The organism is Psychrobacter sp. ASPA161_9 (assembly GCF_051970275.1).
GTDB lineage: Bacteria > Pseudomonadota > Gammaproteobacteria > Pseudomonadales > Moraxellaceae > Psychrobacter.
Genome location: NZ_JBEFNI010000004.1, coordinates 115,344 through 230,686 on the forward strand (window position 1 = coordinate 115,344; position 115,343 = coordinate 230,686).

The following is a 115,343-nucleotide window of genomic DNA, read 5'->3' on the forward strand; positions in this document are numbered from 1 at the left end:
CCTTACTTTGCTAATACGATGGTATGGCTGACCGATACTAACAGTAGCTTTAATCCAGTGGCTATGAAAAACCTGACTTTAGGTGGCCAGCGTTCAACGACTCCAGGCGCTTATCTGCAAGAGAATTACGAAGGTAAAGATGGTAATACCGTTCAGTTATACGACAACTATGACAACGCCTACTTAGATTTAAAATCAGGCCGTAGCGATGCAGTATTGGCTGAAAAAGTCTCTGCCAAATCTTGGTTAGCGGATAATACTGAAGGCTTTGGTATTGTTGGTGATGAAATAGACAATGATGACAATATTGCTATTGCTGTGCGTAAAAACGATTCTCTCAGAGATGACTTCAATAAGGCATTAAGCGAAATCCGTAGTAACGGTGAGCTTGCCCGTCTTGAGCAAGAGAATTTTGGTCAATAATCTTCTGATTTAGAAATAAGAGAATAGCAATTATGACAATATCTATGACATCATCATTCGTAAATAGAGCCAAATGGTTGGCACCGCTTAGTGCAGCGATGCTAATGCTGGCTGGCTGTAATAATAGCTCTGCACCAGAGGAAAGTACCGCATCTGATACAGCGACTACTGACACTCCTATCAATATAAAAATTGCTACGGAATCAAGCTACAAGCCATTTAGTTATACTGACGCTGATGGCAAGCTTATCGGTTATGAGGTAGAACTGGTCGATGCGCTATGTGCGCAAATGAAAGCAGAATGTGAGCTAATATCACAAGACTGGGATGGCCTCATTCCTGGTCTCAACGCACAAAAATTCGATGCCATTATTGCTGGTATGTCGATTACGCCTGAACGTAAAGAAGTGGTGGAATTTACTGATCCGTACTTTCATACTGGTATTATTTTGATCGGTAAAAAAGGTGACGCTATTAGTGTTGCAGATCTAAAAGGGCAGCCTGTTGCTTCACAGCGCTCAACGGTTTCATCACAGTACTTGCAAGATGAATATCCAGACGCTGATATCAAGCTTTATGATACCCAAGATAATGCTTATTTAGATCTAACTTCAGGTCGCGTACGTGCGATGATGTCAGATAAAGTGACGGGTATTGATTGGCTAAAGACAGAAGCTGGCAAGGACTATGAAGTCAAAGGGCAAGAGATCAGTACTGAAGAAGACGCAATGGGTATTGCCTTTCGTAAAGGTGATCCTTTAGTTGCTAAATTCAATCAGGCTTTGACTGAGTTGAAAGCTAATGGCGTCTATGATCAAATCACTGGTAGCTACTTTGGTACTAGCACTACAGCTGCTGCCCAAAAAGCAGTTGCAACGGGTGGTGTTGAGAAAGTAGTGGTCATCGATGATGGTGATGTCGATGCTAATGCTATGATTGCTAAAGAAGAACAAACAGAAGCGGCGACCAACTAACACAGCGTCTACCTTATAAAGGTAGATATTGTTTTTTACTAAGTAAACATCAAGGATGATTATGAGCAACTATTTTGTCCCAGTCATCGTCATGACTCGTGCATCAGTCATCAAATCGGTTAGGATGAGTCGTTTTTCAGCATCTTTGCTGGCCATGGCTGCTGTCTTTGCATTAGCTGGTTGCAGCAACAGCCAAGATAGCACTGATGATGTTAATCAGAGCGCTACTGAGACGACGACAGTTTCTGAAACAGGTGATGTGCTACGGATTGGTACCGAAGGTGCCTATGCGCCTTTTAACTATACCAATGCAGATGGGACACTTGGCGGCTTCGATGTCGATATGGCCAACGCTATCTGTGCCGATATGCAAGTCACTTGTGAGATTACGGCGCAAGATTGGGATGGTATCATTCCTGGACTTAAAGCTGGCAAGTATGATGCGATTGTAGCTGCGATGTCTATAACACCAGAACGTGCACAACAAGTCAGCTTTACCGATCCCTATTTTAGTAATACTTTGGTGTTTTTAGCTAGAAAAGAGAGTAGCTTTGATCCAAGTAAAAGTAGCGATATTGATGCCCATTCTATCGCCGCCCAACGCTCAACAATCTCCTCACAGTGGTTAGAAGGCGAATATCCAAAAGCCAACATGAAGTTATATGATACGTTGAGCAATGCGTTTCTGGATTTAGGATCCGGTCGCGTTGATGCGATGATCTCTGACAAAGTACCAGCGCTGGAATGGTTAAGCTCACCATCAGGTAGTCCTTATATGATTAAAGGTGATGAGATTGATATTAATGATAACTTCGCAATAGCTGTTCGTCCTGGTGATGCTTTGCAAGCTAAGATTAATCAATCATTGGCTAATATAAAAGCTAATGGGACTTATGATGAACTTAATCAAAAATACTTCGCGATGCCAGCGACCGAAACAACGGTAGCTGCTGAGCCCGCAACGGATACCGGTGGTCAGTAGTAATTTACTAGCTAGTCACGAAATACTTATTTTATTAGTCAGAAGGATATTGCCATATTGGTGATATCCTTTTTTATTTATGAATTTTTTGTTTTTATCTATAAAGAGCAACTGCTCTGATAAAACTGACTGCACAGTATCGCTAGATTGGTCTTAGCAGTGTCGTTTTGGCACGATTAGCATCCGTCTAGATACAGGTTTTGCGTATGAGCAGTAACATAGAGCTTGCCGATTATGATAAAATCACGGCTCATTTTTGCCGAGTCAATTAATCATAGTCTATACGCGAGCTCAAACGCGGTGTTGCCATACATGGTGCAAGGCTATTGGTACTGATTCGTTCAACTAATATTCTGCTAATTTGCTGATATAAAGAGACTGAGTGGACAACTGTGTTTGACTTACAAGGATTTGGCGCGCTATTACTGAGCGGCGCAACCGTCACTATCAAGCTTGCTATGACCAGCTTAATTATAGGTATGGTCTTAGGGCTTTTAGGTGCCACAGCCAAGCTGTCCAATGTCTGGATACTACGTAAAATTGCGACTGTTTATACAGCGACAATGCGTGGTATTCCTGAGTTGCTATTGGTACTGTTCATTTATTATGGCGGCTCTATTCTGCTGATGAGCATCCTCAAAAAATTCGGTTACAACGACTATGTCGAGATTAGTGCGTTTTGGGGCGGGGTCATGGCGCTATCCATTGCCTTTGGCGCTTATGCGACCGAAATCTTTCGGATGTCCATTCAAGAGATTCCTATAGGGCAGAGTGAGGCCGCGCAAGCGATTGGCATGCGTCCTTTTCAGACCTTTTACCGCATTACTTTACCGCAAGTATGGCAAATTGCCTTACCTGGTCTAGGTAACTTATTCTTGGTATTGCTAAAAGATACTGCGCTAGTATCGGTCATCGGTCTTAAAGATATTATGTATCAGTCATCGCGCGCCGCCCAGTCAACGCAGCAGCCTTTCACCTTTTATATGGCAGCAGCGATTATTTATTTAGGGCTGACGATGCTCATTACAGGCTTTATGATGTGGCTTGAATGGCGTGCTAATCCAGCAGCGCGCTATGCCAAAAAGCTTAGCCGTCAACCAAATCCCCGTCAATCGACCACAGGGTAGAGGAGAGATACTCATGGATTGGAATTGGCAGGTTATTTTTGATCATATCCCAGATTTATTAGGCGGCGCAGTATTAACTGTACAGCTAGTCGTAATATCAGGCATTATTGGGCTATTTTTTGGTTTGGTTTTGGCGTTATTGCGACTGTCCAAAAGCTGGGTAGTACAAATAATACCTTTTCTTTATATCTTCTTCTTCCGTGGCACACCGCTGCTGGTACAGATATTTTTGATTTATTATGGTCTTGGGCAGTTTGAAGCGGTACGTGATTCATTCTTATGGGAGCCAGTACTTAGCCAAGCTTATTGGTGTGCCATTATTGCCTTTACCATGAATACTAGCGCCTACCTCGCTGAGATTATTCGTGGTGCTATTCAAACCATTCCAGTTGGTGAGCTTGAGGCTGCCGATGCTGTCGGTATGTCAAAATGGCAGAAGCTTACCCGTATTACCTTACCGCGAGCATTTGGTATTGTGATTCCAGCTTATAGTAACGAAGTTATCTTTATGCTTAAAGGTAGTGCCTTGGCATCAACTATTGCACTGATGGATATCACTGGAGTGGCACGTACTATCAGCGCGCGTACCTATACCTTAATGGAGTTGTTCTTTGCTGCTGGTATCGTCTACTTGCTATTGTCATGGGTTATTTTATTCACTTTTGGCATGTTTGAAAAAAGAATGAACCGCCATGCCAGTTATGTACCGCCAGATGTCGTGACGCGTACTATTCCATAGTCAGAAAATACATTTCTGCTAAATGTATCAGTACGAGCTATGATGATTGTGAATTATGATAAGTTTATCAAGTAGTCGCAATCGAAGCGGTAAAAGATAGCGTACTATAAATGACCCTATGACTTCCCCTGTTTGTGAGAACCTACTATGAGTGAATCACCCCATGTGTCTTTGATTAATGACGTTTTCGCTCATGCTGACGAGGGAGATGTTAAAGTCAAAACTGGCCGTATCTCGATTGGTAAAGTTGTCTGCGTCGGTCGTAACTATGCTGCCCATGCGCAGGAGTTAGGCAACGAGATACCAAAGTCGCCAATTTTATTTATGAAGCCTGCATCATCAGTGGCTTCTATGCGCAACGATATCATACGACCAGATTCAGATCGCTATGGTGATACTCATTATGAAGCAGAGCTTTGTATTCAGTTATCTGCTGACTTGAGCAATGCAACGGTAGCGCAAGCACAGCAAGCAATCGGTAGCGTCACTATAGGGCTTGACTTGACCTTACGCGATTTACAGACTGAGCTTAAACAAAAAGGTCATCCTTGGGAGCGTGCGAAGTGCTTTGATGGCGCGTGCGTACTCGCTGATTGGGTTGACCCACAAGCATTTGGTGATTTTAGCAATGTGCATTATCAGCTTTATATTAATGATGAGCTTAAGCAAGATGGTGACAGTACGTTGATGCTTTTCCCTGTGTATGAATTACTTGCTGAGATTAGTCATGCTTTTAGTTTGCAAGCAGGTGATGTGATTATGACTGGCACCCCAAGCGGCGTTGGTATACTGCATGCAGGCGATGAGTTAAAATTGGTATTGGGCGCGCATGAGTGGCAGACGCGGGTGCAATAGCGTTACTTTAAATATAGGCTTAAATAAAAATTTGATGTCTGAAAATACAAAATCCTGAGCCAATACTTAGGATTTTTTTTGTTTAAATAAAGCCTGTTATTTAAATGTCATCTTATCGTCATGAAAGTTCAATAGACTCAAGCGTAATCCGCATTTTCGTAGTGGTAATTACAAAGCTGCGACTGAACCCTTTATGCTAATCTAGCCTAACAGCAAGGTGATTGACTATGACGTTATTGAATAAAATGACATTACTGAATGATAAGCAAAATCTTGCCCACGAAGTTGTTGAAGACTCCAATCCTACTCATAATACTGACTTTCAAAGCATTATCAATCGTCGTCTGAACCGCCGTAGTATTCTAAAAGGTGGTACAGGATTGACAGCTGCTGCTTTCTTTGGCGCACTTCCTTTAGTCGGATGTGCTGACAATGATGAAAGTAGTGCTGGAAGCCCCCTTGTCAATAATGATAATGATGCTGCTATTCCTGCACAAGGTGATTTAAAGCGTCCTGAGACTTTAAAGTTTAAAGCAGTTGCGCATTCCACTGCCGAAACAATGAGCGTGGCGGAAGGTTATAAAGCTGAAATTATATTACCACTCGGCACGCCATTAATTTCTGGCATTGATGATTGGAAAGACAATCGTGAGCAGTCTGCTGAGTCGTTTGATTGGCGTATGGGTGACAACCATGATGGCATGTGGTTCTTTGGCAAAAAGGGCCATGGATACGATGCTAAAGCGTCAGAGAATGGTCTGCTGGTCATGAACCATGAGTACGTGAATAGTAGCGAGCTAAGCCCGTTTGGCTACCATGTAATCCAAAATAATAATGCTGCACCCATATTTAAAAATCGTCGCCTCGCCAGTGATGTGCGCCGTGAAGCCAATTGTCATGGCGTGGCTGTGGTTGAGATGACTCGCCGCGCCAATGGCATAGGTTATGAGATGGTGCTCAATTCAAAATACAATCGCCGCATTACTAGCAGTACTCAATCGCAGTTGGCAGGGCCAGTTGCTGGCTCTGATTTGGTCAAGACCAAGTTTGATCCGACAGGCTTTCAGACTCGTGGAATCAATAATAATTGTGGTGCAGGACTATCGCCTTGGGGCACGTATTTGACGACCGAAGAGAATTTTTTAGGAGTTTTTGCCCGTGGTCAAGATGCTAGTCAATTAACTGTCGCACAGAATTACGGTCGTGAGCGTTATGGTGCAACAGAAAATTTTGCCAGCTCAGGGTACTTATGGCATACCCCAGAAGCCAAAGACGCCAAAATCTCTGATGAATTTTCCCGCTGGGACATGACTGCTGTCGGTGCAACCGCGACTGACGATTACCGCAATGGTTTTAACACCTTTGGTTATATCACCGAAATTGACCCTTTTGACCAACATTCTATGCCACAAAAACGTACAGCGCTGGGTCGTTTTGCTCACGAAAACTGCGCCTATGCGCCTGTTGAGCAAGGCAAACCAGTGGTTTTTTATATGGGTGATGATGCCCGCGGTGAGTATATCTATAAGTTTGTCTCTAAAGCCCTGTGGTCAAATAAAGACATAGGAGCGGGCTTAAAAGCTGGTGACAAGTATATGAATGAGGGCACGCTATACGTTGCAATCTTCCATGACGATGGTAGTGGTGAGTGGCAGCCGCTGGTTCATGGTCAAAACGGACTAGATGCCTCTAATAGCGTGCTGCCCTTCAATGGACAAGATGACGTTTTAGTGTTTGCGCGTGCTGCTGCTGACACGTTAGGGGCAACCAAGATGGATCGTCCTGAATGGGTATCGGTCAGTCCCATTACTGGTGAAGTTTATGTGACTTTGACCAATAATAAATATCGCGGTGAACGTGATGATCAACCAGTGTCTGCAACCAACCCGCGCAGTTATCAGGCTCGTGGTAAAGCGCGCGGCAATGACAATGGTCATATTATTCGCTGGGCAGAAGCAGGAGGCGAGCATGCGGCAACGAGCTTTGAGTGGGATATTTATCTATTTGCTGCACCGAGTGCTTTGTCAGCAGAAAACTTATCGCAATTAAATGATAATAACGATTTTTCTTCGCCAGATGGTTTGTATTTCGACCCACGTGGGGTATTGTGGATTCAGACTGATGACGGCGCTTATACCGATACCAGCAGTTGCATGTTGCTCGCAGCACTACCGGGTAATGTCAGCGATGGCACGCTCAAAACTACTTCGGCAGGACAGCAAACTCGTGTCGGTATGAAAGCAAATAATGACAATATTAAACGATTTTTTGTCGGTCCTGAAGGCTGTGAGGTGACCGGTATTACCATGACCCCAGACTTTAAAACGTTATTCATTAACATTCAGCATCCTGGTAATAATTGGGGCGCAGTCGCTGGTGGCAGTACTCCGCGCTCAGCTACAGTCATGATTACTCGCGAGGATGGAGATGTCATACTAGCAGAATCGTTTGCAACGGATATAAAAACGACATAGAAGTTAAGCTGTTCGTATTTAGTAAATAGCTAATATCCAAATAATCTCAAGCCATGACTTGGGATTTTTTATTAGGTGTTTTTATTAAACGATATTTTAGAAAGCTAGCGTGACAGTATAAATGTTTTGTTTACCGCATTTACAGGATAATATGTAAGAGTATCCTTATCACTAAATACATCAAAACTATGAACAATCCAGATTCTATCGATAGCATTCACGATTTATTTGCTAAAAATCAGCCTAAGTTTAATGTTAATGCTAATTCTGACTCTGAAGCTAGCGCGAAATTTCAGGGTGACGTGTATGAAGAGTTGGCACAGCTTGAATATATCTATGTCGATGATGAAATTGGATTAAATACCGAAGACAGTAAAACCATGACCTCGCACAAACCTATCTCTTTGAGTGATTTCTTTGAAGGATTGGCACAGCTTGCGACAATGGGTGTGGTTGAGGTTACTGACATTGTAGAAGCCATCCATCGTGAGATTATTCTACGTCCTTTGGGACGTTTTAACGAAGGCAATGTCAGCAAATGGCAACGTGGTCTTACCGGGCGAATCTATGGGGCAGTACGCCAAGTAACACGGCTAGTAGGCAACAATCTAGCCTCAGCGCTGCGAATATATAAAAGCCTGCTCAATCAAAAAGACTCGCGCCCGCTACCTGAAACACTAAAACAGCTTATCAACGTTCTAAATGGCGTAATGGGCGACCATCTTGTCACACATAATAACCCTCTCGCTATCCCGATGATTTTATACGACAGCTCTTTACGCCCAAGATATGGACATCTAAAAAACAAAGAGATATCAGGGCGCGTTATTGTTTTATGCCATGGTCTTTGTATGAGTCACTTGAGCTGGCAACCAACTGCAGGTAATAGTCTTGGCGCGTGTATTAGTCGCAGTCTGCCAAAATCTACCGTTCTATACCTTGATTACAATACTGGACGGCGCATCTCACTCAATGGTCGCAACTTCTCTAAAGTGCTACAACAGTTAGTAGATAATAACCCAAATATCAGTCAGATAGATTTGGTTGGGCATAGCATGGGTGGATTGGTCGCTCGTAGTGCGCTGTTCTATGGCAAACAACAAGGTTTTAACTGGGTGAAACGAGTTAGTAACCTCATTACTCTTGGCTCACCGCATCATGGTGCAAGCCTAGAGCGTATCGGTTATTTTGTGCAAGATATGATCGCCAAGCTGCCTTTTGCAGGGTCGCTTGCCAAACTGGGTGATTTACGTAGTACAGGCATTATCGATTTGCGACATGGTAGTATTCGTGACGATGATTGGAAGTCTTTAGAAGGCCGCAGTGTGCTACCGCAAGACTTTCATCATCCTGCTCGTCTGCCGCTACATGTGAATACTTACTTTATCGCGGCCACGCTGGTTGAGGCTCATTACGACTCCAAAGCCACAAGCTTATTGGGCGATGGTCTGGTAACAATAGAATCTGCGCTAGGGGAGTATGATGGCGAGCATGCTTTGTCGGTACCTGAAGGGCACAAGGCCATTTTTTATGGCGTAAGTCATTACAATTTACTTTACAACGATAGGGTACATAAGCAAGTCGTTGCATGGCTGTTGGACAATGGGCAAAGTAGCTCTAATCAAGAAGGTGATGCATTTGGTGCTTGCATACATTCTTATCCTGAAAATGTTGAGGTGGTGGTCTAGTTTTTTAGCCTTACTTTCTTATTTAGATTTATCCAGTAAAACAAAAACCCTCAAGCATCACACTTGAGGGTTCTAATTATCATTACAAATTAAACAAATCAATTCAATAAAAACTACTCAGCAAATATCGTTGCGACATCGTCTTTATTAAATTTATAGACTTCACCACAAAATCCGCAATCCATCTCGAATGTACCGCCTTGTTCCTCGATTATATCCAACGCTTCCGCTTCGCCGATTTGCTCAATTGCCATCTCGCATTTCTCACGTGAGCATGTACAGCCAAATGATAAGGCAACAGGGTCGGGCGCAACGACATTTTCTTCATTGTATAAGCGATACAAAATTTCATTCGTATCAAGCGTGGTTAGCTCTTCGGCTTTGACAGTACGAGTCAAAACGCTTAAACGCGTCCACAAGTCGTCATCGATACCCGCATCTTCGTTTTGCTCTACTTCATAGGTTTCTTCAGCGGTACGAGGCAGCATCTGTACCAATATACCACCTGCTTGCAAGCCGTCAGAAGCCAAATTAATTAAGGTTGGAATCTGTGCAGATTGCTTTTGATAATGTGCTAAGCAGTCAGCTAAATTGTCATGGCTACGCTCAACGATACCTTGGTATGCTTCACCGCCATTAGGCTGAATGTTAATAAATAACACGCCTTGACCCATAGCGCCAAGCTCAGCAAAAGCCTCATTAGCACTGGTCATATTTTCCCATGCTTGTACTTGCTCATCAGTATCCGCTTTCCAGCTGGCAAGGGCGCGAATAATACCGTCTTGATCGCATTCAGCCATTGCCCAATTCAGTAAGCTGTCACTGTCTGACGACTGCAATTGAATGGACAGGTGGCCATCAATTTTAACAGTACCGATAAGTAAGCTGGCAGCCGTCAACATTTCACCCAATAAGCGTTTAATGGCTTCAGGGTAGGGCTTTTGAGCGATAGTGCTGGCGTAACTACGTGATAGGCGTACGACGTCGCCACGCACAGGCGAATCTTGAATAAAAAAGCGCTGACGCACATCATTATCGGTAGATACGGTGTCAGTTTTTGCTATCTGAGAGTTTTGATTGGCTTGAGTCATAAGTCATTAGTATGGTTAAGAAGTTGCTAGCTTTATGGGGATTATCCATAATTTATCAACGATAGAGAAAGCGCTAATATTGATTCGAAGCTCTAGAGTTGATAGTAGTTTACCCATTCCATTTAAATTTTCTTATTGAATATGAGATATTATGGATATATGTAAGAAAGTTTACTAAGGTCGGTAAAAGTGTTGTACAGTAACATTAAGTTGCTCTATGATAACTGAAAGTAACAGCAAGGATGCTGGGCAGTGATGTAGAAAATGTCCAAGCTTTTCACCGATTTGTAATAGTTTGATAAAAGGATGTATCTTATGGCTTATTCAATCTCAAAACCTCTAACGTTAGCTGCTTTTATGGCACTTGGCTTGGCTGGCTGTAATAACAGTAACCAAACTGCCGATGATGCTGCTCCAGCAGACGATGCAGCGACTACAGAGGCCGCAGCAAATTCTAACGGCACCCTACAAAAAATAAAAGATTCGGGCACTATTGTCGTCGGTTATCGTGACTCCTCTATTCCATTTTCTTACATCGCAGATGACCCTAACCAGCCGATGGGTTATGCGCATGATTTAGAGATGAAAGTGGTCGAAGCGGTTAAGCAAAAGCTAAACATGCCAGACCTAAACATTCGCTATAACCTAATTACCTCGCAGACTCGTATTCCATTAGTACAAAACGGTACGGTAGATTTTGAATGTGGCTCAACGACTAATAATGAAGAGCGCCAAAAACAAGTGGCTTTCTCTAATGGCTTCTTTGAGATTGGGACGCGCTTATTAACCAAGACCGACTCTGGCATTCAAGACTTTGAAGACTTAAAAGGTAAAACGCTCGTCACGACTGCAGGTACGACCTCAGAGCGTTATATTCGCCAATATAACGACGAGAAGAAGATGGATACCGATATCATCTCTGCCAAAGATCATGGCGAAGGCTTCTTGATGTTAGAGAATGGTCGTGCTGATGCGTTTATGATGGATGATGTACTGCTTGCAGGCGAAAAAGCCAAAGCAAAAAATCCTGATGAATGGGTAATTGTTGGTACGCCGCAATCGTTTGAAATCTATGGCTGTATGATGCGTAAAGACGATCCTGAGTTTAAAGCTGTGGTCGATGAAGCATTGGCTAACACCTTTAGTTCAGGTGAGATTAATAGCATTTATGACAAGTGGTTCTTAAACCCTATCCCACCGAAGAACGTCAATCTAAACTTTGAGATGTCAGACAACTTAAAAGCTTTAATTGCTAATCCACATGATAGTGCCCAGCCAAAAGACGCTGCACAATAATGACATTTTGTCCCTCAATATAGCCGACTCATGCGCTTAGGTATTAGGTAGTCATTAAGTTCAACCTAGCGCATGAGTCTATCTTCCGTTGCTCGGAGAGACAAAAATGAATTATAGCTGGAACTGGGGTGTGCTCTTTGAGCATACTGGTATTGGTAATGAGCTGTACATACATTGGATGATTACCGGCCTTGGCTGGTTGTTATTGATTGGTAGTATTGCATGGGCGATTGCTATGGTCATTGGTACCATCTTTGGTATCATGCGCACTTTGCCAAGCAAGACGGCACGCAGTATCGGCACCGCCTATGTGACTTTTTTTCGTAATATCCCTCTATTAGTTCAATTATTCTTTTGGTTTTATGTTGCCCCTGGCTGGCTAACACCTGCCTTACAAGAATGGTGGTATAAAGACTTATCTCCAAATACCTCAGCCATGCTCTCAGCGAGTATTGGTCTTGGCTTATTTACCGCTGCGCGAATTGTTGAGCAAGTGCGTACGGGTATCCAGTCATTGCCACAAGGTCAAATCAATGCTGCCTACGCGCTAGGGTTTAGTATCCCGCAAGCTTATAAGGAAGTTCTGTTACCACAGGCATTTCGCGTCATTCTACCGCCACTTAGCTCTGAGCTGACAAACTGCTTCAAGAATGCTTCAGTGGCATCTTTGGTTGGCGTAATGGAGCTGATTAGCCAGACCAAAACCATTAGCGAATATACGCAAAATAACCTTGAAATTTATACTTACGCGACCGTGATTTATTTGGTGTTTAACCTGTCTTTGATAGCTATCATGGGTTTGATTGAGCGCAAACTGCGTGTACCAGGGCTTATTGCAGGGAGTCAGAAATGAGTATGATGACCGAACTTGCAACGGCCTATCCAGGTCTAATGGGTGGAATGCTGACCACCTTAAAAGTATTATTCTTAGCCATCATCGGTGGTATCAGTTTAGGAACGGTACTCGCTTTGATGCGGCTATCTGGTATTAAGATATTAGAAGTACCAGCCAAGCTGTACGTCAATTACTTCCGTTCTGTACCGTTGCTATTAGTATTGCTATGGTTTTATTTTGCCGTACCGATGATCTACTTTTGGGTAGCTGGTAAATACTTACAACTTGATGCAGCCTTTGCCTCGTGCGTCGTTGCCTTTATGATGTTCGAAGCCGCCTATTTTTCAGAAGTGGTGCGTGCGGGTATTCAGTCTATCGGTAGTGGGCAAGTAAATGCCGCAAAAGCTTTGGGTATGACTTATGGGCAGACCATGCGCTTAGTCGTGCTACCACAAGCCTTTCGGAAGATGCTGCCACTTATTTTGCAGCAATGTATTATTTTATTCCAAGATACGACATTGGTATTTGCTATCGGTTTGACAGACTTTTTCCGTGCAGCCTACGTACGTGGTGAGCTGATGGGCTTATTAACACCTTATATTTTAGGGGCAGGAGCGGTGTATTTTATCATCAGCTTAAGCGCTTCTATTGGCGTACAACAAGTGCAAAAACGTTTGAGGTTCTAATAACTGAAGTTTGAATTTCTGAGATTTTAATTACAGGTTCTAGTAATAGCTATTTATGAATAAATTTTAATAAAAAGCTATTGCCTAGAATTTATGAGAGTAACCAATAAATATCTTATGAAATATAACTATATTTCATAAAGCTACATTTAATAAAATTATCCAAAATACGACGGTTAGGAGCCAGTGATGAGTAGTGCTGATACGTATACAAATGACTTTGGCGGACTGGTTACCAATAACGGCCATGCTAGTGATGAGATGGTCATTCAAATGACTGACGTCAGCAAATGGTATGGTGACTTTCAAGTTTTGAGCGACTGTTCTGCCCACGTGCACAAAGGTGACGTGGTGGTGGTCTGTGGGCCATCGGGTAGTGGTAAATCTACTTTGATTAAGACCGTCAATGGACTTGAGCCTTTTCAAAAAGGTCAGATTATGGTCAATGGCATCTCAGTCGGTGCGCCAAAGACCGATTTACCTAAGCTGCGCAGTAGCGTTGGCATGGTGTTTCAACATTTTGAATTGTTCCCGCATTTGACTATTATTGATAACTTAATGGTCGCGCAGATTAAAGTATTAGGCCGTAAAGAAAGTGAGGCTAAACAAAAAGCGATGGCGTATCTGGATCGCGTAGGACTGACCGTACAAGCAGCGAAGTATCCGGCCGAATTGTCCGGTGGTCAGCAGCAGCGGGTAGCGATTGCACGTGCGCTGGCGATGGATCCAGTTGCAATGCTGTTTGATGAGCCAACCTCAGCACTTGATCCGGAGATGATTCAAGAGGTGCTGGATGTCATGGTAGAGCTGACCCGCGATGGTATGACGATGATGTGTGTCACTCATGAGATGGGCTTTGCTAGTCAGGTAGCTAATCGTATTATCTTTATGGATGAAGGCTATATCGTTGAAAACTGTAGTAAAGATGAATTCTTTGAAGGTGCGAAAAGTGATCGTGCGCAAATGTTCTTATCAAAGATTCTTAATCATTAGCATGTAGCACTATATTACGAATCATTTTTAAAGCGTTCTTTTAAAACCTCTATAATTTAAAGCGTCTATAAATAGGCGCTTTTTTGTGGGAGTAGGTTTATGTCATTAATATCGATGTTGATATAAAGGGCTATACAGGAGAATAGATGAGTGAATGGCTGTTTACTGATACAATAAGGGTAATTATTTTTGGCAAAATCTGATACACACAGTAATTAAGTTAATAGGAGCTTGTATGAGTGCAGAACGTTCATCTACATCGAGAGGTGTGGTAATTATTGGTGCAGGATTGGCCGGCTGGCATGTCATCGATGCGATTCGGGCGAAAGATAAAGATATTCCAATTACCTTGATTACCGCTGATAGTGGCGATCGTTATCATAAGCCAATGCTAACAATGGCAATTAGCCAAAACAAAAGCGCATCAGACTTGGTGAGAGCTACGGGTAATGATGCAGCAGAGGCTGCGAATATCAATTTACTTGCCAATACGCAAGTTAGTGATATTGATGCTGCCAGTCAGCAGTTATATCTTGTCTCTGCTAATCGCTCAGATCCAGCTAACACGAGTTACGCAACGATCAGCTATGACAAGCTAGTGCTAGCAATGGGTGCTCACCCTATCTTTCCGCAAAGCTTGCCAGAGGATTTGGTTTGGCATGTCAATCATATTGAGCGCTTTGGTCAACTGCAAGAGAAGCTGGCAACCGGTAGTCAGCATGTTGCCATTGTTGGGGCTGGCATGGTTGGGACAGAAATAGCAGAGGACTTGCTGAAGGCTGGTCATGAAGTGACGCTGATCGATTTAAATGATGCACCACTTTCACAAATGCTACCGCCAAAAGCCACGGCTCGTATTGCTCAAGCGGTCAAATCACAAGGGATTAATTTTTTGGGCAGTTGCCAAGTGTCTGATGTTACTCGTAAAGATAATGGTAAATTGCAGGTCAGTTATGAGCCACTAGCGTCAGCCGCTGACAGTGCTACTGCTCAGCAACTCGAGCCGCTCATTGTCGATCATGTGATTGCCAGTACAGGCTTGCTCGTTGATGATAAATTGCCTGCTGCTGCTGGTGTTGAATTCAATCGACGTACCGGTATCGTGGTCAATGCGACAACGTTGCGTACTAATGCTTCTAGTATTTATGCCATTGGCGATTGCATGTCAATTAATGGGGTAGCGTGTCGTTATGTTGCACCGCTGCGGGCGCAGGCAGCGACCATTGCTGATGATGTTTTAGGTCATGAGCATGACGGCTATGAGCATAAGCCGCCGATGATTCGTCTAAAAAATAAAGCCATTTCTGTGATGGTTACTGGGGTGCCGCAAGCTGCTGGCAATTGGCAGGTAAAGACTGAGACTGATGAAGAGTTAATCATGGATTTGCTAGATGATAACGATGCGGTTAGCGCAACAGTTACTATTAAAGCGCCTGTCATGCCCAAAGCTTAATTATTAAAAAATCTCTATACCATAGCCAGTGCTGCAATTCTAATGCAGCATTGGCTTTTTTTATGTCTATCGCATCTTTTATATCACTCGTTAACATGATAATACGTCGCATCAATCCTAATCGATACGTGCTGTATCAGTTATGATTGACAGTCTTTCGTTTAAGGCGCTATATTGGTTAGGGCATGATTTAACTATACTGTCTAGTTATAAAGAATATTCAAGGAGGAATATTGTTTTTACCTTAGCAGCGCATTAAATGCTCATAAGGCAATAATAAAATTAACAGCAAAACGAAAGGACTCGTTATGACTCAGCTTGCCGATTTCGACAATATTCTCAATGACAATACTCTTAATGACAGTATTCTTAACAATGTACCCAAAGTTAATATAGGTGCGCGCTCAGCGAATGCGCCACTCACCCAAAGCCATGATAAAGGACTTGATGTGCCGCTGATTGAGGCGACCATCGGTGATTTTTTCGATGCCATTGTTAATAAATATCCTGAGCGTGAAGCCTTGGTTTCTCGCCATCAAAATATCCGCTGGACTTATCTTGAGTTACAGGAAAAAGTCAATCAGCTGGCCAGTGCCATGATTGAGATGGGGCTTGAGATAGGTGATCGTATCGCTATTTGGTCGCATAACAATGCGGAATGGCTGCTGATGCAATTAGCGACAGCAAAAATTGGCGTCATCTTAGTCAATATCAATCCTGCTTATCGAACTTTTGAGCTGCAATATGCGCTGAATAAACTGGGCTGCTCGGCCTTGGTATTGATGCGTCATTTTAAAACCAGTGATTATACGCAAATGATTCGCGAGCTATGTCCTGAAATTTATCATAAAAGCTATAATCAGCTTGATTTGGTCGAAATTCCTACCATTGAGCGCATTATTTGGATTGATGAGCCAGAGAGTGATGAGGACTTTAATTTTATGCAAAAGTTCTCTACGTGGATGGCAGAGGGTGATGCAAACGACCCTCGCGTAGCGGAACGTCAAGCTCAGCTCAAAAACACCGATGCTATTAGTGTGCAGTTTACCAGTGGCACGACCGGCACACCCAAAGGCGCTACCTTAACGCATCGTAATATCTTGAATAATGGCTATTTCATGGGTGAAGGAATGAGGCTCACGGAAGAGGATAGGCTGTGTATCCCATTGCCACTCTATCACTGCTTTGGCATGGTGGGCGGCAACTTAGCTATTTTGACCCATGGTGGTTGCGCAGTTTATCCTAATGATGGTTTTGATCCGTTGACAGTATTGCAAACGGTGGAAGCAGAAAAATGTACCGCCTTACTTGGCGTCCCGACGATGTTTATCGCGGAACTTGATCATCCAGAATTTGATAGCTTTGATTTGTCCAGTTTGCGCACGGGTATCATGGGCGGTTCAAGCTGTCCTATCGAGGTTATGCGCCGTGTCATGGATAAGATGCACATGAGTGAGGTGACCATTGCTTATGGCATGACCGAGACCAGTCCAGCTTCTTGTCAGACTAGCTCGCAAACGCCACTTGAAAAGAGAGTGTCCACAGTGGGGATGGTACTGCCAGCGCTTGAAGTTAAAATCGTCGATACCGAAACTGGTGATATCGTCCCGATTGGAGAGACAGGCGAATTACTTATATACGGCTATGCGGTCATGAAAGGCTATTGGGGTAGCCGATTTAAAACACGCTCGGCAATCACTGATGGCTGGATGCATACGGGTGATTTGGCAACGATGGACGAAGATGGTTATATCACGGTGGTTGGGCGTAGTAAAGATATGATCATTCGCGGTGGCGAAAATATTTATCCAGTAGAAGTCGAAAACTATCTCTATCGTCATCCTAAAATCCGTGATGTACAAATCGTCGGGGTTCCTGATAAAAAGTATGGCGAAGTGCTGGCTGCTTGGATTATTCCAAAAGAGCCAGGAAGTTTGACCGAAGATAAGGTAAGGCAGTTCTGTCGTGACCACATTGCACATTATAAAGTGCCGACTTACTTTCGCTTCGTGACTGAATATCCAATGACCGTGACTGGTAAAATTCAGAAATATAAAATCGTTGAGCAAATGATAGAGGAATTGAGCTTGGATTAGGCTGTAGTAGATAGACGCTAACAAACATCAGTCATTAATTTATAATCGCTAGTATTATAAAGGCTTACAACTGAATGCTAAAGGCCTAAAGACAGAAGTGTTAAACACTGATAAAGTCAGTTTTATACTACTATACTATAAAGCTGGCTTTTGTATTTTAGGTTATATTAAATATTCATTATTTATCTATGAAAAATTTATTTAACTTATGCTATGCTTTTAAATGATACATATTGTATCGCTATCATTGACAGTCTTTCATTTGAAGCGGTATAGTAGATAATAATATATGATATATATTCAAGGACGAAAAATTAGCTTACGGGCTGTTTTTATATAGAATAAAAAAGTAAAACGAAAGGACTCGTTATGACTCAAAATATTGATTTCGATACTATCTTAGCTAACATTCCCAGCATCAATATGGGTGCACGCTCAGCAAATGCGCCACTTTCTCAAAGTTATGATAAAGGCCCCGATGTGCCGCTGATTGAAGTGACTATCGGCGACTTTTTTGACGCCATTGTCGCAAGATGTCCAGAGCGCGAAGCGTTAGTTTCATGTCACCAAAATATCCGCTGGACTTATAAACAGCTACAAGAAAAGGTCAATCAACTGGCGAGCAGTATGATTGAGATGGGACTTGAGATTGGTGATCGCGTCGGTATCTGGTCGCATAACAATGCCGAATGGTTGCTAATGCAATTAGCGACTGCTAAAGTCGGCGTTATCCTCGTCAATATCAATCCTGCCTATCGTACCTTTGAGTTGCAGTATGCCTTGAATAAACTTGGCTGCTCGGCTTTGGTGTTAATGCGCCACTTCAAGACCAGCGATTATACGCAAATGGTGCGTGAGCTGTGTCCAGAGATTTATCATAAAACTTATAATCAGCTGGATTTGGTCGAAATACCGACGATTGAGCGTATCATTTGGATTGATGAACCAGGTAATGATGAAACCTTTAGTTATATGCAAAAGTTCTCTGACTGGATAAGTGAGGGTGACCCGAACGACCCACGCGTTGCTGAACGGCAAGCACAACTCAAAAACACTGACGCTATTAATGTGCAGTTCACTAGCGGTACGACTGGCACGCCAAAAGGTGCCACGTTAAGCCATCGTAATATCCTCAATAATGGCTACTTCATCGGTGAGGCCATGAATCTCACTGAAGAAGACATATTGTGTATTCCTGTGCCGCTTTATCACTGTTTTGGTATGGTACTCGGGAATTTAGCCATTTTGACGCATGGCGGTTGTATCGTATATCCCAACGATGGTTTTGAGCCATTAAGTGTCCTGCAAGCGGTCGAAGAAGAAAAGTGTACTGGTTTGCATGGGGTGCCAACGATGTTTATCGCGATGCTTGATCATCCAGACTTTGATCAATACGATTTATCCACTTTGCGCACTGGTATTATGGCAGGCTCTAGTTGTCCGATTGAAGTCATGCGCCGCGTCATTGATGAGATGCATATGAGCGAGGTCACCATTGCTTATGGCATGACAGAGACCAGTCCAGTATCTTGTCAGACGAACAAGCATACACCGCTTGAAAAGCAGGTTTCCACTGTAGGACTGGTGCAGCCAGCGCTTGAAGTCAAAATTATCGATACAGAAACGGGCGAGACTGTACCGCTAGGAGAAAAAGGCGAGCTACTCACGCGCGGCTATTCGGTGATGAAAGGCTATTGGGGCGACCGCTTCAAAACCCGCGCGTCCATTCAAGATAATTGGATGCATACAGGCGACTTGGCAACCATGGATGAAGATGGGTACGTCAAAGTGGTCGGTCGTAGCAAAGACATGGTCATTCGCGGTGGCGAGAATATCTACCCAGTAGAGATTGAAAACTATCTTTATCGCCATCCCAAGATTCGCGATGTGCAAATCGTTGGTATACCTGATGCTAAGTATGGTGAAGTATTGGCGGCATGGATTATTCCCAAAGAGCCTGATTGCTTAACCGAAGAAGAGGTTAAGGAGTTCTGCCGTAATAACATTGCTCATTATAAAATACCTACTCACTATCGTTTCGTCGAAGAATACCCGATGACCATTACGGGAAAAATTCAAAAGTATAAAATCGTTGAGATGATGAAAGATGAGCTGGGCTTATAGTAAGCTTGCTTCTTAGGTCTGAAACATTTAGGTTTTAAACATCACGGATTAATCATGTGAGTAACGCTTAAAATAAATAGCAGTTAGAATAACTCGCATAAAAAAGCTACTCGCATTTACGTATCAAAGAAAAGGGATATCATGAGCGCTATCATAACCAGTAAACTGAGTCCAAACGCTGCTGAGTTTCAGCAAAACAGTGCCGCTATGCAAGAGGTGGTTGATGACTTATATCTGCACTTGCGTAAAGTCGTCCAAGGCGGTTCAGAACGTGCACGTGCCAAGCATCTAGCACGTGGCAAGCTGCTCCCTCGTGAGCGCGTCGAGCGTTTGCTTGATGTAGGTACGCCATTTTTAGAAGTGGCTCCGATGGCAGCGCACGATATGTATGGCGAAGATATTCCAGCTGCTGGCGTGATTGCTGGTATCGGTCGCATTAACGGCACTGAATGTATGATTGTCTGTAATGATGCCACGGTAAAAGGCGGAACTTATTACCCATTGACGGTAAAAAAACATCTACGTGCGCAAGAAATCGCCCAAGAAAACAACTTGCCTTGCGTATATTTGGTGGATTCAGGCGGCGCTAACTTACCCAACCAAGATGACGTATTCCCTGACAAAGAGCACTTCGGGCGCATCTTTTTTAATCAGGCCAACATGAGTGCTGCAGGCATTCCACAGATTGCCGTAGTCATGGGTAGCTGTACGGCGGGCGGTGCTTATGTACCAGCTATGAGTGATGAATCTATTATTGTTAAGGACCAAGGCACCATCTTTCTGGGTGGCCCGCCACTAGTAAAAGCAGCAACGGGAGAAGAGGTCACGGCTGAAGACTTGGGCGGCGGCGATGTGCATACCCGTCTGTCAGGGGTCGTCGACCATTTAGCACAGAACGATACCCACGCGCTATCGATTGCGCGTAATATCGTCAGCCATTTAAATCGTCCTGCTAAGCAAATTCCGAATCAAATCAAACCACGTCCACCTCGCTATGATGCCAAAGAGCTATATGGCGTCATTCCAACGGACAAGCGCAAACCATTTGATATCAAAGAAATCATCGCTCGTATCGTCGATGATAGTGCCTTTGATGAATTTAAAGCGCGCTTTGGTACCACGCTGGTTTGTGGTTTCGCTCATATCGAAGGTATGCCAGTCGGTATTATTGCCAACAACGGCATCTTGTTTAGTGAGTCGGCGCAAAAAGGCACACACTTTATTGAGCTATGTTGTAAGCGTAAAATCCCATTGATATTCCTGCAAAACATCACCGGCTTTATGGTTGGTCGTAAATATGAAAACGAAGGTATTGCTCGTCATGGTGCCAAGATGGTGATGGCAGTGGCCAACGCGAAAGTGCCAAAATTTACCGTCATCGTTGGCGGCTCATTCGGCGCTGGTAACTACGGCATGTGTGGCCGTGCTTATAGTCCACGCTTCTTATGGATGTGGCCAAATGCGCGCATCTCTGTGATGGGCGGCGAGCAAGCAGCATCGGTATTGGCAACGGTCAAGCGTGACAATTTTGACCGTAAAGGCGAGGAGTGGAGTGCGGAAGATGAAGCCGCATTTAAAGCGCCGATTCTCGATATGTACGAAGAGCAAGGTCATCCATATTATGCAACGGCGCGTCTCTGGGATGATGGGGTGATTGATCCTGCCGATACTCGTAACGTACTGGCGTTAGGTTTGAGCGCTGCCTATAACGCACCGATTGAAGAAACTACTTATGGTGTCTTTAGAATGTAGATTGGTATTCTACTTTTGATGAGTGAGTGCTTTAGTTTACAAAATAGACTGTGTTACTAAGGTCAGTACGTGACTGGTAAAAATTTTCTTGCGTGCTGTGCCTACGCCGACAGAGGCTGCGAAAATTTCTACCAGTCACCCATTTCTTTTCGAAGATAGAATGACGGTGTTAGAAGTAAAAAAGAACGTGACGCAAAATTATCCGTAAAAAAAGACATGCAAAAGTTACCACAAAACATTGAGATAATCCTATATGAATAATTATAAAAGCCTATTGGTCGATATTGAGCAGCACGTGGCTACGGTAACATTAAACCGCCCTGAAATACGTAATGCTTTTAATGATGAAATGATTGCCGAATTAACGGATGTATTTAACAAGCTTGGCACTGATGATAATGTCCGAGTCATTGTGCTAGCGGCTGCTGGTAAAGCGTTTTGTGCTGGTGCGGATCTTAACTGGATGCGTGCGATGGCAGATTATAGCTATGAAGAGAACCTAGCAGACGCTGATAAACTCGCGCAAATGCTTAAGACCATTTATGAATGCCCCAAACCAACGGTTGCCGCTATTCAAGGGGATGTCTATGCAGGTGGTATGGGTTTAATAGCCGTTTGCGATGTAGCCATCGCGGTTAAAATTGCGAACTTTTGCCTAAGCGAAGTGCGTTTGGGATTGGCTCCTGCAACGATTAGCCCTTATGTTATTAAGGCGCTAGGTGCTCGCGCATCACAGCGCTATTTCTTAAGTGCAGAAGTTTTTGATGCCAAAAAAGCTCAGCAACTGGGCTTGATCCATGAGCGCGTCAGCGAAGAAGCGCTTAATGATGAGGTAGCCACGTTCTGCGCCAAAGTGGTCAAAAACAGCCCGGATGCGGTTAAGACTTGCAAACGTTTATTGCATGAAGTGGCGGGCGCACCCATTACCAATGAATTGATTGCCGATACGGTAAAAGGCATCGCTGATATTCGTTCATCAGAGCAAGGTAAAGAAGGCGTACAAGCGTTTCTGCAAAAAAGGAAGCCTGATTGGCTGACAGCAGATTAATAATAGAAGAGATATTTGGTAAATTGACGATAAATTAACAGCAGATGCCATTTTTTTTAAAACAGTCACACGTGAACATCAACCTATATTTTATTATTTATCATTATTTATTAATGTCACAAACGAATGTTAAAAACGATAAAAACGACAAGACACAGGGATAGTTATGTTTTCTAAAATTCTAATCGCCAACCGTGGTGAAATTGCCTGCCGTGTTGCAGCAACTGCTAAGCGTCTGGGTGTAAATACCGTCGCTGTTTATTCTGATGCTGACCGTGAAGCTAAGCATGTCGCTGTCTGTGATGAAGCCGTTTATTTGGGCGGATCGTCTCCCAAAGACAGCTATCTTAAAGGCGATGCTATCATTGCGATTGCTAAAGAGACTGGCGCACAAGCGATCCACCCAGGCTACGGCTTTCTAAGTGAGAATGCAGATTTTGCGCAGGCCTGTCAGGATGCAGGTCTAGTCTTTATTGGTCCATCAGCTGATGCTATTCGCGCTATGGGCGGTAAATCTGAGTCCAAGCGTTTGATGGAAGCGGCTGGCGTGCCATTGATACCGGGTTATCATGGTGACAATCAAGATGCAGAGTTTTTAAAGCAGCAAGCAGATAGCATTGGCTATCCAGTACTGATTAAAGCCAGTGCGGGTGGTGGCGGTAAAGGCATGCGTATCGTTGAGCAGAGCAGCGATTTTATTGACCTGTTAGACTCCTGTCGCCGCGAAGCGATAACCAGTTTTGGCAATGATCAGGTATTGGTCGAAAAATACGCTCTAAAACCACGCCATATCGAAATTCAAGTATTTGGTGATACGCATGGTAACTATGTGCATCTGTTTGAGCGTGATTGCTCGGTACAACGTCGCCATCAAAAGGTATTAGAGGAAGCGCCAGCTCCAGGTGTTGACGCTACAATGCGTGAAGCGATGGGAACAGCGGCAATCGAAGCCGCGCGTGCGGTTAGTTATTTTGGTGCAGGCACGGTTGAATTTATCGTGGAGCAGCGCGAAGGCTCTATGAACTTTTATTTCATGGAAATGAATACTCGTCTGCAAGTTGAGCATCCAGTCAGTGAAGCCATTACTGGTGTCGATTTGGTCGAGTGGCAACTCTTGGTCGCAGCGGGTAAGCCATTACCTAAGCAGCAAGATGAGCTGGCGATTAATGGTCATGCGATTGAAGCGCGTATCTGTGCTGAAAACCCTGACAATGGCTTTTTGCCAGCGACAGGTACTTTATTTACTTATCAAAAACCTGAGCATAGCACCTTTGTTATTAATAACGACAGCGCAGGCGTGCGTATCGATGATGGGGTGCGCGAGGGCGATGTGATTAGCCCGTTCTACGACTCTATGATTGCCAAGCTTATCGTTCATGCGCCCACTCGCGAGCAAGCATTGGCTAAACTCGATCGAGCACTCGGACAAACACGCATCGTTGGCTTGCCGAATAACGTGGCATTTTTGCGCTATATTCTAAATACTGAGTCGTTTAGCCAAGCCAATCTCGATACGGCATTGATAGAGCGTGAGGCGGACGAGCTGTTTAATCAGCATCCGCTGCAGTTATCGACGCTTGCTGTGACAGCCATTGCTCAGCAGCTTGCCAGTGAAGGGATTGCACAAGATACAGATCCGTTTAGTAAGCCTACTGGTTTCCGTGCTTATAACGCTTATGCGAGATCGTTTAGCTTGATATATGATGAGCAAGCTTATAGCGCCCGTATTAGTAATTGGCACAACGCACATTATTCTGACAGTAAAAAGAGTGCTGAAAATACCAGCAGCTTTACGTTGGTCATTGAAAAAGAGGTCGCTAACACTCAGGATAATAGCAATATCAATGTAGCTGCTGAGTTGGAAACTGTTTATCAAGGTGAAGTCAGCTACGCTAGCAGTGATGCACACAATCATACTTTATGGCTAGAAGGCGCACGTATTAGCGCTCAAAGTTGGGTACATAATGAGACCGTTTATGTGTTCACTGATAGCGGTCGTGATGAGATTACGCTGATTGATATCATGGCGCATGTGGGAGAAGAGTCTGCGGCGGTCGGTAGTTTGAAGTCACCAATGCCAGGGCAGGTCGTTGCCTTTAAAGTGGCTGTCGGCGATAGCGTGAAGAAAGGCGAGCCACTCGCCGTTATCGAAGCGATGAAAATTGAACATACCATTACCGCACCAACTGACGGCGTAGTGGCAGAATTGTTATTTGCGGCGGGTGACTCGGTTGCAGATGGTGATGAGTTACTGCGTATTGACACGGAAGCTAGCGAAGCTTAAGAACCGAAGTATAAGAACAATAAAAGGATAATAACCATGAGCCATTCGTATCCAGAGCACGTCACCATCGTAGATGTCAGCCCACGTGATGGCTTACAAAATGAATCGATGACGGTACCGACTGCGGTTAAGCAAACGCTTATCAATGATTTAATCGCGGCAGGCGTCAAAAAGCTTGAGGCGACCAGCTTTGTCTCGCCAAAATGGGTGCCGCAAATGGGCGACAACAGTGAGCTGATGACCGTGCTTGCAGATAATAGGCGTGATGACGTTATTTATTCGGTACTCGTGCCCAATATGCGCGGTTTTGAAAATGCTATTGTGCATCGTCCTGATGAAATAGTAATTTTTGGCTCAGCCAGTGAGACCTTTAGTCAAAAAAACATCAATTGCAGTATCGATGAAAGTATTGAACGTTTTGCACCCGTTGCTGCTGCTGCAAAAGAACAGGGCATCAAGGTACGCGGTGTTATCTCTTGCACGGTCGGTTGCCCTTATGAAGGCGAGATTGATCCTAGCCAAGTGGCTTATGTGACTAAGCGCTTGGTTGAGATTGGTTCAGAGCAGATTGGTATTGCTGATACAATTGGTGTTGGTACGCCGCTGAAAGTACAGCGCGCGCTACAAGCCGCATTAGAATATGCCGACATCGCTATGCTATCAGGACATTTCCATGACACTTATGGTCAAGCCGTCAGTAATACCTTAGCCGCACTACAGATGGGCGTTAGCGAATTCGATACATCAGTAGCTGGGCTTGGCGGTTGCCCGTATGCCAAAGGCGCAACGGGTAATGTCGCAACCGAAGATGTAGTCTATATGCTGCACGGTATGGGTATTAGCACTGGTATTGACTTGGATAAACTGGTCGTCGCTGGCGAGCGTATCAGTGAGTTTTTGGGTCGCCGCAATGGTTCAAGCGTGGCGCGAGCCATTATCAATAAGCGTCAGTCTTAACTAACACTACTTTAAAAAAACAGATTAAAATTCAAGATTTAAAACATCAAAATACAAGGAATAGTTATGAGTTTACCTGGATTGAATTTTCAGCTTGGCGAAGATATCGACGCGTTACGTGATGTGGTACAGCAGTTTGCAGCGAAAGAAATTGCCCCGCGTGCGGCTGAGATTGACAGCAGCGATGAATTCCCAATGGATTTGTGGCAAAAGATGGGTGATTTAGGTCTACATGGTATCACTGTTCCTGAAGAGTACGGTGGTGCTGATATGGGCTACGTCGCTCATATGGTCGCAATGGAAGAAATCAGTCGTGCTTCAGCCTCCGTGGCGCTGAGCTACGGTGCGCACTCTAATCTTTGTATCAACCAAATTAAACGCAATGGTTCAGAGGAACAAAAGCAAAAATATCTGCCGAAACTCATTAGCGGTGAATTCATTGGTGCTCTCGCGATGAGTGAAACGGGCGCTGGCTCAGATGTGGTCAGTATGAAGCTAAAAGCCGAAGAAAAAGACGGCGGCTACATTTTAAACGGTAGTAAAATGTGGATTACCAATGGTCCTGATGCGGATGTGATGGTGGTTTATGCCAAAACTAATCCAGAGATGGGTGCTAAAGGCATGACGGCATTTATCGTTGAAAAAGGCATGGAAGGTTTTGGTACAGCGCAAAAGCTCGATAAATTAGGCATGCGCGGCAGTCATACCGGTGAGATGATCTTTAATAATGTTGAAGTCCCTAAAGAGAATATCTTAGGCGGCCTCAACGAAGGCGTTAAGGTACTGATGAGTGGTCTAGATTACGAGCGCGCGGTATTAGCCGCAGGTCCTATCGGTATCATGCAAGCAGTGATGGATAATGTCGTTCCTTATATCCATGATCGCAAGCAATTTGGTCAAGCGATTGGTGAGTTTCAGCTTATCCAAGGTAAAGTCGCGGACATGTATACCATCTTGCAGGCGGGGCGTAGCTTCTTATACACCGTTGGTAAAAATCTCGACATGTTAGATCAACGCGGTGCTGGTCATAGTCGAGAAGTGCGTAAAGATTGCGCCAGTGTGATTTTATGGTGTGCCGAAAAAGCCACTTGGATGGCAGGTGAAGGCATTCAAATCTTTGGCGGTAATGGCTATACCAATGAGTATCCGCTAGGTCGTTTCTGGCGTGATGCCAAACTCTATGAAATCGGCGCAGGTACCAGCGAGATTCGCCGTATGCTGGTTGGTCGTGAGTTGTTTAACGAGACTAAGTAAAAATTATTGAATGTTCGTTAGATATTAATTTCAGAATAAAATCGATACATTAATATCCTCGTGCTAATGGGCTAAATTTTTCTTGCTTGCTGTTCGCAGGCGTGACAGAGGCTACGAAAAACTCATCCCATTAGCACTCTGTATGGGTTTGAAATCGAACAGGCTATAACAAAAAAGCAGTACGCTTAAAACGTACTGCTTTTTTTATTTCTATTTTATATCTTATAAAGATCTTAGATTAAAATTGCTATGACAGTTTACTATGGTCAAAATAGCGTGCCAGACCATTTAACAATAAATCATCGCGCAGGCGTACAGGGCGATTGACATGTTGCGCAATAATGGCTGCATCACCACCCGTCATAATGACTTCAAAGTTGGGATGACGATGGCTAATCTCATTTATCGCACCAACGATGGATAATAATATCCCACGATGTACCGCATCTTGCGTGGTGGTGCCCTGACTGACACTATCAAAAGTACCGTTAGAGATGGTGATTTGCTTGGTACCTGAGAACAGTGACTCGCGTTGCAGATAGATGCTTGGGAAAATATAACCGCCTAAATGCTCAGCATGGTCAATCAAATCAATCGTCACCGCTGTACCGCAACCAATCACGCATTGACGCTTTTTCTTATCAACTGCGCCCAGCATCTGTAGCCAACGATCGCAGCCGAGCTGCTCGTCATTGTAGGCGCTACGCATCAATGGGTGTTCATCATCAACATGGACAAACTCAAACGGAATATCTAGACGACTCAAAGTCTCTGATACTTTTACGTTCAGCTCGTCACCCAGTACTGACGAGATACCGATAAAGTCGGGCGCATAACGCTCAAAGCGATCGGTTAGACCCATGAGTAATTCGGCAGGCGCTTGTAAATGCTGCTTGGCATCGTGCGCGACTATCTGCCCGATATCATCAGTGAGCCAGTATTTAAGACGAGTATTTCCAAGATCTAACCAGAGCATAAAAATCCCTTTATATAGTGCTCGTTAAGTAGGCGGTCTAAGCCTCATGAATCACATCAATACGACCGGTAAAAAGCGCAGAAATCTTACCGTTATCTTGACGCAATTGCAAACAGCCGTTTGTATCAATACTGCAGGCGTCACCAGTGATTACATGCGAATTATCATCATGGTCTTGGGTGACACGTAATCGCAGACCTGCCAGTGCGTCCATCGTCGCAAACTCTTGTAAAAAGCTGTCCAAATAGTAGGTATGTCCAGTTGGCCTTTCGATATCAAAGTGCTCAAAGCGGGTCATAGCCGCCAGTAACGCTTCACTAATTTGCTGATAAAGCGTTTGTAAGGTTGGTAGACTGTTCGCGTTATCTGACGCCAGCATTCCATAAATATCTTGCAAGCTAACTGCTTGATAGCTCATGCCTTCACAAGTTTGCGCGGTTAGCTTTGGCGCAGCTTGTACATTAAGTCCAACGCCCATGACGACACCAACCAATTTTCCTGCCTTCCATACTGGTTCAATTAAAATACCAGCAAGCTTATTAAATTGAATAATTTGCGTGTCTAGTTCAGCTTTATCTGATTCGGGTGAGTTTTGATAAAAGCCTAAATCATTGGCCCATTTTACGCCAATAGGGGTTAAACTTTGCGCGCGTAATTGCTCATTCAATGTTTGGATAACAGGCGTTTTTGCCAGCTCAACGCCGATGATTAACGATAACAAACCGCTAATAGGCATGTGTACTGGATGGTATAACGACAGATAAACATTACCGCGCGGTGATTGCCATGAGCGTCCTCGCTGTCCGCGCCCTGCACTCTGGGTCTCAGCCGTTAGTAGATGCAACTCAGTAGCATCCAGCGTACCATCTTGCACAGCGTCTATCAGCTCACTATTGGTAGAGGCACTGCTGGTCACATGACGATGCGTAACCTCAGCTAAATGGACGGAAGGATTGGCTGGTGACGGCATAGATATAGATAACGGCATAAATTTAGTCGCTGTAGTTCATATAATGTTTGATAGAGTCTTTGAGATAGCATTTGATATACTAAGGCCATTGTTAAGAATGACAGCCATCGGCAGAATTGTCACGACTTAGATGCTAATGACGCGCAGGCGCTGGTTATTATCAACTAAAAATAACCATAATAAAAGGTAGAGCTATAATGTTATATGTGTGGTTTGTCATTGCAGGGGCATTTGCTGGGGTCAGCGCAGGTTTGTTTGGTGTCGGTGGCGGCATGATTATCGTACCAGCATTGGTATGGATTTTTACTGCGTATCATTTTCCTCCTGAAGTGGTCACCCATTTGGCAGTTGGTACCTCACTTGCGACCATTGTAGTGACTTCTATTAGCTCACTCACGGCACATAATAAGCGCGGCGGTGTACGCTGGGAAGTGTGGCGCAAAATGGCGTTGGGCTTGGTCATCGGTAGCCTCGTTGGAGCAGGCGTTGCTGACATGATTGACGGTAAGGTATTGCAAGCCATCATCGGTGTCGGCGCGTTATTGGTTGCTTTAAAGATGTTGTTCTTTTCTAACAAAGAGCAGCTAGGTAAGCCGTTACCGTCCGCTGGTGTGCAGTTTGGTGCGGGTACAGGGATTGGTATGGCATCGTCTATTTTTGGAATTGGCGGTGGTAGTTTGACCGTACCGTTTTTAAACTGGGCAGGCCTGCCGATGAAGCAAGCAGTCGGCACTTCAGCTGCTTGTGGCCTGCCAATTGCGTTGGCTGGCGCAGCAGGATTTGCATGGTTCGGTCAAGATGTGGTCAACCTGCCTGAAGGTACAATAGGCTTTGTACATATTAGTGGGTTTTTATGTATTTCCGTTGTCAGCTTCGCTATGGCAAAAGTCGGTGCCAAGCTTGCCCATGTATTACCTGCGCTAACACTTAAGCGTGCTTTTGGGGTGTTGTTATTATTTGCAGGTGGGCAGTTATTGTTAAGTGGGATTGGGGTGATTTAAGTTATTTCTTATCAATCGCATCCAGCCCTAAACGCATCCACTTTCTTGCTAACTCATCATGGTCGCTGAGCATACTCCATAGCGCATCTTCACTAAAGATTGAATACTCTTTACCTGAGTATTCAATTGGCATATCCGCTTCACGATCCGTCATCCATTGCGGGTTGAGATAGTAGTCTTTTAATTCGTTTTGTAATGTTTCAGCTTTTAAGAACTGCTGTTGCGCCTCAAGCTGTTTACGATGTAGCTCACACCATTCTTCATATTTTTGTTGTAGTTCTTGCGGGTTATATTCTGCCATTTTAATTCTCTTTTTTTAGTGATTAATAATTTAGCTTTTGAGCAGTATCATATAATGAATTGAAATAAAACTAGTATATAGATTTGAATGTGCTACTGGTATAAATTTTCCTTGCTTACTGTGCGACTTCGTCACTCCAGAGGCTACACAAAATTCATCCCAGTAGCACTATATACTTTTTAAAGTGAACATATTATAGCATTCCTCACAAACTCTAAAAACTCGTCACAATTTCAGGTAGAATAGCCGCCTGTTTTCGCTAAGTTTATTGATTATTGATGCGTCTAAAATCTCTAAAGCTGGCAGGCTTTAAATCCTTTGCCAATCCAACGACTTTTACCTTCCGTCATGGCATTACTGCCATTGTCGGGCCGAACGGCTGTGGCAAATCCAACGTGATTGATGCCATTCGCTGGGTGCTGGGTGAGACCTCTGCCAAGCAGTTACGTGGCGGAGCTATGAGTGATGTCATCTTTGCCGGCACGCAAGATAAATCTGCCAAAAGTGTTGCCAGTGTCGAGCTGACTTTTGAGCATACGCAAGACGAGCAGACGGGTATTCGCCATGAGTTTAATCTCTATCAAGAGCTGTCAGTACGCCGACAGGTAAACAAAGAAGGACGCTCAGACTACTTTATCAATGGCACGCGCTGCCGTCGCCGTGATGTAGTCGATGTATTCTTGGGAACTGGGCTTGGCGCGCGCAGTTATGCGGTTATCGAACAAGGTATGATTGGGCGAATTGTTGAATCTAGCCCGCTGCAGCTGCGAGAGTTTATCGAAGAGGCGGCAGGGGTTTCGCGTTATCAAGCGCGCCGCGAAGAAACGCAAAAGAAGCTCGAGAAAACTAAAGATAATTTAGCACGCCTGCACGACATGCAAAACGAGCTGGTCACCCAACAAAAACGGTTATCTAAGCAAGCAGAAAGCGCTCAGCGTTACGAAGAGCTAGCGTTAACACTTGCTGATATCAAGCAGCAACTTGCCATTCAGCAACTGTATCAAGCCAAGCATAATCAGCAGCAGCAAAAAATAGCTCATGAGCGTAGCGCTAATGAGGTCGCCACATTACAAGCCAGCTATGAGACTCTAAAAGCCAAACAGGATAAGCTTGCAGCGCATATCAATCAAGAACAGTGGCTAAAAGACGATGCCCAAAGCAGCCATTATCAACAGCAGCTAAGCTATCAACAAGATGAGCACCAGCTAAGTGATGCCAAATCACAGCTAACCGTTATTGAACAGCAACTAGCCAGTTTAGAGCAGCAGCGTGAGCAAGCAGTCGATGAGATTGAGCGTTTAAAAGCTGAGCAAGCCACGCAGCAAAATGTGCTAGAAGAATTGCGTCCGCAGCTAATTGAACTGACAAATAAACGTGAAGCGTATAAACGCAATGAGCAACCCTTGCAGCGCGCATGGCATGAAGCGCAAAACAAGCTGTCACGACTGCAAGATAATGCGCGTGCGCTTGAACAGCAGCAAGCGATTAATAGCCAAGCGCAAAAACGTCATCAGAAAAACCATGAGAAATGGCAGCGTCGCCAGCAAAATTGGCAGAATCTATGGCAGCAACTACAACAGTCACTAGTACCAGCTGCCAATACTGACAAGGCTGATAGTGATAGACAAGAGCAGGCTGACGCGAACAATTTGCAGCGCACATTAGAGACGCAAGTTGCTGAGCTAAATAAACAGTTGCAGCAGATTGAGCGTCAACAAGATAGCGTTGATGAGCGCCTGTCTGAGCTACAACCGCAAGCGCATGATTTACAACAACGCTTGATAACTCAGCAACGCGAGTTGAGTGAGGATGAAAAACGTCACGCAGTCTTAGCAGGTGAGTACGATACTCTACATCAGATATTGCATCCTAAAACTACGGCAAAATCTCAACAGCAATTATCTATTTCAGGAACTAACAATTTAAAAACTGATTTAGAAAATGAAATAGTCAGCGACTATAAAGACTTGGCTATCACGACCTTGCGTGAGCAGATTGAGTTAAGCACCAAAGGTCAGCAGCACGCAGAGTTACTCGATAGCGTATTGGCGTTATGGCTGGATAGTCATGTGCTGGTTTCCAAGCAAGTTAACCAAGCCAATCGACCAAGCGTTAATAACGCGGGTGATGATTCTGAGCAAACAAATAGCTTATGGCAAGCGCTTGAGTATGACTTAACGGATTTGTTTACTTATCGGACTGCACAAAATGAGCGTAGTAATAGAGAAGAGAATTCTTCAATAGAAACAGGTCATAGCCTGTGGCTATCTGCTAAGCAAAGTGAGATTAGAGACAATTCATTTGTTAGCCCATTGCCTGACAGTTTGACTGATACAGTACTGCCTTTATCACAGCTAATTACTGCACCTAATTTGGCGCTTTGGCAGCAATGTTATTTATATATCGCGGAGTCCGAAACGACTCATCAGCAGATGCTTGCAGTGCTTACCGAGATACTAAAAATATTACCATCATCAGCAATTCTGCTAACCTCGGATGGCTGGATTATCAGTCGTCAGGGTACGATTAATCTCAGTAAGTTTGCCAGCGCGCAAGATGGAAAAAACGAAAGCGATAACCAATTCTTAACGCAGCGTTTACAGCAGCGAAGCCGTCTACAAGCGTTAGAAGATTTGCTTGATGAGTTTGAAACCAAAATACAAGAGCAGCAAAAGACCATCGCTAATAACCAGCGTAACTACGATGCGTTAACGGTCAGCTTAGAAGAAACTCGTGCGCAAGCTGAACAATTAACCCGCGATAAGCATCAATACCAGCAGCAGCTTACCACTCAGCGCGCCAACGCTGAACGTCTACAAGCGGACAGCCAACGTCTAAACGCTGATAAAGCTACCCTTGAGCAAGAGCAACAAGAGCTTGTGCAAGAGCAGCAAACACTTAATCATGAGCAGCAGCATATTCAAAGTGAGATAGCGGTGCTGACGCCAAAAATAGCGGATGCTCGGGCATTGAGTCAGCAATTACAGTCCGAGCGTAGTGAGCTTGCCCACACACGTCAGGCAGATGATGACACTTGGCAAGCATTGCAGCTTCGTATTCAACAAAGCGAGATGCGTTTAGAGCATAGCGTTAATAGTCTTACCCGCGCGACTGAGCAATATGATAAGTCACTACAAAACGAGCAAAGTCTAAAGGCGCGTCATGAACAGCAGCAAAATAAACTGCCAGCACTGCAAGCAGCATTGCACACAGCGCAGACAGCACGCGATGAACAGCAGGCAGTATTAGCAGAGCGTGAGTCGGCATTAACGGCGCTTAAAGGGGAGTATAGGCAGCAGCAGGCAGAGCTAGATACGCTACAACAGTCATTGCAGACTCAGCAAAGCGAGCTTGCACATCACGCCACCGAGCTGGCATTAAGCGCGGCACGTCTAGAAGATGCCAGTACTCATACGCAAGAGGCTTTAGAAGCTTACTATAGTATTAGGCATAGATATAAAACTGATGAAGAGTTACCACAGCAACCGATTAGTGTCTCAAATTTATTAGCGGATTTTATCGCCCATGATCGCCGCGTACGTCCAGACAAAATCGCTGAGCTTGAGTCCGAACGTGCTAAGCTTGACCAGCAGCTAAGTAAAATTGGCGCGGTCAATCTAGCGGCGGTGGCAGAGCTGGCTGAGGTCAATGAACGCTTAGAGCCGCTGGCGCAGCAGACAGAAGATATTGCTGCCAGTATGCAGACGTTGACCGAGGCGATTGCTTCTATTGATGAGACCACCAAGACCTTATTTATGCAGACGCTTGATGCGGTCAATAACGAGCTTGCCAATTTATTTGCCAAAGTCTTTGGTGGTGGACAAGCCAGCCTAACGTTAAATACTGATGATATGCCTGCTAATGCACCAAAATCAGAACAGTGGCGAGCAGGGCTAACCCTAATGGCGCAGCCGAAAGGCAAACGTAATAGTCGCCTAGCTGTGCTCTCAGGCGGTGAAAAAACGCTAACAGCGCTTAGCTTAATTTTTGCGATATTTAAGCAGCATCCTGCCCCATTTTGTGTGCTTGATGAAGTCGATGCACCACTCGATGATGCCAACGTTGCTCGCTTTACCAGTCTGATTCATGAGTTGGCAGACGATTTACAGTTTATTTTTATTAGTCATAATAAGCTGACGATGCAGATTGCCGATGAGCTTAAAGGTATTACGATGCCAAATGCTGGTATTTCTACTTTGGTCAGTGTCTCACTCGATGAAGCTGCAAGCTATATTGATAGTTAGTATTAATGACTAGTATTAAGAATTGATAACTGATATTAAAAATTGATAACTGGTATCGAATTCTATACAGTCCCTAGTGTTATAGTCGATGCTAGGACTGTAACGTAACGCAACTATGTCAGGCTGACTATAAACGATTAGTATATGGTGACGAGGTTAGTCAGCCATGCTAGACTATTGCCATTTATTCCCTCTTATGTATTCCCTTTTATCATAGTTATTAGGATATATTTCTCATGACCGCTATTCAGTTTGTATTGATTGCCATTGCTGCATTTATCGTGCTTGCAGGCCTGTTTATGGTCATTCGTAGCTTTAAGCGTCGTAATAGCGCGGAGATTGCGGCAGTCAATTATGATAAAAATGGTATCCCAATTATACCGCGCCACGAGCGTAATATTGTCGATCAGCCAGACTTGGACGATACGGTCGCTGGTGAAACCACCATCGCTCCTGATCGTGATTATCTAAATGCGGTGATCGAAGATGAACCTTTAACTGAGACTCATACCAATGTCGATGCACAATTGACACAGGGTCGTGGTGATACCGCAATTGATGAAAGTGCAGAAAACAACGAGGACTATGTACGCTGGCAGGACGAGCAACAGCGCGCTGACAATGCTGAGTTTGTAGAAGTTGCTAGTGAAATGCAGGGTGATAATGAGTATGAGCCAGATGCGTTTTCTAGCCTTATGTCAGCGACGGATAGCTTGATGCCAGTGATTGATACGGCCGAAGAGCCAAGCTTTGATGACAACAGCCCGATACTTGATCAGCACCTCTTAGAGCCAGTTGACCAAGCGCAAAACGGTCCACTCATCAATGCTAAAGACAATATCAATATTACTATCTTGCCGCGCCAGTATCGTGATCGTCCTGTAGAAATTATTCGTGGTCGTGATTTATTGGCTTTAATTGATAAATATGGTTTGCGCTTTGGGGCGATGAATATGTTCCATCGCTATGAGCAAAAAGACGGCACTGGTATGCTTTGGTTTAGTATGATGGGCATTACAGATAGTGGTATCGCGCCTTTCGATCCGCATAGCGTGGCGACCAATACTTACAACGGCGTGGTCGTATTTTTATCTCTGCCGCATCCACAAGCGCTACGCAGCTTCGATAGTATGATGAGTATTGCTTATATGATGGCCGATGACTTAAATGCGATGATGCTTGATGAAAGTAATGAGCCGATTACACCTGAATATAAACAACAGCTACGCAATCAAGTACGCGACTATGAAGTTTAATAAAGACGAAATTTAAAATCAATTCTAGCAGAATCCTAAAAGGTAAATAATGTCGCGCAATTAATATTGCCATAGATGTTATTTGCCTTTTTCAATTGTTCTGATTTTCTATAAAATGATATCCGAGTATCCTGCAAACTTGTTATCATATCGGCATCTTGAATTGCAAAGACGCTGACTATGACTGACCCTATCTTACCAACCGTTGCACAAACCCAAACCAATCAAAAAACGACTTCGCAAAACCTTACTTTGTCTGATGAACATACTGATACTATCGCGCAGATGCGCTCGCTTATTGACGCCATCAAGAAACATAATTATGCGTATTATGTGCTCGACAATCCTATTTTAGAAGACAGCGAATACGATCAATTGCGTCGCTCTTTGCTTGAGCTCGAAGAAGAACGTCCAGATTTGGTACAGCCGGACAGCCCTATCAATCAAGTCGGTGATACGCCGCTATCTGCTTTTACCCAAGTGACTCATGACATCCCCATGCTATCGCTTGGTAATGTGTTCGAATATGATGGATTGCGCGATTTTATGCGCCGCGTTAATGATCGTCTAAGTGACGCTCAGCAAAACCCTGAATACGAGATGGAGTTAAAGCTTGATGGCTTGGCGGTCTCATTAAAATATGCAAATGGCAAATTTGTCCAAGCGGTCACACGCGGTGATGGGCAAATGGGTGAAGATATCACTCAAAACGCCAAAACCATTCGTAACTTGCCACTCTGGCTAGCTGATGCCGCTGATATTGAGCTGTTAGAAGTACGCGGTGAAGTGCTGATGCCTAAAGCAGGCTTTGAGCGTCTAAACCGCCTAGCAGAAGAGAAAGAAGAAAAGACCTTTGCCAATCCTCGTAATGCCGCTGCTGGTAGCTTGCGTCAGCTTGACCCAAGTATAGCAGCCAGCCGTCCGCTCGCATTTTATTGCTATTCAGTCAATCAAGGTCTACCTGAAAATATCAACACTCAGTCAGCCGCATTAGCATGGTTAAAAGACATTAGTTTCACTGTCAGCGCAGTTGAGGTCGTGCAGAATCCACGCGAGGCACAAGCCTATTATGAATCGGTAATTGAAACGCGTGATGATCTACCGTTTGAAATTGACGGTATGGTGATTAAGGTCAATAGCTTAGCGTTACAGCAGCAGCTTGGCTTTTTATCGCGTGAGCCACGCTGGGCAACCGCTTATAAATTCCCTGCCCAAACCGTTATGACCCGTTTGCATGCTATCGAATGGCAAGTCGGACGTACCGGACAAATCACGCCAGTCGGCAAGCTTGAGCCAGTCAAAGTCGGCGGCGTCACCGTCAGCAATGTTACCTTGCATAATTTTGGTGAGATTCAGCGCTTAGATGTGCGCGCAGGTGATATGGTCAGCGTCCATCGCGCTGGTGATGTCATCCCAAAAGTCACGCGCGTCTGGCATGATCAGCGTCCAGAAGACTCAGAACCCGTTAAACTACCGTCTACCTGCCCAGTATGCGACTCTCCTGTATTACTGCCCGAAGATGAAGCATTGGCGCGTTGTACTGGCGGTCTATTTTGTCCAGCGCAGCAGCAAGAAGCGCTCATTCATTTTGTCTCGCGTCGGGCGATGGATATCGATGGTTTAGGCGCAAGCTGGCTCATTAGCTTCTTTCAGCATGGACTCATCAAAACCGTTGCTGATATCTATCAATTGCATAACCATCAAGAAGAGCTTATCACCCTTGAAAAGTTAGGCGAAAAATCGGTACAAAATATCATCAGCGCTATCGAAGCCAGCAAACATACCACACTTGCACGCTTTATCTATGCGCTCGGTATTCGCGGTGTCGGTGAAGGCACAGCACAAAACTTTGCCCAACAATTTGGCGATCTTGATAGCCTAATGGCAGCAGATATTGATACGTTACTACAAACGCCTGACGTTGGCGCTATCACCGCTGAGCTGGCGCATGAATTCTTTCGCGCACCGCATAATATCGAAGTCATCACCGCGTTACGAGAAGCAGGCGTGCATTGGGATAAGGTCGAGCAAACCGCATCAGCTGACCAACCGCTCGATGGGCAAACATGGGTCATCACTGGCGCGCTCGATAGCATGGCTCGTGATGAAGCCAAAGCCAAACTACAAGCATTGGGCGCAAAAGTCTCAGGTAGTATTTCGGCGAAAACCACTGCGCTGTTAGCAGGTGATAAAGCTGGCTCGAAGCTGACCAAAGCTGAAAAATTGGGCGTTAAGATAGTGGGCGAAGATGAGTTTTTGGCGTTGGTTGGGGAATAGGGTATGAATATTGATGACTTGAAAGGCTTAAACAAAGCGACACGGAAAGAAATTGAAGAGTTGCAGAAAGTGACGCGTGAAAAAGATGGGAGTGAAAGTTATGTATCCTCTAGGTTTCTAATATTTGATAAAAGCTCTTTATTGAAAGATTACGATAAAGGAATACTAGCGTTAAAAGATATAGTAGAAGAAGATGAAGTTTATCAGTATACACAACGTATACTTATCGGTGCCTATCTGTACCGAAAAAAAGATCTTAAATCAGCTTTTGAGTCATTACAGCATGTCAAAAGAAGTTGATTCTTTGAAAAGTTTTGATTTTACTTTTCTAAGAATTGCTAGTTTATATATTGTAGATCCTAAAACTAGAGATATTAATAGAGCTAGAATTGCTCTAGAACTATGTAAGAATACGCATTCTTATAAAAACTATTGCTATTCGAAAATATGCGACTTGTTAGAAGAGGAAGACACTAAAAATATTGGCGAGAGTTATTTAGAGTTTTTCGAGCTATTATTAGAAGCTTATGAGTTATTAGTTATAGATTATTCTGATAAAACAAAAGAATCTTCAGAGAGAAAGCTTGCTCATTATACTAATACTAAAGTAACAAATATTTTATTAAATAAAGAAGGTAAGTTGGATAATCATAAGTACCTTAGACTAAATACTATTAGTAACGTTAATGATCCTAGCGAAGGGGAGTTAGTTAAGATACTTTTAGGTAAAGAGGATAATTTAGAGTATTCTGAGCTAGAGCTTGATAAAAACTTACATGCTTTTATTAGCTGTTTCACTTTTAACCATGACAGTCTAAATCAGTTTCGTCTATATGGAAAAAAAGATAATAAAGAGGCTTCTGGTATAAGTTTAGTATTCAAGAAAAATTTCTTTCAAGAAAATATTGTTAAAGGAATGTCTTTTTTATCCTTTAGCTCTGAAAATAAAGATATTACAGAAGATAGAGAGGATAAGTCACAAGAGTTAAAAAATAAAAGAGTATTGAGTGCTGGTACAGATGAGAATAAATACTTAATTATGCGTTGTGTCTATATAGATCCAAATAGTAATTACATTCAATTAGCTCAGAGAAATCGACTTACTTTCTATCGAGAGTTTGAGGATAAAGAAGTAGCTGATAAAAAATGGCAAACGTATCAAGATGAACTTAAAGTGAAAACAGAAGATTTTGAAGTCTATATTGATAGCTTAAGAGTAATATATAAGGATATAAATAATCAGATAAAAGGATTAAAAAATGACGATGGAAGCTATAGGGTATTATTAGCTCAGCTGCTATTACCTTTGAAGTACTTAATTAAACATTCAGCATTTCAAGAAGAGCAAGAGTGTCGAATAATCTATGTTACGTCACTCAATGATCCAAAAGTTAAGATGGTATATGGAGAGGCCCTATATGTAGAGTATGAAGCAGATGTAAAATCGCATCTTGATAAAGTTTATATAGCCCCTGCTGCTACCCAGTATCAACCCTATTTAGCAAAGCTGCTCTGCGATACTAATGTAAAAATTGAACTCTCAAATAACCCATATCGTCAGACTTAATATTTTTTAGTTGCGTGTGTCATATAAATTAAAACACACGCTACTAATTTCTATTCCTCCACCTCACCATGCGTCTTCGCTTCACCTTTCTTACCATCTGGCTGAATCACGATAGGTAACACCAACCCTTTCGCAAAGTCATCGGACAGCACATAATCATAGCTGCTGGCAGCGACATCGGGCGTAGTATGAATGATAAGCTTCATATCTTTGCCATCGGTCAGCTCATGAGAAGTATAGCTATCACTGAGCTGATCGAGCACCTTTGACAGTGCTTCGTTACTTGCCATACTTATTGTCAAATTATGCTGGGCAGTGGCATTATTTACTTTGAAGTAATCAGCATATGACTGTACAGATTGGCTATCGAGCTCAAACGGATAGTCATAGTCAGCGAGGTTAGCAGCTGATTCGCCGCTTGCCATCACTGACCAGTCAATGGTTTTTGCTGTCGTCGATGAGTTTGATGTTGGGACAGCTTCTTCAGAGGCTTTCTCAGCAATGCCAGCACTATTATCGCAGCCTGTTAGCGCCCACATACTTGCGGTAGCGATTATCATCATACTCATTAGACGCTTCGTCATCGACGTATCCTCTTTATTATTAATCATAAATTTTTATATAAGCGCTATTTTGACAGCTTTCGTTATGCTTCTCTAGCAAAATGCAGCAAACGAGCGATTGTTATAAAAATATCGGCAAGACAGGTATAGTTGGTTCACTTTAAAACTGATACAGTGCTACTGGGGTAAATTTTTCTTGCGTGCTGTTCGCAAGCGTGACAGAGGCTGCAAAAAATTTGCCCCAGCAGCACGTCGCTATTTACGTATCGATTTTATTTCGAACTGACTATATGTTTTATGGACTAGACGCATAAAAAAAACAGCCATCTTTCGATGACTGCTTATACTAATGCTAAGGTTAAGGTTAAAAAAGTATAGATTTATCATTATTAATGAATGATTAAAATGGAATTACTATCTACCCACTTGGCAGTTTACTTGGTATTCTTTACCATCAGCCCATTTCATCGCTAAGATACCTTTATCGCCTTTCATATGCCATGCATAGACAACTTCTGGGTTTGACTCATTTACATAGCTTGCCGTATCGCCTTCTACGCCGCCATTCAAGATAATTGGTTGTTGTGACCAGTTTACTTTAGGTAACGTAGCAGTCAACATTACTTGTTTTTTATTAATAGATTGTTTTGCAAGGATTTGGCTGTCATCAGTACAAGTATAAGGAGCTGGCGCCATGCGATCATAGGCAGCATTGGTTACGCTTTCTGAAGCAGGAGTAGTAGTACTTGGCGTTGTTGGAGTCGTAGGAGTGTTTGGCGCAGTAGGCGTTGGCGCGGTAGTAGCACAAGCACTAAGTAGAGCAAGGGCAGGTAAGGCAGTAGCAATCTTAGTTAAGGTATTCATGGTTCTCTCCAAAAGCATCAAGTCATATCGTTTATTTGTATTTAACAATGCGTTAAGCATATGACGCATATGGTAACCAAAACGAAGCCTGAGAAATGTTAGAAATTGTTTGCTAGCTGTGAGTTTCGTTACTTAACGGCTGACTAATGTAACTATTAATTTAGGGAGTTCTTAAAAGCCTAAAGTTAGATAATAGACGAATGCAATAAATTAGTTCAAATAAAAAAGCGCACATCGACTTGAGAGCCGATGTGCGCTTTTTATTGTCTTACTTAGATGGGCTGATAAGGTTCAGCCCATCGTTTTGTGTTACTTAAACTACTTATCAATATTACTTAGTTTTGCGCGGTGGTAAACCAGTATGCTGCGTTTGGAAATTACCTTTACTCACATTCTTTTTGGTATTCTTACTAGCTGCATTATTATTGGCTGAGCCATTGCTACGCTTCACTGAGTCATTACCAAGGCGGCTGTTCTTTTTGCGTGCCGATTGATAGCTGTCTTGCGCGGCATCGCGGCCCTCCAAACTGGCATTAAATGGCGGAATTAGGCAGCCACGGTTTTTACCAATCAAATCACTACGACCCATATCTTGTAATGCTTTACGTAAAAGTACCCAGTTTTTTGGATCATGGAAGCGCAAGAAGGCTTTGTGCAATTTACGCTGCTTGCCAGACTTGACGATATCCATGTCACCCTCAGTACGACTGATCTTATGTAGCGGGTCTTTATGGGTATGATACATGGTGGTCGCCGTTGCCATCGGGCTCGGATAAAATGCCTGCACTTGGTCAGCGCGGTAGCCGTGACTTTTTAGCCAAAGCGCAAGGTTCATCATGTCTTCATCTTTAGTACCCGGATGCGCGGCGATAAAGTAAGGAATCAGATATTGCTCTTTGCCAGCCTCTTGGCTGTACTGCTCAAACATGGCTTTGAACTTATCGTAGCTGCCCATGCCGGGCTTCATCATCTTCGACAGCACGCCTTCTTCTGAATGCTCAGGGGCGATTTTTAGATAGCCACCGACATGATGGCTGACCAATTCTTTAACATATTCAGGGTCTTTAACCGCCAAGTCATAACGTAGGCCAGAAGCGATTAATATCTTCTTCACGCCTTTGATATTACGTGCTTTACGATATAGCTTAGTCAAATTACTGTGATCAGTAATCAAGTTTTCACAGACATCAGGATAGACGCATGACGGCTTACGGCAATGCTTTTCAATCGTTTCATCTTTACAGTTTAGACGATACATATTGGCAGTCGGGCCACCAAGGTCAGATATCACCCCAGTAAAGTTCGGCGCGGTATCACGAATTGCTTCTACTTCACGTAGGATAGACTCTTCTGAGCGGTTTTGAATAATACGGCCTTCGTGCTCAGTAATCGAGCAAAAAGTACAACCACCGAAACAGCCACGCATGATATTGACCGAAAACTTAATCATGTCATAAGCAGGGATGCGTGCATCGCCATAACTTGGGTGTGGCAGGCGCGCATACGGCAAGTCAAAGACGTAATCCATCTCTTCGGTCGATAGCGGAATCGGTGGTGGATTGAGCCAAACGTCAATTGAGGTGTGTGAATTACCAGCACCGCTACTATGACGTTGCACCAGCGCACGAGCGTTTCCTGGGTTGGTCTCCAGATGCAAAATACGGCTGGCATGCGCATACAAGACTGGGTCAGATTTGACATGCTCATAATCAGGCAGGCGAATGACGGTTTGCTCACGTGGCGGCATTTTGATCTTATACTTACGCGCCGTCATCGGCTTGTCATTAAGGGTAGTATCAAAGCCGCGCATCTGCACTACTTGAGTCTCTTCGTCAACTTGATCGGCATTGATGATTTTATTGGTGACTGGCTCTGCGACGAAACCCTGATACTGTGCCGACATGCCTGTCATGGCTTGTCCAACTGGTGAGTCGCTAGGCTTTTCTTGCTCAATTGAGCATTGATCCACGTCTTCGGTCATCACATACGGATTGATAATTGGATCAACACGGCCGACGGTATCGACATCGTTACTGGCGACTTCGGTCATGTCCGCTTGCCAATGACGACGTGTCGGCGTCAATAAATACGACGTACCGCGCAATTTACTCATTTGCTCAAAAGTGTAACCTTTCGATAGACCATGTACTACATCGACGATGGCGCGTTCAGCATTACCATACAATAAAATGTCAGCACGGGCATCCAGCAAAATACTACGACGAACTTTATCTGACCAATAGTCATAGTGGGCGATACGGCGTAGGCTACCTTCGATACCGCCTAAGATAATTGGCACATCAGGATAAGCTTCACGGCAGCGCTGGCTATAAACGATAGCGGCGCGGTCAGGACGTTTGTTCGCGACATTACCTGGAGAGTAAGCGTCATCGCTACGAATCTTACGATCAGCGGTATAGCGGTTAATCATGCTGTCCATGTTGCCAGCAGTCACGCCATAAGCGTAGACCGGTTTACCAAGCTCCATAAAGGCATCTTTGCTCTTCCAATCTGGCTGGGCAATAATGCCGACACGAAAGCCTTGTGCTTCTAATAGACGACCGATAATCGCCATACCAAAGCTTGGATGATCGACATACGCATCACCTGAAATGATAATGACATCACAGGCATCCCAGCCCAAATCGTCCATCTCTTTGCGGCTCATGGGTAGATAAGGCGCAGGCTCGTAGCAGCTCGCCCAGTGTTTGTCGTAGTCGTAAAGAGGTTTGGTGCCTTGCTTAAAGGCGGTGCGGGCGATGGTATCGGCAGACATGAGCGGACCTGTTGGCTAAGAATGTGGCTGTGTATCGTTAAGAATTTTTGAAGATAAATAGAGGGATTTTCCCATACCTTCGAAAACCGCTCATCTTAACATGAATTCGCCTCAGGTAGGGATAAGTTATTGATAGCGTGAGATAATCTATTGATATAAAAGAAAGTACAAAGGAAAGTTCACAACTTGCCGACTTTCAGGCATGTTAAAAATCAAAGGGCTACTAGAAATTTTATAAATACAATAATCTCATTCGCGCTAATCCAACAAAATTTTCGTCCCACTCTTCGTAAAATTCATCACAAACTGGCTTTTAAAGTTGCGCACATTATTCTCATAAGTGAGCAAACCAGTCGTAAACTGATGATAGTCTTGCATGTTTCTGGCATTGACCATCAGCATAAAATCTGCATCGCCCGATACTTCATAGCAGCTCATGACTTGTGGCTGCGTATTCATCAAGCGCTCAAACCGATGTTGCATAGAGGTGTTAGAGCGCGCCATCTCTATCATTACTACCGCGGTAAGCCCGTAACCGACTTTATTGGGATCGACGATAGCAACTTGCTTGGTAATAACACCATTATTTATCAATGCTTGAATACGGCGTTGAGCAGTAGCGATAGACACATGGACACGTTCTGAAACAGCTTTTAATGGTAGCGTCGCATCGTCCTGTAGCAAGTTTAAAATGGCTTTATCAATATCATCTAAAGTTTCACTCATCGTATTAACTCTTATAGAAATTAATATCACTATAGATTAAAAATTGATAAATAATCCAATTTTAAAGCGAATTTTTGATATATAAATTCAAAATTAAATTTATATAGAGATAATATTTCGCAGTGTCTTAGTAAAATAGATGGTATCGAACAGAGCTTAGCAGTGAAAAACAAAAGCTAATAGCTGACTTCTCAAACGTCTATTCAAATTTACGGTGCTGACTATGTCTATCTCAATGCTATCTAACGTATTCGCAAATACACTCACAACCACTGTTTCGCGCTTGCCATTGCCTACGATGTGGACAGCGGGAAGCGTTCAGCAACGTACATTAATAATGGGTGTGGCGCTGGCTGTATTATCAAACCTTTTATTTGGCGTGCTTTATGCGTATAGCAGTTTTTTAGCACCGTTATCAGGTACGCAAGTATTTATCTGGCGTATGCTGGCAATGTGGGGCGCATTAATAGGGTATCTCCTCATTAGCGGTCGCTTAGGTTCACATTTTGATAAATTAAAGACACTTAGAACCGCAAAGCAATGGGCGTGGTTACTATTGCCAACACCGATATTTTTGAGTCAGTTTTGGCTATTTATGTGGGCACCGGTTAATGGGCAGGGCGTACAAACCGCGATGGGCTATTTCTTATTTCCACTGATGATGGTGATATTTGGTTGCGTCTTATTTGGCGAAAAGCTCAGCCGTTTACAGTGGTTAGCCGTTGCTTTTGCTGCATTAGGCGTGGGCAGTGAGATTGTAAGAACCCAAAGCGTTTCTTGGGCAACGCTTTGGGTCTGCGGCACTTATCCTATTTATTATATTTTACGTCGCATGCAGGGCATTGGCGCAGTCACTGGACTACTAGTTGATTTAACCATTTTTGCTCCATTTGCCATGGCTTACTTATTCTTTATTGCACCGAGTAGTCTAATGCTCGTTAGCGGGTCTGGATTTTTTATCATGATGCTAGTAGGGTTGGGCGTACTTAGTGTTTTAGCCATGAAAACCAACGTTGATGCCAGCCAAATGCTGCCAGTGAATGTCTATGGCATGATGAGTTACTTAGAACCTGCGCTATTGTTTATTTTAGCGGTCACAGTATTGGGCAATCCATTTGAATCAGCGATGATCTATAGCTACGGTTTGATTTGGTTAGGGATTGCTTGTTTGATTGTTCATGGTATTCGCCAGCTGCACCGAGCTCGTAAAAATATGCAGTCTTCGATAACAGAGCAAGTAGCCTAAGAATAGTAATCAATAATATTTTTATAAAATAATAGATAAATAAAAAACGGACGACTCAGCTTAATGTTGAGTCGTCCGTTTTCGTTATAGACTAAAATAATGAATTTAACTGCTTAGTTCTAATCCAATTAGATTTAGTCTAAATGCTGTTTAAAGCCGCGCTGCTTATCACGTTCCCAATCGCGGTCTTTTAGGGTTTTACGTTTATCATGCTGTTTTTTACCTAAAGCAAGTGCAATCTGGCATTTCACTAGTGAGTTTTTCCAGTAGCAAGATAATGGCACGCAAGCATAGCCTTTTTGATTGACCGCGCCCATGAGCTTTTCGATTTCGCGGCGATTCAGCAGCAGCTTACGGGTACGTATGCTATCAGGGCTGACATGCGTTGAGCTTGAAAGCAGCGGCTGAATATGCGCGCCAAAAATAAACGCCTCATTATTACGAAAGATAATATAAGCTTCGGTAATGGTCATTTTACCGGCACGAATAGCCTTAACTTCCCAGCCTTGTAATGCTAATCCTGCTTCAAATGTCTCTTCAATAAAATACTCATGCCGAGCCTTTTTATTGCTGGCAATTTGATTGTCAGGTTTTCTTGATTTTTTTGACATAATTTCTCCATAAGGACTTCTATATGCATAGTTTGTATATATTGTCCTTGTCTAACTATTCCTCATCCTACCCCTTCAATAGAAGTTGTCTTTTTTGTCATGCTGGTTTGTTATACTAGGCATGCTAGAAGGGATGAGTCGAACCGACTATTGTAGCAAAGCGCCTAACAAAAATGTAAGTCAACTTTTAGGACAAATGTAGCAGATAAGTATTAAGTTTAGACAAAATTTGCTAGCATATAGCGTAACATTACCGACTATATTAGCCAAGCTATGAGCCATCCTGCTACTTCTTCAAAATTGCATACCAAAATTCTATACCCAGGTACCTTTGATCCCATTACCAATGGTCATGTGGACTTAGTGACGCGAGCAACTAAGCTGTTCGATGAAGTGGTGATTGCGGTGGCCTCAGGACATCATAAAAAGCCTTTATTTGATTTTGAGGAACGCGTAGCGTTGGTCGAAACAGTATTTGCTGATTTACCGCAAGTATCAGTGATCGGCTTTGAAGGTTTACTCGTAGACTTTATGCGTGAAAAAAACGCTACTGCCGTATTGCGTGGCCTGCGAGCGATGTCGGATTTTGAATATGAGTTTCAATTGGCTAATATGAACCGTGAGCTCGATGAAAACTTTGAAGCAGTATTTTTGACCCCATCTCAGAACTATTCGTTTATCTCATCGACGATGATTCGTGAAATTGCCAAACTTGGCGGTGATGTCACCAAATTCGTTCCCCCTTGCGTCTCGCAAGCCTTTACGCAAAAGTTAAAAGTTAAATAAAATAAGCACTCACTGACACCGCCGAACAATATCGGCTGCCAGTAGAGCGAGGAGCAGATCATGGCATTATTAATCACTGATGAATGTATCAATTGTGACGTATGTGAGCCTGCCTGCCCGAACGAGGCTATCTCAGAAGGGGACGATATTTATGTTATCGACCCTGATTTGTGCACTGAATGTGTTGGTCATTTTGATGAACCACAATGCGTGGTAATTTGTCCTGTTGACTGTATTCCTCATGACCCTAACCATGTCGAAACTGAAAGCGATTTATTGTCCAAATACAAACGCATTACTGGTCAATAATACGTTGCAGATTACGCTATCAATGGATAAAAATTCTAAAAACTAGGAATAATATGACGAATACGGATATTCAACTTGCAATATGTTTTTTTGAAAGCAAATTCCTGTCGTTTGAGAGCGTACTATGACTGTCAATACTGCTACCAGCGACTTTGATCAGCAGCACCTCTGGCACCCATATGCCAGCCTGCCACCTACTTATCCGAATATCATTATTGATCGTGCCGAGGGTATTTATATCATTACCGAAGATGGCACGCGCCTTATCGATGGCATGTCATCATGGTGGGCAAGCGTTCATGGCTACAATCACCCTAAACTGAATGAAGCACTTACCAAGCAATTGGGTAAAATGGCGCATGTAATGTTTGGAGGCTTGACCCACCAGCCAGCGATAGACTTAGGCAAAAAAATTCTCTCTATCGTCCCTGCTGGGCTGAATGCTATCTTCTACGCTGATAGTGGTAGCATCGCAGTAGAAGTCGCGCTTAAAATGGCCCTGCAATATCAGATTGCTGCAAAACGCCCAACCAAGCAACAATTTGCCTCAACCCATTCTGGTTATTATGGTGATACTTGGCATGCGATGAGTGTCTGTGATCCGGTAGCAGGGATGCACAGCTTGTATGGAAAGCAACTGCCGATGCAGCACTTTGTACCTGCGCCGCCTTTAGGGTTTGGACGAGCGTTAACAGAGTCTGAGCGCGCAGTATTGACCACATTTTTTGTAGAGTATGGTTCAAAGTTAGCAGGTTTTATTATTGAGCCCATTATTCAAGGCGCAGGTGGTATGCGCTTTTATAGCCCTGAGTATTTGCAACTGTTGCGTCAGCTTTGCGATGAGCATGATGTGGTGCTGATAGCTGATGAGATTGCGACCGGTTTTGGCCGTAGCGGCAAATTATTTGCCTGTGAGCATGCTGATATTAGCCCTGATATTATGACCATTGGTAAGGCGCTTACAGGCGGCTACATGACTTTTGCCGCTACCTTATGTACCCGAAAAATTGCTGATACCATTCATCATAGTGATTATCCAGCACTGATGCATGGCCCTACTTTTATGGGGAACCCGCTAGCCTGTGCAGTTGCCTGTGCTTCGATTGACTTGATATTGTCTTACCACATTCCTCATCGTACCGTAGAGATGCAAACGATGATGGAGCAACAGCTTGCCCCAGCCGCAAGGTTAGACGGTGTCAAAGAAGTACGCTGTTTAGGAGCGGTAGCAGTCATTGAGCTGTATGAGGCCGTTGACATGCCTATCTTTCAAACGCTGCTATTAGCTCAAGGTATTTGGGTCAGACCCTTTGGTAAATTGGTCTATATCATGCCCCCTTATATTATCACTGATAGTGAACTTGAGGTCTTATGCCAAGCATTGTTAAAGGTAGTGACAAGCTATCTTGAAACCTCAAAACTGGCTCAATGAAATTAAGCATACGCAAAAACCAAGTTATAAAATTAAGTTATAAAATTAAGCTATTTTTATAAGGTAAACGATGAGTGTTCTATTTATATCCGGCATTGATACCGATATTGGTAAAACTTATGCTACCGGAATGATTGCTAAAGCGCTAATGCAGCAAGGCATCAGTGTCATGACCCAAAAGCTTGTGCAAACGGGGGTGGCAATAAATTCAAACAATGGTGAAATGAGTGTTGCTGACGATATTATTATTCATCGTCAATTAATGGCTATTCCACTACAGCCATGCGATTTGGATTTTACAACTTGCCCTTATCGTTATCCAAAACCTGCTTCACCGCATTTAGCTAGCAGATTAGCAGGGCAAACGCTCAATCCTGATGTTATTACTGGTGCTACAAAAAGCCTGCAAGCAGATTATGAGGTAGTGCTATTAGAAGGGGCTGGCGGGTTATTAGTGCCAGTAACTGAGCAATTATTAACCTTAGATTATATTGCAGCTCAAGGCTATCCTATTGTTTTAGTGACTTCGGGACGGCTTGGTAGTATCAATCATACTTTACTTAGTTTGGAAGCAATAAAATCGCGTGGTCTACAAATTCATAGCGTCATTTATAATCATATTCATGACGTTACTGATAATACGGATACCGAGATTGCGAACAGCACCATTGATTTTCTACAACAGCATCTCAGTCAAAGGTATCCAACCACGCATTGGCTACAGTTGCCTTACTTAAGAAACATAGAAGTGTCTGATACTAAAATATCACTGAGAGATAATGATTGGACTTTACCACAGGGCTTTATTTGAGTGATTTTTTGACAGTATTATTATAAAAGTGCAAATAAACCCAAAAGACATTCCTATATTGTCATTAGATTTGCTATACTAGCGCGCTTGGTAGACTAGGCAATCGCCGCTGCACACTGGCAACAGATGAGCAGGGGAGGAAAGTCCGGGCTACATAGGGCAGCGTGCCAGCTAACGGCTGGGCAGGGTAACTTGACGACCAGTGCAGCAGAGAGTAGACCGCCTTTGGTATCCTAGATATCATCGGTAAGGGTGAAAGGGTGCGGTAAGAGCGCACCGCGTGGCTGGCAACAGTTCACGGCATGGTAAACTCCACGCGTAGCAAGACCAAATAGGCATCGGCATGGCGCGGCCCGCGTTCGATGCGGGTAGGTTGCTTGAGCGTACGAGCGATTGTACGCCTAGAGGAATGATTGTCCACGACAGAACCCGGCTTATCGGTTTACCAACATTTTTATTGTTCGTTTTTTGGTAGTAGTATTAATAATTGCAGTTAATTTGAATAAAATTCATATTTTTTGCAAAAAAATGCTGTTTAGGGGTTGACGTTAGTCACCTGTATCGGCATAATACCGAGCCTAAAATGGCGATGTAGCTCAGCTGGTTAGAGCGCATGACTCATAATCGTGAGGTCAAGAGTTCAAGTCTCTTCATCGCCACCATTTATATTGCAGTAGCTCGTTTTATTAAAAACTCCAATCCTTTGTGGTTGGTTTTTTTTTGCCTAAAATAAACTGCTAGATAACGTTCATAGCAATGATACAAGGCTGACAAACGATTACTACCTATTCCGTTTACTTGCCTATTTCTTGCTAAATCATAGCTTTATCTGCTTACTCACAGATTAATTCTTGTAACTTAAGTCCCTCTTACTTATCATAGGGGCTGTTTTTAGTGAAGTCCTGTAACGCCATGTCCGTACAATTGCCTCCTTATCGTCCTATTAAGCATCGCAGTGGCCTGAAAGTCATGGGTGCCGCATTCCATGCTTTGCTTATGCGTGAGCTACAAACGCGCTTTGGTGGTTATCGATTAGGTTATCTGTGGGCACCCTTAGAAATCATATTCCAAGTTGCTATTTATTTAGTTATTTTTGGTACTATTATGACGCGTGTGCTCCCAGGGATGGACTACATGCTGTTTTTGGTGGCAGGCTTAGTACCGTTTCGTATGATGAGTACGATAGCAACACGATCATTAGGGGCAGTAGAGGCCAATCAAGGTCTCTTAATGTACCGCTCAGTCCGTCATATTGACGTTATTATTGCGCGCTCATTCTTAGAGTTAGTGATTTACTTTTTTACCTTTGTACTTCTGTTGCTCGTACTGGCATTTATCGATATTCCTATTAGTCTTGCGCATTTAGACGTGGTGTTATTTTGCTGGCTGACCTTATTTTTATTTGGCTTTGGTCTAGCGATGATTATGATGGTTATCGGCTATTATGGTGGTGAGATTAGTAAAATTATCAGTTTGATTTTCACTATTTTATATTTTGCTTCTGGTATTATTTATTCTATTCATATCATTCCTGAACCTTATTTTAGCTACCTGCTCTATAATCCTTTTATCCATAATATTGAACTCATGAGGCACTCACTCGCGCCCAATTATCCTGCATATCATATCGATATGAGTTATTTTTTAAAGTGGACAGTAGCTGTTAATTTCTTAGGTCTATTAATGTATAAAGCAGTGGAAAGAGATCTAATACGGTCAAAATAAAGCATTTAAAATTTTATCGTTATTCCATTTACAGTAGTTAGTTTTCAGATATATTGAACATCAAAGTATGGTAAGTAAATGATTGAAATTAAGAACGTTTCTAAATCGTTTATGACCAAGCAAGGTCGGCATTATTTATTTAAAGATCTAAATCTGACCATTGGTGATAAACAAAGTGTCGGTTTGCTAGGCCGTAATGGTGCTGGTAAATCAACGCTGCTACGTATTATATGCGGACTTGATGAGCCAGATCATGGCGAAATTATCACCAACTCAACGATCTCGTGGCCAGTTGGCGTGGCAGGTGGCTTTCAGGGTAGCTTGACGGGACGGCAAAATGTACGTTTTGTCTGTCGTCTGTACTCAAGCGGACCTTATATTGATGAAAAGATTCGTTTCGTTGAAGAGTTTGCTGATATCGGTAATTACTTTGATATGCCGGTCAAAAGTTACTCATCGGGCATGAAATCTCGCCTCACTTTTGGTTTAAGCCTAGCGTTTGATTTTGATTATTATATGCTTGATGAAGCGGGCGCTGTTGGTGACGCCGCTTTTCGTAAGCGTAGTGAAGATATTTTAGCGGCTCGCCGTGCGCAAGCAGGATTTCTAATAGTGTCACATAATATTGGTGATATTAAGCGAAACTGTGATATTGGTATTGTGTTAATGGATCAAACAGCACACGTGTTTGAGGATACAAAAGAAGCGATTGAGGTATATGAAGAGCATGTCCACAAAGCGAAAAAATAAGATTATTGACTTCTTGCTGTTTATCGGCTTGGTGATCCTCCCTTGGGTGCTGGTGATTTATTATGTCATGACACTTGCTCATCCGCGCTTTATTTCAACTGCTGACGTGGTGGTAAAGCAAGTCAGTGATGCTAGTGTGCCTTCTGGTGGTGGTTTATCGGCATTGTTAGGGGTAAACAGCACCAGTAAAGAAGATGCCACTTATTTGACTGAATATATCTTGTCAAATGATATGGTCAAACGTCTTGATAATAAGTTTAAGTTCCGTGAAGCTTATTATGTAGATGGCTCAGATCCTATCTATGAGATAGACCCTGACGCCTCGCAAGAGGATTTACTAGAATACTTTAAAAAACGTGTGCATATCGATCTCGATGAGCAAAGCTATGTACTCTCAGTATCGACAGAAGCTTTTGATTCAGATTATGCTTTTGAGCTTAACAAAGCTATCTTGGGTGAGTCTGAGCAGTTCGTTAACCGTATTTCACAAGAAGTCGCTCGTGATCAGCTAATATTTGCTGAAACTCAATTGGATGAATCACAAGATCGTTTAAATGATGCTAAAGAACAATTACTTAACTACCAAAATGAAAATGAGATTTACGATCCGCAAGCCAATGCGCAAATTGTTAACCAGCTGATCGGTAGTTTGCAAGGGCAACTTAGTTCACTACGGACTGAAGAGCGCCAACTGCTTAGCTATCTAAATCCTGATGCGCCGCAAGTAGTGTCGTTAAGAAGCCAAATCAAAGCGGTTGAAGAACAAATCAGTCAAGAGCAAACCAAGCTAACTTCACCAAATACGACCAAATTGAACCGTCAAGCTGTACAGTTTGAGAGTATAAAAGCTGATGTTGAGTTCGCTACTGAGCTATATAAGTTGTCACTGTCTTCACTTGAAAAGTCGCGCTTAGAAGCCTTTAGAAAAATGAAAAATTTGATTGTGATTTCGACTCCTTATGAAGCTGAAGAAGCGTTATATCCACGCCGTCTTTATATCATCTGGACATCGCTGGCACTACTATTAATGTTTTATGGCTTCGTGCGTTTAGTAATGGCCGTTGTGCGTGACCATCGCAGCTAGTTTGATTATGACTTCTTTATAATCACATCTATTGGTTATTTACACTGTAGAGTGTTAAAAGCTTAATACACTTGATAATCGTGAACGATTGGATAAACCAGATATTAGTAATGATCGACAGATCAGCAAAGGAATACAGCTCATGAACATGAAACCACGTCCTATCGTGACGATGATTAAAGTATTAAGTTTAACGATGGCTGCAACCAGCGTTCCAGCGCTAGCAGCGAGCAGTTACGCAGATCAAATAGCAGGTTCTAGCTTTGGTACCAGTGCTAATAATGCGAGCCAAGATCAAAATCGCAATAATATTAATGTCTCAACCCAAGCTTTTGCTGGTGGTGTTCTAGGGCAAGGAGCGACGCAAGAGGCGGTTAACTCAGCAAGCTTGCCTAGTCAGTCGGTTATCAATACGACGCGCCCTTATCAAGATATCAATACTAAAGACTTAATGTTTGGTGAGCAGCTGTTCCGTGGTGCATTTTCAACGACTTCGGGCTCTACCTTTAATGATAGCTATTCGATTAATCCTGGTGATAATGTACAGGTACGCATGTGGGGTGCCTATCAATACGCCTCAACGATGACAGTCGATCCACAAGGCAATATCTTCTTACCTAATATCGGTCCAGTTCGTGTCTCCGGTGTACAGAACGGCAACCTACAAAACGTAGTTAAAAGTGCTGTCAGTCGTATTTATCGCTCAAACGTTGGTGTCTATGCCTCATTAGAGCAAGCGCAACCGGTTAAAGTATTTGTGACAGGTTTCGTCAAGCAACCCGGTTATTATGGCGGGCTTGCGGCAGATTCAGTATTGTCATATTTAGATCGGGCAGGCGGTGTTGATCCGACTCGTGGTAGCTATATCGATATTCAAATAAAACGTAATGGTCAGTTGCTACAGCAAGTTAACCTTTATGATTTTCTATTAGCAGGTAAGCTACAGTCATTCGCATTTCGAGATGGTGATGTGATTACTGTTGCACCGCAGAAAAAGACGTTTGTAGTTGGCGGGCAAGTTCAGAACGAATATACTTTTGAGTTTGATGTCAATGACTTGACCATTGGTGACGTATTGCAAGTTGCCAGTCCCGCAGCGAATGCCACCAACGTTAGTATTACTCGTAGTGCAGGACGCGCGCAGACGGCAGAGTATTATTCACTTGCTGACGCCCAAAACGTTCCTGTCTATAATGGCGATCAGATGGTAGTGACCTCAGACCGTTATGCAGGTACTATCGCGGTACAAGTCAAAGGCGCTCATACTGGTAATGGTGCAATGGTCGTACCTTACGGCGCACGCCTGAAAGATATCGTGCCAAAATTACAACCGAGCCCGTTAGCGAAGCTGACCCATTTGACTATTTACCGTCAATCAGTGGCTGAGCAGCAAAAACGCATGATTAATGAGTCGCTTGATCGCTTAGAAGAATTAACGCTGGCTACTCAATCAACGACGCGTGAAGAGGCAGCGTTACGCCAAGATGATGCCAATTTAGTTAAACAATTCGTGGCTAAAGCACGTAGTGTAAAGACTGATGGTCGAATAGTGGTCGTACCAAACTCTTGGCAGGATATTATTCTCCAGCAGGGCGATATCATTGAAATACCTGCGCAAACGTCAGTGATTACCGTCAACGGTCAAGTGCGAGCACAAGGTGCGTTGACCTTTAATCCAGACTTTACGGTTGGCGATTATATTGCTAATTCAGGTGGCTTTGGGGATAATGCCGATACTAAAGAGATTCTGATTATTCATCAAAATGGTGCAAACGAAGTGGTCAATACTGCTTATCGTATTCAGCAAGGTGATGAAATTATGGTCTTACCAAAGGTCAAAACCAAACGCGTAGAAATTACACGCGGAATCTCACAGATTGTTTATCAATTGGCAGTCGCGGCTAAAGTTATTTTAGACTTATAACTATTGATGCTAGATTCATAAGTTGAGGCAGAAATAATCAAAAAGGATATTAAAAATGGCAAAAAGCGTAGCATGTGAAGGCAAGTTGGTGGTAACTTCTACCTCTAATGATGCGCTACGTTTTTTGCCCGCTCAAAACCAGCTACCGAATAATCTAGCAGTAATTGGCAAAGGCATGTGTCGCAACAACGTATTGTTATCTCAGGTGCTAAAAGCAAACATTCAGCGCTGGTATCCATGGTCAGGTTTACAGCAGCATCTTAATTCGGATCTTGAGACACCTGACGCCTTTATTGGATGGGGTCATAAAAAGAGCTATCAACGAGCCAAAAAGTCTGCTGATCGTCAACAACTGACGACTTTAAGTATCGAAGATGGCTTTTTACGCTCATTAGATTCTGGTATTAGCAGTCGTCATGGATTAAGCGTAGTTGTCGATGATGTGGGTATTTACTTTGATTTAATGCAAACCTCACGCCTTGAGCAGTTAATCGTTGCGCGTGCCAAAGAATGCTCTAACGCTGATAGCAATGTCTTAGATAAAAAACATGCTCTGCAGTTGATGACACGTATTTGCGAAGAGAAACTAAGTAAATATAATGCTGTGATTACTTGTCCGTCATTAGATAAACTGATTGCTGAAGAAAACGGTCACATAGAACAAGACTCGTTAAAATCGCATGTGTTATTGATTGATCAAGTCGCTGGCGATGCCTCCATCAAAGGTGCTGGTGCGGATAAAAACCAGTTTAAGCGAATGCTAAAGGCTGCTTGTCGCAATCATCCTGATGCTCACATTTGGATCAAGGCTCATCCTGCCGCAAAGTCAGGATACCTTACCAGCCTAAAATTACCCAAAAACGTCCAAATATTGACTCAAGCACTTAATCCTATTGGATTACTAGAGCAAGTAAGTGATGTCTATACGGTCAGCTCACATATGGGCTGTGAAGCATTAATGCTAGGCAAAAAGGTACATTGCTTTGGGGTTAATTGGTATAGTGGTTGGGGGCTTAGCGATGATAGTGGTGCACCAAAAAATTTACTCAAATCAGTCAAACAACGTCGTCAAACATTTGCAGCCACATTGCCGGCGGTTGAAGAGTCATTAAAACCATCAAAATCAGCATCATTATCTAAGCAATCTACTAAACGATTGAAAATCACTCAGCGACTGCGTAACTTGCGTAAAAAACAATCTTCTATAGCAGCTAATAGTACATTCAATGCGACGTTAGAGGCATTATTCTATAGCGCCTATATTGACTATAGTCATTATGTAGATCCAGCAACCAAGCAGGCTTGTGACATTGATACCGCGATTGAATGGTTAGTGACCAATCGATATTGGCAAGCACGCCTCGAAGGCAATTTAACGGTATATGAGTTCAGTCGCTGGAAACTACCTTTTGTGAAGGCTTTTGTTAATCTACCGCGCACGACATTATTCATTAAACCCAAACCGCGTCTAAAAAACTTGCTACATCCGGATCATTTTACAGTCTGTTACCAGCAGCCACTATTAGTCTGGGGCTTAGCTAAACGCCAGCAAATCCAAAAAAAGTTACAGAGCAAACTTGCGAAACAGCCAATGTCGGACATACCAACTATTTATTGTATGGAAGATGGTTTTATCCGTTCAAATGGCTTGGGTGCCACATTGTTAGCACCCTTGTCGGTTGTGATAGATAAGCAAGGTATCTACTATGATGCGACTCAGCCATCAGATTTAGAAACTTTATTGCGCAATTGTGAGACATTGACGTCAGGACAAAGTGCACGAGTACGGGAGCTTCAAGCCAAACTGCTTACTCAGCGAGTTAGTAAGTATAATGTTGGTACTGAGATTGATGCTGACATTGCTAATAAGGTTGGTTCTGATAATAAATTGAACGCTGTCAGTCAAAAAATGCAATGGATGCAGGATGCAAAGGTATCTGGTAAACCGCGCTTACTTATCGTTGGACAAGTAGAGGATGATTTATCGGTTCAGTATTGTGGTTCAGACATTAAAACCAATCGAGATTTGATTAAGCGTGTACGACGAGACAATCCTGATGCTTATTTAATTTACAAACCCCATCCAGATGTGGAAGCAGGACTGCGTACAGGCAGAGTCGAGGCAGAATGCTTACGGCAGGTGCAAGCGGTCGCTTATGATACAGCGATGCCTGATTGTTTAGAGTGTATTGATGAGGTACATACGATCAGTTCATTAACGGGCTTTGAGGCATTATTGCGTGGTTTAAAAGTCACTTGTTACGGTTTGCCGTTTTATGCAGGTTGGGGCTTAACGACCGATATTGATGCACAGTTATCGCCAAAATCTGACTATCTACATAGGCGCAAACGAGACACTACGTTATCACTTGAGCAACTGCTGCATTGTGCACTCATACGTTATCCACTATATCGCCTGCCTAAAGGCTATGGGCTTGCTCAAGTAGAACAAGTGATTGACTACTTATATCCGCCTAATAAGAATGCGAAGACTTTGCAAATTAAACAACATAGTAGTATAGCCAGTGCAACCAATAGTTCATCAGCGAAATTGTCCGAACTATCAGAAGTAACTGCTCATCTTAAACGTCGTACTGCCACGCGTTTTATGCAGCAGCGTCATAAATGGCAACAGCGCCTACGCAAAATTTCTCATTAATTTATGTCAAAATAAATCCATTACGACAAGTATGATTTTTTTCGGTATAATTTATGTACAATCTGGTTATTATCAGAAATTTTTCCGTTCAATTTAGTCTCATCCTTTATTCATTAATTAATGGTATGTAATATTATGGCAGCATCGATGCATCAATTGCTTACTCATCGACACGTTTTGCTGCTACAAGGAAAGATGGGCGGGTTTTTTAGCCGTTTTGCTACGTTTTTGCAAACTCAAGATATTGAAGTGAGCAAAATTAACTTTAATGCTGGTGATGCATTTTTTTATCGCCATTCTAATGCTCATGAATATACAGGTACTTTGGCGCAGTTCTCATCTTGGCTGCAAGCTTTTATTGTCGAACATGGTATTGATGCGATTGTCTGTTTTGGTGATTGTCGTCCTCATCATACACAGGCTGCCTGCTTAAGTGAAAAACTAGGCATATCCTTTTTTGTATTTGAAGAAGGCTATTTACGTCCTGATTATATTACCCTGCAAGAGCACGGCATCAATGGTTATTCGCGCTTAAATATAGCGGATATTAAGGCACTCAAAAAAGCCAATGATAAACCACTGTATACGCATAATCGCTTTTATCGATTGAGTATCGCCGCCATTGTTTATTACATTATTACTAGACTATATAAATCGCGCTATCCGCATTATTCCCATTATCGCGGGATGACAGCATGGCAAGAAGCGATAGCTTGGCTAAAAGCACCTTGGCGTAAGCTATGTGGTTATCTACCCGATAAAAAGCTACAAAAGCAGCTAATCACCCAAGCAGACAACAACTATTTCTTGGTTAGCTTGCAGGTACATAATGACTCGCAAATTACTCATCATAGTGGTTACCGTGATGTGGTGCAGTTCATTGACGAGGTGATCGCTAGTTTTGCAGAATATGCTGACACAACGCAGATGCTGGTATTTAAGCATCATCCGTTAGATCGTGGTCACCGTGATTATCGTGAGTTGGTGGCAAGCCTAGCAGCACGTTATCAAGTTAAATCAAGAGTGTTTTATGGTTGTGATATGCACTTGCCAACACTTATGAAGCATAGTATCGGTATGGTGACTATCAATAGTACAACGGGTCTGCAGTCGGTGTACCATAAAAAACCTACCAAAGTTATGGGACGAGCCATCTACGATACCCCTAAGCTCACAGATCCTAAGACACTTGCGCAATTTTGGCAGCAGCCTACACATCCAGATAATGAGTTCTATCTAAGATTCCGTGAGTATCTGATTGAGCAAACTCAAATCAACGGGGCGTTTTACGGTAAATCGCCATGGATGTATAAGTACTTACCGCAGTCAGAGGCTACAGGCATAATGTCTGATACTGCTAAATAGTTCAGCAGCCATAGTCAGTAAATATCTGTCGATATCTTGCAGTAACTATTTTAGAGTTATAAATCTTTGAGTTATAAACCTTTAATTTAAAGCTTTCTATAACTATTAGCTCCATTCAGTCGTCAATTTTAGCTACGAATCAAATCCTTACCAATAAAATCGCCTTACTTTACAGTGGAAAACTGCTAGAATACGCTCACATGTCTGTGTATATCATCAAGCGTCATGAACAGTGGCTTTAATAATAAATGTTATTAACTTAGCTCTTTTTAAATACGCTTTAGTTACCACAATTGACACCACTAGTTTTTATTTTTTAAATCTTATTTCCAAAATTATTATCGCAATAATATCTAATAACCGTTATTTTTCCACTGTTGTTCAAGTACCGTTTGTTCAAGTATTTTTGTTCAGTAGCGGTTATCCAATCACCTTTTATTTAGTAGGCGCTTTGTGACTGCATTAGCCAATATTCGTAACTTTTCTATCATTGCCCACATTGATCACGGCAAGTCGACGCTTGCCGATCGCTTTATTCAGATGTGCGGTGCCTTGCAAGATCGTGAAATGCAGGCGCAAGTACTCGACTCCATGGATATTGAGCGCGAGCGTGGGATTACTATCAAAGCACAATCGGTCACCTTATTTTATGACCATCCAAATGGTGAGCGCTATCAGCTTAACTTTATTGATACCCCCGGCCACGTTGATTTTTCATACGAAGTTTCGCGTTCATTAGCTGCCTGTGAAGGTGCGTTATTGGTTGTAGATGCGGCGCAGGGCGTGGAAGCCCAGTCTGTTGCCAACTGCTATACTGCCGTTGATCAAGGCTTGGAAGTGATGGCAGTCTTGAATAAGATTGACTTACCACAAGTTGAGCCTGAGCGCGTTATCCAAGAGATTGAAGATATTATTGGTATTGACGCGGTAGATGCGCCGCGAGTATCAGCAAAATCTGGTCTTGGTGTTGATAAACTACTTGAAGCGTTGGTTGAGTTTATTCCACCGCCAACAGGTGATCGTGAAGCACCATTACAAGCATTAATTATTGATTCATGGTTTGATAGCTATTTAGGCGTTGTCTCGTTAGTACGTGTCCGTCAAGGTACTGTTAAAAAAGGCGATAAAATTTATATTAAATCGACCAAAGAGGCTCATCCAGTCAGCTCTATTGGCGTGTTTACGCCTAAACCTTTAGATACAGGGATTTTAGAAGCTGGTGAAGTAGGCTTTATTATCGCTGGTATCAAGGATATTGCTGGTGCACCAGTCGGTGATACCATTACGCATTCTAAGACACCTGACGTTGATCGTATCCCTGGATTTAAACAGATTACGCCGCAAGTCTATGCTGGTATGTTCCCTGTTGAATCTACTGACTTTGAAAAGTTTCGTGAAGCACTACAGAAGTTGCAAATTAATGATGCGTCGCTATTTTTTGAGCCAGATACTTCTGATGCGTTGGGCTTTGGTTTCCGTTGTGGCTTCTTAGGTATGCTGCATATGGAGATTATCCAAGAGCGCCTAGAGCGTGAGTATGACTTGGATCTTATCACCACTGCGCCGTCAGTTATCTATGAGATTGTAAAAAAAGATGGCAGCATCATCTATGTTGATAATCCATCAAGATTGCCTGAACCGAATAATATCGAAGAGTTCCGTGAGCCGATTGCTCGTTGTCAGATTTTAGTGCCGCAGGATTATCTCGGTAACGTTATGACTTTGTGTATTGAGCGCCGCGGTGTACAGGTTGATATGCGCTTTATGGGCAGACAAGTTCAGCTGATATTTGATATTCCGATGGGTGAGGTGGTGATGGATTTCTTTGATCGCCTAAAGTCAGTCTCGCGTGGATTTGCGTCACTTGATTATAACTTTGAGCGTTATCAAGTCGATAAATTGGTTAAAGTTGACGTACTTATCAACGGTGAAAAAGTTGATGCTTTAGCCATGATTGTGCACGAAACACAATCTCGTTATCGCGGTAATGCGCTGGTTTCCAAGATGAAAGAGCTTATTCCACGGCAGATGTTTGATGTGGCGATTCAAGCCGCTATCGGCGGCCAAATAATTGGACGTAGTACGGTTAAAGCCATGCGTAAAGATGTATTAGCCAAATGTTATGGCGGTGATGTCTCGCGTAAGAAAAAGCTGCTATCTAAGCAAAAAGCTGGTAAAAAACGTATGAAGCAAGTTGGTAATGTGGAGATTCCACAAGAAGCCTTCTTAGCGGTATTGCAGGTAGATTAAATAATCTGATAGCTGAGTTAGTAAGTAATCACTGCATGTAAGTCACTGTTTAAAACTCTAAATGACCATGACTGGCATGACAAATTGACATGGTCATAGAAGCAGATCTTTAATAGGCAAATTAGCATGGATTTTGATTTCAATTTGATTTTGGTGCCGTTAACTATAGCCTTAGGTTTTATATGGTTACTAGACAAGTTAACACTAAAACAGCGTAAAACACGTGGCCGCGGTAAAGAGAGCTTGCTAGTGCGCTGGGCCTATGACTTTTTCCCTGTATTGGCAGTAGTGCTGGTTGTGCGCTCATTTTTGATTGAACCTTTTAATATTCCATCATCGTCTATGGTGCCAACTCTATATACTGGTGACTTTATTGCCGTCAATAAATATGCTTATGGCGTACGCTTACCGCTCACCTATAATAAAGTACTAGATACTGGCTCACCAGAGCATGGTGATGTCATAGTATTTCGCTATCCTGAAAACCCTAGCATCTATTATATCAAGCGGGTAATAGGTCTACCGGGAGATACGGTCAGCTATAATCAGGGACAAATTGCGATTAATGATGTGCCAGTAGATACTAAGTCAGTGAATTTCGATGCTAACACTGATCTAACGGCGCAACTTTACCCAGCTGGTCAAGTGATGCCAGGTCAGGTACTGACTGAGAATGAAGCGACACAGATGGGGCAGCAAGAAGAAGACCAAGCACAATATTTTCAAGAAACTCAAGGTGAGAATAAGCATTTAGTGCGCTATCTTTCAGATATGAATAGTTCGCAATATGCACCGTTCTTACAGCAGCAATCGCCAGAAGTAGTCAGTTCAGCGGGGACAGAGTGGCAGGTTACTGTGCCTGATGGTGATTATTTCGTCATGGGTGATAACCGAGATCGTAGTGCTGATGGACGCTTTTGGGGCTTCGTACCCGATGAAAATTTAGCGGGTAAAGCGGTCTATATTTGGATGCATAAGCCACCAGGACTTAATCTTCCAACTTTCTCTCGTAATGGTTCAATTGATTGATTATTGTTTCTAATCAGTAACTGTTTTGTTTATTAGATATTATGCTAGTATTCATGCTGACCCTAATCAAAATAAAATTTATACTATATTTGACATATTAATCGTAGTGGATATGAAGGTACACAAACGGATAATAAAAAAATGAGATATAAAAATAGATAGGGCGGATAAAACAACTGGTTAGAATACATTAAATTAAATCATTAGAGGGGGCCTCATGGCGCACCAGTTAACGAGTTTGACGTCTCAGCGTGGGTCTAGTGTGACTAGTATTGTCTTGCTGCTAATTATTATTGTTATTGCTGGCAAATTGATTATTGCGATCATGCCTGCACAAGTTGGTGATTACCAGCTAAGCAAAACGTTAGGTGCGCAGTTAAAAGAAGCTAATAATAATGGTGAGACTGCAAAACAGTTCGTTGAACGTGTTAACCGTCAACTCTCTATTAATGCTGATTATGATACGACCGCTGAAGAAGTATTTACTTTTACCAATAACAAGACAGGTCAACTGGCCATTTATAAAGACTATGATAAAACCAGTAACTTTTTCGGTAATGTCGATATCGTTAATCGTTTTGAAGGTGAAATAAATGCTGCCTCGGTAGAGTAGGCATTCTCATAAGATTTTTACCAATTAACAATAATTCATAAGGGTCAGACGACTCTTGTGAAATAATTCTATCAATTATTTAAACGTTTAAATTACTAACATTAAAGGATAGCCAAAAGCCACGCATGAAATCAACTCCACAACAGTACCAAGCGCTGCCTGCCGCCAAAAAAAATAGCGCAACTATGGAGACTTTGCCAATCAGCTCAGATTTTATTCAGCGTCTGGAAGTATTGACACGCAAATTAGGCTACGTCTTTAATGATTTAAATCTACCAAAGTTAGCCTTAACGCATCGCTCGTTCGATAGCAAAAAAAACTATGAGCGCTTAGAGTTTTTAGGTGATGCACTTCTTGGAATGATTGTTGGCGAGGCACTATATCATCGCTATCCTAGTCAGAATGAAGGGCGTTTGACTCGTATGCGTGCCACATTGGTACGCCAAGAGTCCCTAGTTACCATCGCTCAGAACTTAGAGCTATCCAACCATCTGATCTTGGGTATTGGTGAACGTAAAGGTGGTGGACGTAATCGCGCTTCGATATTGGCTGATGCGGTAGAATCGTTGATTGGGGCTATTTATCTAGACAGCCAAGATATGGAAATCACTCGTAATTGTGTGCTGTCATGGTATGGTGACTTAATCGACAACGTTAATGACCAAAAAGCACTAAAAGACGCCAAAAGTCGTTTACAGGAATGGCTACAATCCAAACAGTTTGATTTGCCACACTATGAGTTGGTCGAAACCCGTGGCAATGCGCCTTATCAGATATTTGTTGTACGCTGTCAGGTGAATATTAGCAGTTGCCCTGATATCACTGAGTCTGGTGAGAGTCGCCGGATTGCTGAGCAAAAAGCAGCTGAACTAATGATCAATCAATTGCACAAGTTACCTGGCGCGCTTAAAAAACGTTAATAACTTAATTCCTAACGTTGATAACTTGTTCACCTGACTCGATTAAATATTAGATACTTGTTAAAGACTAACCTAATGGTTATCAACAACTTAATAAACAATACAGACCTTCAAATTTCTTTATTTCTAAATTGAAATTAGCCTAGTAAGTATTATTAACAGATTAAATATACTGCTAGGCCTATCATCAAAACTCCACAGGATTACCCTATGAGCAATCATACTGACTTGCCATCTACCCCCGAAGATAATGCCAATAATATGACAGAGAACACTGATACAAACCAAGCTACTACTGTAGAACAAGTAGAAAACACACAAGAAAGTAGAAAAATAGGAGAGTCGTTAACAGCTATTCAGCAGCAAGATAATGACGATGCCGACGAATCTGATAGCGATACTGATCTTGAAAATAACGATGCGATTGATGGGTTCTTTGCGCCAAGTAATAATGATGGCGTTGCTGAAGACTTTAAAGCAGGCTACGTAGCGATCATTGGTCGTCCAAACGTTGGCAAGTCGACTTTAATGAACCATTTGTTAGGCCAAAAGCTGTCGATTACCTCACGTAAGCCCCAAACGACTCGTCACCGCATTCATGGCATTTTGAGCACTCATGAAATGCAGGCAGTATTTGTAGATACGCCCGGTATTCATCGCAATGAAGTACGTGCTATCAATGAGCGTATGAATAAAGCTGCTGTATCAGCGCTGGTAGATGTAGATTTGGTATTGTTCGTGGTTGACTCAGACCAGTGGCGTGATGATGATTTATTGACCTTACAGAAACTTGGTGATACCAACTTAACTGTCGTATTGGTCATTAATAAAGCAGATACGTTAAAAGATAAAGGGTCTATTCTGCCACTGATTGAAACTTTCAGTGACAGCTTTGACTTTGCCGACATCGTACCGGTCTCAGCTCTAAAGAACCAAAACCTAGATCGTCTTGAGGAAGTTATTGCTTCGCACCTACCAAAGGCGACGCCAATTTATGACACTGAACAAATCACTGACCGCTCAGAGAGATTTTTAGCCAGTGAGATTATCCGCGAAAAAATTATGCGTAGCGCTGGTGATGAAGTGCCTTATGATTTAACCGTACAGATTGACGAGTTTAAAGATGAAGCGGCTCATATGGATCCTAAAACAGGTCGTCCACGTAAAGCATGTACTTTCATCGATGCAACAATATATGTAGAACGTAATGGCCAAAAAGCCATCGTGATTGGTGAAAAAGGTCAGCGTATCAAGCAAGTTGGTATGGACGCCCGTAAAGATATGGAAAAGTTATTTGATAAAAAAGTAATGTTAACTCTATGGGTAAAAGTCAAGCGTGGTTGGTCTGATGATGAGCGTGCATTAACAAGCTTGGGTTATTGATTAAACTAAACATCAAGTCTGGACATGATGTTGAGGTAACAAACAATGCGCAATGAAGCATTAATAGGTTATTTATTACATCAGCGACCTTATCAAGAAAAACGTGCGCTTTACTATTTGTTTTCCCAACAACATGGTGTAGTGCACGGTATTGGTAAAAAGGGTGCACCTCTCTTTGAGCCGTTACAACTGTTTGCAACGGGCAAGCGTGATTTAAAAACCTTTAGTCAGATTAATTTGATGCCAGCAGAGGATGACTCTACAGAGTCTACTACGGCCACTAAGCCATCATGTTATCAACAGATAAGCGGTCAGCAACAGTACGCTGCATTATATTTAAATGAGATATTGTGGAAGTTGTTGCCTAGCGAAGATCCAATGCCAGTATTATGGCAACATTATCAAAACAGCTTATTACAGCTAAAGCAGCCGTTAGCAGCGGATGCGTTGAGATTATGCTTACGCCAATTTGAATCTCATTTATTCGAAGAGCTGGGCTTTTCTTTAACGTTAACGCATGACAACATACTAGCACCTATTGAGCCTGATACTGATTATCGGTTTTTGTCTGATGTAGGTTTCGTCGCTACTTTTCAACCTGATAAAACGACAATTAATGCGTTACAAACAGTTTTCAGTGGGGCTGATATTATAAAAATGGCACAACTGGGCATTACTGACGCGACGCTAAGCAATTGGTCAAGGCTACATAGACATCTGATTGATCATCTGCTTGACTATCAGCCATTACAAAGTCGCTTACTATGGCAACAGCAGCAGCGTTACCAATAATAAAGCAGTCATTTGTTTAACATATAGCTGTTTAAATCAATATTAAATGTGACGCTATTTTAGCATTATCATCTATACGTCAATCAGATTTCGTTTTTAAAAGGATTTCTTATGGTCACCTCTTCACAAAACTCAGTAAACAGACCGCTATTAGGTGTCAACGTTGATCATGTAGCAACCTTACGTCAAGCGCGTGGTGTCAACTATCCTAGCCCTTTAGAGGCAGTATTATTATGCGAGCAAGCAGGCGCAGATGGCATTACTATACATTTACGTGAAGATCGTCGTCATATCCAAGACTCAGATGTGTATGAGATAGCGAGACAATTGACTACTAGGTTGAATCTGGAGATGGCAGCAACTTCTGAAATGCTATCTATTGCTTGCGAAGTTAAACCATTTTGGGTTTGCTTAGTACCTGAAAAGCGTGCGGAGCTAACTACTGAGGGAGGGTTGGACGTTGCAGGGCAAATCACTCATCTGAAAAAATACATCAATGAGTTACATGCAGCAGGTATTAAGGTCTCTTTATTTATCGATCCAGATGAGGTCCAAATTGCTGCAGCAGTTGCTTGTCATGCTGATGCTATTGAGCTGCATACCGGTACTTATGCCGAGGTAGGTTTGGCTGGAGATTTTGATGCGCAGAATGTTGAGCTACAACGTATTAAACAAGCAGTGATTGTCGCAAAAAATTTAGATGATAAATTGCTAATTAATGCAGGTCATGGTCTAACTCGTGACAATGTTAATGCGATTGCACAAATTGACGATATTTATGAGCTGAACATTGGGCACGCATTGATTGCCGATGCAATATTTGTAGGATTGTCGCAAGCAGTGACTATGATGAAAACTGCGATGTATGAGTGATTTTCTATACAGGGTTGAATCTGATAGTGACTAACTAATATTGTTATGATAGATGTTATATTTATAAACAGTCAGTAGGATGTGTATCATTAGGCTTGTATCTAATGATACCACCTTGATTAAATGAGATCTGATACATAGCTTGACCATAAGTTGAGCTTGGACAGTATTTTATATGACCAAAATGTCCACGTGGTTTACCGCTATCTCCCCAAAATTTAGTGTAATGGCGCTTATTTCCTACTCGTAAACTTAGGGTGCTGTATTTAGGGTTCAAAGATTCCTCTTTTAATAGCACATCAACCTGAACATCAAAATGCTTATTATTATTATTGTCTACAAATAATAGAAGCTTTTTATAGCTATCTCGGTGGCAACGCCCTCCTGAATTAGATAGGCAAACCAACAAATTCTGTCTTCTTATAAAACTCTCAGCTTTTGCTATCTTAAGCGTGGTCTCTAATTGATTTTTAATACGTTTAGCTTCCATACTTGCCAGTTGGGTTAAAATGGCTGGAGCTGCTATGGTAGCGATAATGGCTAAAATTGCTATTGTTACTATGAGTTCTACAAGATTAAATCCTTTTTGATTATAGTGTTTAGAAAGGTTTTTGATAGCTTTTAAATGGTCAATGACAATGAAATTAAGCAAACCAGGGTTTGATATCTGCTGAGTAGGGCATGGCGTATTATGTCGCTTAGTCATATATAGTCATTACCTATAATGATGGGTTTATTGTATGAGCTAACTTGATTGGACTTATAATTTTAAATAAATATTCATTCTTCTATTTTGCCTTATATAAAGCATTAGATTTCTAAAACGTACTGACTTCTCTATACTTACAAATTTTTTACATCGTTATCTTGGTTATTGAATCAAATAATGTTCATTGTTTTAATATAAACAAAATATAGTACAACTGTCAAAAAATGTTTCAATTAGTGAAAACACATCTTTTGTAATAGAGAAAAAAATACAATTGTATTAAACTGATGACAGACAATAGATACAACCAGAGTTACTTCTATTGCGAATTAGCATTCAAAAGACTAAAATTGCAACGTGTGTTAGTTCTTAGTAAAATAAGCAGGCTATTGTGTTTTAGTTGCAACACTATCGTGTAATAATGTGTAGCTGCCTAACGAAAAAAGTTGTAAACTTAATTGATAGTCGATAAGCTACTTCCTAATTAGTTTTGTTGTATAATTATGCATTCGTAAAAGATGTCTACTTTTATTACATCTTAGGAAGCGGTTTTGCTTAACGCATCACTCAAATCATCCTTTGGAGGAAGTCCATGAAATTGAATAAAATTGCTCTAGCTCTAGTTGCCGTAGCAGCTGCGCCTTTAGCAGCTAATGCTGGCGTTACTATTAGCCCATTACTACTTGGTTATCACATGACTGAAGAGTTCAGTGATACTAGTGACAAGCAGCGTGAAATCTTACGTACTGGTAAAAATCTTTATGTAAATGCTGACGGAAACAACATTGACGATGGCACACCTTTTAATGGTGCTAACGGTCATCCTAACAATGGCGGCGTAGCTAAAGAAAGCAGCCTTTATACTGGTGCTGCTCTAGGTATCGAGCTTACTCCTTCTACTCAGTTCCAAGTAGAGTATGGCGTAACAAGTGCTAACGGTGAAGCTTCTGAAGATTCTGCAGATGCTGGTGTTAACCGTTTTGATATCGAACAAACTATGATTTCTGGTAACTTCTTAATCGGTACTGAAGAATTTACTGGTTATACTGATAGTGCGTTCAAACCATATGTTCTAATTGGTGCTGGTCAGTCTAAGATTGAAGTTGAAAACCAAGAAACTTATGATACTGCACAAGGTTCTTCTGTAGGTCGTGTTGAGGCTGGTACTGAAGTTTCATCATCTAAAGATACTATCGGTAACCTAGGTCTAGGTGCTATGTATCGCATCAACGACGCTTTAAGCCTACGTGGTGAAGCTCGTGCGATTCATAACTTTGATAACAACTGGTGGGAAGGCATGGCTTTGGCCGGTCTAGAAGTTGTACTTGGTGGCCATTTATCACCAACAGTAGCAGTACCACCACAAGTTGAGCCTGAAGTTTCTGTTCCACCAGTAGTAATCGTTGAGCAAGACGTTGATTCAGACGGCGATGGCGTACCTGATAGCATCGATGAATGCCCAGGCACTCCAATGAACGTAGTAGTCGATGAGCGCGGTTGCCCAGTAGCAGTAGATATTACTGATGAGCTGAAAATGGAACTACGTGTATTCTTTGATAACGACAAATCAGCTATCAAAGACCAGTACAAAACTGAAATCTCTAAAGTAGCAGAGAAGATGCGTGAGTATCCTAACTCTAGCGCTCGTGTAGAAGGTCATGCTTCTAAAACTGGTCCTTCAGCACGTTATAACCAACGTCTATCTGAAGCCCGTGCAGTTGCTGTGAAATCTATGTTGACTAACGAATTTGGTATTGCTCCAAACCGTCTATCAACAGTTGGTTACGGTTATGACCGTCCAATCGCTCCAAACGATACTGAAGAAGGTCGTGCTATGAACCGTCGTGTTTATGCCATCATTACTGGTGACAAAACAATGACTGTTGAGCAAACTAAAGACATGGTTATTCAATAATATATAATCAGTTAGTTATGTTCTAAATTATAAAGTTACAAAAAAAGCTGCCTATTAGGTGGCTTTTTTTTGTTTAAGTACTCAGATAAATAACTTATTGCATAAATTTATAATGTAATAATGTTATACTAGCCGCCCAAACACTTTGTAGATTGACAAAGTGTACATTAGCATAGCTATCTGTACGATGGATTTATCAGTATAGAAATTCTACTTTGCCAGCATTTCTTATCCCACTACCCCTATTGCGTAGTCATTTGATAGTAAAGTAAAAATATCTATCTGCTTTATGATAAAAGTTTCTCCAGCGGCGCTTACTGCTACTGCATTTTATTAAGACAAAACGAGCATTTTATATGGCGAACGATATCAAACACCTGCGTAACATTGCAATTATTGCCCACGTTGATCACGGTAAAACAACGCTAGTTGATAAATTATTACATCAATCTGGCACTTTTGGCGATCGTGCAAACATTGCTGAACGTGCAATGGATTCAGGTGATATTGAGCAAGAACGTGGTATTACCATTTTGGCTAAAAATACAGCCATTCGTTGGACAGACAGCACTGACGATACTGAATATCGTATTAACATTGTTGACACTCCAGGTCACGCCGATTTCGGTGGTGAAGTTGAGCGTGTAATGTCAATGGTTGACTGTGTACTTCTAGTCGTTGATGCTGTTGATGGACCAATGCCTCAAACCCGTTTCGTGACTCAAAAAGCATTTGAGCAAGGTTTGAAACCAATTGTTGTTATCAACAAAATTGATCGTCCTGGTGCGCGTCCTGATTGGGTAATGGATCAGATTTTTGATTTATTTGACAACTTAGGTGCAACTGATGAGCAATTAGATTTCCCAGTTGTTTATGCATCAGCACTAAATGGTATTGCAGGTCTAGAAGCAGATAAGTTAGCTGATGACATGACACCGCTGTTTAAAACTATTGTTGATGTTGTACAGCCTCCACAGGTTGATGCAGATGCGCCATTCCGCATGCAAATCTCAAGCCTTGATTTCAATAGCTTCGTTGGTGTTATCGGTATTGGCCGTATCCAGCGCGGTAAAGTGAAAACCAACACGCAAGTGACTGTAATCGACAAGAATGGCAACACGCGTAACGGCCGTATCCTAAAGATTATGGGTTACCACGGTTTGGATCGTATCGAAGTAGAAGATGCACAAGCGGGTGATATCATCTGTATTACAGGTATTGATGCGCTTAATATTTCAGATACTATTTGCGATCCTAACCACGTTGAAGCATTACCAGCATTGACCGTTGACGAACCAACCGTATCGATGAACTTCCAAGTGAATAACTCACCGTTCGCTGGTCGTGACGGCAAGTTTGTGACCTCACGTAATATCCGTGAGCGTCTTGAGCGTGAATTGATTCATAACGTAGCATTACGTGTAGAAGATACAGAGTCTCCTGATAAATTCAAAGTATCAGGTCGTGGTGAGCTTCATCTATCTGTACTTATCGAAAACATGCGCCGTGAAGGTTTTGAGATGGGTGTTTCAGGCCCAGAAGTTATCGTTAAAGAAGTTGATGGTAAGTTACAAGAGCCGTATGAAAACGTTGTCTTCGATATTGAAGATGAGCATCAAGGTTCTATCATGGAGCAGGTTGGCTTGCGTAAAGGCGAGATGACCAATATGGAGCTTGATGGTAAAGGTCGTATGCGTATCGAAGCGACTATGCCTGCACGTGGTTTGATTGGTTTCCGCTCTGAATTCTTAACCTTGACTTCAGGTACCGGTATCATGACGTCAAGCTTCTCACATTACGGTCCACAAAAGATCGGTGATGTTGGTGGTCGCTCGAATGGTGTATTGGTTTCTATGGCAAAGGGTGTTTGCTTAGGTTTTGCTCTATTTAACCTACAAAAACGCGGTAAATTATTTGCTGAGCCACAGCTTGAAGTTTACGAAGGTATGATCGTTGGTCTTAACTCGCGTAACGATGATATGGCCGTTAACCCGACGACTGCTAAGCAGTTAACCAACGTTCGTGCCAGTGGTACTGATGAAGCGCTAACGCTAACACCAGCGGTTAAGTTTACGCTTGAGCAAGCACTTGAATTCATTCAAGATGATGAATTAGTAGAAGTAACGCCAAAAGCGATTCGTCTACGTAAGCGTTATTTGACTGAAAGTGAGCGTAAGCGTTATGGTCGTAAGAAAGGTGCTTAATATCAATCTTCATTGATAAAATAGTTAAATAATAAAAAGGGCTAACTCAATGAGTTAGCCCTTTTTGTTGGTTTTGTTTTTATTCTATTTTGCTTTAATCCGAGCTAAAATATTTAAAGTGAGAAGTTAGGTTTTAAGGTTGATTAACGATCACATAATCATTGGTATTAATCAAAATCTCTGATGGACGATCAACAACGATACGTACGACATTATCGTTAACACTTTGTGATTTATAAAAATTATCTTCAGCAACCGTACAACCTAAGCAGCGCGCCATAGCATCCCAAGGTTCAACGAATAGTTTTTGCTGAGCTTGATCAGCATTACCACCGATAAGGGAGAAGGGCAGGCTCACAAGATAAGCGGCGGTACCAGCGACTGCGGTGACTAGCTGTAAGGGCTTACCAACGACTGTATCGACTATCATCGTATCATAAGATGGGCCAAAGTCGCCCTCATCTATCTCTATCGCGGCCGAGGCAGGCTGTGTGAACGCTACAATGAAGCTTACGCTTAGAATAGCGGTAAGAAGCTTACTCTTAACAATGCGTTGGGTATTGGCATTAACAGTCATCATGATTTCCTAAAACGTGTAAGCGGTATGAATAATGAGCACTACTGGTTAAAAGTAATCATAAAACAGCATTGCTTACTTATTAAAGCAAGATGCGTGCCGATAAGCAACATAAAAGCACGTTACACTGTTTTTTGTCTTATATATTATGATAGAACTTTGTTTATTAAATCCGCTGACAACTTGGACAAAATACACTAGCGCGCCCATTGATTTTAATATTATCAAGCGCAGTATCACAATGCGGACATGATTCGCCTTGTTTACCATAGACGTTTAAAGTTTGCTGAAAGTAGCCAGTTTGACCACTTGCTACTGTGAAATCACGTAATGTTGAACCACCAAGCTTAATGGCTCGTTGTAGTATGACCTTAATATGATCAACCAAAATGACTATTTGATTGTAAGATAAGTTGTGCGCTGGGGTAGCAGGATGTATGGCTGCCAAATATAGACTTTCTGTCGCATAGATATTACCGACGCCAACGACAACCTGTTGCTCCATAATTACTGATTTGATAGCACGGGTGATAGGGCGTTTCTTAGTTTTCTTGTCCGTCGTTTCATCACCATTACTACGTTGAATCAGCTGGTATAAATAGTCAGCAGTGAAATCGGCTGATAACGGCTCAGGACCTAGATGATCTAAAAGCTTGGCACTATAATCCTTATACCATAACACAGCTCCAAAACGTCTCGGATCATGGTAATGTAGTTGCGACTGTATGCCGTTAGCATTGTCAAAAGTGATTACTAAATGATCATGCTTACGTTTATCAGTACCAACGGGATGTTGTTGCAAACTTCCTGACATTCCTAAGTGTATTATCAGCTTACGTTGACGTAAAGAGTTGCTCTCAGTCATAGTTTGACTGTTTTCTACAAGCTCTGCGTTCGGTATAAAGGTAAGGATTAGATATTTTGCGCGGCGCTCTACGTTCTGCAAAGTATAATCAATCAGAGCGTCTAAGTCGGCAGGCATAGGCCAACGCAATTTTGGCTGAAACACTTCTACAGCGGTTAGTCTTTGTTCCAATAGAGGCGCAAGACTGGTTTTAGTGGTTTCAACTTCAGGTAATTCAGGCATAGTAATTTTCTATAAAAATTTGGAAAGCATTAATTAAAAGTTAAGTTATCAGCTGCATATAACAATATTTTTTAAAATAGAGGTTCAGTTATGCAGGAGATATATTCATGATTAATGCATATATCTCCTGCATGACTACTGTTGATTATTTACCACTAGGCAACAGAACGACGCGCGTGCAGAATTCCCGGTTGCTGCTCAAGCTTGGCAAGTAGTTTGGATAAATGGGCTAAACCTGACACTTCAATATGGAACTTTAAAGAAGCGATATTGTCATCGGTACTTAGGGTTTCAACCTTACGTATGTTGACACTCTCTTTATCAATAACTTGGGTCAAATCACGTAGCAGTCCACGTCTATCATAGGCTTCAATATGGATATCAACGGGTTGATAACGACCGGATTTAGACTTCCAAGCGGCACTTATTTCTCGTTCAGGATCACGCTCAATCAAACGTATATATTCAGGGCAACCGCGATTATGAACACTAACGCCACGAGATAAAGTAATGTAACCAGAGATTGGCTCACCGTGCACAGGGTGACAGCAACCTGCTAGATTAATCTCAATATTATCAAGACCATCAATACAGATTTTATACGCGTCAAGCTTCCCTGTAGCTTTTGGGTCAACACTAGGTGCATATTCTTCTTTTTCTTTTTCAGGCTCAAGATGCAGCTGACGAGAAATATGTCCGGTCAGTTGATGCAGGCCTATATCTCCTGTGACTAGGCCTACGATAATATCGTCAGTGGTGTTGACGTGAAAGAACTGGGTGTAGTCATTCAAGTCAATGCTATTAGGATGTACTGACAGGCGCTCAAGCTCCTTACTAAGCATCTGTTTGCCAATTTCAATATTCTTATCACGGTCTTGCTTATTGAACCATTGGCGTAATTTAGAGCGTGCACGATTGGTATGGATATAACCGAGTGCAGCCACTAGCCAATCACGATTGGGCTCGCGTGATGCTTTAGTAATAATCTCAACTTGCTCGCCAGTTTTTAGCTGATAAGTGAGTGGCACATAGCGCTGGTTTACCCGAGCAGCTTGGGCGCGATTGCCTACTTGTGTGTGAACGTAATAGGCAAAATCGAGCACGGTAGCGCCTTTTGGTAGCTCAGTGATGTCACCGTCTCGGCTAAAAATATAAATCCTTTCAAGCTCATCGAAATCGACGATTGGCTCTTCATCTTCAAATTCGTTTAAACCATGATCATTAAAGTCACCATCTGTTTCTAGACCTGAGCGTGTTTGATTGCGTGTCTCATTATTAACAGATAGTAAATGACGTAGGGAGCTGATTCTTTGAGTTAGATAGCTATCTTTTTTCTTTTTTAGGCCTTCCTTATAATTGACATGTGCGCACATGCCAAGCTCGGCTTCAAAGTGCATGCCTTGTGTACGAATTTGTACTTCGAGTGATTTATTTTCAGCGATGACAGCCGTATGTAAAGAGCGGTAGCCATTCGGTTTTGGGTTAGTAATATAGTCATCGAACTGCTCAGGGATATAACGCCACAAGCCGTGTACCAATCCTAAAACATGATAACAATCTGATGGGTTTTCAACCAATACTCGCAGTGCTCGAATATCATAAAGCTGATCAAAAGATAAGCGCTTTAATTTCATTTTGCGGTAAATGGAGTAGATGTGCTTGACTCGTCCTGAAACATCAGCAGTAATATCAGATTCTGCTAAAGCCTCGTTGAGCTTGTCCTGTACTCGCTGAATATAATCCTCACGTTCGCTACGTTTTTCGGATAATAGCTTGGCAATCTCTTTATAACGCTCAGGAGCAAGGTAGCGAAAAGCTAAGTCTTCAAGCTCCCATTTTAGCTGAGCAATACCTAAACGGTGGGCCAGCGGGGCATAAATGGTCATTACTTCACGAGCTACACGTTGCTGGCGTTCCGGATTGGAAAATGACAACTCACGCATGGCAAAGGTACGTTCAGCAAGCTTAATAAGCACGACGCGCACATCGTTAGTCACTGAAATAAGCATACTGTAGATATTCGATAACTGGTCGCGCTGGTTATTAACGAAGTGATCTTCCAAGCGTTTGTTGCTCTCTATAATGGCAGATAGTTTTCCCATCGCCAAAGCGTCTTTAACTAAGGTCGCGATATCGGCACCAAAGTTTTGCTCGATTTCTACCAAACTGACTAGTGACTTACGTGCGCTACGATAGAGCATAGCCGCGACTAAAGCATCTTCGTCTTGATATAGATAGGTTAGAATATCCGCCATACCAATACCAGTAACATAAGCACCAGAACGCTCAGATTCGCTAGTGTTCATGCGACTGCGGATAAACTCGCAAGCAGTAGATAGATTAGGTACAGAGTCTTGACCAATACGTTTTGCAACGTTATCAAGCCAAGCAGGTACATCAATATTGGCTTGAGCCAAGTCATCGACATTGGATATTTCTGAGAGCATTTGAACGTTATCTAGAAGAATATGCTCTGAATATTCGTTTTCTAGCTTCGGATCATGGTTATGATAAGAATATCGGGCAGAGCGATCGAAAGTAGTATGGAGTTTGTGAGTTGCCAGCTGTTGTTTGATATCAAGCGGCACTTGAGCATAGCTATTAGCAGATTGATGAGAGCGCTGGCTGGCAACTAACTGTGCTGCCAATGCCGCACTATCAGCTTGCGTTGTTTGTCCATCAATCAGCGGTAAACCTTCTCGAATCTTTACCATAGCCCGCTCCTCTTAGCTATTTTCAAAATTTCTTATTGTCTTACCTGCTATGCACAAACTCTCGATCTAACCCGTAATAAATTATTATCAGATATAACCAACACCGCGGCAAAAGTCCATTTTTGCTAACGATGATAAAGAATTAATGCCCAGTATCTTAAGACTATAAGTGCAAATGCACACAATATTGTTTAACAATACGTATAAAGATTAAATAATACACATACAGACAGTATGGGTATTATTATGTCATTTTAAAGTTGTAATTCAAGCAAGGCTCTGTAGTGATAATGCATATAAGAGTAACTATATCCTAAGAAGCTTTTGTTTGCTAAGAAAACGTTCCAGCTAAAGCAATAAAGAACCTAATAGTGTATTCAATAGCCCAGCCCAGCCCAGATAAGTTAAGCTGCTACTTTTTCGAAGCGCGCGATTGACTCAACGTGCCCAGTATGACAAAACATATCCATCACTCCAGCATGAGTCAGACGATAACCTTGCTCCAACAGTGCTTTTGTATCACGAGCGAGAGTAGCAGGGTTGCAAGAGACATAAACAATCCGCTCAGCGTTAAACTTAGGTAAATACTGCATAATTTCCCAAGCGCCAGAGCGGGGTGGATCGATAAGTAATGCATCAAAACCTTGATTAGCCCATGGTTTATCTGAGCAATCATGAGTCAAATCTTGAGTATAAAATTCAGTGTTATGAATGTCATTGCGCCGCGCATTCTCTGCTGCACGTGCAGTCATTGCATCACTACCTTCAACGCCTACGACTGAACCGGTTTCTCCGACAAGACGTGCTAATGGCAAACTGAAATTGCCCAAACCGCTGAACAGATCTAGTACGCGTTCACCCACTTTTAGATCTAATAATTCGCAAGCAAGCTTAGTCATCTGTCGATTAACGGACAGATTTACTTGGGTAAAGTCCGTAGGGATAAACTCAAAAGTAAGATTGTATTCTGGCAATTGATAATATAGACGCCCAAACTGCTCGGTCATATCATCAGCATCAGTTAAAGCAATACGTTTAATACTGTCAGCGCCTTTAGACTGTAAATATAACTGCCAGTTGCGTGCAGTAAAAAAGACTTTGAGCTTCTCTATATCTGCGTCAGATAAGGGAGCCAAGTTACGCACAATGAGTGCAACTGGCTGATTGCCATCGGGTAGCTCTGGCATCTGCTCACCCATCGCCAGCTCAAGCTGAGCAATTTTGTCACGGCTCTCAAGCGTACTAATAAGTGTTTTTAAATTCTCAATCTCAAAGCCAATGCGCGGATCTAAGATATGACACTCATTTAACTCTGCCAAAAAGTTACTTGAGCGCTCACGAAAGCCGACCAAAGCGGTTTCTTTTTTGGCGACATAGCGTACGCCCAATCGAGCTTTGGTGCGATAGCCAAGGCGATCACCCACTACCGGCGCAAGCCAAGTATCAGGCTCAACATTCGCTTGATGCACGAGCATCTCCGCAAGTACCGATTGTTTAAAGTTGATCTGACTATCTGGCTGCCAGTGTTGCAAGTTACAACCACCGCATACACCGAAGTGTGGGCAAGGCGGTACAGCGCGTTCAGGGTTTGGATTGGCAGTGATACTAATTGCGTCGCCTTCTTCAAAACTGGTACGGCTATTAGTTAGTTTCACTAAAGCACTTTCACCCGGTAAAGCAAAGCTGACAAAGACCTTTTTGCCATGCTTATCTTCTACATGACCATCGGCCTCACCAAAGCCATTGCCATATACCGCAACCCCGCGACCATCATGCGATAAGCCATCAATAGTAAAAGGTAGTGGCTCTGCCTCTTTTAGACGACGACGCGTCTTTGACGATGGTTTAGATTTTTTCTTATTAGGCGGGATAGTGATCGTTTGGGTATCGTTGACTTGTGACGTAGTATCAGGTGCTGTAGACGTTTGTGAATCGGTGGGTTGCATAAACCTGCCTTAATAATAAATGATAAATAACTAAAAGAATGATGGCGCGTGCTACTATTTATGGCGCTATTTCTATGACTCTGGTTTTTACAATTGGGGTGATTATGGCTTTGTTTTTTATGATTGGGGCGCAGATGACCAATCAGCAATAAACTCATGATGGCGAGCTTTGCCATCTGCTTGAGTGAATTTTGCCAAATAATCACGACTCTGCTGTTGCCAATAAGTATAAGACGGTGACGACAGCTTACCTGTCAGACGCAGCCAGCGTAAATATATCAGCCATGTATTCATGACATCAGATTCGCAATATATCGATAGCGTTTGCCAATCACCCTGGTTAACGAGTTCGCCAACCATGCTGCCATCCACATCAGTCTTACCGGGTAGGCCATATAGGCTTGCAACGACATCCATTGCTTCACGTCGACTCGCACCGTATTGGCTAAATCTGTCCATCAGATCCAAATGCTTTGTTTGAAAACGGTTGACGTAATTATCAAAACGCATACTTTTTATACGTTCGCCTTCCTCAAATAACCATGGGGCGGACAAATCGTATTGCATAGCACGGTAAATAAGAACCGGAATATCAAAGCCAGAGCCATTCCAACTAATCAGCTGTGGCAAGGTTTCAATATCATTAAATGCTCGAAAAAACTTGGCAAGAATATCTTTTTCGCTAAATTTATCTGCAGTTAAAGAAAACAAAGAAAACTGTCCATCTTTAATATATAACGCCGATATGCAGACAATACGTTGTAATGGTAAACGCATAAAGTCATGCCCAGCCTCTTGTATTCTGATCGCAGTCAATGCACTTAAAGCATCGGCATTGTTTAAATCAGCCAACTGCGGATAGATACGGCGTGCGGCGTCAGTATCTGCTACTGTCTCAATATCGAAAACCAGTATGGGATTAGCAGGTAGGGCATGTGACATAAATAATCCTAGTTACTTACTTATGCTTGCGTGCTGCTGTCATCAACATTATACAAGCCAGTTGATAGATAACGATCGCCACGATCACAGACAATAAAGGCAATAACGGCATCTGGGTTTTCTTTGGCAACTTGCGTAGCTGCCCATGCTGCTGCTCCTGATGAAACACCTGCAAAGATACCTTCAGTCTTCGACAGTTTACGCATATAGACTTCAGCGATACGCTGATCAATATCCATAACTTCATCGACTAAATCTGCTTCAAAGATACCGGGCATGTAGGCAGCAGGCCAGCGGCGGATACCAGCGATAGAAGCTTCTTCATCAGGTTGCAAACCGATAACTTTAATCGCAGGGTTTTGCTCTTTAAGATATTTTGACACGCCTGTGATAGTACCTGTAGTCCCCATTGAGCTAATAAAGTGGGTGATTTTACCATCAGTTTGTGCCCATAGCTCAGGACCCGTAGTCAGATAATGCGCTTGCTTATTATCAGGATTATTAAATTGATCTAATACGATACCCTGACCTTCAGATTGCATTTGTAGCGCTAAATCACGTGCTGCTTCTATTCCTTCGTCTACTTCAATCAAAGTAGCACCATAAGCTATCATCGCATCTTTGCGCTCTTGGGTAGAGTTGGTCGGCATCAGTAGTGTCATTGGATAACCGCGCATAGCGGCGACCATGGCTAAAGCAATGCCAGTATTGCCACTAGTTGCTTCAATCAAAGTGTCACCAGGCTTGATATCACCACGCTTCTCCGCTTGATAAATCATATTAAAAGCAGGACGATCCTTTACAGAACCTGCAGGATTATTACCTTCAAGTTTGGCCAATAACACCGCACCATTTATAATGTTTTCTTCTATAGGCAAACGATGTAATTTCACTAATGGCGTCTGACCAACGCAATCGGCAAGCTCAGTGACTTGAGTAATAAAGTTGGCGTTTGACATGGCCGTAGAGGACATAAGGTATCCTTGTTTATTTTCAAATAATAGTTTGTTTTTTTAAATATAGTTTTGGTTTTTGACTAAGTGTTTCCACAGCTACTAGCCGTGTTAGCTAATGATTGATATAAACGCTCATTAAAGCATTTCAATCATAAGAAAATGGCGACAATTAAAAATTTGCACCATTATATCATTTTGTTTTTAGCTACGCTGATAGCATCAAGATATTTTGGTAAACAAATAGTGCTAAAAACAAGGCTGTGCAAGTAAATTGCCTCCCAGTAATAACTATTAACCATAAATGATGAAGCGTTTTTTAGCTATTGGAATATAAGGTAAGCACTAAAATCCATAGCAAGTTGGCAACAACAATCTTCTAAGTTGTGATTTACAGTCGCTCATCAGCAATGATTTGCGATGACAACCTTTATATCTATAAATACTGTTAAAATACCTAAAATATTTAGAAAGTTAACTATTAGGGCATGTCCTCAATTCAATCGATTATCATCTAAATGGACTAAAAATGGCTAAATTTTGCCAAACAGCGTCAAATAGCTGGTTAATATCTCGATATTATCTGCGCTACCTTCCTTGTTTGACTGCAATTTATCTCATTTTTATCACCATTTTTAAAATGAGGACATGCCCTAGGCAAAACAGCTTATATTTGCTATTTATACATAGCATAAACGTCTGTAGGGATTAAATCTAACATGGCATACAAAAAACGCTTTGATACCAGTAGCGCCTATGGTCAGTTGATCATATTGGTGTTTTTGCCGATTTGTGTGTTGGCAGCGGTCGGTGGCATTCTAGTTTTTCATGAAACTATGCGTGCCAGTGAATCAGAGCAAGAGGCTTTAGCTGAAGCCGTGTTGATTCGTTATAAACCTATGGTAACTGAGCTGATCCCTGCATTGTTGGAGCAAGAACGTCAGCAGTCAAAAGCTAATGAGGAAAATTCTCAAAATATGGTTAGTGATATGGCGGCTGCTAGCCAAGCGGCACTTGAAAACAATATCCGACCTGAGAATCTACCCTTATCTCAAGTACATTCAGACCATTATATTAGTGCTCGTGGTGGTAGATTGAGTAGTGCGATTCTATCAGAAGAAGCGCTGGGAGGAATGCCTACCTCTCATTCATCTACTGCTCGAGTAATTGATGAAAGTCTCAGTGCGACAACTGATGCTCCTAAAGGCGCCATGGCAACATTGGTATCGATTCGCGATAGACTGAGTCGTATGCAGTCGGAACAGCATGTACAACGCATTGCAATTATCAATGAGAATGATCAGGTGCTCGCGACGGTAGGTTATGGGGTTAGTGAAAGCTGGCCTTTAATTGATACGTCGCAAAATTTTTTATCACAGCAAGCCACGCCTATTGGTACGGCTTATGGCAGCGTATTGGGTGATTTTGAAGGACAAAGATTGTGGCTGTTCGTCGATATGGATAATGAGCCGCTTTACATTGCGCGCTACCGTATCGCTATGGCGCTGGTTATTACCGGTCTCTTTACTATCTTAATCTTGCTGTTGAGTCTTAATATTTATGCCAAACGCTGGATTGCGCCTATTTATGAGCTGCGTTTGCAGCTACAGCGTACTCATGTAGATAATTTATATAAGCCTATTCCAGTAGAGTCCGATGGTGAGTTGAACTTGCTGCAACAAGACTTGGTAAAAACTTTACGGCGCTTGCACTCAAGTTTTCAAGAATTAAAAGATCATGCTGAACAGACCGAGGATGACTTACGTCTGGCTTTTGATGAGATGGAAATGCAAAACATCTCTATCCGCAATGCGCGTGATGATGCGATTTCAACCAGCCAAGCCAAATCTGCATTTTTAGCCAATATTAGTCATGAGCTGCGGACACCGCTGAATAGCATCGATGGTTTTATCAATCTGCTGGCACGCCACGGTGAGCTAAATCCTGAGCAAGACTTATATGTGCATACGATTCGTAAATCGTCTGCGCATCTACTGGCGCTCGTGAATGATGTGCTGGACTTCTCTAAGATTGAAGCAGGTAAGTTGGTGCTTGATCGTCATGAGTTTGACCTTTACGACACCATATATGACGTGGTCGATATGCTCTCTCCAGTATCGGCGGAGAAAGGCCTACGTATGGCCGTGTTGTTCTACAATGATGTGCCAATGCGCATTGTGGGTGATGCCCTACGCCTCAAGCAAGTTTTGACCAATCTAGTCGGTAATGCCATTAAGTTTACAGATAGCGGTGATGTAGTGGTGCGAGTAAGCTTGGACGATCATCGCGATAATTATCTGATGATTAGTGTCCAAGATAGTGGTAAGGGGATTTCTCTAGCAGATCAAAAGATGTTATTTCAAAGCTTTAGCCAAGGCGATCCATCCATTACACGTCAGTATGGTGGCACAGGGCTAGGCCTTGTAATCTCTAAGCAATTAACGCGCCTTATGGGCGGTGATATTGGTTTTTATGATAACGCCCAAGAGAACATAGCCAATCAAGGGGCGACCTTTTGGTTCCGCATGCCAACTCATATTGATGTGTTAGAAGCGGCGACAGGGCAAACCATTGCGTTACCGGTACTAGCGCCACTTGCCAGCGAAAATGATGAATTTAACGTCTTGGTTTGGATTAATCACAACGCTTCCAGACAAGTACTCAAAGCCAGCTTGCAGACCTTACCGATTAAGCTTACTCAGGCCAACTCTTTACCAGGTGTGCTTGAGTCGCTTAAAGAGCAGGGCAATTATTGGGACTGGGTAATCGTTGATAATGATACTCAAGATGACATGATGGCACTGCTTAAACAAATTCGTTTGCATTATCAAGGTAAGCTCGCTGTCTTTGGCTATCAGGTTGCCGCCGATCAGGCACTATTGAACCGTTATCACGCCAATATCCTATATGAGCCGTTGGATAAAAGGCAGCTGTATGCCATGCTTGATACCCAAAAGAAAAGCGAACCAATCGAAGCGCAAGCACCGCGCTGGCATGGCGTGACTGTGCTTGCTGTAGACGATCATCTGCCCAATCTCTTGGTGTTAGATGCACTTCTCAGCGAGCTTGGCATTCACGTCATTACTGCCAATAGTGGCTTTGATGCTATTGAATTGATTAGTAAACAGCAAACTAAAAATATAAAAAATGCTAAACCTACTCAGCAAAGCTTATCCAACAAAACGCAGATTTCAAAAGCCCAAGCTCGTGCTCAAATCAATACAGCTTCTACTAATACTGTATCGACTACAGATATGCACACAGAAGAAAAATCAGCTAACTCAAAAAATAAGGCGCAAGATAAGGCACAGGATAAAGACAGTATCGATCTTATCTTTATGGATATCCAAATGCCGCGCATGTCAGGACGCGAGGCAGCGCAGCAAATTCGCAAAATCGAAGTCGGTGATAGTCATATTCCTATTATTGCGTTAACCGCGCATGGATTATCTGACGAGCGTGACAAGCTGCTCGCGTGCGGTATCGATGATTATGTTGGCAAACCAATCAGCCAACCGCAATTGTTACAAGTGCTACAAAAATGGTTAGGGCGCACGTCAACCACACAAAGTCTGAGCACAGTTACGCCTGCTGATGATATTAATAGCATAGCTCCTGAGGTCATAGATAGTGCTAGTGTCAGCACGCTAAAAAGCACGCCAGTAGATAAACCAGTACCGCGCCCATTATCATTAAAGAAAATTCGTGACGATTATATGCGGGATATTCAACCTCGTGATGATTATATGCGAGAACCGCAACGTGTTACTCAGCCGCGTTATCAAGGCTTACAATACCAAGACCAACTGCAAGAGTCTTCCAGCGAACAAGATGGGCAATCACAAGAGCAGTCGTCAAAAGACAACGGTTGGAAGAGTAGTGCTATTGATGGACTAAAGGTATTGGACTGGGAAGACGCCTTGACCCGTTCGGCGAATAAGCCAGATCTTGCTGCTAAGCTAATCATTATGATGATTGATACGATTGCAGATGAAAAAGACGCCTTGGCTCAAGCATGGCAGGCACGAGACCGAAACATGCTCGCGCAAGTTGCGCATCGAATCTTAGGTGCAAGTCGTTACACTGGTGTTCCGCAATTACGGCAAGCTAGCCAAGACTTAGAAGATAAGTGCTTATTAAATGTACAACACACTACGCCAGCACAGTTTGCAATGCTCAAGCCTTATCATGAAGCCCTATTGCTCGCGTTGACCAATTTACAGATGCTTGATCTATCTCCATACCCGCAATTGACCTATCACCGTCTAAGCGAAAATGATATGACATGGAAGATGATTTAATGAGAATAAAAAATAAGTTGAATAAATATTGGCTAAAATAATAGGCTAGATAAGTAGTAAATAGCTATTTGATAAGTTATTTATAATGTCATGGAAACGTGTTTTTAAACATAAAGATATTGATAGCGCTACAGTCAATTATTCGTAAGGTATAGCAGATATAAGCCTGTTAAGATTGATAGCATATTGCAGCTAAAATGAACATTATCTTATCTCCCTCATTTATTATTAAGGATCATTATGCATGCTATCACCGCCTATCAATATAAAACCCTGCAAGTCAGCGTGACTGAAAATATTGCAACCGTTACGATAAATCGGCCAGAAAAAAAGAATGCCATGAGCTTTAAAGTAGTTGATGAACTGATTGCTGCTGCTGGGCACATTAGCAAGGATAAAACGTTGCGTGCTGTCATTCTTAATGGTGCTGAAGGGACGTTTTGCGCTGGTATTGATCTGGGTGATTTAAATCATCCTAAAAATCAGGCTTATGCATTTTGGGAATTAATCAAACCATGCCAGAGTTTATTTCAGCGAGTTTGTTTGGTCTGGCGTGATGTACCAATTCCCGTGATTGCCGTATTAGAAGGATATTGTATCGGAGCAGGTTTGCAATTAGCGTTAGCTTGTGATGTACGTATCAGTCATCCTGATTGCAAGCTTTCTATTATGGAAGCTAAATGGGGTTTGGTGCCAGATATGGGACTAACGCAATCAGCGCTAGGAGTAGTGCGTGCAGACGTCCTAAAAGAACTGGCGATGAGTGCACGTACCATTGATGCAGAAGAAGGGAAGCAATTGGGATTGGTTAGTCATTGTAGCGAGTCGCCATTACAACAGGCGCAGACACTTGCTGCTGAGTTCGCCGAGCGTTCTCCTGATGCAGTACTTGCTAGCAAGCGAGTCATCAATGCGATGTATCAGCAATCGAATATTACTTTGTATAAAGAAAAAATGTGGCAATTGAAGCTAATGATGGGACGCAACCGTAAGCTTGCATTAAAGAAAGCTAAGCAAGCCAGCACTGCTTTCGCTAAACGCCAATTCCGTTAAGCTGGAACATATCTTAAGGCATTATTTTAGTTGATTTTTAATTGTCAGGGTTTGTTCTATTAACGTTATACATCCATTGAAATATAAGCGAGCAGTACGATATAACACTGTCAGCTTATGTACCTAGGTTTATAAACACTTATGTATGCATAATTATTGTTTTTAGTAGTCTATTTTTATTCATAAATAAAATCTACAAGCAATTAAAATATCAATAACAAAATAATAAACCTATATAAAACGGCCTAACTATGTCTGCTCCAAAATCCTCTCTGCCTAATAGACCTGTTGCTTCTGAACGCGTGCGTTCTGCTGATTTGCCCGTTGCATGGATTATGATGCTCGGGCTGATTGTTGCGGTAGGGCCATTATCTATTGATATGTATTTACCTGCACTCCCATCAATGGCAGATGACTTTGGTGTATCAACGGCATTTATGGCCAACTCTGTCCCTGCCTATTTTTTTGGCTTGGTATTTGGACAGCTGTTTTATGGTCCTTTTAGTGATCGCGTTGGTCGCGTAAAACCTTTATATATTGGTATGAGCTTGTATGTGGTTGCGTCAATAGTGTGTGCTACGACCAGTAACGAGTATGTGTTATTCGCTGGGCGTACGCTGCAGGCGCTAGGAGCGTGTGTAGGTGCAGTCGTTACTCGTGCAGCGATACGTGATCGACTTACTGCACGACAAACTGCCAAAGCATTTTCTATTATGATATTAGTAATGGGGTTAGCGCCTATACTAGCGCCATCGCTTGGTGCACTATTTTTGCAGTTCTTTGATTGGCATTCTATTTTTTGGTTTTTAGCAGCTTTTGGGGTGCTCAATCTATTGCTAACTAAGTTTTTCTTCTTTGAAACCCTCACTGAAGAAAACCGTAACGTGCGTCCTGCCAAAGAAGTGCTCAGTCAATACTGGGAGCTATTAAAAGATCCAACCTTTAATTATCCAGCGATTGGAGGTGGTCTATTGATGGGGGCGATGTTTGTCTATATCAGCTCAGCTTCTGAGCTAATAATGGATACTTATGGTGTTTCTGCAACGCATTTTGGTTGGCTTTTTGGTATGAATGCCGCAGGCTTTGTAGCATTAACCCAGCTAAACCAATGGCTCACCAATCGCTTCCGTATTTTAAGTATCTTACGTTTCGGCGCGATGATGCAGGTAATCTCTGCCGCTGCACTGTTTATCATAGGTCTTACTCTTGGTGTAGATGCGTGGCTGCCGTTGGTATTAACCTGTATCTTCTTTTGTATTGCCGGTCTTGGTTTGACCCAGCCAAACGCTTCTGCCATTGCGCTGGCTTTTCAAAAGCGTCGTGCTGGTATGGCAAGTGCAATGCAAGGCTCATTGATGTTTTCAGTAGGTATCTTTGGTGGTTTATTATTAAACCTGTTTCCGGTTAATCCAGTACTTAAGATTGGGATTGCTATGTTTACCTTAATGAGTCTTGGCTGTTTTTTGATTTGGAAAATAGACCGTAATTTGAATCTTGACGACACTGAATAACCGATTGGCAAGTTGAAGTTCTCTTTATTTAAGGAGTTCTCTCTATTTAATAAGCATCCATACGTTTAATACGTAGTGGATGCTTTTTTTTCGTCTTTATTAAAATATAAGTAAAACTCAAATACAAGTAAGCCCAGTTAATAAAGTTCCTACTGTCTGTTTCATCTTAAATCAGTGATTATTCGTCTAAATTCTCCTAATACTAGTTGTTAATACCACTTGTCAACTTATCTGTCCACCTGTCTATATTTATGTATATGTCCATAGCTATCGAAAAGTTACTGAATTATTATCGAATGTAATAGTTTGTATTTAATATTATCAAGATATTCTACAAATCTATTAAGTTCTTATTCGAGGTATAGCAAATATTTTCTAATGTTCAACTATGAATTATGAAGACATTGTATAAAGTACTTCCAATTATGTTAAGTGTTGGATTGTTTGGATGTAGCAACTCCACTAATAACGCGACTACGCAAGAGAGCGCTAATAAGAGTAGTACAGCAGCTGTTGAAAACGAAAGTCAATTTGTGAGTAAGTTGCCTGATACAGCGTCAATAGTGAAGCTTTCTACTGATGCACAGTTTGCGCCTTATGGTTTTAACGACGAGTACGGTAGTGTCACTGGGTTTGATATCGATCTCATGCGTCAGATCGGTGAAGATCAAGGATTTAAAGTCGAAGTCTATAATGATCCTTGGAAGAAGCTATTTGATAATATAGATAGTAAAAATAGAGATATGGTGGCAGCTGGTCTTACTTACAGTGATGAAAGAAATAGCAAATATTTACTGTCAGATGTTTATGCGCCCCTGCCTACCAGCCTAGTGTGTTTAGATGATAAATTGAATATTAAGTCACTAAATGATTTGAATGACGTGCGTATTGGTGTATTAAGCGATTCTGAACCTTATCAATTTTTTGCAAAAGGCGATTATAAAGTGGGTGCCGTAGAACAGTATCCAACCACATTTGCAGCAGTACAAGCTATGGCACAAGATAAAGTCGATGCGGTCGTAGATGGTTCTGGTGTTATTCGCTATTTATTAAACGATTTATCAGATTTAACGCCAATATATTTTGACTATGAAGGTATTGGTGCAGATGGTGCTCGAAAAGTTTTCCTCATTGATGAAAATCAGCCTGAATTACTTAAAAAGGTCAATACAGGGCTAGAAGGGTTAAAAAAGATGGTACGTATGCTGTGTTAACGACAAAATGGTTTGGTGAAGACTTGACTGAAACGGCTTTAAAACAGCAAAAAATGTTAAAGACGAGCTAAATTTCGATAAAATCAAAGCGATCTGACCTTTTATATTTTTTTCTGCAAAAAAGCATTCATACGATTAATACGTATAAATGCTTTTTTGTGTTCCTAATAAAATATAAGCCTACCTAAACTTGAAACTGTGTTTTTCATTAGGCTGTAAACGCAAACAGATGTTTATATACCATCAAATGAAAATAGATGTCATTTACTATCCGCTTACCTTGATTGCTTTTGCAAAGTTACTTAAGTATTATTCATTGTAAATTTCTGTAATAAAGATATGGTTTATTTGTCGTAGAAACATACTAAATTGTTATTAAATGCATTTGTTAGAAAATATTGAATCAATAACTTTTTATCAAAAGATTTTATCATTGAAGGCTATCTGCATTCACTACGGCACATTAATACACTATACAAAACATACGTAAGCAAAAGTATTTTTCATTTTGCATAAATGAATGGATGTTAAATATCAAAGCTAGCGATCATTACTAACTAAAACGTAGATGTTTTTTAATTTTCAAGGACAGATCATGAAGCAATTATATCGAGTACTTCCTATCGTACTAAGTGTTGGTTTGTTTGGCTGTAGTAATCCTAATAATGCTACTACGCAAGACAGCGCAAATACCAACAGTCCAGTAGTGACAGAAAATAAAGATGCTTTTGTAAGTAAATTACCTGATAGCGCTCCAGTCGTCAAAGTAGGCACTGAGGCAAACTATGCTCCTTATGAATTCAAGGATGAGTACGGAAATGTAACTGGATTCGATATAGAACTCATGCAGTATATTGGTGAAAACCAAGGCTTTAAAATTGAAGTCTATAATGATCCTTGGGAAGGATTGTTTAACAATTTGGATAATAAAAGTCGAGATATGGTAGCAGCAGGGTTAACTTATAGTAATGAGCGCGCTAGTAAGTATTTGCTTTCAAATGCTTATGCACCGCTTCCTACCAGCCTTGTGTATCTGGATAAGTCATTAAACATTCAATCTTTGAATGATCTAAGTAATGTAAGGCTGGGTGTATTAAGTAATTCAGAACCATATGAATATTTTGTTCAGGGAAATTATAAAACTAAAGCTATAGAACAATATCCAACCACATTTGCAGCAGTAGAAGCTATGGTACAAGACAAAGTTGATGCGGTTGTAGATGATTCAGGCGTACTCCGCTATACCTTAAACGATTTACCAAGTCTGCAGCCACAGTATTTCGATTATGAAAGTATTAGAGCAGATGGTGCTCACAAAGTATTTCTAATTGATAAAAGCCAACCTGATTTGCTTAAAAAAGTAAATATAGGATTAAAAGGGCTTAAAGAAGATGGAACTTATGCAAGGTTAACCACTAAATGGTTCGGCACAGATTTGACCAAAATATCCTTACAGCAAGAGGAGATGTTGCAGCAGACTCAAGTGCAGTAGTTATGGAACGTATTACTTCTAAATAAGTAAAAAATATGAATTTATCTACACATTAAAAGGAATATGCTATGACTATATCAACTCAAAACGGTAATTCACGTTATCGTGGTTTGATTCTGTCGATTGCTGCCTTCTTGGCATTGATTGGAGTGTTGCTCGCCTTTACGTTTTATACCTCAAGTGTTCTTGAGCGCAATACCACACTAGTAAATATATCTAATAAAACAGCTAACAATGCTCAATCTATCATCAAAGACTTGTTTGATTTACAAAGCAGTGTGGGTGAGCATATCAACTCTCCTCATCAAAAGCGTGTGAGAGAAAGACTAGAGAATAATACTAAGGAGATTGATCTATTACTGGTTAGTATGCGTGAAGGCTCGGAATACGTTGATGCGACGGGGAGTGCTTATAATATTCCAAGTATCAAGACGGCAACTGAATTGGCAGCCTTAGAAGAAGCAAAGCAAGACTGGAGTAATCTTAAGCCATTGATTGCAAACTATCTTGAGGGTGCTAGTGATATTCGTGTTGACTCTTCAGATGAACTAGCATTGGCTTATGAACAGGCAAAAACCTCTAGTCTACGGATGAATAATGCTCTAGATAAGCTCACTAGCGAGGTTTATAAAGAAACAGAAAGCCAAGCTACGACCATTCGCCTGATTCAGTTACTTGGCGTTGCGGCTATTTTTGCTTACTTTTTGATCTTCGTATTCTTCTTTGTACGTCGCTTGCGTGATACTGATGCTGAAGCATTGGCTGCACGTCGCGAAACACAAGAGATTATGCAAACGGTTAATACAGGTTTGTTCTTGCTGGATAAAGACTTAAATATTGGTCAGCAGCATTCACGGGCACTTAATAGTATTATTGGCGCTGATAGCTTGGCAGGAGAAAACTTTGCCAACGTACTACGTGGCCGTATTTCTGATAAAGACCTAAAGACCACGCGTCAATTCGTTGAGCAACTATATAACCCGCGCGTTAAAGAAAAGCTCGTCAATGACCTTAATCCTCTACATAAAGTCTTGCTACATAACACGTCTGGTGAGCATGGCTCAGACAGTCGTTTCTTAGATTTTAGATTCTCACGTGTTTATGAAGATAAAGATATTGCTCGTATTTTGGTCAACGTTAATGATGTCTCAGACGCTGTTTACTTAGAACAACGTCTAGAAAAAGAGCGCTCACAGAATGACATGCAGATTGAGATGTTAACAACCATCTTGAACGTAAATCCAAAAATCATTAATGAGTTCATCGCTAATACCAAAAATCATATCGAAAAAATCAATAATGTCTTGAAGAATCCTGGGAGCACGCAATACGAGCTTGAGGTTAAGTTAAACTCTATCTATCGTGAAATGCATAGCTTGAAAGGTGAGGCTTCAGCATTAAAACTGCATAGTTTTACTAAGATTGCATCAGAGGCAGAAGATCAGCTTAACGTGCTACAAAATCAAGGCAAGCTATCAGGTAATGATTTCCTACCTTTGGCAGTGCATTTAGATGACTTATTGAGCCTATCTAATACTATCGAAAAATTAGGAGAACGTATAAATCGTTCGTCACCAGCAAGTGCAGCGAATAGCAGTGCGGCAACAATACCAAACTCTGTAGTGGCAGATTTGAGTACGCCTGTAGCCGAGACTCAAGCAACGAACTTTTCGATGAATGATTTAGAGGTTGAAGGTAATGATATTGACCTAGAGGAAGAGTCAGATAGTCATCTGCTAGCTTATTATCATGATTTTGCGCAAGATATTGCGGCAAGACAAGGTAAACAAGTACAGCTTGATAGTACTACTTTAGGGCAAGTTAGAATACCAGAACGCCTCAGAAACACTGTTAAAGAAATTAGTATCCAGTTGCTACGTAACGCTGTAGTGCACGGTATTGAGACACCTGATATACGTCAATCAGTGGGTAAACCTGCTGTTGGTACCATTGGTCTAGAAATGCAAAGTACTGGCCAAGACTTCGTTGTTACTTTACAAGATGACGGCCAAGGCATTGACTATGACAGTATTCGTGAAAAGCTAGTCAAAGAAGGTCGTTTCGATGTACAAGAAGCGAGTCAGCTTGATCATAGTGGCTTACTAAAGCAACTATTTTCTTCTGGGTTTTCTACCAAGGAGAATGCGGACGAAGACGGCGGTCGCGGTGTTGGTTTAGACATCATCAAGGCTCAAGTAAAAGAATACGATGGTAAGCTCAATATAAATAGTGAGTATGGCAAGATGACGCGTTTTGTCATTACGCTACCTAACGCTTAATTAAGGATAATAGATACGTTATGTATAAACTAATGATTGTTGATGATTCCAATATTATCCGGAACCGGATTCAGCGGGCTTATGACTCAGGAAATTTCATGTTGGTTGCTACAGCAACCAGTGGTGTTCAAGCCATTGAAAAATTCAATATGCATCGCCCAGATGTCATCACGATGGATCTAACCATGCCGCAAATGGATGGTCTTGAATGTATCGAGAAGATTATTGCTATTGATCCTGATGTACGGATTTTGGTGGTATCGGCTTTGTCTGATAAATCTACAGGTATTGAAGCATTATCGTTGGGCGCCAGCGGGTTTCTCTGTAAACCTTTTTCAGAAGAAGATCTCGTAGAATCTTTGTATGAGCTGATGCAAGACTGATATCATCCAACGACTTAAGTAGATGTAATTATGAAAGAACAAAAGCTACAGATTTTTTTGAACATTATTAGCAACTATTTTAATCAGTTTGGGGGTGCAGAGCTTATCGCTGACACTCCCTACTTATTAGAAAATAAACAGCCAAAAGTCCATGACTATACAGGTGTAATTGGTATATCAGGGGTTCAAAAAGGCGTGGTGTACTTTTCAGCAACGCGTGAATTACTGGCTTCTATATTAAACAGTATGGGCGAAACTGACGAGAGTGAAGAGATTTACATGGACCTTGCGGGTGAGGTTGCCAATACGATAGCTGGCAATGCCCGCAATGAATTTGGTGCAGAATTTCATATCTCGGTACCGTTCGTGTTTAAAGGTTCACCGCAAAGTATTGTATTACCTAGCGATGAGCGTTCCTTTATCATTCCCATCACTTGGCTGTCGCAAGTCGGCGAGATTGTGGTCTGTCTGCAGGATTAATTATCCTGCTGGCACGTGATGAATATGGACAATAATATATTATGGTTAAAGTAGAGAAGTTAGGTGTGTTTCTAAGTTCGATTAATGCATTTTTTACGCAGATCGATGACGCACAAGTGGCTATTAGCACTCCTTATTTAAATAACAACAGAAGCGCTATTGGCTATGATTATAGCGGTGTTATCGAAATATCAGGCCCTCTTAAAGGCTGTGTTTATGTGAGCGCTCCCAGCATTATGCTGCGCGAGGTTATCAAAGTTATGGGCGAGCCTGATTCATCAATTACAATGATGAAAGATTTACTTGGTGAAATGGCCAATACCATATCTGGTAATGCTCGTACTGAATTTGGTTCGGAGTTCATCATCTCGCCACCTAAGATTGTTGAAGGTGCACCAAGTGTGTCTTATCTGCCAAAAGACCGGCATAGTTACATTACACCCTTCACATGGCGCGGCTATGAGGCGGTGATAGGTATCTGTATCGCTTAATCTAAATTAATCAGCAAAACTGACTATGATTAAAAAAACGACGTATATGCGTCGTTTTTTTGTGCTTTATTAATAAGCGCTTCGTGTTAGCCTTAATTACTGAGAGAGATAAAGCATCCAATCAAAACAATTGTCTATAACTTATATCTGCTTCAATAAACTGCTGGAGCTTATCATGAGTTATATGATAAAATACAGCGCAGCTATTTCTATAATTTACTTATATTTTTGACTATAGCTCAATTTTTTAAACCAACCAATGACACACACATCATGGCAAAAAATTGCTGGGTGTTTGGCGACTTGATTAATTTGCATGTAATAGATAATTACGATGTTGCACATATAAAGCATAGATCGTAAGCAAATGCGTGTCGCTAGATAGGCAGTTTTTGTGATGTGGAGGCATAACCCAACCAACAGGACATTTAACATGGCTACAAAGAATCCAACTAAAATTGAAATGCGTGACTTACTACAAGCCGGCGCTCACTTTGGTCACCAAACACGTTTTTGGAATCCAAAAATGGGTCCATATATCTTTGGTGCACGTAACAAGATTCACATCATCAACTTAGAGCATACTGTAAAAGCATTCAACGAAGCATTGACTTACGTGAATGGCCTAGCTGCTAAGAAAAATAAAGTATTATTTGTTGGTACTAAACGCGCTGCTAGCGGTATCATCCGTGAGCAAGCTGCTCGTGCTGGCATGCCATACGTTGACCATCGTTGGTTAGGTGGTATGTTGACCAACTGGAAAACACTACGCCAGTCAATCAACCGTCTAAAAGAGCTTGAAAAGCAAGCAGAAGATGGTACCTTCGCTAAGCTAACTAAGCGTGAAGCGTTAGAGCGTACTCGCGATATGGAAAAACTTGAGCGTTCACTAGGCGGTATTAAAGATATGGGTGGCCTACCTGATGCAATCTTTATCGTTGATGTAGATCATGAGGCGATCGCGATCAAAGAAGCTAAAAACCTAGGTATCCCAGTTATCGGTATCGTTGATACGAACTCTAACCCAGACAACGTTGATTACATCATCCCTGCAAACGATGATGCTATTCGTGCTGTGACGCTGTATGTAACTTCTATTGCTGATGCGATTATCGCTGGTAAAGAGTATGCACAGACTCAAGCTGGTGGCAAAGCTGAGCAAGAGCAAACTTCAGAGCAAGCGCCTGCTGCTACTGAAGAAGCACCAGCTGAAGCTAAAGCAGAAGAAGCTGCAACTCCAGCAGAATAAATATGACCCGTAAGGTTTAACTTTGTAAGGGTGTCTTGATAGTGTTTTTATTGACATCCATATAAGGTTATTAACAGCGTATAAGCTCACAATAGGCATGATGTAGTTTTACTCGTCATGCCTTATTGTTGATGGGAAGCTCGTTAATAGGCGAGTATTATCGTTTATATTTGTCCTCGTTATATACAATACCTGACATGCAATAGTTGTGATAACGACCAATAATGAGCGCTCTCATTGCTATAAGAGCGACACAGTAATAACAAATATCGAAAATATATTACATAGAAATTAAGCACTCCTATACATAACAATACTAAGGTGACTCTTATGACAGAAGTAAAAGTATCTGCCAAAATGGTAAAAGAACTGCGCGACCGTACTGGTCTTGGCATGATGGAATGTAAAAAAGCGTTAGAAGAATCAAACGGTGATGTTGAAGTTGCCATTGATAATTTACGTAAATCTGGCCAAGCAAAAGCGGCTAAAAAAGCGGGTAACATCGCAGCTGATGGCGCTATTATCATCGCTCAAGGCGACAATAAAGCATTCTTATTAGAAGTTAACTGCCAAACTGACTTCGTTGCAAAAGATGATAGCTTTACTGCATTTGCAGAAAAAGTTGCTAATCTTGCGTTAGAAAACAACGTCACTGATGTTGCTGCTATCTCTGAATTGCCTTATGGCGATGGTCAAACTGTTGAAGAAGCTCGCATATCATTGGTACAAAAAATCGGCGAAAACATTCAAATCCGTCGTGTTGAAACTATTCAAGGCGACAATATTGCATCATACCGTCACGGTCTACGTATCGGTGTGGTTGTATCTTACGAAGGCGGCAGTGCAGATACTGGCAAAAACCTTGCCATGCACATTGCTGCATTTAACCCTGTCGCAGTAGATGACGAAGACGTTGCAGCTGACGTACTAGCACGCGAAAAAGATATCATTGAAGCAAAAGCGAAAGAGTCTGGCAAGCCTGACAACATCGTTGAAAAAATGATTGAAGGTGGCTTACGTAAATACCTAGACGAAGTAACTTTACTACGTCAGCCTTACGTTATGGACAATGAGAAAAAAGTTGGTGACGTTCTAAAAGCTGAAGGCGTAAAAGTACTTGGTTTCAAACGTTTAGAAGTTGGTGAAGGCATCGAGAAAAAGCAAGAAGACTTCGCTGCTGAAGTTGCTGCTACACAAGCATTAGCCAATAAATAAGTTTTAATTTATTGTAGCCATTGCTAATCGGTGTTTTCGATTTAGCATAAAAAAGCCCGTTATTTGATTAACGGGCTTTTTTGTGTCTATTACTAACGTTCAATATTATAACTGCTTTTTAATTACCGTAGTGCAGCATAGGCAGAGTTAGCATAACTGGCACTGCCACTGTTATTACTAGTGCCATAACTGACGGTTTGCATCCCGCCACTGTTATCATTGCTATTGATCGTTGTATTACTGGCGCTCATAGTGTTACCTGAGAGACCAGAATCGTTTTTATATAAACTATGATAACGGCTCATCACTTGTTTGACATAGTTACGAGTTTCTTTGAAAGGCGGAATACCATTGTATTTATCTACGTTGCCTTCTCCGGCGTTGTAACCTGCAATCGCAAATTCAACATTATTGTTGAAGCGGCGCATGAGCCAAGCGATATATTTGGCCGAGCCTTCGATATTGTCAGCAGGGTTCCACGGATTACTAACCTTAAAGCGACTAGCTGTAGCAGGCATCAATTGCATTAAGCCTTGTGCTCCTACAGGAGAGCGTGCATTTGGATTAAAGGCTGATTCAGTATGCATCATTGCTTTCATTAAGCCAGGATCAATACCGTGACGAGAAGCAGAGGCACGGATATAACTGTCATAGGCATCACGAGTACCACTTCTACTCGCAGAGCTACTGCCATAATCAGTGCTATTGCTGGCACCATCATACATTTTTGAATCTTTATAATAAGTAACTTTTACTTTTTTGGTAAATTTATCGAAGTTGCCACTTGGATTGACGTTAGTGAGGAGAACTTGTCCACCTTTGTCTTTATAAATATACATGTTACCGGCTTGAGCAGTAACAGATAAAGTAGATAGGGCAACAGTAGTCCATAAAACAGGAGATAAAAAACGGTTAAAGAAGGGTGCAATATTTATCATAAAGGTATCACTTTTCATCGAATAGTAGCAAATTGCTTTGCTCATAGGCGCGATATTTTGCTTATCAAAGTCGTTACCGCGATTATAGAATTTCATAACAGTAGCTAAAATAAATAACCAACAAAAATCACGTCTAATAAAAATCACTTGCAATAGATACAAAAGATAATAGTTGCTTACTATAACATAAAATAACTTTTAACCCTATAATCTTAACGAAGAAGACTATTTTGATAGCTCTTACTTTGTAAGAAAATCTTAACCAAATCAAAATATTAATGTTACCTAACCATTGGTTAAAACTAGTAAAGAGAGATGAATAATTCTATCTATAATATGATTGCAAAATGGTAAAAATCAATAAAGCGTTAGTAGTCTTAAAGTTAGGTTGAACAGAAGTTTGTATTATTAATGAAGATAATAGCTGTGATAAGTGGTGAACTTGATAGTTAATAGCTCTTGATACAAGAGCTCTCAATATAGTAGCTCTTAATACAAGATATCTAGATACCTAAAGCCCCAATGAATATAGGTACCCAAACTGCGGTAAGCAAACCGTTCACCGCCAGTCCAAACGCAGCATAGCGTCCAGCAGTATGACTTATTTGCCAAGCTTCTACGGTACCAAAGGCATGAGCCGCTAGTCCTAAAGCCAAGCCTTTAGCACGGTCGTCATCAATACCGCGAAATAAAAATCGAGCCAAAGTGCCACCTATCAGTCCTGAGACAATAATAATTAAGTTAGCCATTGCCAGAGGTGCTTTAATCAAATCTGCCACACTCAGGCCAATAGGCGTGGTCACAGAACGGGTAGCGAAGGCCAGTATAGTGTCATGGCTCAGTGAGAATATATAAGCCAATGACATCGGTAGTAATGCCCCAACCAGACTAGCAATAACCACAATTAGAGTTAAGCTTTTGACAGGTAGACCTTTAAAACTCATCGCTGCCAGTGGTACAGCTAGCAATACGGTTACATAACCTAATAAGTGATCGAATACTGGTTTGGCAACACCGTAATAATTATTGTAATCCCAACGCAGAATGAATAAGAACACGATGACTAATACAAGCGCAGTGATAACCATAGGCAGCCAAGATATCTTCCTTGCTAATACGCGAGCAATCACGTGCGCCGCTAGAGTCAGTAATATCGCTGCAAGGGTAGCCATAAATACACTATCAAAGCTCATAATTTTCCTCCGCAGCTCATTGCTGTCCCTTTTGCTGGTTAGTAGTGTCAGTATTTATGTCTGCATTATGATTTAGCCAACGATTGGCAAGTAGCCCCAGACCCCAAAGCGGTATCAGCGTACTAATCAATATGGTTAGCATGACGCCCCATAACTCATCACCTAATGCAAAAAGTAGCAAGCCTGCACCAGCTGATACTGGCAAAAAGGCAAAGCCGCTATCCACTAGTAGTGTATTGCTAGCCTTGGTCAACCAGCCCGGTAAACCTTTTAGCAATCGCCATGCTACAAGAATAAAAAACATCGCTACTAAACCAACTACATTGGCGGCTTTTTCAATACCCGCCCACTGACAAATAACAACCGCTGTTTCACGGACAACAATAACCATAGCTAGCGTCAATATTAACGCAATCCATGGTGGCATAGTCGATGAGTGAGTCGTCTTCATAAGCATTCCTTGCCAAGATAGCAATTAGTAAATGTCATCAGTAAGATAGGATAAGAGTTATGTCATTGGCATGGAAAGCCATGTTATAGAATATGGTTGTAAGCAAGCATAGGAGCGTGCAGTCAATAATAAATTTTATTGACTCTGTAATAAACTTCGCTTGATTATATACACAATAGATAGACTAATAAACCTTGCTAGATGGTCATATCTGACCAGCAAGGTTCAATACCTGAATTTGCTAAAAGTTTTTGCTACGTAAGTAGTTAGCATGGCTAGAATAAAAGAAGCCTTTACAAGCTAGATGATAGCAAGTACAGGCTTTTGTTTTAGATTAAAACATGACTCTCATCAAGTAGGTCTAAGACGATGAATCAGTAGTGGATGGTTCATCAGTATCCAAGTTGGCATCAGTATCGATGTCAAAATTAGTATCAGTCTCAAGAAAGTCATCAGACTCTTGAGTATTAGCATTCTCAAAGCCATCAGTAACTTGATCGTCTTTGATAGCTTTTTCAAATGGCTCAAGCGTAGGCATCAATAATGTTGCTTGCGCTAATGGTAAGACGTCTAATGGTGACAAGTTCGCTTGTCCCAGTAATTGCTTAAGTCTATCGCTTGGCAGACGAATGGTTAAGCATTCATGTCCCGTATCATCGTAACTTTCTGCTTGGATAACACCCAGCTCGTATAATGTGTTTTTGAGCTGACCGGCATCATAAGGAAGGGTCAAGTCAAACGTGGTTAGGGTACCCGTCAGTAATTGCTGCACGGCAAGTGACAGCTCTTCCATGCCTAGATTGTCTTTTGATGACACATAGACGCGATTGGGTTCGCCCTCGGTCGCATAGCCTATATGCGCAGGTTCACCCGTTAGATCAATTTTATTATAGATATTAAGCACTGGTACATCGTTACCAATCTCAGCCAAAACATCTTTGACCGCTTGGATTTGCTCATGCATATCTTCACTAGATGAGTCGATAACATGTAGCAATAAATCAGCCTCTAGCGTCTCTTCCAAAGTAGCATGAAAAGACTCAACCAATTCATGCGGTAAGTGACGAACGAAACCAACGGTATCGACCAACACTACTCGCCCCACGCCTTGCCAGTCTAAGCGGCGTAGAGTAGGGTCTAAGGTTGCAAATAGCTGATCCGCTGCATAGATGTTTTCATCAACTAAGCGGTTAAACAAAGTTGACTTACCCGCGTTAGTATAGCCCACTAATGAAATCGTTGGCACATCTGATTTTTGACGCTTAGCTCGACCTTGCGCGCGAGTTTGTCTTACTTTATCAAGCTTGTTCTTAAGCTGATTAACCCGCGTCTGTAGTAAGCGGCGATCTGTCTCAAGCTGAGTTTCACCTGGACCACGCAGACCGATACCACCTTTTTGACGTTCCAAATGCGTCCAACCGCGTACTAAGCGCGTAGACAAATGGTTCAGCTGCGCCAGCTCTACTTGCAACTTACCCTCATAAGTACGCGCACGCTGAGCAAAGATGTCTAAAATTAAACCAGTGCGATCAAGTACGCGGCATTTAATCAACGCCTCAACATTACGCTCTTGGGATGGCGATAAGCTATGATTAAACAAAACAATATCGGCATCGTGTTCACGAACCAGTTCAGCAATTTCTTCTGCTTTACCGCTGCCAACGAAGTATTTGGCATCAGGTCTTGAGCGTGAGCCAGTGACGAGTGCTAAACGATCTGCACCTGCCGAATCCGCCAACAGCTCAAACTCGCCTAGATCGTCAGGATCTTGGATTTGACGGATGTCTAAATGTACGATAATGGCGCGTTCGCCACCTGAATGTCTTTCAAAATAATCCAAAGAGTATCACCTATGAATAGAGTAAATAAATCGCTACTATTATATGAGATTGGCTCATTAAAGCAGCGTTAAGATAAGGTCTATATGTGGTCTGATGTCTTGATATTAAAGCGTATAAAGATAATTAACGATTGTTTTATGTTACAGAGCTATCTGCAAAACTTATCATTATTAAAAGTACAGTCTTCAAAGCGAATAGTAATAATGATAAAAAACGCTAAATAAACTGAGTGAAATTTTAGTAAAATAATAAAGAGTATTAGGCCAAAAGCAGCATGTTAGGACTGAGTGAACAAATCGTCACTGACTGACAAAATTTTGTTATACTTATCTCGTTTTTTGCCTTTAAGATGTACGTCTTAACCTGCAGACTTAATCCAAATTTTCTAATTTAAATAAATAATTATCCAAACAGTTATCTAATTATGAGGGACACAGATGAGCCAATCTAAGTCAGGCTTTTCGCTCAGAAAACAGCTAGGTCGTGGTAAGCAAATCGCTGGTATGACCTCTACTATTGCCGGTGGTATGCGGACAGCGCAACGTATTGGTGCCTTTCGTGAGCCACCACGTGAGACGCTACCACGCTATATCCAGACCTTTTGCCGCAAGATGGCAGGCTCCTTTGGCGTTAAAATTGTCCAAGTTGAGCCTGTGCCGCAACATCATGGTCTATGGGTATCCAACCATGTCTCATGGATGGATATTCCGGTAGTCGGCACAGTCAGTCCAGCCTTCTTTTTATCAAAGGCAGAGATTGGTGATTGGCCCATCTTCGGTAAGCTTGTCCATGCAGCAGGAACAGTGTTTATTAAACGTGGCTCTGGTGACGTAGGCTCAGTCACGACGCAAATTGCCAGCTTCTTGAATGAAGGCTTTTCGGTGATATTTTTCCCCGAAGCGACCACAACTGATGGCAAAAAGGTAAAACGTATTCATGGCACCTTATTGCAATCGGCTATCGACGCTGACGTGCCTATTCAGCCGCTAGTGTTATGCTATGTTAATAAGGACGGCACGTTGAGTGAAGAGTTGCCTTATTATGGCAAGCTTACGATGAAAACCAGTATAAAACGGGTGTTAGATAGTAAAGATGTGACTGCTTATGTATTGCCGCTTGAGCCGTTAGACCCGAACGGCCGTAGTAAGAGTGAGCTGACCAATATATTACAGAAGCGTATGCAAGATGGTTTAGCGGAGCTACATAATCGCGTGTTAAGTCAACCTGCTAATAAAATAGAGAAATTGGCTTCAACTTCGTAACTTATTGAAGTGCTTGAAATCGCTATTAGAAAAGGCGCAAATCGCAGTGATAACACTAGCGATTTGCGCCTTTTTATGTCAGTGATAAACACTAAGTAAGGTTAGTCATACAACTCTATGGAGATGGATTAGGCTGGCGTGTATGCACCGCTTCTATAGCGTCAATTACATCGGTGGTCAAGGTCAAGTTGATACTGTCGATATTTGACTTTAACTGTTCGAGAGTCGTTGCCCCAATGATATTACTGGTGACAAATGAACGTGAATTCACGAATGCCAATGCCATTTGAGCCATATCTAATCCGGCATCAGCCGCTATTTTAGCATACTGAGCCGTCGCTTCTTTTGCCTGTTCATTAACGTAGCGCTCAAAACGGTCGTATTTAGTTAGGCGTGCTCCAGCAGGTCGTTTGCCATCGAGATATTTACCTGATAGTACACCAAAGCCAAGCGGTGAGTAAGCGAGTAAACCGACGTTCGAACGATGCGAAATCTCTGCCATTCCTACTTCATATAAACGGTTGAGCAAGCTATATGGATTTTGCACAGTAATTGGTGCTTTTAAACTATTTTTATCTGCTTCCCACAGATAGCGCATCAAACCCCAAGCAGTATCATTGGATAGCCCATAAGCACGAATACGACCTTTTTTAATCTCATCGTTTAAGGCGCTGATGGTTTCCAAAAATGGCGTTAAGTCTTCTAATGGTTGCGCGGCCATGTCTTCAGTATAACCACGCTGTCCAAAATAGTTTGATTGACGTTCAGGCCAATGCAGCTGATAAATATCAATATAATCTGTCTGCAGACGCTCAAGATTGCCATCAATAGCGCTACTTATTTGTTCAGCGGTATAACGGGTTTGTCCGTCACGTAAAAAGCTCATTGGCGACATTTTGCTAGCGAGTATGACTTTGTCGCGCTGTTTGGTTTTATTGAACCAAGTGCCGACGTAACGTTCGGTGTCACCTTGTTTGTCTTTGTCCGGCGGTGAAGGATACATCTCTGCAGTATCCCAAAAATTTACGCCTTCGCTTAGCGCCATATCCATTTGCTCATGTGCTTGAGCCTCAGTATTTTGCTGTCCCCATGTCATAGTACCTAGACAGATTTTAGAAACTTTTTCGTCGATTTGCGGAAGCATTTGATATTGCATACGAGTATCCTTTTTGAGATTGTTTATTCCATATATTATTTTTAGGCTATCACATTATTTGGACGCCAGTTACGCCAGGTGGAGTCACTTTAAAGACCTTTACTTTGAACAATACTGACTGACCAGCAAGAGGATGATTAAAATCCACTTCTATCTCATCATCATTGATAGCACTAATCGTACCGGGTAGGGTGTTTTTACCTTTATCTTCAAATTCGACCAACATCCCAATTTCTGGACTGTCAGTGACGAGAGCGAATTGAGTACGACTAAAATGCTGTATATTTTCAGGATTCCACTCACCAAAAGCTTGCTCAGGATCAAGGTGGGCGGAGCGAGTGTCGCCAGCACGTAAGTTCATCAGTACTTGCTCAAAACCTGGTAATAAACTCTCATCACCAATAGTTAGCGTCACGGGTGAATCACGGTTGAAGGTTGAATCAATAGTGGTGCCGTTTTCTAGCGACACTTCAAAATGTAGCTTAACGAGGCTGCCAAAGGTGATGCGCGTGTCCTCGTTAGGATTAATAAATTGGGACGAATCTGTAGGTTGGGTCATAGTAAAAAGCCATCTATTGCGAGAGTAGGAAGTTAAGTCAGTCGATAATATAAGAAATGATAAGCTATCTATAAAGATATGTAAGCGTAAATAGTGTAAAGCAAATAGTGTACTATATTTGGCGAACATAAGAGTGAGTAGGAATATTGATGACAAACAAACAGCAAGGTCATATTAACAAATGGCAAGAAGATAAAGGCTTTGGTTTTATTGAAACTGAGGTTGGTGAGTCCGTATTCTTTCATGTCAGTGAATTCAAAGCCCAGCGTCGCCCCAAGATTGGCGAGTCAGTCGTCTTTACGATTGGTCGAGATAATCAGGGTCGCCTGCAAGCTAAACAAGTACAAGAGCTGAGCTTCGTGCAACAAAAAATGGCACAAAAGAATCAACAAATTCGTAAACGTAATCAAAAGCGCAGCTCACAAGCAGAATTTGAGGAGGGACAAAAGAAGCGTTTGTTCCTCGGTATTGGTTTTTATGGCGTGTTAATCCTATTGGCTGCAACAGACAAGCTCAGCTGGCTAGTGATAGGTTGGTATGTGGCTTTAGGATTCATAACTTACGCAATGTATGCCAAAGACAAAGCCGCTGCCCAAAATGGTGATTGGCGTACGCCCGAAACAACGTTGCATCTATTAAGTGCACTTGGTGGCTGGGTAGGAGCGATGGTCGCACAGACGTATTTGCGTCATAAATCACAAAAGCCTGAGTTTCGGATGACTTATTATCTGACGGTAGTGATTAATATGGCAGGGTTGTTGTTTATATTAGCTGGTGGACAATTGAGCATTTTGGAAGCGCTGTTGTAGGTCATCTTTTGGCGTGGCTTGGTTTAGTGTGGTTTGGATTGACCCATCAAGATCTAGTAGATGATGTTAACTAAACGATAGTCTATCGATAACTGATAGATGACAATAATCGCTTTTAATATTGTTATTATATTGAGATATTTAATAAAACTATTTAAATAGTTGATACACAGATAATTTAAAAGAGGAGAAATCCATGAGTAACGATACTGACGTTGATTTGAAACAAGATATTTTTGCAGCGTTAATTGAAAAACATGAGGTTCAACGCGAGCTATGCGACAAGCTTGAAAAAACAGAGGGTGATGCACAGCGTAAAACCGTTTATGAAGATCTCAAACTAGAGCTACAAGCACATGCAGCGGCTGAAGAGCGTCATCTATATGTACCAGTTATGCAGCATGATGAAGGTCTGGAGTTGTCTCGTCACGCCATTACTGAGCATCATGAGATGGATGAGATGATGGAGACTTTAGATGATGGTCGTATTGGACAAGAGAAGTGGGATAAGACTTGTGCAGATCTGATTCATAAAGTACGTCATCATTTAGAAGAAGAAGAAAATGAGTTTTTTAAACAAGCGGAAAAGATTTTAGATACGGATTTGCAGCAACGTCTTGGTGCTTTGTACCAAGTTGAACATGCTGAATTTGAGCAAACCCACGCAGATGATTGATTGCTAAATGTTTTGATAAATTGCAAAGTTAGCGTATTAAAATAGCCACTATATGTAGTGGCTATTTTTTTGGTGGATAGTTTTATAATAGTTGTTTCAATGCAACTCTAATACTTGCTTATAAAGCGCGGCATCTGTTGCCGAAAAGCAGCAGAATATCACTTCACGGATTGAAAGGTCAGCTGCCTTCTTTAAGCCACTTTGCATATATTCTTCGACAGTATTAACCGCAATCTCAGTCGCTTGCTCCAGCGGATATCCATACACGCCAGTGCTGATAGCGGGGAAGGCAATACTGGCAAGATTGTTTTCAATCGCTAAATTCAACGAGTTCTGATAGCAACTAGCAAGTAACGCTGCCTCATTATCATGACCGCCATTCCAAACAGGTCCTACGGTATGAATCACATACTGAGAGGGCAGATTAAACGCCGGACTGATCTTAGCATCGCCTGCCGCGCAGCCATTTAGTGTACGGCAGTATTCTAGTAGCTCAGGCCCCGCCGCTCGATGAATCGCGCCATCGACACCGCCGCCACCAAGCAAACTTGAATTAGCAGCATTCACAATTGCGTCAACCTTTAGCGTGGTGATATCTGCCTGTAATACTGACAAAGTCACGGCATTAGAGCGCTCACTATTAGGATTTTTAGAAGCAGAAATTTTCTTTTGATAAATAGGTCTTGTTTGAGTGTTTGACATAGAAAAACCCTTTTATTTGTGCAACAATCTTATTTTATAACTTATTCTAAATTATTTTCCATCGTTTGCTTGTATGTTGTATGGTTATAATAAGTTGCACTTTATAAGCATAGTTTTACAGCTCTATAAACAAATAAATAGGCAAATAAACAGCTAAAAAAGGTGAGCAAAGAAATCCTGAGTTTTTGGCGATTAATCTCTTTGGTAAAATCTCAACGTTGAGAATTAGAATTGCTTGAAGTGTGTTCAAAATGCGTTACCAATTGCTTACGCTTGGTTAGATGAGCAGGAATATATAGCAGGAGCAGCTCCAACACCTTAACTTAGCAAAAATAACAGGCAAAAGAAAAGGTGGGTTACGTATTTGTAAACCCACCTGCTAAATCTAAAAACTATTTACGATTATAATCGCTAAACCTCACGCTTCTTTTCTAAAAACAGCATATCAATGACAATCATCGCCACACCAATACTTATTCCCATATCGGCAATGTTGAAGATCGGATAATGCCAGACATCCGCGTTGTGCACATGAATAAAGTCAATGACATGACCATGTAGCAAGCGATCTATCAGATTACCAACTGCACCGCCGAGCACTAGTGCTAGACCTGTAGATAGCAGCTTGGCTTGGCGTGGAGCCTTTATCAAATAGCCTATCAAGAACAGCGACATGATTAGAGCAAGACCCGAGAAAAACCACTTTTGCCAACCGCCTGCATCGGCCAAAAAGCTAAACGCAGCACCATAATTGTACGCTAAGGTCCAGTTAAGAAATGGTTCGATAACGGGCACTGGCTCATGGAATGTCAGGTTGGTTTCAGCCAGCCATTTCGTCCACTGATCAATGATAAGCACGGCAAGCGACAGCAAATACCACATAAAAGCGCGGCTACCATTTGCAATCATTTTTGGGGTCTTGGTCAAACGACTTCTCGGCGTCGTTGAGCTACCCGTGGTCGCATGAGCAGGCCTAGGTGCATTGTCGAGCTCGATATCAGGCTTCTTATTTTCAGGTGAGTCCGTTGGGTTAGGCGTAGAATTAGGCATAGTGGCGCACCTCGCCGTTACCAATGACGTTGGTTACGCAGCGAGCACATAGTTCAGGATGTGCTGCATCTGTACCGATGTCATTACGGATATGCCAGCAGCGCACGCATTTGGTACCAGTCGCGGCGCTAACATTTACCACTAAGTCTGACATCTCTTTGGTGCTGTTCTCGGCTTGCTCTGCGGCATTATCTTTATTAGCAGCAGGTGCATCACTCATCGGCTTTAAGGTTGCGCTACTGGTAATTAGCACAAAACGCAGCTCTTCGCCAAGCTTGGCTAAGCTTTCATGCATCGCACCGTCAGCATATAAGTCAACGTCAGCTGATAAGTTAGCATTGATGATTTTTTCACCACGTGCGGTTTCAATATGCTTATTCACCATATCTTTAGCCAGCATGATACGTTGCCAGTCATCGGTACTGATGGCGCTTAACTCAAACTCTGGGAACTCGTACCATTCTTCCGTAAACACATAGGCGCTTTCATCAGCATTGTTGCTATGTAGTACTTCCCACGCTTCTTGCGCGGTGAACGACAAAATCGGCGTAATCCAGCGAATCAATGCTTGGGCGATATGATAAATAGCCGTTTGCGCAGAGCGACGCGGCTGTCCATCAGTTTGGGTCGTGTACTGACGGTCTTTGATAATATCTAAATAGAAGCTGCCCAAGTCTTGCGAGCAAAACGCTGCAATATGTTGAGTGACTTGGTGAAAGTCCATGGCATCATACGCAGTAATGATTTGTGCTTGCACGGTTTGCGTACGCTCAATGATGAACTTATCAAGGCTGACTAGTTCGTTAATATCAATGCTGTTGATTGCTGGATCGAAGTCATCGGTATTGGCAAGCAAGAAACGCAAGGTATTACGGATACGGCGATACATATCGATTGCGCCTTTAAAGACCGTTTTACCCGCGCTCATCTCATAACGATAATCGCTAGAGGCAATCCACAAACGCAGCATATCTGCGCCTGTTTTATTAATCTCATCCTGCGGAGTGATGATATTGCCCAATGATTTACTCATCTTGCGACCGTTTTCATCGACCACAAAACCATGTGTCAACACTTGCTTAAACGGTGGGCGCTCGTACATTGCTTCAGACGTTAATAGTGAAGTCTGGAACCAACCGCGATGTTGATCTGAGCCTTCCAGGTACATATCAGCTGGATTGGTTAATTCATCGCGCTGCTCGAGAACGGCAAAATGCGTTGTCCCTGAATCAAACCAAACGTCTAAAGTGTCGGTAGATTTATCATAATCAGCGGCTTCCGCGCCTAAGTAGTCTTCACAACTGGCATCAAACCAAGCTTCAACACCGCCTGCATCGATATTTTTCGCGGCTACTTCCATTAGCTCAAGCGTATTAGGATGCAGCTCACCCGTTTCTTTATGAGTGAAAAAGGCAATCGGCACGCCCCAAGTACGTTGACGTGAGATACACCAATCTGGACGACCGGTCATCATAGATTCAATGCGGTTTTGTCCCCATGCTGGCGTCCATTTGACCGCTGGAATATCCGCAAGCGCACGTGCGCGTAAACCTTTGGTTTCCATGTTTATAAACCATTGCGGCGTTGCGCGGAAGATAATCGGCGACTTATGACGCCAGCAATGCGGATAGCTATGCTCAATTTTGGTATGGCTAATTAAGTGTCCGTTGTCATGTAGGGTGGCGATGATTTTTGGATTGGCTTTATAGATATGCTCACCAGCAAATACCGCTGCACTTTCTAAATAGACACCTGTACCGCTCACTGGGTTTTCAACTGGTAAGTTATATTTAAGACCAACGATATAATCGTCGAGACCGTGACCGGGTGCCGTATGTACTAAGCCAGTACCGCTATCGGTGGTTACGTGATCGCCTAAGATAAGCGGCACTTGACGATCTTCAATCAATGGATGCTGGGCACGCAGACCTTCAAGCTCACGCCCTGATACGGTTGCCAATACGCCTTCATTACTGAGCTTAAGCTCGGTTAATGCCGTTTCAATAAGGTCAGTTGCTAATAAGAAGTTACCTTTGTCAGTCGCGACGACACTATAGTCATGTTCAGGATGTACAGCGATCGCTTGGTTAGCAGGTAATGTCCAAGGCGTCGTGGTCCAAATAACGACTGCAATATTGCCATCGATTTCGCTTAATGCGGCAACCTTTTCGGTATCAAGCACATCAAAGCTAACGTAGATAGCATCAGATACTTTGTCTTGGTATTCAACTTCGGCTTCAGCTAGGGCAGAGCTACAATCCAAGCACCAGTTGACTGGCTTCATACCGCGGGTCACATGGCCATTGTCATAAATTTTAGCCAGTGCGCGTACGATGTTGGCTTCTTGATGGAAGTTCATCGTGAGATAAGGGTTGTCCCAATCACCAAACACGCCTAGACGTTTAAAGTCTGCCTTTTGCAGCTCAATCTGCGTGCTTGCATACTCACGGCACAGACCGCGGAACTCGGTAGCAGAGACTTTTTGACCGACCTTGCCGACTTTGGCTTCGACTTTTTGCTCGATAGGTAGACCATGACAATCCCAACCGGGCACGTAAGGCGCATCAAATCCTGATAAGGTTTTTGACTTTACGATAATATCTTTCAATACTTTATTGACCGCGTGACCTAAGTGAATCTGACCATTGGCGTATGGAGGGCCGTCGTGCAAAATGTATTTGGTCGCACCTGTACGCGCCTTGCGAATTTTGCCGTACACATCATCCGCTTCCCACTCAGCAAGCCAATCTGGCTCACGTTTGGCAAGGTTTGCGCGCATAGCAAAGGGCGTATCGGCAAGGTTCAGCGTGTCTTTATAGTCGATAGATTCGGTCATAGTCGTTGTCTTTGTCTCTATTTATACAGTGGAAAGATAAGGGTTAGGATGCGCAATATTATAAGGTGACTCATAAACCAACGGACATGTTTAGCAAAAATAAAAGCTACCCATTATAGGATAAATAAGGGACTAAAAATAGGGGCTTTCATCCATTGAACCAACCACTAAATTGAAGCTGTTGCTAGGTAATGGGTAGTTGATGCGAGTTGGATTGACATCATTTTCGGGAATGTACTGAGTATTAGTAATATAGTCAGTTCAAAATAAAAGGAGTACATACTGTAATACCGTTCTGCTGGGATGAGTTTTCCTCGCTTGCTGTGCGCAAGCCAGACAGAGGCTGCGAAAAATTCATCTCAGCAGTATTGTATTTTTTTAGAGTGAGTCGACTATATTGGCTGCTGCATTGAGATATGCGTGTTGTGCTAGTCAATTTCAAGATTAGGGTGTTTAATTGCTAGCCTTGACTCTAACATTAACATCGTCTCTAGCTGCCAATTGATTCGTCACCATAATCAGTCCTAAATAGAAGTACAAAAATCATAACGCGCTACTGAGATAAATGCCTTGCAAAAGAAATGCCAGTACAGCATGGATAACTAAGGAACAATTAGGGGAGAAAAGGCAAGATGTATAACAGGAGATGAAGGAAAGACTTTCTAATAAAAATAGATTCTATAAAGATCTAAAAGTGCCTGAAATCCTATCGTTAATCAGGTTTAAAAACCATGCTCTTAAAATATTACATGGTCTTTTAACGTGTTTGAACACATGTTTTTTTGAAAAGTTAGACCGGTACGATGGTCAGCTGCTCTGCCAAGCTAAAGAATGGTTTTGCAGAGCATTCAAAATCAAGCCCAGCCTCCAAATGATTCAAATGCTCGTCAATTAATAATAGAAGGCGTTCTTCATCCTTTGCTTCGATAGCCTGTACCATATCAAGATGTTCATCTTCGGCACAATTGGACGATCCGACCTTATTATACAAGCCGATAATTAAGGTAGTACGTAGCGTCAATTCACTCAAAAACTGCTCTAGGACTTGGTTGTCAGCGATGGTAGCCAAATGCATATGAAATGTACGTGACAAGCGAAGTTCTGCGGGCTTATCGCCTTGCGCACGTGCTTTAGCCTCAGCGGCTATCGTGGCGCGCATATCAGCAATATCTTGCGGAGTGATGTTCTTGATTACCTTACGTGCAAGCGTCCGCTCAATCGTGCGGCGGGCTTCAAACACATCGCCAGCTTCTTTCGGCGAAGGCGTGGATACAAAAGCACCTCGATTAGGCTGTAATTGCACCACATGCATGGTTGCAAGCGTAGAAAGCGCACGCCTGACATTGGCTCTATTACATTCAAATAGATCGCTCAACATCTGCTCACCTAGCTTTGTTCCGGCTGGCAGACGCTGCTCTGACACCGCAGCGGTGATAGAGTTAATGATCGTTTGCTCTGGTATCTCATCGAACCCAGAAGCTGATTTTTTAGTTTTTACAATATTCATAGGCGCAATTATAGAGCCCCATCCTCATCGCCACAACAAATATTATAAATTTTTGATTGTTTTGTTAACAATAATAGTTAACAATGTTTGTTAACAACGATTATTTGATGACAGTTCGATATTGAATAATTGATAACGAGTAATTAACAACAAAACTAAAAATTAATAATGAAACTAATAACGAAAATGACAACTAAAACGAGCAATAGCGAGCTTCTATGAAAATTTTAGTAATGAATCCAAACTCAACGACTTCAATGACAGATAAAATCGTTGAAAGTGCGCGTCAAAAAGCCAGTGCTGGCACTACCATTATTGGCGCATCTGGAACGGATGCTCCTGCCTCTATTCAAGGACATCACGACGAAGCGTTGTCTGTTCCTGGTTTAATCAGACGTTTACAGCAAGCTGAAGCAGAAGGTATTGATGGGGTGGTGGTTGCTTGTTTTGATGATCCGGGTATCGGCGCTTGCCGCGAAGTTTTTTCAGGACCTGTTCTTGGAATTTGCGAAGCAGCAGTCAAGGCGGCAAGTATGATTTCGACGTCATTTAGTGTTGTCACGACCTTACCTCGATCTGTACCTGTGATTGAAGAGCTTATTCATGGTTATGGCTTATCCCATCGCTGCCGCCGTGTACGCTCTGCTGCCATACCGGTACTTGCACTTGAAGAGCCTGGCTCTGGCGCACGAGAAAAAGTCCGTGATGAGATTTTACGTGCGGTACGTGAAGATAACTGCGAAGCCGTTGTTTTAGGCTGTGCTGGTATGGCTGATTTGACAGAGTGGTTGACTGAGGAGACTGGCGTTCCTGTCATTGATGGCGTTGCTGTTGCTACGCGCATGGTTGAGGCCTTGGTTGGCTGCGGCTTGAAAACAAGCAAAGTTGGCGCCTATGCGGCACCGATTCAGAGTTAAATAAATTGAAATGAGATAACCCACGATTAACCAATAAACTTTCTCAAGGAAGGAGAACGTAATGGAAAATGCGAAAGTTGCCGTCGCTGCGGCAGGAGTGAAAGCCCTCGATCATAAGACGGTTGGAAAGGCGGTTGGAGAGGAAAGTCTGGCACCGCAAACCACGCGGATTATGGGCTCATGGTCTTATTTATTTGCTTGGTTAGGTGGGTGTGTCTCCATCGGGACATTCACGGTTGGATCAGGCCTCGTCGGCACCTTAAATCTACTACAAGTGGTTGTCGCCATTACGATTGGTTGTAGCGTTATTGGCGCAGCGCTGATGATTAATGGCCGAGCCGGTCATAAATATGGTATACCGTTCATGGTGCAGACTCGCTCTGCCTTTGGTTTTTCCGGTAGCCGTATTCCAGCACTCGTGCGTTCAGTGCCAGCGATTGTATGGTTTGGCTTTCAGAGCTGGATTGGTGCTGGAGCCCTAAACTTGGTATCTGATACTTTGTTTGGCTACAACAATATTGTCGTCTTCTTCATTGGCTTTCAATTCCTACAAATTGGTTTATCCGTCCTTGGTTTCCATGGAATCAAATGGCTTGAAAATATTGGTTCCGTTTTTATTATCGGTTCACTTGCATACATGTTTTTTAGTGTCATTAACAAGTATGGCGCTACGATTTCTACCAACCTTGTTAATGTTGAGGGTACTTGGGGCACACCGTTTTGGGGTGCAACGATGTTGTTCTTGGGTGTCTATAGCACGATGATGCTCAACGTCTCTGATTATTCAAGAGAATTGCGTAAGAATGTTGGGCTATTCCGTCAAGTGGTTATTTATGCCAACTCAATTCTTCCTGCCACACTATTTATGGGGTTGATTGGGGTGATGGTCACTAGTGCGACTGGTGAAGTTGACCCTATTCAAGTGTTTTCTAGCGCCGTCGATAACAAGCCTTTATTGATTATCACCATGCTTTTCATCGCTTTTGCGCAAGTCACGACCAATATCTTAAACAACGTTATTCCACCTGCTTATGCGTTAATGGATATCTTTAACCTTAAGTATAAAACAGCGGCTGTTATTGTTGGTTTGCTAGCATTCTGTACCTTCCCTTGGGAGCTGGTAAAAGATGAATCTGCCGCAGGATTAAATTTATTTATTCAAACGTATTCAGCCTTCTTGGGCCCAATATTTGCAATCTTGGTAGTAGATTACTATTTCTTGCGCAAACAAAAACTTGATATCGATAAGCTCTATGACAAAGACGGCCCTTATAAAGGCGTCAATATGGCTGCAGTCATTGCTATGGTTATCGGTACTGGGGTCGCGTTAACCTTCTCAAGTATCTCATGGTACGCAAGCTTAATTCCAGCAGGTGCTATCTATTGGATCTTGATGCTTAAAATGCCCGCTGCGCAGCGTTTTATGTCATAAATAATTTCGTTCAGAATTTGAGATAGATAAACAACAATCCCTACCGTAGAGTGTTCTACCGTAGGGATTGTTGCGTTAAGCAGTTGGTTGCTGCATGATAACCTTAAGTTGTCACGGTCTTAGCTGATTTTGAGGTGTTAAACAGCGCTAAGCTCCTATCGCTTACTTTTTTTACTGAAATGTAAGATTACTCTCATCAAGGAAGATGAAATATGAAAATAGGCATCCCTAAAGAAATTAAAAATAATGAAAATCGTGTTGGCCTAACCCCAAGTGTGGTTAGCATCTTGGTCGACAACGGTCATGAAATTTTGGTCGAAAGTAATGCTGGTATCGGCTCACAATTTACTGATGAGGATTATAAAGCGGCAGGGGCTACTATCGTTAAAAGTGCCGATAAGGCTTGGAATGCTGAGCTGGTTATCAAGGTAAAAGAACCCCAGAGTAATGAATATAAGTATTTGATTAAAGGTTTAACATTATTTACCTATTTGCATCTCGCTAACGAGCCCGAGCTTGCGAAAGTGTTGATCAATAATAAAGTAACCGGTATTGCTTACGAGACAGTGCAATTGACAGACAACTCATTGCCACTACTCACACCGATGAGCGAAATTGCTGGGCGTATGAGTACGCAAATTGGTGCGCAGTTTTTGCAGACTTTTTATGGCGGTAAAGGGATTTTGCTGGGCGGCGTTCCAGGCGTTCAAAAGGGCAGAGTGACTATTATTGGTGGCGGGGTAGCCGGTACAGAAGCGGCCAAAATTGCGATTGGCTTACGTGCTGACGTTACTATTTTGGATCTTGATCCTAAACGTCTCAAGCAGCTATCTGAGATGTTTGATAATAATGTGCAGACTCTAATATCTAACAAAGTCAACATCGCAAAGAGTGTAAAGGAAAGTGATTTGGTCATCGGTGCAGTGTTGATTCCAGGAGCGGCAACACCGAAACTCGTCAGCGAGGAGATGATTAAATCAATGAGCGCTGGCAGTGTCATTATTGATATTGCTATTGACCAAGGCGGCGTCTTTGAAACTACCGACCGTATTACTACTCATGATAGTCCGACTTATATTAAGCATGGGGTGATTCATTATGCGGTTGCTAATATTCCAGGAGCAGTGCCACGTACCTCAACAATAGCGCTCTCTAACGTCACCTTGCCGTATGTATTGGCACTAGCTAAAAAAGGCTATCGGCAAGCATGTCTTGATGATCCAGCACTGGCAAAAGGCGTTAATACCACTCAAGGCTATATGACCTATAAGGTAGTTGCTGAGACGTTGGGTTATGAATATAAAACACTAGATGATTTGATTGGTTAGATTCTTTAGAGAATAGGGCTGCTGGTGGGGTCAGTATGTATCGCGTTTCAATATAAAAGCACAATGTTTTTAATAATGTTTTCAATGATTTAAATTGACGGCAAATACTCATTATTATACTGTAGATAATAGACAACAACCACTATAGACAATATAGGAATAACAGACATGGAACTTTATGATTTAGAGTTATCAGGGAATTGCTATAAGGTTCGGCTGTTTTTAGCATTGATTCAACAACCTTATACATTGCGCTCGGTGGATTTTTTAGAAGGTGAACATAAGAATGAAGAATCTATTAAACGTAATGTCTTTGGTGAAATTCCGGTATTCATTGATGGCGATTTAATTCTTAGAGATTCGCAAGCCATTCTTGTTTATCTTGCTAGAAAGTTTGATAGAACGGACTGGTATCCAACGACGCCTGCTGATGAGGCTAAGGTTGTGCAGTGGTTGATGGTCGCTGAAAGTGAGATTGCCAGAGGCCCTAATGATGCCCGATTGCATGATAAGTTTGGCTATCCATTAGACATTGATTTGGCTAGGAGCAAGTCAACCCGCATCCTTGATATCTTAAATAAGCATCTAGCAGATCGTGACTGGTTAGAGCTTGATCGGCCGACGATAGCGGATTTAGCTTGCTTCCCTTATGTCGCACTTAGCCACGAAGGCGGCGTATCACTAGAGTCTTATCCAGCGATACAGAGCTGGATGGAGCGTATCAAGGCGCTACCAAATTTTGTCTCCATGCCTGAAA

Annotated in this window: 90 protein-coding genes, 1 tRNA gene and 1 other RNA gene (2 of these 92 cut by a window edge); 66 read left to right on the forward strand and 26 right to left on the reverse strand. The window is 42.2% G+C overall.

Going from position 1 to position 115,343, the window contains the following annotated elements; translation table 11 throughout:
* The 8 genes from ACTQ9S_RS06480 to ACTQ9S_RS06515 form a co-directional block, all read left to right on the forward strand.
* On the forward strand, window positions 1–423 hold the 3' portion of the coding sequence (locus ACTQ9S_RS06480; RefSeq protein WP_203226483.1) for a transporter substrate-binding domain-containing protein. It extends 378 nt beyond the left edge of the window; 423 of the gene's 801 nt are visible here — the last part of the coding sequence; the start codon falls outside the window, past its left edge; its stop codon occupies window positions 421–423.
* Between the two features lie 44 nt (window positions 424–467).
* Complete coding sequence (locus ACTQ9S_RS06485) at window positions 468–1,397, forward strand: transporter substrate-binding domain-containing protein (protein WP_440454468.1); 930 nt, start codon at window positions 468–470, stop codon at window positions 1,395–1,397.
* A 91-nt stretch (window positions 1,398–1,488) separates the two neighbouring features.
* Window positions 1,489–2,379, forward strand: a complete 891-nt coding sequence (locus ACTQ9S_RS06490) for an ABC transporter substrate-binding protein (protein ID WP_440454528.1) — start codon at window positions 1,489–1,491, stop codon at window positions 2,377–2,379.
* 392 nt (window positions 2,380–2,771) lie between these two features.
* Window positions 2,772–3,506, forward strand: coding sequence for an ABC transporter permease (locus tag ACTQ9S_RS06495; protein ID WP_068034264.1), 735 nt, complete (start codon window positions 2,772–2,774; stop codon window positions 3,504–3,506).
* A gap of 13 nt (window positions 3,507–3,519) precedes the next feature.
* Entirely contained in the window at window positions 3,520–4,245 is a 726-nt protein-coding gene (locus tag ACTQ9S_RS06500; RefSeq protein WP_068034266.1) for an ABC transporter permease, read from the forward strand.
* A 147-nt stretch (window positions 4,246–4,392) separates the two neighbouring features.
* A complete protein-coding gene (locus tag ACTQ9S_RS06505; RefSeq protein WP_350655484.1) occupies window positions 4,393–5,100 on the forward strand; it encodes a fumarylacetoacetate hydrolase family protein in 708 nt (235 codons plus the stop codon).
* Window positions 5,101–5,345: 245 nt separating this feature from the next.
* Window positions 5,346–7,574, forward strand: a complete 2,229-nt coding sequence (locus ACTQ9S_RS06510) for a PhoX family protein (RefSeq protein ID WP_068330065.1) — start codon at window positions 5,346–5,348, stop codon at window positions 7,572–7,574.
* Window positions 7,575–7,762: 188 nt separating this feature from the next.
* Window positions 7,763–9,262 carry an alpha/beta fold hydrolase gene (locus ACTQ9S_RS06515; RefSeq protein ID WP_068034268.1) on the forward strand — a complete coding sequence of 500 codons (1,500 nt, stop codon included), beginning with the start codon at window positions 7,763–7,765 and terminating at the stop codon, window positions 9,260–9,262.
* Between the two features lie 113 nt (window positions 9,263–9,375).
* Here the strand turns inward: ACTQ9S_RS06515 and hslO are convergent, their stop codons facing one another.
* Complete coding sequence (hslO, locus tag ACTQ9S_RS06520) at window positions 9,376–10,353, reverse strand: Hsp33 family molecular chaperone HslO (RefSeq protein WP_440454469.1); 978 nt, start codon at window positions 10,351–10,353, stop codon at window positions 9,376–9,378.
* Window positions 10,354–10,668: 315 nt separating this feature from the next.
* On the opposite strand from hslO, the gene ACTQ9S_RS06525 reads away from it, so the two are divergent.
* The 12 genes from ACTQ9S_RS06525 (at window position 10,669) to ACTQ9S_RS06580 (ending at window position 27,131) form a co-directional block, all read left to right on the forward strand.
* Window positions 10,669–11,649 carry a glutamate/aspartate ABC transporter substrate-binding protein gene (locus ACTQ9S_RS06525; protein ID WP_440454470.1) on the forward strand — a complete coding sequence of 327 codons (981 nt, stop codon included), beginning with the start codon at window positions 10,669–10,671 and terminating at the stop codon, window positions 11,647–11,649.
* A gap of 106 nt (window positions 11,650–11,755) precedes the next feature.
* Entirely contained in the window at window positions 11,756–12,502 is a 747-nt protein-coding gene (locus tag ACTQ9S_RS06530) for an amino acid ABC transporter permease (RefSeq protein ID WP_068034274.1), read from the forward strand.
* Complete coding sequence (locus ACTQ9S_RS06535) at window positions 12,499–13,170, forward strand: ABC transporter permease subunit (protein ID WP_068034276.1); 672 nt, start codon at window positions 12,499–12,501, stop codon at window positions 13,168–13,170. The genes ACTQ9S_RS06530 and ACTQ9S_RS06535 overlap by 4 nt, the downstream gene beginning before the upstream one ends.
* 261 nt (window positions 13,171–13,431) lie before the next feature.
* The gene (locus ACTQ9S_RS06540; RefSeq protein ID WP_068330068.1) at window positions 13,432–14,163 is read left to right on the forward strand and encodes an amino acid ABC transporter ATP-binding protein; all 732 of its coding nucleotides are present in this window, start codon (window positions 13,432–13,434) and stop codon (window positions 14,161–14,163) included.
* A 235-nt stretch (window positions 14,164–14,398) separates the two neighbouring features.
* Entirely contained in the window at window positions 14,399–15,616 is a 1,218-nt protein-coding gene (locus ACTQ9S_RS06545; RefSeq protein WP_440454471.1) for an FAD-dependent oxidoreductase, read from the forward strand.
* A 308-nt stretch (window positions 15,617–15,924) separates the two neighbouring features.
* Window positions 15,925–17,712, forward strand: coding sequence for an AMP-binding protein (locus tag ACTQ9S_RS06550; protein WP_440454472.1), 1,788 nt, complete (start codon window positions 15,925–15,927; stop codon window positions 17,710–17,712).
* Between the two features lie 369 nt (window positions 17,713–18,081).
* Window positions 18,082–19,836 (forward strand): AMP-binding protein, encoded by a 1,755-nt coding sequence (locus tag ACTQ9S_RS06555; protein WP_440454473.1) that lies wholly within the window; start codon window positions 18,082–18,084, stop codon window positions 19,834–19,836.
* Window positions 19,837–19,977: 141 nt separating this feature from the next.
* Window positions 19,978–21,588 (forward strand): carboxyl transferase domain-containing protein, encoded by a 1,611-nt coding sequence (locus ACTQ9S_RS06560; protein ID WP_440454474.1) that lies wholly within the window; start codon window positions 19,978–19,980, stop codon window positions 21,586–21,588.
* A gap of 253 nt (window positions 21,589–21,841) precedes the next feature.
* Entirely contained in the window at window positions 21,842–22,636 is a 795-nt protein-coding gene (locus ACTQ9S_RS06565; protein WP_068034287.1) for an enoyl-CoA hydratase/isomerase family protein, read from the forward strand.
* 166 nt (window positions 22,637–22,802) lie between these two features.
* Complete coding sequence (locus tag ACTQ9S_RS06570; RefSeq protein WP_440454475.1) at window positions 22,803–24,920, forward strand: acetyl-CoA carboxylase biotin carboxylase subunit; 2,118 nt, start codon at window positions 22,803–22,805, stop codon at window positions 24,918–24,920.
* Between the two features lie 36 nt (window positions 24,921–24,956).
* Window positions 24,957–25,877 carry a hydroxymethylglutaryl-CoA lyase gene (locus ACTQ9S_RS06575; RefSeq protein ID WP_440454476.1) on the forward strand — a complete coding sequence of 307 codons (921 nt, stop codon included), beginning with the start codon at window positions 24,957–24,959 and terminating at the stop codon, window positions 25,875–25,877.
* Between the two features lie 66 nt (window positions 25,878–25,943).
* Window positions 25,944–27,131 carry an isovaleryl-CoA dehydrogenase gene (locus tag ACTQ9S_RS06580; protein ID WP_440454477.1) on the forward strand — a complete coding sequence of 396 codons (1,188 nt, stop codon included), beginning with the start codon at window positions 25,944–25,946 and terminating at the stop codon, window positions 27,129–27,131.
* A gap of 247 nt (window positions 27,132–27,378) precedes the next feature.
* Here ACTQ9S_RS06580 and ACTQ9S_RS06585 read toward each other — a convergent pair whose 3' ends face one another.
* Window positions 27,379–28,107 (reverse strand): pantothenate kinase, encoded by a 729-nt coding sequence (locus ACTQ9S_RS06585; RefSeq protein ID WP_440454478.1) that lies wholly within the window; start codon window positions 28,105–28,107, stop codon window positions 27,379–27,381.
* Window positions 28,108–28,144: 37 nt separating this feature from the next.
* Window positions 28,145–29,095 (reverse strand): biotin--[acetyl-CoA-carboxylase] ligase, encoded by a 951-nt coding sequence (locus ACTQ9S_RS06590; protein WP_068325808.1) that lies wholly within the window; start codon window positions 29,093–29,095, stop codon window positions 28,145–28,147.
* Window positions 29,096–29,274: 179 nt separating this feature from the next.
* On the opposite strand from ACTQ9S_RS06590, the gene ACTQ9S_RS06595 reads away from it, so the two are divergent.
* Window positions 29,275–30,078, forward strand: coding sequence for a sulfite exporter TauE/SafE family protein (locus tag ACTQ9S_RS06595; RefSeq protein WP_068034301.1), 804 nt, complete (start codon window positions 29,275–29,277; stop codon window positions 30,076–30,078).
* A gap of 1 nt (window position 30,079) precedes the next feature.
* Here ACTQ9S_RS06595 and ACTQ9S_RS06600 read toward each other — a convergent pair whose 3' ends face one another.
* A complete protein-coding gene (locus ACTQ9S_RS06600; protein WP_440454479.1) occupies window positions 30,080–30,379 on the reverse strand; it encodes a DUF4298 domain-containing protein in 300 nt (99 codons plus the stop codon).
* 278 nt (window positions 30,380–30,657) lie between these two features.
* Here ACTQ9S_RS06600 and ACTQ9S_RS06605 point away from each other — a divergent pair, with 278 nt between their 5' ends.
* From ACTQ9S_RS06605 to ACTQ9S_RS06625, 5 genes are all read left to right on the forward strand, one after another.
* Window positions 30,658–34,623, forward strand: a complete 3,966-nt coding sequence (locus tag ACTQ9S_RS06605) for an AAA family ATPase (protein ID WP_440454480.1) — start codon at window positions 30,658–30,660, stop codon at window positions 34,621–34,623.
* A gap of 236 nt (window positions 34,624–34,859) precedes the next feature.
* Window positions 34,860–35,879 (forward strand): cell division protein ZipA C-terminal FtsZ-binding domain-containing protein, encoded by a 1,020-nt coding sequence (locus ACTQ9S_RS06610; protein WP_068034307.1) that lies wholly within the window; start codon window positions 34,860–34,862, stop codon window positions 35,877–35,879.
* 180 nt (window positions 35,880–36,059) lie between these two features.
* The gene (ligA, locus tag ACTQ9S_RS06615; protein ID WP_440454481.1) at window positions 36,060–38,156 is read left to right on the forward strand and encodes an NAD-dependent DNA ligase LigA; all 2,097 of its coding nucleotides are present in this window, start codon (window positions 36,060–36,062) and stop codon (window positions 38,154–38,156) included.
* Between the two features lie 3 nt (window positions 38,157–38,159).
* Window positions 38,160–38,456 carry a hypothetical protein gene (locus ACTQ9S_RS06620; RefSeq protein ID WP_440454482.1) on the forward strand — a complete coding sequence of 99 codons (297 nt, stop codon included), beginning with the start codon at window positions 38,160–38,162 and terminating at the stop codon, window positions 38,454–38,456.
* Window positions 38,440–39,723 carry a hypothetical protein gene (locus tag ACTQ9S_RS06625; RefSeq protein ID WP_440454483.1) on the forward strand — a complete coding sequence of 428 codons (1,284 nt, stop codon included), beginning with the start codon at window positions 38,440–38,442 and terminating at the stop codon, window positions 39,721–39,723. The genes ACTQ9S_RS06620 and ACTQ9S_RS06625 overlap by 17 nt, the downstream gene beginning before the upstream one ends.
* Before the next feature lie 50 nt (window positions 39,724–39,773).
* On the opposite strand, the gene ACTQ9S_RS06630 is transcribed toward ACTQ9S_RS06625, so the two are convergent.
* From ACTQ9S_RS06630 to ACTQ9S_RS06645, 4 genes are all read right to left on the reverse strand, one after another.
* On the reverse strand, window positions 39,774–40,307 hold the full coding sequence (locus ACTQ9S_RS06630; RefSeq protein WP_440454484.1) for a hypothetical protein: 534 nt from the start codon (window positions 40,305–40,307) through the stop codon (window positions 39,774–39,776).
* A 393-nt stretch (window positions 40,308–40,700) separates the two neighbouring features.
* Window positions 40,701–41,150: a hypothetical protein gene (locus tag ACTQ9S_RS06635; RefSeq protein WP_068034314.1), complete on the reverse strand. Its 450-nt coding sequence runs from the start codon at window positions 41,148–41,150 to the stop codon at window positions 40,701–40,703.
* Window positions 41,151–41,481: 331 nt separating this feature from the next.
* Entirely contained in the window at window positions 41,482–43,926 is a 2,445-nt protein-coding gene (locus tag ACTQ9S_RS06640; protein WP_440454485.1) for a YgiQ family radical SAM protein, read from the reverse strand.
* 258 nt (window positions 43,927–44,184) lie between these two features.
* Window positions 44,185–44,652, reverse strand: coding sequence for an Lrp/AsnC family transcriptional regulator (locus tag ACTQ9S_RS06645; protein WP_068034319.1), 468 nt, complete (start codon window positions 44,650–44,652; stop codon window positions 44,185–44,187).
* Window positions 44,653–44,875: 223 nt separating this feature from the next.
* Here ACTQ9S_RS06645 and rarD point away from each other — a divergent pair, with 223 nt between their 5' ends.
* The gene (gene rarD / locus ACTQ9S_RS06650; protein ID WP_440454486.1) at window positions 44,876–45,898 is read left to right on the forward strand and encodes an EamA family transporter RarD; all 1,023 of its coding nucleotides are present in this window, start codon (window positions 44,876–44,878) and stop codon (window positions 45,896–45,898) included.
* A gap of 134 nt (window positions 45,899–46,032) precedes the next feature.
* On the opposite strand, the gene smpB is transcribed toward rarD, so the two are convergent.
* Window positions 46,033–46,509, reverse strand: coding sequence for an SsrA-binding protein SmpB (gene smpB, locus ACTQ9S_RS06655; protein WP_068034322.1), 477 nt, complete (start codon window positions 46,507–46,509; stop codon window positions 46,033–46,035).
* Between the two features lie 273 nt (window positions 46,510–46,782).
* Between smpB and coaD the strand changes: the two genes are divergently transcribed.
* The 19 genes from coaD to ACTQ9S_RS06750 all read left to right on the forward strand — a co-directional run bounded on the left by coaD (window position 46,783) and on the right by ACTQ9S_RS06750 (window position 67,214).
* On the forward strand, window positions 46,783–47,295 hold the full coding sequence (coaD, locus tag ACTQ9S_RS06660; protein WP_440454487.1) for a pantetheine-phosphate adenylyltransferase: 513 nt from the start codon (window positions 46,783–46,785) through the stop codon (window positions 47,293–47,295).
* A 60-nt stretch (window positions 47,296–47,355) separates the two neighbouring features.
* Complete coding sequence (locus ACTQ9S_RS06665; RefSeq protein WP_021814308.1) at window positions 47,356–47,604, forward strand: YfhL family 4Fe-4S dicluster ferredoxin; 249 nt, start codon at window positions 47,356–47,358, stop codon at window positions 47,602–47,604.
* A 124-nt stretch (window positions 47,605–47,728) separates the two neighbouring features.
* Complete coding sequence (bioA, locus tag ACTQ9S_RS06670) at window positions 47,729–49,036, forward strand: adenosylmethionine--8-amino-7-oxononanoate transaminase (protein ID WP_440454488.1); 1,308 nt, start codon at window positions 47,729–47,731, stop codon at window positions 49,034–49,036.
* Window positions 49,037–49,106: 70 nt separating this feature from the next.
* Window positions 49,107–49,847, forward strand: a complete 741-nt coding sequence (gene bioD / locus ACTQ9S_RS06675; RefSeq protein ID WP_440454489.1) for a dethiobiotin synthase — start codon at window positions 49,107–49,109, stop codon at window positions 49,845–49,847.
* An 87-nt stretch (window positions 49,848–49,934) separates the two neighbouring features.
* Window positions 49,935–50,300, forward strand: an RNA gene (rnpB, locus tag ACTQ9S_RS06680) — RNase P RNA component class A.
* A 132-nt stretch (window positions 50,301–50,432) separates the two neighbouring features.
* Window positions 50,433–50,509 (forward strand) — tRNA-Met (locus ACTQ9S_RS06685).
* Window positions 50,510–50,759: 250 nt separating this feature from the next.
* Window positions 50,760–51,572: an ABC transporter permease gene (locus tag ACTQ9S_RS06690; RefSeq protein WP_068325849.1), complete on the forward strand. Its 813-nt coding sequence runs from the start codon at window positions 50,760–50,762 to the stop codon at window positions 51,570–51,572.
* A 78-nt stretch (window positions 51,573–51,650) separates the two neighbouring features.
* Complete coding sequence (locus ACTQ9S_RS06695) at window positions 51,651–52,322, forward strand: ABC transporter ATP-binding protein (RefSeq protein WP_068034331.1); 672 nt, start codon at window positions 51,651–51,653, stop codon at window positions 52,320–52,322.
* Entirely contained in the window at window positions 52,300–53,406 is a 1,107-nt protein-coding gene (locus tag ACTQ9S_RS06700; protein ID WP_440454490.1) for a capsule biosynthesis protein, read from the forward strand. The genes ACTQ9S_RS06695 and ACTQ9S_RS06700 overlap by 23 nt, the downstream gene beginning before the upstream one ends.
* A gap of 142 nt (window positions 53,407–53,548) precedes the next feature.
* Window positions 53,549–55,330, forward strand: a complete 1,782-nt coding sequence (locus ACTQ9S_RS06705) for a polysaccharide biosynthesis/export family protein (RefSeq protein ID WP_350655460.1) — start codon at window positions 53,549–53,551, stop codon at window positions 55,328–55,330.
* A gap of 55 nt (window positions 55,331–55,385) precedes the next feature.
* Complete coding sequence (locus ACTQ9S_RS06710; protein ID WP_440454491.1) at window positions 55,386–57,989, forward strand: capsular polysaccharide biosynthesis protein; 2,604 nt, start codon at window positions 55,386–55,388, stop codon at window positions 57,987–57,989.
* 135 nt (window positions 57,990–58,124) lie between these two features.
* Window positions 58,125–59,354 (forward strand): capsule biosynthesis protein, encoded by a 1,230-nt coding sequence (locus ACTQ9S_RS06715; RefSeq protein WP_440454492.1) that lies wholly within the window; start codon window positions 58,125–58,127, stop codon window positions 59,352–59,354.
* A gap of 453 nt (window positions 59,355–59,807) precedes the next feature.
* Complete coding sequence (gene lepA / locus ACTQ9S_RS06720) at window positions 59,808–61,604, forward strand: translation elongation factor 4 (RefSeq protein WP_440454493.1); 1,797 nt, start codon at window positions 59,808–59,810, stop codon at window positions 61,602–61,604.
* A gap of 126 nt (window positions 61,605–61,730) precedes the next feature.
* The gene (gene lepB / locus ACTQ9S_RS06725) at window positions 61,731–62,633 is read left to right on the forward strand and encodes a signal peptidase I (RefSeq protein WP_440454494.1); all 903 of its coding nucleotides are present in this window, start codon (window positions 61,731–61,733) and stop codon (window positions 62,631–62,633) included.
* Window positions 62,634–62,850: 217 nt separating this feature from the next.
* A complete protein-coding gene (locus tag ACTQ9S_RS06730; protein WP_068034346.1) occupies window positions 62,851–63,246 on the forward strand; it encodes a DUF4845 domain-containing protein in 396 nt (131 codons plus the stop codon).
* 125 nt (window positions 63,247–63,371) lie between these two features.
* Complete coding sequence (gene rnc / locus ACTQ9S_RS06735; protein WP_068034348.1) at window positions 63,372–64,166, forward strand: ribonuclease III; 795 nt, start codon at window positions 63,372–63,374, stop codon at window positions 64,164–64,166.
* Window positions 64,167–64,376: 210 nt separating this feature from the next.
* The gene (era, locus tag ACTQ9S_RS06740) at window positions 64,377–65,549 is read left to right on the forward strand and encodes a GTPase Era (protein ID WP_350655457.1); all 1,173 of its coding nucleotides are present in this window, start codon (window positions 64,377–64,379) and stop codon (window positions 65,547–65,549) included.
* A gap of 45 nt (window positions 65,550–65,594) precedes the next feature.
* Window positions 65,595–66,341, forward strand: a complete 747-nt coding sequence (gene recO, locus ACTQ9S_RS06745; protein WP_440454495.1) for a DNA repair protein RecO — start codon at window positions 65,595–65,597, stop codon at window positions 66,339–66,341.
* A gap of 111 nt (window positions 66,342–66,452) precedes the next feature.
* The gene (locus ACTQ9S_RS06750) at window positions 66,453–67,214 is read left to right on the forward strand and encodes a pyridoxine 5'-phosphate synthase (protein ID WP_068325862.1); all 762 of its coding nucleotides are present in this window, start codon (window positions 66,453–66,455) and stop codon (window positions 67,212–67,214) included.
* 61 nt (window positions 67,215–67,275) lie between these two features.
* Here the strand turns inward: ACTQ9S_RS06750 and ACTQ9S_RS06755 are convergent, their stop codons facing one another.
* Window positions 67,276–67,920, reverse strand: coding sequence for a GspH/FimT family protein (locus ACTQ9S_RS06755; protein WP_440454496.1), 645 nt, complete (start codon window positions 67,918–67,920; stop codon window positions 67,276–67,278).
* A 595-nt stretch (window positions 67,921–68,515) separates the two neighbouring features.
* Here ACTQ9S_RS06755 and ACTQ9S_RS06760 point away from each other — a divergent pair.
* Complete coding sequence (locus ACTQ9S_RS06760) at window positions 68,516–69,838, forward strand: OmpA family protein (protein ID WP_440454497.1); 1,323 nt, start codon at window positions 68,516–68,518, stop codon at window positions 69,836–69,838.
* Between the two features lie 356 nt (window positions 69,839–70,194).
* Window positions 70,195–72,042 (forward strand): translational GTPase TypA, encoded by a 1,848-nt coding sequence (gene typA, locus ACTQ9S_RS06765; RefSeq protein WP_440454498.1) that lies wholly within the window; start codon window positions 70,195–70,197, stop codon window positions 72,040–72,042.
* Window positions 72,043–72,175: 133 nt separating this feature from the next.
* Here typA and ACTQ9S_RS06770 read toward each other — a convergent pair whose 3' ends face one another.
* The 6 genes from ACTQ9S_RS06770 to cysM all read right to left on the reverse strand — a co-directional run bounded on the left by ACTQ9S_RS06770 (window position 72,176) and on the right by cysM (window position 80,267).
* Entirely contained in the window at window positions 72,176–72,622 is a 447-nt protein-coding gene (locus ACTQ9S_RS06770; protein ID WP_228138900.1) for a hypothetical protein, read from the reverse strand.
* Window positions 72,623–72,785: 163 nt separating this feature from the next.
* Window positions 72,786–73,706, reverse strand: coding sequence for a bifunctional DNA-formamidopyrimidine glycosylase/DNA-(apurinic or apyrimidinic site) lyase (gene mutM / locus ACTQ9S_RS06775; RefSeq protein ID WP_440454499.1), 921 nt, complete (start codon window positions 73,704–73,706; stop codon window positions 72,786–72,788).
* Between the two features lie 155 nt (window positions 73,707–73,861).
* Window positions 73,862–76,420 (reverse strand): RelA/SpoT family protein, encoded by a 2,559-nt coding sequence (locus tag ACTQ9S_RS06780; protein ID WP_440454500.1) that lies wholly within the window; start codon window positions 76,418–76,420, stop codon window positions 73,862–73,864.
* 404 nt (window positions 76,421–76,824) lie between these two features.
* Window positions 76,825–78,366: a 23S rRNA (uracil(1939)-C(5))-methyltransferase RlmD gene (rlmD, locus tag ACTQ9S_RS06785; protein WP_440454501.1), complete on the reverse strand. Its 1,542-nt coding sequence runs from the start codon at window positions 78,364–78,366 to the stop codon at window positions 76,825–76,827.
* A gap of 117 nt (window positions 78,367–78,483) precedes the next feature.
* On the reverse strand, window positions 78,484–79,308 hold the full coding sequence (locus ACTQ9S_RS06790) for a 3'-5' exonuclease (protein ID WP_068034364.1): 825 nt from the start codon (window positions 79,306–79,308) through the stop codon (window positions 78,484–78,486).
* 20 nt (window positions 79,309–79,328) lie between these two features.
* Window positions 79,329–80,267 carry a cysteine synthase CysM gene (gene cysM, locus ACTQ9S_RS06795; RefSeq protein WP_440454529.1) on the reverse strand — a complete coding sequence of 313 codons (939 nt, stop codon included), beginning with the start codon at window positions 80,265–80,267 and terminating at the stop codon, window positions 79,329–79,331.
* Between the two features lie 713 nt (window positions 80,268–80,980).
* On the opposite strand from cysM, the gene ACTQ9S_RS06800 reads away from it, so the two are divergent.
* The 11 genes from ACTQ9S_RS06800 (at window position 80,981) to tsf (ending at window position 95,929) form a co-directional block, all read left to right on the forward strand.
* The gene (locus ACTQ9S_RS06800) at window positions 80,981–84,562 is read left to right on the forward strand and encodes an ATP-binding protein (protein WP_440454502.1); all 3,582 of its coding nucleotides are present in this window, start codon (window positions 80,981–80,983) and stop codon (window positions 84,560–84,562) included.
* 240 nt (window positions 84,563–84,802) lie between these two features.
* Complete coding sequence (locus ACTQ9S_RS06805; RefSeq protein WP_350655448.1) at window positions 84,803–85,615, forward strand: crotonase/enoyl-CoA hydratase family protein; 813 nt, start codon at window positions 84,803–84,805, stop codon at window positions 85,613–85,615.
* A 251-nt stretch (window positions 85,616–85,866) separates the two neighbouring features.
* On the forward strand, window positions 85,867–87,126 hold the full coding sequence (locus tag ACTQ9S_RS06810; RefSeq protein WP_350655447.1) for a multidrug effflux MFS transporter: 1,260 nt from the start codon (window positions 85,867–85,869) through the stop codon (window positions 87,124–87,126).
* Between the two features lie 425 nt (window positions 87,127–87,551).
* Window positions 87,552–88,340 carry a substrate-binding periplasmic protein gene (locus ACTQ9S_RS06815; protein WP_350655446.1) on the forward strand — a complete coding sequence of 263 codons (789 nt, stop codon included), beginning with the start codon at window positions 87,552–87,554 and terminating at the stop codon, window positions 88,338–88,340.
* A 595-nt stretch (window positions 88,341–88,935) separates the two neighbouring features.
* Window positions 88,936–89,832, forward strand: a complete 897-nt coding sequence (locus tag ACTQ9S_RS06820) for a substrate-binding periplasmic protein (protein WP_350655445.1) — start codon at window positions 88,936–88,938, stop codon at window positions 89,830–89,832.
* A 68-nt stretch (window positions 89,833–89,900) separates the two neighbouring features.
* Window positions 89,901–92,111: an ATP-binding protein gene (locus ACTQ9S_RS06825; RefSeq protein WP_350655444.1), complete on the forward strand. Its 2,211-nt coding sequence runs from the start codon at window positions 89,901–89,903 to the stop codon at window positions 92,109–92,111.
* A 32-nt stretch (window positions 92,112–92,143) separates the two neighbouring features.
* Window positions 92,144–92,494 (forward strand): response regulator, encoded by a 351-nt coding sequence (locus tag ACTQ9S_RS06830; protein WP_228138930.1) that lies wholly within the window; start codon window positions 92,144–92,146, stop codon window positions 92,492–92,494.
* Between the two features lie 30 nt (window positions 92,495–92,524).
* Window positions 92,525–92,974, forward strand: a complete 450-nt coding sequence (locus ACTQ9S_RS06835) for a chemotaxis protein CheX (protein WP_440454503.1) — start codon at window positions 92,525–92,527, stop codon at window positions 92,972–92,974.
* A 41-nt stretch (window positions 92,975–93,015) separates the two neighbouring features.
* A complete protein-coding gene (locus ACTQ9S_RS06840; RefSeq protein ID WP_068034390.1) occupies window positions 93,016–93,465 on the forward strand; it encodes a chemotaxis protein CheX in 450 nt (149 codons plus the stop codon).
* 433 nt (window positions 93,466–93,898) lie between these two features.
* On the forward strand, window positions 93,899–94,714 hold the full coding sequence (gene rpsB, locus ACTQ9S_RS06845) for a 30S ribosomal protein S2 (protein ID WP_068034393.1): 816 nt from the start codon (window positions 93,899–93,901) through the stop codon (window positions 94,712–94,714).
* A 330-nt stretch (window positions 94,715–95,044) separates the two neighbouring features.
* Window positions 95,045–95,929, forward strand: a complete 885-nt coding sequence (tsf, locus tag ACTQ9S_RS06850; protein ID WP_440454504.1) for a translation elongation factor Ts — start codon at window positions 95,045–95,047, stop codon at window positions 95,927–95,929.
* 122 nt (window positions 95,930–96,051) lie between these two features.
* Here the strand turns inward: tsf and ACTQ9S_RS06855 are convergent, their stop codons facing one another.
* The 4 genes from ACTQ9S_RS06855 to hflX all read right to left on the reverse strand — a co-directional run bounded on the left by ACTQ9S_RS06855 (window position 96,052) and on the right by hflX (window position 100,351).
* On the reverse strand, window positions 96,052–96,867 hold the full coding sequence (locus ACTQ9S_RS06855; RefSeq protein WP_068038919.1) for a lytic transglycosylase domain-containing protein: 816 nt from the start codon (window positions 96,865–96,867) through the stop codon (window positions 96,052–96,054).
* A 503-nt stretch (window positions 96,868–97,370) separates the two neighbouring features.
* Window positions 97,371–98,060 (reverse strand): LrgB family protein, encoded by a 690-nt coding sequence (locus ACTQ9S_RS06860; protein ID WP_068034397.1) that lies wholly within the window; start codon window positions 98,058–98,060, stop codon window positions 97,371–97,373.
* 16 nt (window positions 98,061–98,076) lie between these two features.
* Window positions 98,077–98,511 carry a CidA/LrgA family protein gene (locus ACTQ9S_RS06865; RefSeq protein ID WP_350655441.1) on the reverse strand — a complete coding sequence of 145 codons (435 nt, stop codon included), beginning with the start codon at window positions 98,509–98,511 and terminating at the stop codon, window positions 98,077–98,079.
* 361 nt (window positions 98,512–98,872) lie between these two features.
* Entirely contained in the window at window positions 98,873–100,351 is a 1,479-nt protein-coding gene (gene hflX, locus ACTQ9S_RS06870; protein ID WP_068034400.1) for a ribosome rescue GTPase HflX, read from the reverse strand.
* A 438-nt stretch (window positions 100,352–100,789) separates the two neighbouring features.
* Here hflX and ACTQ9S_RS06875 point away from each other — a divergent pair, with 438 nt between their 5' ends.
* Window positions 100,790–101,614, forward strand: coding sequence for a lysophospholipid acyltransferase family protein (locus ACTQ9S_RS06875; protein ID WP_068034402.1), 825 nt, complete (start codon window positions 100,790–100,792; stop codon window positions 101,612–101,614).
* A 115-nt stretch (window positions 101,615–101,729) separates the two neighbouring features.
* On the opposite strand, the gene ACTQ9S_RS06880 is transcribed toward ACTQ9S_RS06875, so the two are convergent.
* Together ACTQ9S_RS06880 and fkpB are read right to left on the reverse strand one after the other, a co-directional pair.
* The gene (locus ACTQ9S_RS06880; protein ID WP_440454505.1) at window positions 101,730–102,770 is read right to left on the reverse strand and encodes an aldo/keto reductase; all 1,041 of its coding nucleotides are present in this window, start codon (window positions 102,768–102,770) and stop codon (window positions 101,730–101,732) included.
* 49 nt (window positions 102,771–102,819) lie between these two features.
* Complete coding sequence (gene fkpB, locus ACTQ9S_RS06885; protein WP_440454506.1) at window positions 102,820–103,329, reverse strand: FKBP-type peptidyl-prolyl cis-trans isomerase; 510 nt, start codon at window positions 103,327–103,329, stop codon at window positions 102,820–102,822.
* A gap of 149 nt (window positions 103,330–103,478) precedes the next feature.
* Between fkpB and ACTQ9S_RS06890 the strand changes: the two genes are divergently transcribed.
* Window positions 103,479–104,138, forward strand: a complete 660-nt coding sequence (locus tag ACTQ9S_RS06890) for a DUF1294 domain-containing protein (protein WP_440454507.1) — start codon at window positions 103,479–103,481, stop codon at window positions 104,136–104,138.
* Between the two features lie 196 nt (window positions 104,139–104,334).
* On the forward strand, window positions 104,335–104,814 hold the full coding sequence (locus ACTQ9S_RS06895; protein WP_068034415.1) for a hemerythrin domain-containing protein: 480 nt from the start codon (window positions 104,335–104,337) through the stop codon (window positions 104,812–104,814).
* 96 nt (window positions 104,815–104,910) lie between these two features.
* Here ACTQ9S_RS06895 and ACTQ9S_RS06900 read toward each other — a convergent pair whose 3' ends face one another.
* From ACTQ9S_RS06900 to ACTQ9S_RS06915, 4 genes are all read right to left on the reverse strand, one after another.
* A complete protein-coding gene (locus tag ACTQ9S_RS06900; protein ID WP_440454508.1) occupies window positions 104,911–105,516 on the reverse strand; it encodes an O-acetyl-ADP-ribose deacetylase in 606 nt (201 codons plus the stop codon).
* 411 nt (window positions 105,517–105,927) lie between these two features.
* A complete protein-coding gene (gene lspA, locus ACTQ9S_RS06905; protein ID WP_082785609.1) occupies window positions 105,928–106,566 on the reverse strand; it encodes a signal peptidase II in 639 nt (212 codons plus the stop codon).
* A complete protein-coding gene (gene ileS, locus ACTQ9S_RS06910) occupies window positions 106,559–109,402 on the reverse strand; it encodes an isoleucine--tRNA ligase (RefSeq protein WP_440454509.1) in 2,844 nt (947 codons plus the stop codon). The genes lspA and ileS overlap by 8 nt, the downstream gene beginning before the upstream one ends.
* Window positions 109,403–110,192: 790 nt before the next feature.
* Window positions 110,193–110,909 carry a GntR family transcriptional regulator gene (locus tag ACTQ9S_RS06915; protein WP_440454510.1) on the reverse strand — a complete coding sequence of 239 codons (717 nt, stop codon included), beginning with the start codon at window positions 110,907–110,909 and terminating at the stop codon, window positions 110,193–110,195.
* A gap of 218 nt (window positions 110,910–111,127) precedes the next feature.
* Between ACTQ9S_RS06915 and ACTQ9S_RS06920 the strand changes: the two genes are divergently transcribed.
* From ACTQ9S_RS06920 to ACTQ9S_RS06935, 4 genes are all read left to right on the forward strand, one after another.
* Window positions 111,128–111,826: an aspartate/glutamate racemase family protein gene (locus ACTQ9S_RS06920; RefSeq protein ID WP_068034421.1), complete on the forward strand. Its 699-nt coding sequence runs from the start codon at window positions 111,128–111,130 to the stop codon at window positions 111,824–111,826.
* 61 nt (window positions 111,827–111,887) lie between these two features.
* Window positions 111,888–113,258, forward strand: coding sequence for an NCS1 family transporter (locus ACTQ9S_RS06925; RefSeq protein ID WP_082787145.1), 1,371 nt, complete (start codon window positions 111,888–111,890; stop codon window positions 113,256–113,258).
* Window positions 113,259–113,470: 212 nt separating this feature from the next.
* Window positions 113,471–114,586 (forward strand): alanine dehydrogenase, encoded by a 1,116-nt coding sequence (gene ald / locus ACTQ9S_RS06930; protein WP_068034423.1) that lies wholly within the window; start codon window positions 113,471–113,473, stop codon window positions 114,584–114,586.
* A 168-nt stretch (window positions 114,587–114,754) separates the two neighbouring features.
* A protein-coding gene (locus ACTQ9S_RS06935) for a glutathione S-transferase family protein (RefSeq protein WP_440454511.1) crosses the window boundary here: on the forward strand, window positions 114,755–115,343 show its 5' portion. The gene runs 5 nt beyond the window's last position; the window shows 589 of its 594 coding nt (coding positions 1–589); its start codon is at window positions 114,755–114,757; the stop codon falls past the right edge of the window.

Excerpts from the sequence above, each read along its gene's own strand:
- ACTQ9S_RS06485 (WP_440454468.1), top strand. The coding sequence starts at position 468 with ATGACATCATCATTCGTAAATAGAGCCAAATGGTTGGCACCGCTTAGT.
- ACTQ9S_RS06490 (WP_440454528.1), top strand. The coding sequence starts at position 1,489 with ATGACTCGTGCATCAGTCATCAAATCGGTTAGGATGAGTCGTTTTTCA.
- ACTQ9S_RS06500 (WP_068034266.1), top strand. The coding sequence starts at position 3,520 with ATGGATTGGAATTGGCAGGTTATTTTTGATCATATCCCAGATTTATTA.
- ACTQ9S_RS06505 (WP_350655484.1), top strand. The coding sequence starts at position 4,393 with ATGAGTGAATCACCCCATGTGTCTTTGATTAATGACGTTTTCGCTCAT.
- ACTQ9S_RS06510 (WP_068330065.1), top strand. The coding sequence starts at position 5,346 with ATGACATTACTGAATGATAAGCAAAATCTTGCCCACGAAGTTGTTGAA.
- ACTQ9S_RS06515 (WP_068034268.1), top strand. The coding sequence starts at position 7,763 with ATGAACAATCCAGATTCTATCGATAGCATTCACGATTTATTTGCTAAA.
- hslO (WP_440454469.1), bottom strand. The coding sequence starts at position 10,353 with ATGACTCAAGCCAATCAAAACTCTCAGATAGCAAAAACTGACACCGTA.
- ACTQ9S_RS06525 (WP_440454470.1), top strand. The coding sequence starts at position 10,669 with ATGGCTTATTCAATCTCAAAACCTCTAACGTTAGCTGCTTTTATGGCA.
- ACTQ9S_RS06530 (WP_068034274.1), top strand. The coding sequence starts at position 11,756 with ATGAATTATAGCTGGAACTGGGGTGTGCTCTTTGAGCATACTGGTATT.
- ACTQ9S_RS06535 (WP_068034276.1), top strand. The coding sequence starts at position 12,499 with ATGAGTATGATGACCGAACTTGCAACGGCCTATCCAGGTCTAATGGGT.
- ACTQ9S_RS06540 (WP_068330068.1), top strand. The coding sequence starts at position 13,432 with ATGGTCATTCAAATGACTGACGTCAGCAAATGGTATGGTGACTTTCAA.
- ACTQ9S_RS06545 (WP_440454471.1), top strand. The coding sequence starts at position 14,399 with ATGAGTGCAGAACGTTCATCTACATCGAGAGGTGTGGTAATTATTGGT.
- ACTQ9S_RS06550 (WP_440454472.1), top strand. The coding sequence starts at position 15,925 with ATGACTCAGCTTGCCGATTTCGACAATATTCTCAATGACAATACTCTT.
- ACTQ9S_RS06555 (WP_440454473.1), top strand. The coding sequence starts at position 18,082 with ATGACTCAAAATATTGATTTCGATACTATCTTAGCTAACATTCCCAGC.
- ACTQ9S_RS06560 (WP_440454474.1), top strand. The coding sequence starts at position 19,978 with ATGAGCGCTATCATAACCAGTAAACTGAGTCCAAACGCTGCTGAGTTT.
- ACTQ9S_RS06565 (WP_068034287.1), top strand. The coding sequence starts at position 21,842 with ATGAATAATTATAAAAGCCTATTGGTCGATATTGAGCAGCACGTGGCT.
- ACTQ9S_RS06570 (WP_440454475.1), top strand. The coding sequence starts at position 22,803 with ATGTTTTCTAAAATTCTAATCGCCAACCGTGGTGAAATTGCCTGCCGT.
- ACTQ9S_RS06575 (WP_440454476.1), top strand. The coding sequence starts at position 24,957 with ATGAGCCATTCGTATCCAGAGCACGTCACCATCGTAGATGTCAGCCCA.
- ACTQ9S_RS06580 (WP_440454477.1), top strand. The coding sequence starts at position 25,944 with ATGAGTTTACCTGGATTGAATTTTCAGCTTGGCGAAGATATCGACGCG.
- ACTQ9S_RS06585 (WP_440454478.1), bottom strand. The coding sequence starts at position 28,107 with ATGCTCTGGTTAGATCTTGGAAATACTCGTCTTAAATACTGGCTCACT.
- ACTQ9S_RS06590 (WP_068325808.1), bottom strand. The coding sequence starts at position 29,095 with ATGCCGTTATCTATATCTATGCCGTCACCAGCCAATCCTTCCGTCCAT.
- ACTQ9S_RS06595 (WP_068034301.1), top strand. The coding sequence starts at position 29,275 with ATGTTATATGTGTGGTTTGTCATTGCAGGGGCATTTGCTGGGGTCAGC.
- ACTQ9S_RS06600 (WP_440454479.1), bottom strand. The coding sequence starts at position 30,379 with ATGGCAGAATATAACCCGCAAGAACTACAACAAAAATATGAAGAATGG.
- ACTQ9S_RS06605 (WP_440454480.1), top strand. The coding sequence starts at position 30,658 with ATGCGTCTAAAATCTCTAAAGCTGGCAGGCTTTAAATCCTTTGCCAAT.
- ACTQ9S_RS06610 (WP_068034307.1), top strand. The coding sequence starts at position 34,860 with ATGACCGCTATTCAGTTTGTATTGATTGCCATTGCTGCATTTATCGTG.
- ligA (WP_440454481.1), top strand. The coding sequence starts at position 36,060 with ATGACTGACCCTATCTTACCAACCGTTGCACAAACCCAAACCAATCAA.
- ACTQ9S_RS06620 (WP_440454482.1), top strand. The coding sequence starts at position 38,160 with ATGAATATTGATGACTTGAAAGGCTTAAACAAAGCGACACGGAAAGAA.
- ACTQ9S_RS06625 (WP_440454483.1), top strand. The coding sequence starts at position 38,440 with ATGTCAAAAGAAGTTGATTCTTTGAAAAGTTTTGATTTTACTTTTCTA.
- ACTQ9S_RS06630 (WP_440454484.1), bottom strand. The coding sequence starts at position 40,307 with ATGACGAAGCGTCTAATGAGTATGATGATAATCGCTACCGCAAGTATG.
- ACTQ9S_RS06635 (WP_068034314.1), bottom strand. The coding sequence starts at position 41,150 with ATGAATACCTTAACTAAGATTGCTACTGCCTTACCTGCCCTTGCTCTA.
- ACTQ9S_RS06640 (WP_440454485.1), bottom strand. The coding sequence starts at position 43,926 with ATGTCTGCCGATACCATCGCCCGCACCGCCTTTAAGCAAGGCACCAAA.
- ACTQ9S_RS06645 (WP_068034319.1), bottom strand. The coding sequence starts at position 44,652 with ATGAGTGAAACTTTAGATGATATTGATAAAGCCATTTTAAACTTGCTA.
- rarD (WP_440454486.1), top strand. The coding sequence starts at position 44,876 with ATGTCTATCTCAATGCTATCTAACGTATTCGCAAATACACTCACAACC.
- smpB (WP_068034322.1), bottom strand. The coding sequence starts at position 46,509 with ATGTCAAAAAAATCAAGAAAACCTGACAATCAAATTGCCAGCAATAAA.
- coaD (WP_440454487.1), top strand. The coding sequence starts at position 46,783 with ATGAGCCATCCTGCTACTTCTTCAAAATTGCATACCAAAATTCTATAC.
- ACTQ9S_RS06665 (WP_021814308.1), top strand. The coding sequence starts at position 47,356 with ATGGCATTATTAATCACTGATGAATGTATCAATTGTGACGTATGTGAG.
- bioA (WP_440454488.1), top strand. The coding sequence starts at position 47,729 with ATGACTGTCAATACTGCTACCAGCGACTTTGATCAGCAGCACCTCTGG.
- bioD (WP_440454489.1), top strand. The coding sequence starts at position 49,107 with ATGAGTGTTCTATTTATATCCGGCATTGATACCGATATTGGTAAAACT.
- ACTQ9S_RS06690 (WP_068325849.1), top strand. The coding sequence starts at position 50,760 with ATGTCCGTACAATTGCCTCCTTATCGTCCTATTAAGCATCGCAGTGGC.
- ACTQ9S_RS06695 (WP_068034331.1), top strand. The coding sequence starts at position 51,651 with ATGATTGAAATTAAGAACGTTTCTAAATCGTTTATGACCAAGCAAGGT.
- ACTQ9S_RS06700 (WP_440454490.1), top strand. The coding sequence starts at position 52,300 with ATGTCCACAAAGCGAAAAAATAAGATTATTGACTTCTTGCTGTTTATC.
- ACTQ9S_RS06705 (WP_350655460.1), top strand. The coding sequence starts at position 53,549 with ATGAACATGAAACCACGTCCTATCGTGACGATGATTAAAGTATTAAGT.
- ACTQ9S_RS06710 (WP_440454491.1), top strand. The coding sequence starts at position 55,386 with ATGGCAAAAAGCGTAGCATGTGAAGGCAAGTTGGTGGTAACTTCTACC.
- ACTQ9S_RS06715 (WP_440454492.1), top strand. The coding sequence starts at position 58,125 with ATGGCAGCATCGATGCATCAATTGCTTACTCATCGACACGTTTTGCTG.
- lepB (WP_440454494.1), top strand. The coding sequence starts at position 61,731 with ATGGATTTTGATTTCAATTTGATTTTGGTGCCGTTAACTATAGCCTTA.
- ACTQ9S_RS06730 (WP_068034346.1), top strand. The coding sequence starts at position 62,851 with ATGGCGCACCAGTTAACGAGTTTGACGTCTCAGCGTGGGTCTAGTGTG.
- rnc (WP_068034348.1), top strand. The coding sequence starts at position 63,372 with ATGAAATCAACTCCACAACAGTACCAAGCGCTGCCTGCCGCCAAAAAA.
- era (WP_350655457.1), top strand. The coding sequence starts at position 64,377 with ATGAGCAATCATACTGACTTGCCATCTACCCCCGAAGATAATGCCAAT.
- recO (WP_440454495.1), top strand. The coding sequence starts at position 65,595 with ATGCGCAATGAAGCATTAATAGGTTATTTATTACATCAGCGACCTTAT.
- ACTQ9S_RS06750 (WP_068325862.1), top strand. The coding sequence starts at position 66,453 with ATGGTCACCTCTTCACAAAACTCAGTAAACAGACCGCTATTAGGTGTC.
- ACTQ9S_RS06755 (WP_440454496.1), bottom strand. The coding sequence starts at position 67,920 with ATGACTAAGCGACATAATACGCCATGCCCTACTCAGCAGATATCAAAC.
- ACTQ9S_RS06760 (WP_440454497.1), top strand. The coding sequence starts at position 68,516 with ATGAAATTGAATAAAATTGCTCTAGCTCTAGTTGCCGTAGCAGCTGCG.
- typA (WP_440454498.1), top strand. The coding sequence starts at position 70,195 with ATGGCGAACGATATCAAACACCTGCGTAACATTGCAATTATTGCCCAC.
- ACTQ9S_RS06770 (WP_228138900.1), bottom strand. The coding sequence starts at position 72,622 with ATGATGACTGTTAATGCCAATACCCAACGCATTGTTAAGAGTAAGCTT.
- mutM (WP_440454499.1), bottom strand. The coding sequence starts at position 73,706 with ATGCCTGAATTACCTGAAGTTGAAACCACTAAAACCAGTCTTGCGCCT.
- ACTQ9S_RS06780 (WP_440454500.1), bottom strand. The coding sequence starts at position 76,420 with ATGGTAAAGATTCGAGAAGGTTTACCGCTGATTGATGGACAAACAACG.
- rlmD (WP_440454501.1), bottom strand. The coding sequence starts at position 78,366 with ATGCAACCCACCGATTCACAAACGTCTACAGCACCTGATACTACGTCA.
- ACTQ9S_RS06790 (WP_068034364.1), bottom strand. The coding sequence starts at position 79,308 with ATGTCACATGCCCTACCTGCTAATCCCATACTGGTTTTCGATATTGAG.
- cysM (WP_440454529.1), bottom strand. The coding sequence starts at position 80,267 with ATGTCAAACGCCAACTTTATTACTCAAGTCACTGAGCTTGCCGATTGC.
- ACTQ9S_RS06800 (WP_440454502.1), top strand. The coding sequence starts at position 80,981 with ATGGCATACAAAAAACGCTTTGATACCAGTAGCGCCTATGGTCAGTTG.
- ACTQ9S_RS06805 (WP_350655448.1), top strand. The coding sequence starts at position 84,803 with ATGCATGCTATCACCGCCTATCAATATAAAACCCTGCAAGTCAGCGTG.
- ACTQ9S_RS06810 (WP_350655447.1), top strand. The coding sequence starts at position 85,867 with ATGTCTGCTCCAAAATCCTCTCTGCCTAATAGACCTGTTGCTTCTGAA.
- ACTQ9S_RS06815 (WP_350655446.1), top strand. The coding sequence starts at position 87,552 with ATGTTAAGTGTTGGATTGTTTGGATGTAGCAACTCCACTAATAACGCG.
- ACTQ9S_RS06820 (WP_350655445.1), top strand. The coding sequence starts at position 88,936 with ATGAAGCAATTATATCGAGTACTTCCTATCGTACTAAGTGTTGGTTTG.
- ACTQ9S_RS06825 (WP_350655444.1), top strand. The coding sequence starts at position 89,901 with ATGACTATATCAACTCAAAACGGTAATTCACGTTATCGTGGTTTGATT.
- ACTQ9S_RS06830 (WP_228138930.1), top strand. The coding sequence starts at position 92,144 with ATGATTGTTGATGATTCCAATATTATCCGGAACCGGATTCAGCGGGCT.
- ACTQ9S_RS06835 (WP_440454503.1), top strand. The coding sequence starts at position 92,525 with ATGAAAGAACAAAAGCTACAGATTTTTTTGAACATTATTAGCAACTAT.
- ACTQ9S_RS06840 (WP_068034390.1), top strand. The coding sequence starts at position 93,016 with ATGGTTAAAGTAGAGAAGTTAGGTGTGTTTCTAAGTTCGATTAATGCA.
- rpsB (WP_068034393.1), top strand. The coding sequence starts at position 93,899 with ATGGCTACAAAGAATCCAACTAAAATTGAAATGCGTGACTTACTACAA.
- tsf (WP_440454504.1), top strand. The coding sequence starts at position 95,045 with ATGACAGAAGTAAAAGTATCTGCCAAAATGGTAAAAGAACTGCGCGAC.
- ACTQ9S_RS06855 (WP_068038919.1), bottom strand. The coding sequence starts at position 96,867 with ATGATAAATATTGCACCCTTCTTTAACCGTTTTTTATCTCCTGTTTTA.
- ACTQ9S_RS06860 (WP_068034397.1), bottom strand. The coding sequence starts at position 98,060 with ATGAGCTTTGATAGTGTATTTATGGCTACCCTTGCAGCGATATTACTG.
- ACTQ9S_RS06865 (WP_350655441.1), bottom strand. The coding sequence starts at position 98,511 with ATGAAGACGACTCACTCATCGACTATGCCACCATGGATTGCGTTAATA.
- ACTQ9S_RS06875 (WP_068034402.1), top strand. The coding sequence starts at position 100,790 with ATGAGCCAATCTAAGTCAGGCTTTTCGCTCAGAAAACAGCTAGGTCGT.
- ACTQ9S_RS06880 (WP_440454505.1), bottom strand. The coding sequence starts at position 102,770 with ATGCAATATCAAATGCTTCCGCAAATCGACGAAAAAGTTTCTAAAATC.
- fkpB (WP_440454506.1), bottom strand. The coding sequence starts at position 103,329 with ATGACCCAACCTACAGATTCGTCCCAATTTATTAATCCTAACGAGGAC.
- ACTQ9S_RS06890 (WP_440454507.1), top strand. The coding sequence starts at position 103,479 with ATGACAAACAAACAGCAAGGTCATATTAACAAATGGCAAGAAGATAAA.
- ACTQ9S_RS06895 (WP_068034415.1), top strand. The coding sequence starts at position 104,335 with ATGAGTAACGATACTGACGTTGATTTGAAACAAGATATTTTTGCAGCG.
- ACTQ9S_RS06900 (WP_440454508.1), bottom strand. The coding sequence starts at position 105,516 with ATGTCAAACACTCAAACAAGACCTATTTATCAAAAGAAAATTTCTGCT.
- lspA (WP_082785609.1), bottom strand. The coding sequence starts at position 106,566 with ATGCCTAATTCTACGCCTAACCCAACGGACTCACCTGAAAATAAGAAG.
- ileS (WP_440454509.1), bottom strand. The coding sequence starts at position 109,402 with ATGACCGAATCTATCGACTATAAAGACACGCTGAACCTTGCCGATACG.
- ACTQ9S_RS06915 (WP_440454510.1), bottom strand. The coding sequence starts at position 110,909 with ATGAATATTGTAAAAACTAAAAAATCAGCTTCTGGGTTCGATGAGATA.
- ACTQ9S_RS06920 (WP_068034421.1), top strand. The coding sequence starts at position 111,128 with ATGAAAATTTTAGTAATGAATCCAAACTCAACGACTTCAATGACAGAT.
- ACTQ9S_RS06925 (WP_082787145.1), top strand. The coding sequence starts at position 111,888 with ATGGAAAATGCGAAAGTTGCCGTCGCTGCGGCAGGAGTGAAAGCCCTC.
- ald (WP_068034423.1), top strand. The coding sequence starts at position 113,471 with ATGAAAATAGGCATCCCTAAAGAAATTAAAAATAATGAAAATCGTGTT.